General features: G+C 66.7%; 99 protein-coding genes, 1 tRNA gene and 1 pseudogene (2 of these 101 running past the window's edge). 50 read left to right on the forward strand and 51 right to left on the reverse strand.

Going from position 1 to position 114,545, the window contains the following annotated elements; genetic code table 11:
* The 4 genes from AB4Y35_RS12010 to AB4Y35_RS12025 form a co-directional block, all read right to left on the reverse strand.
* Positions 1–242, reverse strand: the 5' portion of a protein-coding gene (locus tag AB4Y35_RS12010) for a hypothetical protein (protein WP_368690992.1). It extends 22 nt beyond the left edge of the window; only the first 242 of its 264 coding nucleotides appear in the window; the start codon lies at positions 240–242; its stop codon lies off the left edge, out of view.
* 118 nt (positions 243–360) lie between these two features.
* Entirely contained in the window at positions 361–633 is a 273-nt protein-coding gene (locus AB4Y35_RS12015; RefSeq protein ID WP_321914756.1) for a hypothetical protein, read from the reverse strand.
* Positions 634–752: 119 nt separating this feature from the next.
* Positions 753–827, reverse strand: a tRNA-Arg gene (locus AB4Y35_RS12020).
* Positions 828–1,012: 185 nt separating this feature from the next.
* The gene (locus AB4Y35_RS12025) at positions 1,013–1,237 is read right to left on the reverse strand and encodes a rubredoxin (protein ID WP_368704540.1); all 225 of its coding nucleotides are present in this window, start codon (positions 1,235–1,237) and stop codon (positions 1,013–1,015) included.
* A gap of 218 nt (positions 1,238–1,455) precedes the next feature.
* On the opposite strand from AB4Y35_RS12025, the gene AB4Y35_RS12030 reads away from it, so the two are divergent.
* The 4 genes from AB4Y35_RS12030 to AB4Y35_RS12045 all read left to right on the forward strand — a co-directional run bounded on the left by AB4Y35_RS12030 (position 1,456) and on the right by AB4Y35_RS12045 (position 8,716).
* Positions 1,456–3,384 carry an ATP-binding cassette domain-containing protein gene (locus AB4Y35_RS12030; RefSeq protein ID WP_368704541.1) on the forward strand — a complete coding sequence of 643 codons (1,929 nt, stop codon included), beginning with the start codon at positions 1,456–1,458 and terminating at the stop codon, positions 3,382–3,384.
* A 297-nt stretch (positions 3,385–3,681) separates the two neighbouring features.
* Entirely contained in the window at positions 3,682–5,673 is a 1,992-nt protein-coding gene (locus AB4Y35_RS12035; protein WP_368704542.1) for a DNA topoisomerase IV subunit B, read from the forward strand.
* A gap of 39 nt (positions 5,674–5,712) precedes the next feature.
* On the forward strand, positions 5,713–8,028 hold the full coding sequence (gene parC / locus AB4Y35_RS12040) for a DNA topoisomerase IV subunit A (protein WP_368704543.1): 2,316 nt from the start codon (positions 5,713–5,715) through the stop codon (positions 8,026–8,028).
* 229 nt (positions 8,029–8,257) lie between these two features.
* Positions 8,258–8,716 carry a CopD family protein gene (locus tag AB4Y35_RS12045; protein WP_028205772.1) on the forward strand — a complete coding sequence of 153 codons (459 nt, stop codon included), beginning with the start codon at positions 8,258–8,260 and terminating at the stop codon, positions 8,714–8,716.
* Between the two features lie 39 nt (positions 8,717–8,755).
* Here AB4Y35_RS12045 and AB4Y35_RS12050 read toward each other — a convergent pair whose 3' ends face one another.
* Positions 8,756–9,706 (reverse strand): LysR family transcriptional regulator, encoded by a 951-nt coding sequence (locus AB4Y35_RS12050; RefSeq protein WP_368704544.1) that lies wholly within the window; start codon positions 9,704–9,706, stop codon positions 8,756–8,758.
* Positions 9,707–9,864: 158 nt separating this feature from the next.
* Between AB4Y35_RS12050 and AB4Y35_RS12055 the strand changes: the two genes are divergently transcribed.
* The 3 genes from AB4Y35_RS12055 to AB4Y35_RS12065 are packed head-to-tail and all read left to right on the forward strand — an operon-like array spanning position 9,865 to position 13,546.
* Complete coding sequence (locus AB4Y35_RS12055; protein ID WP_368704545.1) at positions 9,865–11,184, forward strand: MFS transporter; 1,320 nt, start codon at positions 9,865–9,867, stop codon at positions 11,182–11,184.
* A gap of 44 nt (positions 11,185–11,228) precedes the next feature.
* A complete protein-coding gene (locus tag AB4Y35_RS12060; protein WP_368704546.1) occupies positions 11,229–12,500 on the forward strand; it encodes a Zn-dependent hydrolase in 1,272 nt (423 codons plus the stop codon).
* A gap of 23 nt (positions 12,501–12,523) precedes the next feature.
* Positions 12,524–13,546 carry a histone deacetylase family protein gene (locus tag AB4Y35_RS12065; RefSeq protein ID WP_368704547.1) on the forward strand — a complete coding sequence of 341 codons (1,023 nt, stop codon included), beginning with the start codon at positions 12,524–12,526 and terminating at the stop codon, positions 13,544–13,546.
* Between the two features lie 20 nt (positions 13,547–13,566).
* Here the strand turns inward: AB4Y35_RS12065 and AB4Y35_RS12070 are convergent, their stop codons facing one another.
* The 7 genes from AB4Y35_RS12070 to AB4Y35_RS12100 all read right to left on the reverse strand — a co-directional run bounded on the left by AB4Y35_RS12070 (position 13,567) and on the right by AB4Y35_RS12100 (position 22,055).
* Positions 13,567–14,772 carry a chromate transporter gene (locus tag AB4Y35_RS12070; protein ID WP_368704548.1) on the reverse strand — a complete coding sequence of 402 codons (1,206 nt, stop codon included), beginning with the start codon at positions 14,770–14,772 and terminating at the stop codon, positions 13,567–13,569.
* A 111-nt stretch (positions 14,773–14,883) separates the two neighbouring features.
* Positions 14,884–17,259: an EAL domain-containing protein gene (locus tag AB4Y35_RS12075; protein ID WP_321929378.1), complete on the reverse strand. Its 2,376-nt coding sequence runs from the start codon at positions 17,257–17,259 to the stop codon at positions 14,884–14,886.
* A gap of 318 nt (positions 17,260–17,577) precedes the next feature.
* Positions 17,578–18,456 carry a PhzF family phenazine biosynthesis protein gene (locus AB4Y35_RS12080; RefSeq protein WP_368704549.1) on the reverse strand — a complete coding sequence of 293 codons (879 nt, stop codon included), beginning with the start codon at positions 18,454–18,456 and terminating at the stop codon, positions 17,578–17,580.
* Positions 18,457–18,590: 134 nt separating this feature from the next.
* Positions 18,591–19,055: a RidA family protein gene (locus AB4Y35_RS12085; RefSeq protein WP_324161575.1), complete on the reverse strand. Its 465-nt coding sequence runs from the start codon at positions 19,053–19,055 to the stop codon at positions 18,591–18,593.
* Between the two features lie 61 nt (positions 19,056–19,116).
* Positions 19,117–20,316: a PLP-dependent aminotransferase family protein gene (locus tag AB4Y35_RS12090; RefSeq protein WP_069265376.1), complete on the reverse strand. Its 1,200-nt coding sequence runs from the start codon at positions 20,314–20,316 to the stop codon at positions 19,117–19,119.
* A gap of 109 nt (positions 20,317–20,425) precedes the next feature.
* Positions 20,426–21,331: a DMT family transporter gene (locus AB4Y35_RS12095; protein ID WP_368704550.1), complete on the reverse strand. Its 906-nt coding sequence runs from the start codon at positions 21,329–21,331 to the stop codon at positions 20,426–20,428.
* A gap of 22 nt (positions 21,332–21,353) precedes the next feature.
* Positions 21,354–22,055, reverse strand: a complete 702-nt coding sequence (locus AB4Y35_RS12100; protein WP_368704551.1) for a VOC family protein — start codon at positions 22,053–22,055, stop codon at positions 21,354–21,356.
* Positions 22,056–22,249: 194 nt separating this feature from the next.
* Between AB4Y35_RS12100 and AB4Y35_RS12105 the strand changes: the two genes are divergently transcribed.
* The 8 genes from AB4Y35_RS12105 to AB4Y35_RS12140 all read left to right on the forward strand — a co-directional run bounded on the left by AB4Y35_RS12105 (position 22,250) and on the right by AB4Y35_RS12140 (position 31,706).
* Positions 22,250–23,746 (forward strand): PLP-dependent aminotransferase family protein, encoded by a 1,497-nt coding sequence (locus AB4Y35_RS12105; RefSeq protein ID WP_368704552.1) that lies wholly within the window; start codon positions 22,250–22,252, stop codon positions 23,744–23,746.
* 136 nt (positions 23,747–23,882) lie between these two features.
* The gene (htpG, locus tag AB4Y35_RS12110) at positions 23,883–25,796 is read left to right on the forward strand and encodes a molecular chaperone HtpG (RefSeq protein WP_368704553.1); all 1,914 of its coding nucleotides are present in this window, start codon (positions 23,883–23,885) and stop codon (positions 25,794–25,796) included.
* Between the two features lie 113 nt (positions 25,797–25,909).
* Positions 25,910–26,566: a chorismate lyase gene (locus AB4Y35_RS12115; protein ID WP_368704554.1), complete on the forward strand. Its 657-nt coding sequence runs from the start codon at positions 25,910–25,912 to the stop codon at positions 26,564–26,566.
* 19 nt (positions 26,567–26,585) lie between these two features.
* On the forward strand, positions 26,586–27,146 hold the full coding sequence (locus tag AB4Y35_RS12120) for a DNA-deoxyinosine glycosylase (protein WP_368704555.1): 561 nt from the start codon (positions 26,586–26,588) through the stop codon (positions 27,144–27,146).
* 172 nt (positions 27,147–27,318) lie between these two features.
* Positions 27,319–28,257, forward strand: coding sequence for a spermidine synthase (locus tag AB4Y35_RS12125; protein WP_368704556.1), 939 nt, complete (start codon positions 27,319–27,321; stop codon positions 28,255–28,257).
* Between the two features lie 322 nt (positions 28,258–28,579).
* A complete protein-coding gene (locus AB4Y35_RS12130; protein ID WP_133181977.1) occupies positions 28,580–28,816 on the forward strand; it encodes a DUF3311 domain-containing protein in 237 nt (78 codons plus the stop codon).
* The gene (gene mctP, locus AB4Y35_RS12135) at positions 28,813–30,363 is read left to right on the forward strand and encodes a monocarboxylate uptake permease MctP (protein ID WP_368690890.1); all 1,551 of its coding nucleotides are present in this window, start codon (positions 28,813–28,815) and stop codon (positions 30,361–30,363) included. The genes AB4Y35_RS12130 and mctP overlap by 4 nt, the downstream gene beginning before the upstream one ends.
* 227 nt (positions 30,364–30,590) lie before the next feature.
* Positions 30,591–31,706: an FUSC family protein gene (locus tag AB4Y35_RS12140; RefSeq protein WP_368704660.1), complete on the forward strand. Its 1,116-nt coding sequence runs from the start codon at positions 30,591–30,593 to the stop codon at positions 31,704–31,706.
* Between the two features lie 36 nt (positions 31,707–31,742).
* On the opposite strand, the gene AB4Y35_RS12145 is transcribed toward AB4Y35_RS12140, so the two are convergent.
* The 5 genes from AB4Y35_RS12145 to AB4Y35_RS12165 all read right to left on the reverse strand — a co-directional run bounded on the left by AB4Y35_RS12145 (position 31,743) and on the right by AB4Y35_RS12165 (position 37,106).
* Complete coding sequence (locus AB4Y35_RS12145) at positions 31,743–32,168, reverse strand: VOC family protein (protein WP_368704557.1); 426 nt, start codon at positions 32,166–32,168, stop codon at positions 31,743–31,745.
* Between the two features lie 274 nt (positions 32,169–32,442).
* On the reverse strand, positions 32,443–33,402 hold the full coding sequence (gene tal / locus AB4Y35_RS12150) for a transaldolase (RefSeq protein ID WP_342920989.1): 960 nt from the start codon (positions 33,400–33,402) through the stop codon (positions 32,443–32,445).
* 306 nt (positions 33,403–33,708) lie between these two features.
* A complete protein-coding gene (locus AB4Y35_RS12155) occupies positions 33,709–34,935 on the reverse strand; it encodes a benzoate/H(+) symporter BenE family transporter (RefSeq protein ID WP_368704558.1) in 1,227 nt (408 codons plus the stop codon).
* Between the two features lie 112 nt (positions 34,936–35,047).
* A complete protein-coding gene (locus AB4Y35_RS12160) occupies positions 35,048–36,220 on the reverse strand; it encodes a VWA domain-containing protein (RefSeq protein WP_368695967.1) in 1,173 nt (390 codons plus the stop codon).
* Between the two features lie 34 nt (positions 36,221–36,254).
* Positions 36,255–37,106 (reverse strand): AAA family ATPase, encoded by an 852-nt coding sequence (locus tag AB4Y35_RS12165; RefSeq protein WP_368704559.1) that lies wholly within the window; start codon positions 37,104–37,106, stop codon positions 36,255–36,257.
* A 419-nt stretch (positions 37,107–37,525) separates the two neighbouring features.
* Here AB4Y35_RS12165 and AB4Y35_RS12170 point away from each other — a divergent pair, with 419 nt between their 5' ends.
* Together AB4Y35_RS12170 and AB4Y35_RS12175 are read left to right on the forward strand one after the other, a co-directional pair.
* A complete protein-coding gene (locus tag AB4Y35_RS12170) occupies positions 37,526–37,891 on the forward strand; it encodes a c-type cytochrome (protein WP_069265359.1) in 366 nt (121 codons plus the stop codon).
* Positions 37,892–37,930: 39 nt separating this feature from the next.
* Complete coding sequence (locus tag AB4Y35_RS12175) at positions 37,931–38,305, forward strand: cytochrome c (protein ID WP_368704661.1); 375 nt, start codon at positions 37,931–37,933, stop codon at positions 38,303–38,305.
* Positions 38,306–38,434: 129 nt separating this feature from the next.
* Here the strand turns inward: AB4Y35_RS12175 and AB4Y35_RS12180 are convergent, their stop codons facing one another.
* From AB4Y35_RS12180 to rsxB, 3 genes are all read right to left on the reverse strand, one after another.
* The gene (locus AB4Y35_RS12180; RefSeq protein ID WP_324141311.1) at positions 38,435–38,869 is read right to left on the reverse strand and encodes a DUF1841 family protein; all 435 of its coding nucleotides are present in this window, start codon (positions 38,867–38,869) and stop codon (positions 38,435–38,437) included.
* Positions 38,870–38,962: 93 nt separating this feature from the next.
* On the reverse strand, positions 38,963–39,607 hold the full coding sequence (nth, locus tag AB4Y35_RS12185; RefSeq protein WP_368704560.1) for an endonuclease III: 645 nt from the start codon (positions 39,605–39,607) through the stop codon (positions 38,963–38,965).
* Positions 39,608–39,642: 35 nt separating this feature from the next.
* A complete protein-coding gene (gene rsxB, locus AB4Y35_RS12190; protein ID WP_368704561.1) occupies positions 39,643–40,488 on the reverse strand; it encodes an electron transport complex subunit RsxB in 846 nt (281 codons plus the stop codon).
* Positions 40,489–40,931: 443 nt separating this feature from the next.
* On the opposite strand from rsxB, the gene AB4Y35_RS12195 reads away from it, so the two are divergent.
* The gene (locus AB4Y35_RS12195) at positions 40,932–41,564 is read left to right on the forward strand and encodes a TetR family transcriptional regulator (protein ID WP_069265354.1); all 633 of its coding nucleotides are present in this window, start codon (positions 40,932–40,934) and stop codon (positions 41,562–41,564) included.
* Between the two features lie 203 nt (positions 41,565–41,767).
* On the opposite strand, the pseudogene AB4Y35_RS12200 reads toward AB4Y35_RS12195, so the two are convergent.
* The 3 genes and pseudogenes from AB4Y35_RS12200 to AB4Y35_RS12210 form a co-directional block, all read right to left on the reverse strand.
* Positions 41,768–43,003: pseudogene (locus AB4Y35_RS12200) on the reverse strand (polyhydroxyalkanoate depolymerase); the annotation flags it as partial.
* A 309-nt stretch (positions 43,004–43,312) separates the two neighbouring features.
* The gene (locus AB4Y35_RS12205; protein ID WP_368704562.1) at positions 43,313–45,175 is read right to left on the reverse strand and encodes a glycoside hydrolase family 15 protein; all 1,863 of its coding nucleotides are present in this window, start codon (positions 45,173–45,175) and stop codon (positions 43,313–43,315) included.
* A 176-nt stretch (positions 45,176–45,351) separates the two neighbouring features.
* Positions 45,352–45,501 (reverse strand): DUF3096 domain-containing protein, encoded by a 150-nt coding sequence (locus tag AB4Y35_RS12210; protein ID WP_081771773.1) that lies wholly within the window; start codon positions 45,499–45,501, stop codon positions 45,352–45,354.
* Positions 45,502–45,733: 232 nt separating this feature from the next.
* Here AB4Y35_RS12210 and AB4Y35_RS12215 point away from each other — a divergent pair, with 232 nt between their 5' ends.
* Positions 45,734–47,044, forward strand: coding sequence for a lactonase family protein (locus AB4Y35_RS12215; RefSeq protein ID WP_368704563.1), 1,311 nt, complete (start codon positions 45,734–45,736; stop codon positions 47,042–47,044).
* A 43-nt stretch (positions 47,045–47,087) separates the two neighbouring features.
* On the opposite strand, the gene AB4Y35_RS12220 is transcribed toward AB4Y35_RS12215, so the two are convergent.
* The 3 genes from AB4Y35_RS12220 to AB4Y35_RS12230 all read right to left on the reverse strand — a co-directional run bounded on the left by AB4Y35_RS12220 (position 47,088) and on the right by AB4Y35_RS12230 (position 52,738).
* Positions 47,088–51,716, reverse strand: a complete 4,629-nt coding sequence (locus AB4Y35_RS12220; RefSeq protein ID WP_368704564.1) for a DNA translocase FtsK — start codon at positions 51,714–51,716, stop codon at positions 47,088–47,090.
* Positions 51,717–51,927: 211 nt separating this feature from the next.
* Positions 51,928–52,488, reverse strand: coding sequence for an META domain-containing protein (locus AB4Y35_RS12225; RefSeq protein ID WP_342921085.1), 561 nt, complete (start codon positions 52,486–52,488; stop codon positions 51,928–51,930).
* A gap of 94 nt (positions 52,489–52,582) precedes the next feature.
* The gene (locus AB4Y35_RS12230; protein ID WP_368704565.1) at positions 52,583–52,738 is read right to left on the reverse strand and encodes a hypothetical protein; all 156 of its coding nucleotides are present in this window, start codon (positions 52,736–52,738) and stop codon (positions 52,583–52,585) included.
* 45 nt (positions 52,739–52,783) lie between these two features.
* Between AB4Y35_RS12230 and purT the strand changes: the two genes are divergently transcribed.
* The 5 genes from purT to AB4Y35_RS12255 all read left to right on the forward strand — a co-directional run bounded on the left by purT (position 52,784) and on the right by AB4Y35_RS12255 (position 59,757).
* A complete protein-coding gene (gene purT, locus AB4Y35_RS12235; RefSeq protein WP_368704566.1) occupies positions 52,784–54,013 on the forward strand; it encodes a formate-dependent phosphoribosylglycinamide formyltransferase in 1,230 nt (409 codons plus the stop codon).
* 50 nt (positions 54,014–54,063) lie between these two features.
* Entirely contained in the window at positions 54,064–54,459 is a 396-nt protein-coding gene (locus AB4Y35_RS12240; RefSeq protein WP_368690879.1) for an MliC family protein, read from the forward strand.
* Between the two features lie 115 nt (positions 54,460–54,574).
* Positions 54,575–56,221 carry an acetolactate synthase large subunit gene (locus AB4Y35_RS12245; RefSeq protein ID WP_368704567.1) on the forward strand — a complete coding sequence of 549 codons (1,647 nt, stop codon included), beginning with the start codon at positions 54,575–54,577 and terminating at the stop codon, positions 56,219–56,221.
* 24 nt (positions 56,222–56,245) lie between these two features.
* Positions 56,246–57,682, forward strand: a complete 1,437-nt coding sequence (locus AB4Y35_RS12250; protein WP_368704568.1) for an aldehyde dehydrogenase family protein — start codon at positions 56,246–56,248, stop codon at positions 57,680–57,682.
* A 587-nt stretch (positions 57,683–58,269) separates the two neighbouring features.
* The gene (locus AB4Y35_RS12255) at positions 58,270–59,757 is read left to right on the forward strand and encodes a DEAD/DEAH box helicase (RefSeq protein ID WP_368704569.1); all 1,488 of its coding nucleotides are present in this window, start codon (positions 58,270–58,272) and stop codon (positions 59,755–59,757) included.
* Positions 59,758–59,827: 70 nt separating this feature from the next.
* Here AB4Y35_RS12255 and gluQRS read toward each other — a convergent pair whose 3' ends face one another.
* Both gluQRS and AB4Y35_RS12265 read right to left on the reverse strand, forming a co-directional pair.
* The gene (gluQRS, locus tag AB4Y35_RS12260; protein WP_368704570.1) at positions 59,828–60,766 is read right to left on the reverse strand and encodes a tRNA glutamyl-Q(34) synthetase GluQRS; all 939 of its coding nucleotides are present in this window, start codon (positions 60,764–60,766) and stop codon (positions 59,828–59,830) included.
* 9 nt (positions 60,767–60,775) lie between these two features.
* On the reverse strand, positions 60,776–61,657 hold the full coding sequence (locus tag AB4Y35_RS12265; protein ID WP_368704571.1) for a sulfurtransferase: 882 nt from the start codon (positions 61,655–61,657) through the stop codon (positions 60,776–60,778).
* Positions 61,658–61,942: 285 nt separating this feature from the next.
* Between AB4Y35_RS12265 and dnaE the strand changes: the two genes are divergently transcribed.
* Positions 61,943–65,500 (forward strand): DNA polymerase III subunit alpha, encoded by a 3,558-nt coding sequence (dnaE, locus tag AB4Y35_RS12270; RefSeq protein ID WP_368704572.1) that lies wholly within the window; start codon positions 61,943–61,945, stop codon positions 65,498–65,500.
* 76 nt (positions 65,501–65,576) lie between these two features.
* On the opposite strand, the gene AB4Y35_RS12275 is transcribed toward dnaE, so the two are convergent.
* Together AB4Y35_RS12275 and AB4Y35_RS12280 are read right to left on the reverse strand one after the other, a co-directional pair.
* On the reverse strand, positions 65,577–66,410 hold the full coding sequence (locus AB4Y35_RS12275; RefSeq protein WP_368704573.1) for a glycosyltransferase family 2 protein: 834 nt from the start codon (positions 66,408–66,410) through the stop codon (positions 65,577–65,579).
* Positions 66,407–67,222 (reverse strand): glycosyltransferase family 2 protein, encoded by an 816-nt coding sequence (locus tag AB4Y35_RS12280; protein ID WP_368704574.1) that lies wholly within the window; start codon positions 67,220–67,222, stop codon positions 66,407–66,409. Before AB4Y35_RS12280 ends, AB4Y35_RS12275 begins: the two co-directional genes overlap by 4 nt.
* Before the next feature lie 280 nt (positions 67,223–67,502).
* On the opposite strand from AB4Y35_RS12280, the gene msbA reads away from it, so the two are divergent.
* The gene (gene msbA / locus AB4Y35_RS12285) at positions 67,503–69,287 is read left to right on the forward strand and encodes a lipid A export permease/ATP-binding protein MsbA (RefSeq protein ID WP_368704575.1); all 1,785 of its coding nucleotides are present in this window, start codon (positions 67,503–67,505) and stop codon (positions 69,285–69,287) included.
* Positions 69,288–69,379: 92 nt separating this feature from the next.
* Here msbA and AB4Y35_RS12290 read toward each other — a convergent pair whose 3' ends face one another.
* Complete coding sequence (locus tag AB4Y35_RS12290; RefSeq protein WP_368704576.1) at positions 69,380–70,462, reverse strand: glycosyltransferase family 9 protein; 1,083 nt, start codon at positions 70,460–70,462, stop codon at positions 69,380–69,382.
* 377 nt (positions 70,463–70,839) lie between these two features.
* Between AB4Y35_RS12290 and AB4Y35_RS12295 the strand changes: the two genes are divergently transcribed.
* Both AB4Y35_RS12295 and AB4Y35_RS12300 read left to right on the forward strand, forming a co-directional pair.
* Positions 70,840–71,766: a glycosyltransferase family 2 protein gene (locus AB4Y35_RS12295; RefSeq protein WP_368704577.1), complete on the forward strand. Its 927-nt coding sequence runs from the start codon at positions 70,840–70,842 to the stop codon at positions 71,764–71,766.
* A 178-nt stretch (positions 71,767–71,944) separates the two neighbouring features.
* Positions 71,945–72,262 (forward strand): DUF4148 domain-containing protein, encoded by a 318-nt coding sequence (locus AB4Y35_RS12300; protein WP_324160048.1) that lies wholly within the window; start codon positions 71,945–71,947, stop codon positions 72,260–72,262.
* A gap of 51 nt (positions 72,263–72,313) precedes the next feature.
* On the opposite strand, the gene mnmH is transcribed toward AB4Y35_RS12300, so the two are convergent.
* The 10 genes from mnmH to upp all read right to left on the reverse strand — a co-directional run bounded on the left by mnmH (position 72,314) and on the right by upp (position 81,836).
* Complete coding sequence (gene mnmH / locus AB4Y35_RS12305) at positions 72,314–73,414, reverse strand: tRNA 2-selenouridine(34) synthase MnmH (RefSeq protein WP_368704578.1); 1,101 nt, start codon at positions 73,412–73,414, stop codon at positions 72,314–72,316.
* 36 nt (positions 73,415–73,450) lie between these two features.
* Positions 73,451–74,920 carry a ribonuclease G gene (gene rng, locus AB4Y35_RS12310; protein ID WP_368704579.1) on the reverse strand — a complete coding sequence of 490 codons (1,470 nt, stop codon included), beginning with the start codon at positions 74,918–74,920 and terminating at the stop codon, positions 73,451–73,453.
* An 8-nt stretch (positions 74,921–74,928) separates the two neighbouring features.
* Entirely contained in the window at positions 74,929–75,552 is a 624-nt protein-coding gene (locus AB4Y35_RS12315; protein ID WP_368606733.1) for a nucleoside triphosphate pyrophosphatase, read from the reverse strand.
* A gap of 136 nt (positions 75,553–75,688) precedes the next feature.
* The gene (gene rlmH, locus AB4Y35_RS12320; protein ID WP_342921015.1) at positions 75,689–76,159 is read right to left on the reverse strand and encodes a 23S rRNA (pseudouridine(1915)-N(3))-methyltransferase RlmH; all 471 of its coding nucleotides are present in this window, start codon (positions 76,157–76,159) and stop codon (positions 75,689–75,691) included.
* 36 nt (positions 76,160–76,195) lie between these two features.
* Complete coding sequence (gene rsfS, locus AB4Y35_RS12325) at positions 76,196–76,663, reverse strand: ribosome silencing factor (protein WP_368704580.1); 468 nt, start codon at positions 76,661–76,663, stop codon at positions 76,196–76,198.
* A 2-nt stretch (positions 76,664–76,665) separates the two neighbouring features.
* Entirely contained in the window at positions 76,666–77,397 is a 732-nt protein-coding gene (locus AB4Y35_RS12330; RefSeq protein ID WP_368704581.1) for a nicotinate-nucleotide adenylyltransferase, read from the reverse strand.
* Positions 77,398–77,401: 4 nt separating this feature from the next.
* Positions 77,402–78,337, reverse strand: a complete 936-nt coding sequence (gene hemF / locus AB4Y35_RS12335; RefSeq protein ID WP_368690861.1) for an oxygen-dependent coproporphyrinogen oxidase — start codon at positions 78,335–78,337, stop codon at positions 77,402–77,404.
* Positions 78,338–78,686: 349 nt separating this feature from the next.
* A complete protein-coding gene (gene purD, locus AB4Y35_RS12340; protein ID WP_368704582.1) occupies positions 78,687–79,961 on the reverse strand; it encodes a phosphoribosylamine--glycine ligase in 1,275 nt (424 codons plus the stop codon).
* A 123-nt stretch (positions 79,962–80,084) separates the two neighbouring features.
* On the reverse strand, positions 80,085–80,813 hold the full coding sequence (locus tag AB4Y35_RS12345) for a YebC/PmpR family DNA-binding transcriptional regulator (protein WP_069265309.1): 729 nt from the start codon (positions 80,811–80,813) through the stop codon (positions 80,085–80,087).
* Between the two features lie 372 nt (positions 80,814–81,185).
* On the reverse strand, positions 81,186–81,836 hold the full coding sequence (gene upp / locus AB4Y35_RS12350) for a uracil phosphoribosyltransferase (protein WP_342921021.1): 651 nt from the start codon (positions 81,834–81,836) through the stop codon (positions 81,186–81,188).
* A gap of 371 nt (positions 81,837–82,207) precedes the next feature.
* Here upp and AB4Y35_RS12355 point away from each other — a divergent pair, with 371 nt between their 5' ends.
* The 16 genes from AB4Y35_RS12355 (at position 82,208) to AB4Y35_RS12430 (ending at position 99,253) form a co-directional block, all read left to right on the forward strand.
* On the forward strand, positions 82,208–82,987 hold the full coding sequence (locus AB4Y35_RS12355; protein ID WP_368704583.1) for an SDR family oxidoreductase: 780 nt from the start codon (positions 82,208–82,210) through the stop codon (positions 82,985–82,987).
* 149 nt (positions 82,988–83,136) lie between these two features.
* The gene (locus tag AB4Y35_RS12360; RefSeq protein ID WP_321929849.1) at positions 83,137–83,526 is read left to right on the forward strand and encodes a methylglyoxal synthase; all 390 of its coding nucleotides are present in this window, start codon (positions 83,137–83,139) and stop codon (positions 83,524–83,526) included.
* Positions 83,527–83,583: 57 nt separating this feature from the next.
* On the forward strand, positions 83,584–84,558 hold the full coding sequence (locus AB4Y35_RS12365) for a quinone oxidoreductase (RefSeq protein WP_368704584.1): 975 nt from the start codon (positions 83,584–83,586) through the stop codon (positions 84,556–84,558).
* A gap of 265 nt (positions 84,559–84,823) precedes the next feature.
* Positions 84,824–84,946 (forward strand): potassium ABC transporter ATPase, encoded by a 123-nt coding sequence (locus AB4Y35_RS12370; protein ID WP_342921024.1) that lies wholly within the window; start codon positions 84,824–84,826, stop codon positions 84,944–84,946.
* Entirely contained in the window at positions 84,943–85,035 is a 93-nt protein-coding gene (kdpF, locus tag AB4Y35_RS12375; RefSeq protein ID WP_027819619.1) for a K(+)-transporting ATPase subunit F, read from the forward strand. Before AB4Y35_RS12370 ends, kdpF begins: the two co-directional genes overlap by 4 nt.
* Positions 85,032–86,837: a potassium-transporting ATPase subunit KdpA gene (gene kdpA / locus AB4Y35_RS12380; protein ID WP_368704585.1), complete on the forward strand. Its 1,806-nt coding sequence runs from the start codon at positions 85,032–85,034 to the stop codon at positions 86,835–86,837. Before kdpF ends, kdpA begins: the two co-directional genes overlap by 4 nt.
* Before the next feature lie 32 nt (positions 86,838–86,869).
* A complete protein-coding gene (gene kdpB, locus AB4Y35_RS12385) occupies positions 86,870–88,954 on the forward strand; it encodes a potassium-transporting ATPase subunit KdpB (protein WP_368704586.1) in 2,085 nt (694 codons plus the stop codon).
* A 40-nt stretch (positions 88,955–88,994) separates the two neighbouring features.
* The gene (gene kdpC / locus AB4Y35_RS12390) at positions 88,995–89,573 is read left to right on the forward strand and encodes a potassium-transporting ATPase subunit KdpC (protein ID WP_368704587.1); all 579 of its coding nucleotides are present in this window, start codon (positions 88,995–88,997) and stop codon (positions 89,571–89,573) included.
* A gap of 132 nt (positions 89,574–89,705) precedes the next feature.
* Positions 89,706–92,573, forward strand: coding sequence for a DUF4118 domain-containing protein (locus AB4Y35_RS12395; protein ID WP_368704588.1), 2,868 nt, complete (start codon positions 89,706–89,708; stop codon positions 92,571–92,573).
* Positions 92,566–93,264: a two-component system response regulator KdpE gene (kdpE, locus tag AB4Y35_RS12400; RefSeq protein ID WP_028205706.1), complete on the forward strand. Its 699-nt coding sequence runs from the start codon at positions 92,566–92,568 to the stop codon at positions 93,262–93,264. The genes AB4Y35_RS12395 and kdpE overlap by 8 nt, the downstream gene beginning before the upstream one ends.
* A gap of 115 nt (positions 93,265–93,379) precedes the next feature.
* Positions 93,380–93,700, forward strand: coding sequence for a quaternary ammonium compound efflux SMR transporter SugE (sugE, locus tag AB4Y35_RS12405; protein WP_028205705.1), 321 nt, complete (start codon positions 93,380–93,382; stop codon positions 93,698–93,700).
* Positions 93,701–93,909: 209 nt separating this feature from the next.
* The gene (locus tag AB4Y35_RS12410; RefSeq protein WP_368704589.1) at positions 93,910–94,524 is read left to right on the forward strand and encodes a DUF4126 domain-containing protein; all 615 of its coding nucleotides are present in this window, start codon (positions 93,910–93,912) and stop codon (positions 94,522–94,524) included.
* 179 nt (positions 94,525–94,703) lie between these two features.
* The gene (locus AB4Y35_RS12415; protein ID WP_368704662.1) at positions 94,704–97,253 is read left to right on the forward strand and encodes an ABC transporter permease; all 2,550 of its coding nucleotides are present in this window, start codon (positions 94,704–94,706) and stop codon (positions 97,251–97,253) included.
* Positions 97,254–97,349: 96 nt separating this feature from the next.
* Positions 97,350–97,760, forward strand: a complete 411-nt coding sequence (locus tag AB4Y35_RS12420; RefSeq protein WP_368704590.1) for a group II truncated hemoglobin — start codon at positions 97,350–97,352, stop codon at positions 97,758–97,760.
* A gap of 171 nt (positions 97,761–97,931) precedes the next feature.
* Complete coding sequence (locus tag AB4Y35_RS12425) at positions 97,932–98,669, forward strand: alanyl-tRNA editing protein (protein ID WP_368704591.1); 738 nt, start codon at positions 97,932–97,934, stop codon at positions 98,667–98,669.
* A complete protein-coding gene (locus AB4Y35_RS12430; protein WP_368704592.1) occupies positions 98,666–99,253 on the forward strand; it encodes a DUF924 family protein in 588 nt (195 codons plus the stop codon). Before AB4Y35_RS12425 ends, AB4Y35_RS12430 begins: the two co-directional genes overlap by 4 nt.
* A gap of 19 nt (positions 99,254–99,272) precedes the next feature.
* On the opposite strand, the gene AB4Y35_RS12435 is transcribed toward AB4Y35_RS12430, so the two are convergent.
* The 10 genes from AB4Y35_RS12435 to AB4Y35_RS12480 all read right to left on the reverse strand — a co-directional run bounded on the left by AB4Y35_RS12435 (position 99,273) and on the right by AB4Y35_RS12480 (position 107,170).
* Complete coding sequence (locus AB4Y35_RS12435) at positions 99,273–100,019, reverse strand: SDR family oxidoreductase (protein WP_368704593.1); 747 nt, start codon at positions 100,017–100,019, stop codon at positions 99,273–99,275.
* Positions 100,020–100,094: 75 nt separating this feature from the next.
* Positions 100,095–100,679, reverse strand: coding sequence for a TIGR00730 family Rossman fold protein (locus AB4Y35_RS12440; protein WP_368690849.1), 585 nt, complete (start codon positions 100,677–100,679; stop codon positions 100,095–100,097).
* Positions 100,680–100,692: 13 nt separating this feature from the next.
* Entirely contained in the window at positions 100,693–101,415 is a 723-nt protein-coding gene (locus tag AB4Y35_RS12445; protein ID WP_028205698.1) for a TetR/AcrR family transcriptional regulator, read from the reverse strand.
* Between the two features lie 195 nt (positions 101,416–101,610).
* The gene (locus AB4Y35_RS12450; protein ID WP_368704594.1) at positions 101,611–102,327 is read right to left on the reverse strand and encodes a diacylglycerol kinase; all 717 of its coding nucleotides are present in this window, start codon (positions 102,325–102,327) and stop codon (positions 101,611–101,613) included.
* Positions 102,328–102,443: 116 nt separating this feature from the next.
* Entirely contained in the window at positions 102,444–103,475 is a 1,032-nt protein-coding gene (locus AB4Y35_RS12455) for a glycosyltransferase family 4 protein (RefSeq protein WP_368704595.1), read from the reverse strand.
* Positions 103,476–103,545: 70 nt separating this feature from the next.
* A complete protein-coding gene (locus tag AB4Y35_RS12460) occupies positions 103,546–104,505 on the reverse strand; it encodes a UDP-2,3-diacylglucosamine diphosphatase (RefSeq protein ID WP_028205696.1) in 960 nt (319 codons plus the stop codon).
* Between the two features lie 143 nt (positions 104,506–104,648).
* Positions 104,649–105,233: an RDD family protein gene (locus AB4Y35_RS12465; protein WP_368704596.1), complete on the reverse strand. Its 585-nt coding sequence runs from the start codon at positions 105,231–105,233 to the stop codon at positions 104,649–104,651.
* 94 nt (positions 105,234–105,327) lie between these two features.
* A complete protein-coding gene (locus tag AB4Y35_RS12470) occupies positions 105,328–106,155 on the reverse strand; it encodes a DUF3106 domain-containing protein (RefSeq protein ID WP_368704597.1) in 828 nt (275 codons plus the stop codon).
* 26 nt (positions 106,156–106,181) lie between these two features.
* Positions 106,182–106,610, reverse strand: coding sequence for a DUF3619 family protein (locus tag AB4Y35_RS12475; RefSeq protein WP_028205693.1), 429 nt, complete (start codon positions 106,608–106,610; stop codon positions 106,182–106,184).
* Complete coding sequence (locus tag AB4Y35_RS12480; RefSeq protein WP_133182074.1) at positions 106,607–107,170, reverse strand: RNA polymerase sigma factor; 564 nt, start codon at positions 107,168–107,170, stop codon at positions 106,607–106,609. The genes AB4Y35_RS12475 and AB4Y35_RS12480 overlap by 4 nt, the downstream gene beginning before the upstream one ends.
* Positions 107,171–107,568: 398 nt before the next feature.
* Here AB4Y35_RS12480 and AB4Y35_RS12485 point away from each other — a divergent pair, with 398 nt between their 5' ends.
* From AB4Y35_RS12485 to AB4Y35_RS12510, 6 genes are all read left to right on the forward strand, one after another.
* Positions 107,569–109,344, forward strand: a complete 1,776-nt coding sequence (locus AB4Y35_RS12485; RefSeq protein WP_368704663.1) for an acetolactate synthase 3 catalytic subunit — start codon at positions 107,569–107,571, stop codon at positions 109,342–109,344.
* Positions 109,345–109,459: 115 nt separating this feature from the next.
* Positions 109,460–109,951, forward strand: coding sequence for an acetolactate synthase small subunit (gene ilvN, locus AB4Y35_RS12490; protein ID WP_027795483.1), 492 nt, complete (start codon positions 109,460–109,462; stop codon positions 109,949–109,951).
* A 115-nt stretch (positions 109,952–110,066) separates the two neighbouring features.
* On the forward strand, positions 110,067–111,083 hold the full coding sequence (gene ilvC / locus AB4Y35_RS12495; RefSeq protein WP_028205689.1) for a ketol-acid reductoisomerase: 1,017 nt from the start codon (positions 110,067–110,069) through the stop codon (positions 111,081–111,083).
* Between the two features lie 147 nt (positions 111,084–111,230).
* Positions 111,231–111,884, forward strand: a complete 654-nt coding sequence (locus AB4Y35_RS12500; RefSeq protein WP_028205688.1) for a phosphatidylserine decarboxylase — start codon at positions 111,231–111,233, stop codon at positions 111,882–111,884.
* A 12-nt stretch (positions 111,885–111,896) separates the two neighbouring features.
* A complete protein-coding gene (pssA, locus tag AB4Y35_RS12505) occupies positions 111,897–112,772 on the forward strand; it encodes a CDP-diacylglycerol--serine O-phosphatidyltransferase (protein WP_042271776.1) in 876 nt (291 codons plus the stop codon).
* 327 nt (positions 112,773–113,099) lie between these two features.
* Positions 113,100–114,545: the 5' portion of a 2-isopropylmalate synthase gene (locus AB4Y35_RS12510; RefSeq protein WP_133182076.1), read on the forward strand. It continues 108 nt past the right edge of the window; the window shows 1,446 of its 1,554 coding nt (coding positions 1–1,446); it begins with the start codon at positions 113,100–113,102; its stop codon lies off the right edge, out of view.

A 114,545-nucleotide genomic window follows, 5' to 3' on the forward strand; every position in this document is an offset into this window, starting at 1 on the left:
TTTGCCTGCTTCGCCAGAGGCGCGGAGGCCGAGGCGACGTTCAGCTCGTGCAGGTCGAGGATCAGCAGCAGGCTGTCGATTTCACACAGCTGCCCCTTGTTCACGTGACCGGTGTCGAGCAGACGGTGCAGGCGCTGGCGCCAGTAGAGCGCGGGGAGAATCGGCCCGCCGAAGTCGCCGGCGAGTGACAGCGGCATCACGCGACGAATGTGCGCGATATCCTGATCGATGAGGGTCGACATCATATGACCGGCGGGGAGGGGACGCGTGGAGTCCATAAAGGCCTTTACGGCACTATTTTTCCCTACTTTAGGGGTATTTAACTCGGTATTTACCCCTAATTAGCCGGTCGGATTCCGTTTATTCGGCGGCGGGCGGCGTCGCGCCTTGTACTTGCGCCGCGCTTTCGAAGAAACGCCGCGTCGCTTCGAACGCGTTCAGCATCTGCTCGGGCCAGGGCGTCTGCAGCATCACGGCCTGGTGGTTCTCGAACGCCGCGCCCAGCTGGCGGGCAAGTTCGGGCGAATTGAGGTGGCGCAGCAGCACGCTCACGGCAATGGCGGTGGCCTGGCTGGCTCCTGCCGTCTGCAGTTCGGAGGCGGTGAGGGCGGCGACTTGCTTGTTGATGTCCATGGAAAACCTGCTCGGGAAAGAGGGTGCGCGAGTGCGCGAAAGAGACGGGACGGGGATCTGCGAACCGGTTGCGGACTTCGCGGCCCGGCCTGCGCGGCCCGGCGTGGTGGCTGGGCGGCTGGTCCCCCTGGCAGGAATCGAACCTGCATCTAGCGCTTAGGAGGCACTTGTTCTATCCATTGAACTACAGGGAGCGCGAGGTCGAGCATGGCTCCGTTCGATCGCCATGTTTCCCAAGTGACCCGTCATGGCGCGGAGCGGCGTGCGAAGCAGTTCGGCCTTGCGGGTCCGAGCGATATCGCGGCGCAGGGCCAAGAGTATAGCAAACGCGTTCGGGCGCGAAAATGACGCCTCAGCGGCTTTGGCGGAGTCGTCGCAATCAGAACTCGACGACGGCGAATTCCGCCTTGCCGACGTCGCACAGCGGGCAGCGCCAGTCGTCGGGAATCTCCGCAAAGCGCGTGCCGGCGGCGATGCCTTCGTCGGGCAGGCCTTCTTCCTCGTTGTAGATCCAGCCGCAGATCAGGCAGACCCAGCTCTTGTACTCGATTACTTCGCTCACAGCGTGTCCTTCGTTTAGTCGATTCGATGCGCGGCCCGTCATGCGGCCCTTTATCTACAGGGCGGGCGGCGCGGGCGACCCGCGATGTTACCGGAAAACGGCTCGCGTGCCGCCGCGCCAAAGGGAAGCTAAACGCGGAGGCCCGGCCTGCGCGGCCCGACCTGCGCGGCCCGACCTCCGCGGCCCGACCTCCGCGGCCCGACCTGCGCGGCCCGGTACAATGCCCCCTTCAGGTCCATCGCACGCATCGCTTTCCATCCATGTCGCTTTACACCATCACAGGCGCGCAACTGGCGTTCGGCCACGTCGCGCTGCTCGACCATGCGGACTTTTCGCTCGAAGCCGGCGAGCGCGTCGGGCTGATCGGCCGCAACGGCGCGGGCAAGTCGTCGCTGCTCACGATCGTCGCCGATCTCGCCAGGCCCGACGACGGCCTCGTCACGCGCCAGCAGGAGCTTTCGACCGTCTACGTGCCGCAGGAGCCCGACTTCGACGCCGACGCCACGGTGTTCGACACCGTCGCCTCGGGACTTGCCGACGTGCGCGCGCTGCTCGACGAATACGACACGGTCGCGCACCAGCTCGCGGACACGCCCGAAGGTGCCGAACACGACGCGCTGCTCGCGCGCATGAACACGCTGCAATCGTCGCTCGATCACGCCGATGCCTGGAGCTGGCGCACGCGCGTTTCGACGACGCTCGCGCAGATCGGCCTCGAAGGCGACGCCCGCGTGGGCGCGCTCTCGGGCGGTATGCAAAAGCGCGTGGCGCTTGCGCGCGCGCTCGTCGTGCAGCCCGATATCCTGCTGCTCGACGAACCGACCAACCACCTCGACTTCGACGGCATCCGCTGGCTGGAAGAACTGCTCGTGGCGCAGCGTTCGAGCCTGCTCTTCATCACCCACGACCGCGCGTTTCTCGACCGCGTGGCCACGCGCATCGTCGAACTCGATCGCGGCAAGCTGCTCTCGTATCCGGGCAACTTCTCGCAGTACCAGGAGCGCAAGGCGCAGCAGCTCGAAGTCGAGCGCGTGGAGAACGAGAAGTTCGACAAGCTGCTCGCGCAGGAAGAAGTGTGGATCCGCAAGGGCGTGGAAGCGCGGCGCACGCGCAGCGTGGGGCGCATCGCGCGCCTCGTGCAGATGCGCAACGACCGCGCCGAGCGCCGCAACGTCCAGGGCAACGTGAAGCTCGACGTCGCGCAGGGCGAGAAGTCCGGCAAGATCGTCGCCGAACTCACGGACGTGACCAAGCGCTATGGCGGCCGCACGATCGTCGACAACTTCTCGTCGACGGTCATGCGCGGCGACAAGATCGGTTTCGTCGGTCCGAACGGCGCGGGCAAGACCACGCTGCTGAAGCTGATTCTCGGCGAGCTGAAGCCCGACGAAGGCACGGTGCGCGTGGGCACGAACCTGCAGGTCGCGTACTTCGACCAGATGCGCGCGCAGCTCGACATGGAAAAGAGCCTCGCCGATACCATCAGCCCCGGCAGCGACTGGGTCGAGATCAACGGCGCGAAGAAGCACGTGATGAGCTATCTCGGCGACTTCCTGTTCGCGCCCGAGCGGGCGCGCTCGCCCGTGAAGTCGCTTTCGGGCGGCGAGCGTAACCGTCTGCTGCTCGCGCGTCTGTTCGCGCGGCCCGCGAACGTGCTGGTGCTCGACGAACCGACCAACGACCTCGACATCCCGACGCTCGAACTGCTCGAAGAGTTGCTCACCGACTACGACGGCACCGTGCTGCTCGTTTCCCACGACCGCGCGTTCCTCGACAACGTGGTGACTTCGGTGATCGCGTCCGAGGGTGAGGGCAAGTGGCGCGAATACGTGGGCGGCTTTACGGACTGGCAGATGCAGAGTACGCGTGCGCAAGAGATTGCCGAGGCGCGCGCGCCAAAAGAAACGGCGCCTGCGGCTGCCGCTCCCAAGGAGAGCGCGGCGGGCCGCAATGCGCAGCGCACTGTGAAGCTTTCGTTCAAGGAGCAGCGCGAACTCGAGGAACTGCCCAGGCGTATCGAGGCGCTGGAGACCGAGCAGAAGACGATCGGCGCGAAGATCGAGGACGGGTCGATCTTCGCGAAGGACGCGGCCGAAGGCACGCGGCTCACCGAGCGCTATGCGGCGATCGACGAGGAGTTGCTCGGCGCGCTGGAGCGGTGGGAAGAGCTCGAGAGCAAGCGCAAGTGATGCGAGAGAAAGCGGCCTGATGAAGGCCGTTTTTTTTTGAAGCGGGCGGCCCGTACTCATCCGTTCAGCCAGTCAACCCCCAAGCAAATTGCCGTGCGAGCCCAAATCAGTACAATACCTCGCGAATTCGAACAACTGCGCGAACCACCGCGCCGCCGCGAGCGCACCTGCCACCGCGGCGCGCAGCCGGTTCACCCCGTTGTTTCGTATCGGTTTTTTTGAACGCTCAACGCGTTTTCCCCGCAGATGTCCACAGGACCTGTGGACAAGCGCGCGGACAACCCCCTGTGGATCACCATGTCAACGAAGAAGTCCAACGCTGGAAACACTGGCTATAGCGAAGCGTCGATCAAGGTGCTCAAGGGCCTCGAGCCCGTCCGGCAGCGGCCGGGCATGTATACGCGCACCGAGAATCCGCTGCACATCATCCAGGAAGTCATCGACAACGCCTCGGACGAAGCGCTCGGCGGCTACGGCCGTCGCATCACCGTGACGCTGCACGCCGACCATTCCGTCTCCGTCGAGGACGACGGCCGCGGCATTCCGTTCGGCCTGCATCCCGACGAGAAGGTGCCCGTCGTCGAGATCGTCTTCACCCGCCTGCACGCGGGCGGCAAGTTCGACAAGGCCGCCGGCGGCGCCTATACGTTCTCGGGCGGCCTGCACGGCGTGGGCGTCTCGGTCACCAATGCGCTGTCCACGCGCCTCGACGTGACCGTCTGGCGCGACGGCAAGGTCGCCGAAATCGGCTTCTCGGACGGCAACGTCACGAGGCAGCTCACCACGCGCAACGCCGCGCGCGACGACAAGAAGAGCGGCACGCGCGTGACCGCGTGGGCCGATCCGAAGTATTTCGACTCGCCCAATCTGCCGCTCGGCGAACTGCAGCGTCTGCTGCGCTCGAAGGCCGTGCTGCTGCCGGGCGTCGAGGTCGAACTCGTCATCGAGAAGACCGGCGAGCGCCAGAGCTGGAAGTATGAAGACGGCCTGCGCGGCTACCTGCTCGAAGGCATGGGCGGCGCCGACCTGCTGATCCCGCTGTTCGAAGGCGAGCGCTACGCCGACGCGCGCACCACCGACGACACCTTCGCCGAAGGCGAGGGCGCCGCGTGGGTCGTGGCGTGGAGCGAGGAAGGCTCGCTCACGCGCGAGTCGTATGTGAACCTGATCCCGACGCCGGCGGGCGGCACGCACGAAAGCGGCCTGCGCGACGGTCTGTTCCAGGCCGTGAAGAGCTTCGTCGAATTGCACAATCTTCAGCCGAAAGGCGTGAAGCTGCTGCCCGAAGACGTGTTCGCACGCGTCTCGTTCGTGCTCTCGGCCAAGGTGCTCGACCCGCAGTTCCAGGGGCAGATCAAGGAGCGCCTGAACAGCCGCGACGCCGTCAAGCTCGTTTCGTCGTTCTCGCGTCCCGCTCTGGAGCTGTGGCTCAACCAGCACGTCGAGCACGGCAAGAAGCTCGCCGATCTCGTCATCAAGCAGGCGCAGGCGCGCACGCGCGCGGGCCAGAAGGTCGAGAAGCGCAAGAGCTCGGGCGTGGCCGTGCTGCCCGGCAAGCTCACCGACTGCGAATCGACCGATATCGCGCGCAACGAACTCTTCCTCGTGGAGGGCGACTCGGCCGGCGGCTCCGCGAAGATGGGGCGCGACAAGGAATACCAGGCCATCCTGCCGCTGCGCGGCAAGGTGCTCAACACGTGGGAGACCGAGCGCGACCGGCTCTTCGCGAACAACGAAGTGCACGACATTTCGGTGGCGATCGGCGTCGACCCGCACAGCCCCGACGACACGGTCGATCTGTCGAATCTGCGCTACGGCAAGATCTGCATTCTTTCCGATGCAGACGTCGACGGCTCGCACATCCAGGTGCTGCTGCTCACGCTCTTCTTCAAGCATTTCCCGCAGCTCATCGAGCGCGGCCACGTGTGCGTGGCGCGCCCGCCGCTGTTCCGCGTCGATGCGCCCGCGCGCGGCAAGAAGCCCGCGCAGAAGCTCTATGCGCTCGACGAAGGCGAACTCGAGGCGATCCTCGACAAGCTGCGCAAGGACGGCGTGCGCGACACGCAATGGACCATCAGCCGCTTCAAGGGTCTGGGCGAAATGAGCGCCGAGCAGCTCTGGGACACGACGATGAACCCCGACACGCGGCGCCTCTCGCCCATCGCGCTCGGCGACCTCGACTACGAGTCCACGGTCGCGCGCATGACGATGCTCATGGGCAAGGGCGAAGCGGCCTCGCGCCGTTCGTGGCTCGAAGAGAAGGGCAACGAAGTCGAAGCGGATATCTGATACGCGCAGGCGCACACACGATTACGGACTGATTGAAACATGGACGATCTCTTTGCTGAAGTGACGGACGCCCCGAACGGCGACACGCTCACGCTCGGCCACTACGCGGAACGCGCCTACCTCGACTACGCGGTGAGCGTGGTGAAGGGCCGCGCGCTGCCCGATGTCTGCGACGGCCAGAAGCCGGTGCAGCGGCGCATTCTCTTCGCGATGAACGAAATGGGCCTGGGCGACAACGCCAAGCCCGTGAAGTCGGCGCGCGTGGTCGGCGACGTGCTCGGCAAGTACCACCCGCACGGCGACCAGTCGGCTTACGACGCGCTCGTGCGTCTCGCCCAGGACTTCTCGATGCGCTACCCGCTCATCGACGGCCAGGGCAATTTCGGCTCGCGCGACGGCGACGGCGCGGCGGCCATGCGCTACACCGAAGCGCGCCTGACGCCTATCGCCAAGCTGCTGCTCGACGAAATCGACATGGGCACCGTCGATTTCATGCCGAACTACGACGGCTCGTTCCAGGAGCCGAAGACGCTGCCCGCGCGCCTGCCCATGCTGCTGCTCAACGGCGCGTCGGGCATCGCGGTGGGTCTCGCCACCGAAATTCCGTCGCATAACCTGCGCGAAGTCGCGTCGGCGGCGGTGGCGATGATTCGCAACCCGAAGCTTTCGCATGCGGAGATCATGGAGAAGCTGCCGGGGCCCGATTTCCCGGGCGGCGGCCAGATCATTTCGAGCGATGCGGAAATTGCGGCCGCTTACGAGTCGGGCCGCGGCAGCCTCAAGGTGCGCGCGCGCTGGAAGATCGAGGAGCTCGCGCGCGGCCAGTGGCAGCTCGTGGTGACCGAACTGCCGCCGAACACCTCGGGCCAGAAGGTGCTCGAAGAGATCGAGGAACTCACGAACCCGAAGCTCAAGCTCGGCAAGAAGACGCTCACGCCCGAGCAGCTGCAGAGCAAGCAGACCATGCTCGCGCTGCTCGACGCCGTGCGCGACGAGTCGGGCAAGGACGCGCCCGTGCGCCTCGTGTTCGAGCCGAAGACGAGCCGCATCGACCAGGCCGAGTTCGTCAATTCGCTGCTCGCGAACACGAGTCTCGAATCGAACGCGTCGCTCAATCTCGTGATGATCGGCGCCGATGGGCGGCCGCGCCAGAAGGGCATCAGCGAGATTCTCGGCGAGTGGATCGGCTTCCGCTTCGCCACGGTCACGCGCCGCACGCAGCATCGCCTGACGAAGGTCGACGACCGCATCCATATCCTCGAAGGGCGGATGATCGTCTTCCTCAATATCGACGAGGTGATCCGCATCATCCGCGAGTCGGACGAGCCCAAGAGCGCGCTGATGAGCGCATTCGGGCTTTCCGAGCGCCAGGCCGAGGACATTCTCGAAATCCGTCTGCGTCAGTTGGCGCGGCTCGAGAAGATCAAGATCGAGAAGGAACTCGCGGAACTGCGCGAAGAGAAGGCGAAGCTCGAAGAACTGCTCGCGAACGATGCGTCGATGAAGCGCCTCATCGTGAAGGAAATCGAGACCGACGCGAAGCAGTACGGCGACGATCGCCGCACGCTGATCCAGCAGGAAAAGCGGGCGAGCTTCGAAGCGCGCGTGGTGGACGAGCCGGTCACGGTGGTCGTCTCGCAGAAGGGCTGGGTGCGTGCGCTCAAGGGCCACGGGCTCGATACGCAAGGCTTCACGTTCAAGGCCGGCGACGGCCTCTACGCGGCGTTCCAGTGCCGCACGCCCGACACGCTGATCGCGTGGGGCAGCAACGGCCGCGTCTATTCGGTGTCGATTGCGAATCTGCCCGGCGGCCGCGGTGACGGCGTGCCGGTCACGTCGCTCATCGAACTCGAAGCGGGCACGCATCTGCTGCATTACTTCGCCGCGAACGCGGAACAGCCATTGCTGCTGGCGTCGAGCAACGGCTTCGGCTTCATCGCGAAGATCGGCGACATGGTGAGCCGCGTGAAGGCGGGCAAGGCGTTCATGACGATCGACGAGGGCTGCGTGCCGCTCGCGCCGATGCCGATGCTGCCCGACGCGCTGCAGGTGGCGTGTCTGTCGTCGAGCGGCCGGTTGCTGGTGTTCGGCCTCGACGAGATGAAGACGCTCTCGGGCGGCGGGCGTGGCGTCACGCTCATGCAGCTCGACGACAACGAGAAGCTCGTGCAGGCGCTGGCGATCAGCGCGGCGGGCGTCGTGCTCGTGGGCACGGGCCGCGGCGGCAAGGCGGCTGAGGACCTGATGGCGGGCGCGGTGCTGTCGCCGCAGATCGGCAAGCGCGCACGCAAGGGCCGCGCGCCGGACTCGAAGCTCAAGGTCGTGACGGGCATGCGTCCGGTGTTGCCGCAGTAGAAGAGCGGCCCTGCATGGGGCCGGAGCGCTCTGCGTGGGACCGGAGTAAGCGCTAAAGCGCTAACTCCGGATCGCAAGGTGCTAAAGCACCAACTCCGGCCGACACATATCCGGCGCGAATTGTGGAGCGGCATGGAATAATGCCGCGCAAAGGCATGGGACGGGAGTGCGTTGCACTCACCCCCGTCGACCTGCCGCCGATAATGACACGTTACGAGGGAAATCAAGCATGGGCCACGCGATCGCAGTCGCGCTCTTTCTGCATCTGCTGGGCGTCGCCGTCTGGGTGGGCGGCATGATCTTCGCGCACTTCTGTCTGCGCCCGGCGCTCGAAGACCTCTCGCCGCAACTGCGCCTGCCGCTCATCGAATCGGTGTTCGGCCGCTTCTTCAACTGGGTGGGCGTCTCGGTCATCGTGATCCTGCTGACCGGCGGCTTCCTGCTCATGCAGTTCGGCGGCGAGCACGCCACCTGGCAACTGCATGCCATGGCGGGCCTGGGCGTGCTGATGATGCTGATCTTCGGCCACATCCGCTTCGCCGTGTTTCCGCGCATCCGCCGCGCCGTGCAGGCGCAGAAGTGGCCCGACGGTGCGCGCGCCGTGGGCACCGTGCGCCGGCTCGTCGTCATCAATCTCGTGCTCGGTATCGTGACGATCGGCGTTGCCGTGCTCGCGCGCGGGTTCTAATCGTTTCTCCTGCAACGTTCGCGGCTCGCGCCTGACGCGCTACAGGCGCTCCGCGAGCGCGTGGCGCTGCATGCAGCGCTCCATCGCGTCGAAGAACGCTTCTTCGGCCGCATTGCGCTTGCGTTCGCGATGCCACAGCAAGTGGATATCGACATCCACGAGCCCTTCCTCCGGCGGCAGCCGCCACAGGCGCTGCCGCGCCAGATCGTCCCGCACCGTATGCTCGGGCAGGCAGCCAATGCCGTAGCCCGCGAAGATCAGCCGGCGCACCTCGTCCAGACTCGGTGACGACGCCACGATCCGCCCCGTGAAGCCGCGCTGGTCGCGAAACACCGTGAGCGGCGACAGGCTGTCGCCAATCTGGTCGCTCGTGAAGGAGACGAAGTTCTCGGCGAGCAGGTCGTCCATCGTCAACTGCGAGAGCCCGAAGAGCCGGTGATGCCGGCCGCAGAACATCGCGTAGCGCTGGCGCAGAAAGCAGCGGATGTCCAGCTTGTCGATGGGCGTGCGGCACAGGCTCAAGCCCGCGGTCGCGGTCTTCTGCAGCAGCGACGAGATGATGTCCGACGAGCGCATCACTTCGATCTGCAGATCCACGCGCGGGTAGGCCGTGTGGAATTCCGCAAGAAATTCGTCGTACACGCGCGACTCGATGCGGCTCACCGTGAGCAGGCGGATCGAGCCGGTGATGTCGGCGGTGCGCTCGTCGAGCCCGGTTTCGAGCTGGGAAATCGTGCCGTAGATGTCGCTCGCGATGCGATAGACCTCTTCGCCCGCCTCGGTCGGCACGAACTGCGCGCCGCGGCGCTCGATGAGCTTGCGGCCGAGCGCATCTTCGAGGCGCTTGAGCGCCTGGCTCACGGCCGGCTGCGTGACGTACAGGCGCGCGGCGGCGCGGCTCAGGCTGCGCTCCTGCATGATTGCGAGATAGGTGCGCAGCAGGTTCCAGTCGAGACGGTCGTTGAGAAAGCGGGTGGTGTCGGCGCGCATGGACGGTCTTCCGGCGCACGGGTGCGCCAAGGGTATTAGTTAAATTTATGCGCGGAATAATAACGCGAAATTTGACTAATGATTTGTGGCTGGCGATAAAGCGTGCATGCAACACAAACGCATCCCAAACGCGCCTGAAGCCTGAAGGAGACCAACGCATGGCCAACCCACAACCCAGCACCCGGCAACCGGTGCGCGCCGCCGCCGCGGCGTTCATCGGCACGATGATCGAGTGGTACGACTTCTACATCTACGCCACGGCCGCCGCGCTCGTGTTCGGCGAGCTGTATTTCCCTTCTGAAGACCGCTTCGTGAGCACGATGGCGTCGTTCGCGACCTTCGCCGTCGGGTTCTTCGCGCGTCCGCTCGGCGGCCTGATCTTCGGCCATCTCGGCGACCGCATCGGCCGCAAGAAGGCGCTCATGACCACGCTGATGATGATGGGCGTCGCGACCGTTTGCGTCGGCCTGCTGCCTTCGTATGCGAGCGTGGGGATGCTCGCGCCGGTGCTGCTCGTGCTGCTGCGCGTGGTGCAGGGCATCGCCGTGGGCGGTGAGTGGGGCGGCGCGGTGCTGATGGCGGGCGAGCATGCGCCCGAAGGCCGCCGCACCTTCTTCGCGTCGTTCGCGCAACTGGGTTCGCCGGCGGGCCTGATTCTCTCGCTGCTCGCGTTCCGCTCGGTCACGTCGCTCGACAAGGCCGACTTTCTCTCGTGGGGCTGGCGTCTGCCGTTTCTCGTGTCGGCGGTGCTGCTCGTGGTCGGCATCATGATCCGGCTCGGCGTGAACGAGTCGCCCGAGTTCGAGAAGCTCAAGGACCAGCGCCGCACGCTCAAGCTGCCCGTCGCCGAAGTGTTCCGCTCGGCATGGGGCCTCGTGCTGCTGTGCATCGGCGCGAATACCATCGGCATTGCGGGCGTGTACTTCACCAACACGTTCATGATCGCCTACACCACGCAGTACGTCGGCATCACGCGCTCGCTGATTCTCGACTGCCTGTTCGCGGTCGCGATCATCCAGTTCCTCGTGCAGCCGCTCGCCGCTTGGCTCGCCGAACGCATGGGCGGCGCACGCTTCCTCAAGTGCGCGGCGCTCGCCGCGATGCTTTCGCCGTATCCGATGTTCGTGCTCGTGCAAAGCGGCAAGGTCGTGCCGATGGTGATCGGCATCGCGATCGCCGTGGTCTGCATGGCGAGCTTCTATTCGGTGATCGCAGGCTTCGTTTCCGGCGTGTTCCCCACGCGCGTGCGCTACTCCGCGATTTCGCTCTCCTACCAGGTGTGCGGCGCGATCGCGGGCGGCCTCACGCCGCTCGTCGGCACGTGGCTCGCGCATCGCTATGTGGGTCAGTGGTGGCCGCTCGCCGTGTTCTATACGTGCCTCGCGGGCGTTTCGCTGCTGTGCATCGTCGCGCTCGACGCGCGCCGTCACCAGCATGCGCTTGACGAGGCGCCCGCCGAGGCGCTGAGCACGCGCTGATGTTGTTCAGGTATTCGAATAGTTCGACTGAAATGGATGGACCGATGAAAGACCTTTTGCAGATCGACGGCCCGCGCCTGTGGGCGAGCCTCATGGAGATGGCGCGCATCGGCGCGACGGCGGGCGGCGGCGTGCGCCGCCTTGCGCTCACCGAAGAAGACCGGCGCGGGCGCGAGCTGTTCGCGCGCTGGTGCCGCGAGGCGGGCATGACGGTGTGGACCGACGAAGTGGGCAACCTGTTCGCGCGCCGCGAAGGCGATGACCCGCAGGCCGCGCCGGTGGTGATGGGCAGCCACCTCGACACGCAGCCCGAAGGCGGCCGCTTCGACGGCGTCTACGGCGTGCTCGCGGCGCTCGAAGTCGTGCGCGCGCTCAACGACGCGGGCGCACGCACCGTGAAACCCATCGAGATTTGCTCGTGGACCAACGAGGAGGGCGCGCGCTTCACGCCGGCGATGCTGGGCTCGGCGGTGTTCGCGGGCGCGATGACGCTGGCGGACGCCCTGGCGCGCACGGACGCCGACGGCGTGACGCTCGGCGCCGCGCTCGACGCCTGTAGCGCGCGCGGCACGCGTGCCGTGCAAGGCGTGGCCGTCGACGCGTACTTCGAAGCCCACATCGAGCAGGGCCCGATTCTGGAGGCGAACGAGACGACCATCGGCATCGTGACGGGCGGCCAGGCGATCCGCTGGTTCGACGTGAGTGTCACGGGCGTGGCCGCGCACGCGGGCACGACGCCGATGCGCTACCGCAAGGATGCGTGGTTCGGCGCGGCGCAGATGTCGCTCGAGATCGAACGCACCATGGCGCGCTACGCACCGCTCGGTCTGGTGACGATCGGCCAGGCGCAGATCGCGAACGCGTCGCGCAACACGATCGCGGCGAACCTGACGTTCACCGTCGATCTGCGCCATCCCGACGATGCGCAACTCGACGCGATGGAGCGCGACTTGCGCAAGCTATGCGCGGACGTGGCCGCACAGCGCGGCCTCGGCGTGCAGATCGCGCATTGCTGGACGAGCCCTGCCACGCCGTTCGACGCGCAGTGCGTCGAGCTGGTCGCGCAGGCAACGGCGCGCTGCGGTTATCCGCACGAGCGTATCGTGAGCGGTGCGGGCCACGACGCGATCCACCTCGCGCGCTACTGCCCGACCGCGATGGTGTTCATTCCCTGCGTGGACGGCCTGTCGCACAACGAAGCCGAGGACGCTCTGCCGGAAGACATCACGGCCGGCGCGAACGTGCTGCTGAACGCCGTCGCGGCGCGGGCGGGCATGCGCCTGGCTGTTGAAGTGGAAAACGCGGCCGACGCGTAAAAGAAATAGAAGGAGAACTGAACATGAAAACCTGGTTTCACCCCGATCAGCTGCTGCACCATCCGCGCGCCTATTTCTCGCGCGGCCAGTTGCGCGCGCCGCAGGAAGTGCCGCAGCGTGCCGAGCATCTGGTTGCCGCGGCGCGCTCGCTCGGCTTCGACGTGCAGGCGCCCGCCGACTTCGGCACCGCGCCCATCGCCGCCGTGCACGACATGAACTATCTGCGTTTTCTCGAGGACGCGCACACCGAATGGAAGCGCGTGCCCGAAGATTGGGGCGAAGAGGTGATGTCGAACATCTACGTGCGCGAGCCGAATCCGCTGCGCGGCGTGCTCGCGCAGGCGGCGCGCTATCTCGCGGACGGCAGTTGCCCCATCGGTGCGAACACCTGGCGCGCGGCCTACTGGTCGGCGCAAAGCGCGCTGGCGGCCGCCGCATGCGTGAACGAGGGCGCGCGCGAGTCGTATGCGCTCTCGCGTCCGCCAGGCCATCATGCCCGCGCGGACGCGGCGGGCGGCTTCTGCTATCTGAACAACGCGGCCATCGCGGCGCAGTCGCTGCGCAGCCGCTTCGAGCGCGTGGCGATCCTCGACACCGACATGCACCACGGCCAGGGCGTCCAGGAGATCTTCTACGGCCGCAGCGACGTGCTCTACATCTCGATCCACGGCGACCCGACCAACTTCTATCCCGTGGTGGCGGGCTACGAGGACGAGCGTGGCAACGGTGCGGGCGAGGGCTACAACGTCAATCTGCCGATGCCGCATGGCGCATCCGAAGCCGACTTCTTCGAGCGCGTGGAAGCGGCGCTGCGCGTGCTCAGGCGCTTCGAACCGGACGCACTCGTGCTGGCGCTCGGCTTCGACATCTACAAGGACGATCCGCAGTCGAAGGTCGCCGTCACCACCGAAGGCTTCGGCCGGCTCGGCACGGCGATCGGCGCGCTCGGCCTGCCTTCGGTGATCGTGCAGGAAGGCGGCTATCACCTCGATAGCCTCGAAGACAACGCGCGGGCGTTCTTCGGCGGCTTTGCGGGAGCGCGCTGATCAGCGCGTGAACGCGCGCTTCAGGCCAGCAGCAGCCACGCCCCGCACGCGAGTCCTACCGTCGCGTAGACCGCGTAAGCGGGGAGTTTGAGCTTGCCGAAGCACATCGCCGAGAAGACGGCCGTCAGCAGATAGGAAAGATGCAGCGGCACGTGCCGTGCGATATGCCAGACGGCGATCGCGAGGAACGCCGTGGTCGCGGCGCGCAGCACCCGCATGGCGTGCTCGAAGCGCGGGTTCGCCTTCATGCGGTGCAGGTGCCGCCGCGCGAGCACGACGAGGCAGCCCGACGGCACGAACAGCGCGAGCGTGGCGACGAGCGCGCCTACCCAGCCATCGACGAGATAGCCAAAGAACGGCACCACGTTCAGGAGCGGCCCCGGCGAAAGCGGCGAGAGCGTGAACGCCAGCGTGAAGTCGTCGTTGGTGATGCCGACCGCGGGCGTGACGAACAGCGTTTTCAACACGGGCAGCGCCGAAAAGCCGCCGCCGAACAGCGTCATGCCCGCACCCGCGAGACGCGGCCAGAGCAGCGCCGAGTCGAGCGCATGCGGCAGCGGCAGCGCGAACACGACGATCAATGCGGCCAGCGCGGCGAGCAACTGCACGTCGCGCCGCGTCACGCGCAACTCGAGCCGCTGCGAACGCACCGGGCTCGCGAGCCAGCCCGCGGCAAACGCGACGAGCAGAATCGCCACGTAGGCCGCGCCGCTCGCCGCGAGCGCGAGGGCGGCGCAGGCCGCGAGCGCCACGCCCCATTCGAGCGGGCCGCGCACGAGCGCACGCGTTTGCCGATACCAGGTCACGCCGATCAGCATCGCGAGCACCACGCTGAAATGGTCGAGCAGCGTGCGCGAGGCGACCGCATGCACGAGCGGCGTGCGGTAGAAAATGGCGAACAGCGTCATCAGCGCGAAGAAGGGCAGCACGCTCGCCACGCCGGCGATCCAGGCGCCCGCGCGTCCGCGCAGCGCATGGCCGAGTTGCACCGCGACGTTGCAGCCCACCGGCCCCGGCACCATCCAGGCGAGTGCTACCAGATCCGAGAACGCGGTTTGCGTGAGACGCGCTTCGCGCTCCACGTAATGCTGCTCGAGTTGCGCCATGAGCGCGAGGCCGCCCCATGAGACCGCGGAGACGGTCAGCACGACGCGAAAGAGTGTGAGGAGCGGTTCGTGGTGGTCGCGGATTGGCGCCGCGATCGCTTCGTCGGTGCGGGTTTGCATGGCTGCATCATGCGTGCGAAAGTCCGTGCGGGTCTGTGCGCGAAGGCACGCGGTTCGCGCAACTCACTGGAAAACGCGTGGACAATGCGCAACTCGCGCGATCGCGAGGCGTCAGCGCGATTGCGGCGCGTCGCTCAGGCGCTCGTTGCGGCGATCTTCGCGTGCGGCTTGCGTGCCCGCCGGCTGCGTCGCGCTGCACACGCCGAAGCGCTCGATCAGCGCGGCCACGCCTTCCACGGGCACGGGGCGCGAGAACAGGAAGCCCTGCGCCTCGATCGGGCCGAGCGCGGAGAGCCACGCGATCTGCTCTTCGGTTTCGGTGCCCTCGACGACTACCGTGAGCCCGAGCGAGCGCGCGAGATTGACGATCGCCGAGACCATCACGCACACGCTGCGGTCGGCAGGGATGGCCTGCACGAACGAGCGGTCGACCTTGAGCGTGTCGACGGCGAAGCGGTTCAGGTAGGAGAGCGACGAATAACCGGTGCCGAAGTCGTCGAGCGCGACGCGCACGCCAAGGCGCTTGAGCGCGAAGATCTTCTCCGATACCAGCTCCGGGTACTCCATCATCGCGGTTTCGGTGATCTCGAGTTCGAGCCGGTGCGCGGCAATGCCGGTTTCCTCGATGGCGCGCGCCACGGTCTCGTACAGGTCGCCTCGCCAGAACTGCACCGCCGAGATGTTGATGGCGAGCGTAAGCGACTCGTAGCCCTGCTGCTGCCACTGCGCGAGTTGCGCGCACGCGGTGCGGATCACGAAGTCGCCGACCGGCACGATGAGGCCCGTGGATTCGGCCACGGGAATGAATTCGCCCGCAGGAATGAGCCCGTATTGCGGATGGTTCCAGCGCACGAGCGCCTCGAAGCCCGTGATGCAGCGCCGGCGCAGATCGATCTTCGGCTGGTAGGCGAGAAAGAGCTGGTCTTCGGCGAGCGCCACACGCAGCTGCTGCTCCCACTTCATCAGGTGGTCGGCGCGGTGGGCGAGCTGCGGCGAGTAGAAGCGAAAGCAGTTGCGTCCGGCTTCCTTCGCGGCATACATCGCGAGGTCGGCCTTCTTGAGCAGATCGATTTCGCTTTCGTGCGCGACCGCGAAGAGCGCGATGCCCGTGCTCGCGTGCAGTACGAAGGCGCTGCCGCGCACGTCGAACGGATGCGTGAACGCGGCGTTGGTGGCTTCGGCGAGCGCGATGGCGCGTTTTTCGATGTCGTCGCCCTTCACGATCACCACGAACTCGTCGCCGCCGATGCGCGCGAGCGTGCCCGCGCCGCCCACGGCGTCGGCGAGGCGCGCGGCGCTCATCTGCAGCACGATGTCGCCGGCGTTGTGGCCGAGCGTGTCGTTGACCGTCTTGAAGTTGTCGAGGTCGATGAAGAGGATGGCGAGCCGCCCGAGGTTGCCCGGCTGCGAGACTTCATGGCGCAGACGCTGCAGCGTGGCGTAGCGGTTGGGCAGGCCCGTGAGCAGGTCGTACTGCACGAGCTGCGACATCTCGCGTTCGCGCCCGAGCAGCTTGCCGATCAGTCCCGTGGCCACGGCGAAGAACGAGAGCATGGCGAGCGAGATGAACGTCGCCATCATCAGGTAGACGTCGCGCGTGTGGTTGTAGTCGGCGAATTCCTCGGCCTGCGAGAGACCGACCAGCACGGCGAGCGGATAGCCATCGATATGGCGGTACGAGACGATGCGCGTGACGTGATCGATCGGGTCGACGTAGGTGCCCGACACATGCTCGGAAATCGGATACACGCCGCTCGCGGAGAACGTGCCGTTCGCGCGCTCGGCGCTGCCCGTGCGGCGCGCGAGCACGGCGCCGCTGTCCGAGATCACGGCGATCACGCCGTCGCGGCCGATCGCGGCGTTGTTGTAGAAGTCGCTCGTGAAGTAGCTCGGGTCCTCAGAAACCACGACGACGCCTGCGAACGAGCCGTCCGGGTGATTGAGGCGGCGCGTCATCTGCAGGGTCCAGTGGCCGGACACGCGGCCGAGCACCGGCTTGCTGATATAGAGCTGGTCGTCGTTCTCGTGCTCGTGCACCTTGAAGTGCTCGCGGTCCGAGAGGTCGATGGGCTTGGGATTCGGGTCGGCCGTGTTGGCGACGAGCGTGCCGTGCTCGTCGATGATCGACACCTGCACGAGCGAGTCGCTCTGCACCACGCCCTTTTCGACCGTGCTGCCGAGATCGAAGCGGCCCGGCGACTTTTCGAACTCGTACTTCACGAAGCGCGTGATCTGGTCGACCTGGTGGATCGCCTTGACGGTGTGCTGTTCGAGCGCCGCCGAGAGGATCGCCGCCGAGGCCGTGGCCTCGCGCATGGTCGCTTCCTTCTCGACTGAGAGACGCGTGAAGATGACCGCCCACAGCAGCACGAGCACCAGCACGCCGAGCAGCGGAATGGCGAGCAGCGCGCGCGGACGCGTGTAGGCCGGGCCAGGCGCGTTGCGCAGGCTCGAATCGCGCGAGAACGGACCCCGCGTGGTGCTCATCGCGGCCGCCGTAGGCGCGTGAACTCACACCGCGGATGCGGCGGCCGGAACGGCGAGGATGCGCTCGGTTGAGTCGGCGGCATGAATAGCGGATGGCTGGGGGAATACGTGCATTGCGCGCGCAATGCACGCCGGACGCGTCGTGCGTCCGATGTTTCGATATTACTGGTTGGGGAATGATTAAGGAAGCTGTGGTCCCTCGGGTATACGCGAGGGTCGCCTCAACGCGCGTGCAATGCCCATGTGCGGTGCATAGCTGCGAGGCGGTGCATCGTGGTCGATGCACCTTGCATGAAGCGGCGGTGCTGCTGCGGGCGCTTAGCCGAGCCGGCAGGTCCCGTCGACGACCGTCACCGAGTGGCCGCCAATCCAGATCTTTTTCGCCGCATCGTCATAGTCGACGCGCACGCGCCCGTCGCGGCCGAGCGCCGTGCCTTGACGCACCGTATAGCGTGCGCCCGGACGCCGGTTCTGCTGTTCGAGCAGCATGGCGATGGCGGCGTTCGCGCTGCCGGTGACGGGGTCTTCGCCCTTGCCGAGCCCGGTCATGAGGCAGCGCACTTCGAAGGTTGCGGGACCATCGGCCTCGTGCGGGCCGTAGGCGGCCACGCCATGTGCACCCACGCTCGCGGCAACGGCTTCGATCGCTTCGTAGTCGACGTCGAGCGCGAGCACCGCTTGCGCCGACGCGAGGCGCACGACGAGCCAGGGCGCGCCGTTGTCGACGCCGCAGGGCGCCGCTGAGAAGTCGATGGCTTCCGAGCGCAGCGCCGTGCGCAATGCGTCGAACTGTGCGGCGGCGAGCGGCGTCACGCGCGCGGGCGGCGCGGCGAAGGCCCATGCGCCGTTCTCCGCGGCGGCCAGATTGATGAGACCCGCGCCGCATTCCTGCACGAGGCGGCCGGGCGTCTTCGGCGCGCGGCCGCTTTCGAGGAACGCGTGCGCCGTGCCGAGCGTCGGATGGCCCGCGAACGGCAACTCGCCCTTGGTCGTGAAGATGCGCACGCGATAGTCGGCGCGCGCGTCGGCGGGAGCGAGCAGGAAGCTGGTTTCCGAGAGATTGGTCCAGCGCGCGATGGCCTGCATCTCGTCGCCGCTCAAGCCGTCGGCGTCGAACACCACGGCGAGCGGGTTGCCCTTGAAGGGTACCGACGTGAAGACGTCGACCTGTTTGAAGCGGACGCTGGGCTGGGTCATGGCGGGACGATCGTGGAAGGGGGAGAGCGGCGCAAGAGGCGCGCCAGGTTGCGCGAACGCACAACAGAAAATGCGGGGCCGCGCGCGGACCTCGATGCCGGTCCGCGCACGTTACCAAAGGTCGCCGATGCGGCTTACTCGACTTCGGCGATCAGCTCGATCTCGACGCATGCGCCAAGCGGAATCTGCGCGACGCCGAAGGCCGAGCGCGCGTGCTTGCCCTTCTCGCCGAACACGTCGGCGATCAGCTCCGAAGCGCCGTTCGTGACGACGTGCTGCTCGGTGAAGGTGAGCGTCGAATTCACGAGGCTCATGAGCTTGACCACGCGCTTGACCTTGTTGAGGTCGCCCGTGTGGGCGTGCAGCGTGGCGAGCAGGTCGATCGCGATCGAGCGCGCGGCGGCTTGGCCTTCTTCGGTCGTGAGCGACTCGCCCAGCTTGCCGGCCCACACCTTGCCGTCCTTCTTGGCGATGTGACCCGACAGGTACACCGTGTTGCCGCTTTGGGCGCTCATCACGTAGGCCGCGGCGGGCGCGCCTGCCTGGGGCAGGGTGATGCCGAGCTGTTCGAGACGGTCGTAAATGTTGATGTCAGCCATGATCAGGATTCCTCGTTCGGGTGTTGAGTCGGAAAAAGCCTGGCGCCATGCCAGGCATGTATCAGGCGTGCGCGCGGATCAGGGCCGCGAGCTTCGCGACGCCTTCTTCGATCTTCGCGGGCGGCACCGTGACGAACGACAGGCGCAGCTTGTTGTGTTGCGGCTCGTCGGCGAAGAACGGTGCGCCGGGCACGAAGGCCACGTTCTGCGCGACGGCTTCGGCCAGCAGCTTCATGCTGTCGATGTTCGAGGGCAGCGTCACCCAGATGAACATGCCGCCTTCGGGGCGGTTCCAGCTCACGCCTTCGGGCATGTTGCGCTTGAGCGAGTCGAGCATCGCCTCGCACTGGTCGCGATAGAGCGCGCGCACCTTCGGGATGTGCGTGTCGAGGAAGCCGTCCTTCACCACCTCGTAGACGATGCGCTGCGTGAAGCTCGGCGTGTGCAGGTCGGTGGCCTGCTTGGCCTGCACGAGCTTGAAGTGCAGGTCTTCCGGCGCGATGATGTAGCCCACGCGCAGGCCCGGGGCCAGGATCTTCGAGAACGAGCCCAGATGCACGACATGCTCGGGCGCGAGCGAGTGCACGGTCGGCAGCGGTTCGCCCGCGTAGAGCAGCGCGCCGTAGGGGTCGTCTTCGATCACGGGGAAGGGCGAGTGCTTCGCGAACTCCGCGAGCGCCTGGCGGCGCTCGAGCGGCAGGCGGCGGCCCGTGGGGTTCTGGAAGTTCGGGATCGCGTAGAGCAGACGCGCGCCGGCCGTGAGCTCGGGCGTCAGGCCTTCGGGCACGAGGCCCTTCTCGTCGGTCGGGACCTGGACGTACTTCGGCTCGTAAAGCGAGAACGACTGCAGCGCGCCGAGGTAGGTGGGCGTTTCCACGAGCACGGGGCTATTGGGGCAGACCAGCACCTTGCCGATCAGGTCGAGCGCCTGCTGCGAACCCGTGGTGATGAGCACCTGCGAGGGACGCACGGTCACGCCGCCCACCGAGTGGCGCGCGGCAATCCATTCGCGCAGCGGCATATAGCCTTCGGTCGCGCTGTACTGGAGGGCGCCCGAGGGGTCGTCGCGCAGGATGCGGTCGGCCGCGGCGCGCATTTCCTCGGCCGGGAAGCTGGCCGGCGCGGGCAGGCCGCCCGCGAACGAAATGACTTCGGGACGCTCGGTGACCTTCAGGATTTCGCGAATCGCCGAGCTGGTCAGCTTGATTGCACGCTCGGACAGTTGCCACGCGGGCGCGGCCTTGAGATCGCTCTGGTCCATGGGGTCTCCTTGTTGGGGTGAGGCGAGTGACGGATTCAGTGGCGGCATGGGGCGCGATCGCGCGCCGCCGGATGCCGCCGAAAACCTTGAATTATGACGCGAAACCGGCTCATGCGCGTGCTGGCGCGGGGGCCGTGCGGATTGCCGCGCGGCGGCCCAGCACGACCGTAGCGATCACCGCGGCGGCATAGAGCCATGCCGAGGGCGCGACCTGCTCGCCGAAAAAGAGTGCCGAGAACGCCATCGTGAAGAAAATCTGCAGCAGCTGCACCTGGCCCACGCGTGCCGTGCCGCCCATGGCGAGCCCCGCGTACCACGCGAAAAAGCCGATGAACTGCGAAAACAGCGTGACGTAGCCGAAGGCGAGCCAGGTCTTGAGCGCGACGGGGCCGGGATGCGCCACGTGATGCGCCCACGCGAGCCAGCCCACCGGCAACACGAGGAACGGCGCCGAGAGCACGAGCGCCCAGCAGATCACCTGCCAGCCGCCGAGCTGGCGCGCAAGGCGCGCGCCTTCGGCGTAGCCGAGCGCGCCGATGCCCACCGCGATGAGCATCCATGCGTCGCCCGCATGCAGCGAGCCGCCGCCCGCCTGGAGCGCGAACGCGACCACGAGCGCGCTGCCGATCAGCGCGCTGGCCCAGAACGCCTTCGAGGGCCGCTCGTGCGAGAGCCACGCGGCGTAGATCGCCACGGCGAGCGGCTGCAGGCCGTTGACGATGGCGCCGTGCGAGGCCGGCACGGTCTTCATCGCGAAGGCGGAAAACACCGGAAACGCGACGATCACGCCAAGCGACACCACGGCGAGGCTCTTGACCTGCGGCCACGTGGGCCATTTCTCGCGACGGATGGCGAGCAGCAGCGCGGCCGGCACGGCGGCGGCGAGCGCGCGGCCGAGGCCGTTCAAAAGCGGGTGGAATTCGGCGACGACGATGCGCGTCATCGGCAGCGTGAGGCTGAAGATCATGACGCCGACGAGGCCGAGCAGCATGCCTTGGGTTTCGCGTGCTTTCATCCGGGACTTTGCGCTCGACGGATCAACGTTCCGGCGCGCCGAGCGTGCGCGGACCGGACGGGGTTTCGAACTGCGCGACGAGCGCGGGCGAGAGGGCTTCCTCCACGGCGATCAGGTGCGCCGCGCCGAGCCACTGCAACTGCTCGCGCGCCGCTTGCGCCTCGGGGTGAAAGCCGGTGAGCGAGGTGAGCGCGATGCCGGTATCGGCCAGCACCTGCGACGGATGATGCGCCGTGTCCCACTGGATCAGCGAGGGCAGAATGCCGTCGCCCGCGCCTTGCCAGGACGGGAAGGCGCCGTCTTCCGGCACCGTGAGCTGCCAGCAGAAGTCGCCGCGCGTCATCGGCACGAGCGCGGGAATGCGCTGGGGATACTGCTCGCGCCAGCGCGCGAGGCGCTTCGGCGGATCGACGCGTGCCACCCAATGCGAGAGGTACGGCCCCTGTTCGAGGCGCGCCTCTACGGCAGGGTCGTCGAGCGCGAACAGGCGCGCGCGGGCGTTCGCGTCGCTGCTTGTTCCACTTTTCGCGGCCGGATCGACGGCGATCACTTCCAGATACGCGCCGCCCCACAGCCCGAGTAGACGGTTGTGGGTGCGCATGAGCGGGTGCGCGCCGCCGCCGGCGGGCGCGACGCCGAGCGCGTCGCTCACGTACTGCACGCCTTCTTCCAGCGTGCGCGCGGCAACGACGAGATGATCGAGGCGAAGCGGCGAGGCGTTCATGGGCGGGCGAGCGGAGCCAGAAGTTTCCAGGGGCCGGAAGAAAGAGGGCAGGCGCGTGCGCCTGAACAGTGTGCCGACGCCGCTACCGCATCCATACCGGTACGCATGCGATCAAATGTACCGGTATGGCTGCAGACAGTAACGGTACAATCGGCCCGATAGTGCTCTGTACAGTTCGAGTTCAGGGAGTCCTCATGTCCTCCGTACCGCTAGACCAGATTCCCGCTCCGCACGACGCGGCCACGCTCACGCTCGTCGACCAGCTCGTGCAGTGGGGCCGCCGCCGCATCGAGGAGCGCGTGTTCCGCCCCGGCATGCGCATGCCGTCCATCCGCAAGCTCGCGCTCGACAAGGGCGTGTCGCGCTTCACCGTGGTCGAGGCGTACGAGCGTCTGGTCGCGCAGGGCTACCTCGACTCGCGGCGCGGTTCCGGCTTTTACGTGCGCGAGCGGCTGGCGCTCGTGGCGGGCGGCGAACGCCAGCCGGTGGCCGCGGGCGTCCCGGCGCGCGCCGACGTGGTTGCCGCCCCCGCGCCACCCACCATCGACGTGGTCTGGCTGCTGCGCAACATGCTTCACACGTCCACGCGGCCGGAAAAAGGGCCGGGTCTGGGCTATCTGCCCGCGCGCTGGCTGGACGGCGAACTGCTGACCGGCGCGATGCGCTCGCTTGGCCGCCAGAGCGGCACGCAACTGCTCGGCTTCGGCTCGCCGCAAGGCTTCCTGCCGCTGCGCCAGCAGCTCCAGACGCGCATGGCGGAACTCGAGATCGGCGCGACGCCCGAGCAGATCGTGCTCGTGTCGGGCATCACCCAGGCGATCGACCTGCTCGCGCGCATCTACGTGCAGCCCGGCGACACGGTGATCGTGGGCGACCCCGCGTGGTTCCAGATGTTCGGGCGCTTCGCCTCGCAGGGCGCGCGGCTCGTCGGCATGCCGTACACGCCCGAAGGTCCGGACCTCGACGCGCTCGAAGCGCTGGTCGAGACCTGGCGGCCGAGGATGCTCGTCATCAATTCGGTGCTGCAAAACCCCACGGGCACCTCGCTGACCGCCGCGCAGGCGTTCCGCATTCTGCGGCTTGCCGAACAGTACGACTTCATCGTCGTGGAAGACGATATCTACGGCGACCTCTGCCCGGCGGGCTACCCGGCCACGCGCCTCGCGAGCCTCGACCAGCTTCGCCGCGTGATCTACCTCGGCAGCTTTTCGAAGACGCTCGCGCCGAACCTGCGCGTGGGCTATATCGCGAGCGCGCTCGACGTGACCCAGGCGGTGGCGGACCAGAAAATGCTCGTCGGCATGACGAGTCCGGAGCTCAACGAGCGCGTGCTCTACCGCGTGCTCACGGAGGGCCACTACCGTCGTCACGTGGAGCGCCTGCGCGGGCGGCTCGATGGCGTGCGCGACAAGGCCGCGCGCATGCTGGAGCGTGCGGGCTTGCGGCTCTTCGCGGCGCCGGGCGCCGGCATGTTCCTGTGGGCCGACACCGGCGTCGACGCGGACGCGCTCACCGCGGCGGGCCACGAAGCGGGCTTTCTGCTCACGCCGGGGAGCCTGTTCTCGCCGCACCAGTCGCCCACCACGTGGATGCGCTTCAACATCGCCAACTGCGGCGACCCGGCGCTGCCCGCGTTCCTCGCCGACTACCTCGAGGGCGTGGCCCGGCGCGGCGGCGGCGCGCAAACGTGAATTCGCGGGCGGCGGCTCTTGAAACCGGCGCCGTCTGTCCCCAACTGGGCGGGCGGCGCGCCGCGATGCGAATTGCCTCGAACTCGCGGCCACAAATTTGTCAGACTAGAACTGCAACGAAAGAGGACTCTCGAGCATGGCACAAGAAACCATGAGCTTCCAGGCAGAAGTGAAACAGCTTCTGCACCTGATGATCCATTCGCTGTACAGCAACAAGGAAATCTTCCTGCGCGAGCTGATCTCGAACGCATCGGACGCGGCGGACAAGCTGCGCTTCGAGGCAATCGCCAACAGCGCGCTCTACGAGAACGATCCGAACCTGCGTATCCGCGTGGGCTTCGACAAGGAAGCGCGCACCATCACGATCGACGACAACGGCATCGGCATGAGCCACGACGAAGCCGTGTCGCACCTCGGTACGATCGCGCGCTCGGGCACGAAGGAATTCTTCGGCAAGCTCTCGGGCGACCAGCAGAAGGACGCGGCGCTGATCGGCCAGTTCGGCGTGGGCTTCTATTCGGGCTTCATCGTCGCGGACAAGATCACCGTGGAAAGCCGCCGCGCGGGCCTGACGGCCGCCGAAGGCGTGCGCTGGACGAGCGCGGGCGAGGGCGAGTTCGCCGTCGAGACGATCGAGCGCGCGCAGCGCGGCACGACGATCACGCTGCATCTGCGCGAAGGCGAGGAAGAGCTGCTTTCCGCGTGGAAGATCAAGTCGATCATCCAGAAGTATTCGGATCACGTCGGCCTGCCCATCGAGATGAAGAAGGAAGAATGGGACGCCGAAAAGAGCGAGATGGTCACGAAGGACGAGTACGAGACCATCAACCAGGCGAGCGCGCTGTGGACGCGTTCGAAGAGCGAGATCAGCGACGAGCAGTATCAGCAGTTCTATCAGCACCTCGCGCACGACCATCAGAACCCGCTCGCGTGGACGCATAACCGCGTGGAAGGCCGCAGCGAATATACGCAGCTGCTTTACGTGCCGTCGCATGCGCCGTTCGACCTGTGGAATCGCGATCACAAGAGCGGTCTGAAGCTTTACGTGAAGCGCGTGTTCATCATGGACGACGCCGAGCAGCTGCTGCCGAACTATCTGCGCTTCGTGAAGGGCGTGGTCGATTCGAGCGATCTGCCGCTCAACGTCTCGCGCGAAATCCTTCAGGAAAGCCGCGACGTCAAGGCGATTCGCGACGGCGTGACCAAGCGCGTGCTGTCGATGCTCGAAGAGATGGCCAACGCTGTGACGGACGCCGAAGCAAGCGAAGAGGACAAGGCGAAGTACGCGACGTTCTGGACCGAGTTCGGCCAGGTGCTCAAGGAAGGCATCGGCGAGGATCATGCCAATCGCGAGCGCGTGGCGAAGCTCGCGCGTTTCGCATCGACGCACAACGACACGAACGAGCAGACCGTCACGCTCGCCGACTACGTTGCGCGCATGAAGCCCGAGCAGACGAAGATCTACTACGTCACCGCCGACACGTGGCAAGGCGCGACCCACAGCCCGCACCTCGAAGTGTTCCGCAAGAAGGGCGTGGAAGTGCTGCTCCTCACGGACCGCGTAGACGAGTGGATGCTGTCGTTCCTGAACGAGTTCGACGGCAAGCCGCTCGCGAGCGTGGCGCGCGGCGACCTCGACCTGGGCGCGCTCAACGACGAGGAAAAGCAGCAGCAGGAGAAGGTGAGCGAAGCGCTCAAGCCGCTCGTCGAGCACATGAAGGAAGCGCTCAAGGACAAGGCCAAGGACGTGCGCCTCACGTTCCGCCTGACCGATTCGCCCTCGTGCCTCGTGGCCGACGAAGGCGACATGAGCGGCTACCTGCAGCGTATGCTGAAGGCGGCGGGACAAAATGCGCCGCAGATGCAGCCGATCCTCGAAGTGAACCCGGAGCATCCGCTCGTGAAGGCGCTGCGCACCGATAGCGCGGACTTCGGCGACTGGTGCAATCTCCTGTTCGATCAGGCGTTGCTGGCGGAAGGCGGCGCGCTGGAAGATCCGGCCAGCTTCGTCAAGCGTACGAACGCATTGCTGATTGCCCGCGCCGGTTAACGCGCGCGGTTTTGCATGAGCAAAACCCCTTGCGGCTAAGCGCTGCAAGGGGTTTTTCTTTTGCGCGCCGCGCTCGCAGCGAACTGAAATCCTCGCAGCCTATAATGCGCGCCATGCCTCTTCGATTCGATGCCGCTAACGCGCACTGGCGCGTCACGCCCTTGCCCGCCTTGAGCGCCGACCAGAAGGACTGGCTCACGCGCGGCGGTTCGCTCACGGCGCATTTGCGCACGCTCGGCCACGTCGTGGTGCGGGTCACGCGCGAAACCGTCGACCTGCCCTGGCCCGATGAGTGCGCCGCACTTGGACTCGCGCCGCGCGAGCGCGCGTGGGTGCGCGAGATCGTGCTCGAAGTCGATGGCGTGCCGTTCGTCGCCGCGCACAGCGTGACGCCGCTCGCCGCGAGTCAAGGGGTGTGGCAGGCCATGCGCCGCTTGCGCACGCGGCCGCTCGCTGAGCTGCTCTATAGCGATAGCGGTGTGGCGCGCTCCGCGCTCGTGAGCCGGCGCGTGAGCGCGCGGCATCCGCTCTACCCACTCGCGGCGCGCGAGCTCGTGCTCGAGCCGACGCACACGCCGCATGCGTTCGTCGCGCGCCGCTCGGTATTCGAGCGCGCAGGCGCGCCGCTGCTCGTGACCGAATGCATGCTGCCCGCGCTGTGGTCGCGCCTTGCAAGCGGGCCTTTGGCGCAAGAAACCGGCGTGCATCTCGGACGCGAACGCGGCCCGCTCGATCACACCGCCTCGCGCGCGCATCACGCGTCGCGTTGAACGTGCCGCGTCCGTTGCCATGACTTTCAAGCGCTGCTTCGATCCCGTCGTCGATGCGCATACGCGTGTGCTCATTCTCGGCAGCTTGCCGGGCGAGGCGTCGCTCGCGCATCAGCAGTACTACGCGCACAAGCAGAACCGCTTCTGGCATCTCGTGGGCGAGGTGATCGGCGAGGATCTCGTGGCGATGGAGTACGAAGCGCGGCTACAAGCGCTGCGTGCGCATCGCGTGGGCCTGTGGGACGTCGTGGCGCAGGCGCGCCGCGAGGGCAGTCTCGATGGCGATATCCGCGATCACGAGGGCAACGATCTCGTTGCGCTCGTCGAGCGCCTGCCGGCCCTCGAAGCGATCGCGTTCAACGGCGGCACGGCGGCGCGTATCGGTGAGCGCATTCTTGGCGCGCCTGCGCGGCCCATGACGATTCTGCGCCTGCCGTCCAGCAGTCCTGCGTATGCGTCGATGAACTTCGCGGCGAAACTCGTGCAATGGCGCGCATTGGGCACGTTCACAGGCGACCCCGATGCGCGTATGCGTGCTGGCGCACACAGACGCAAGCGCGCTGCGACCTCGCCGCGCTAGCATGGTCCCGCGCCCGCCGAGGAGCACGCCCGTACCGCGGGGACACGAGACCGTGCGGGCGAGGCGCGCGAAGTGCCTGCCAAATCCGGCTCGAAGCGCCGCGAATGCTATGCTCTCGGTCGCCTGAGCAAATGCACCTGCATTTGCGTCCTCACAGCAAGCGATTTTCTACATGACGACTCTCATCAAGCGAGCCTCCGCCGAGGCCCGCGCATTCAAGCAAACCGGCAACGCGACGCAATCGGGCGAGACCGCGAGCAAGACCGCAAAGGTCACGAAGCGCCCGCGCCGCACCGCGGCCGCTGCCGACGCCGACGAACTCGACAACGCCCCGGTCATCGAAGCGCCGCGCAAGCCGCGTTTCGCGCCGGTCACGTTCTCGGAAGAGAACGGCGTGCGCTATCTGCACTTCGGCACGGAGTGGGTGCAGGGCGCGATGCGTCTGGCGAAGCCGCTGCACATCGAACTGGAATACGCGCAGCAGATGATGGCCTGGCTGCTGTTCCTCGCCACGCCCGAGCGCATCGTGCAACTGGGTCTGGGCGCCGCCGCCCTCACCAAGTTCGCGCACCGCTATCTGCGTCCCGCGAAGGTCGAGGCGATCGAGCTGAATCCGGCGGTCGTGGTGGCCGCGCGCACGATGTTCGACCTGCCGTACGACGACGCGCGCCTCACCGTGCGCGAACTCGACGCGTGGGACTTCGTGCAGGATCGCGCCAATCACGGCACTATCGGCGCGCTGCAGATCGACGTGTACGACGCGACCGCGCGTGGCCCGGTGCTCGACAGCGTGGCGTTCTACCGCGCCGTGCGCGCCTGCCTGACCGATGCCGGCGTCGCGACCATCAACCTGTTCGGCGACCACCCGAGCTTCGTGCGCAACATGAAGCGCCTGAACGAAGCCTTCGAAGGCCGCGTGATCGCGCTGCCCGAAGTGCACGAAGGCAATCGCGTCGCGCTCGCGTTCTCGGGCCCGGCGCTCGAGGTCTCCTTCGATGCGCTCGAAAAGCGCGCGCGCCTGCTCGAAAGCAAGCTCGGCCTGCCGGCGCACCAGTGGGTCAAAGCGCTGCGCGAATCGAGCGGCCAGCACGGCGCAACGTTCTCGATCTGATCCGCGCGAACGGCAGCAATGCCGTTGCGGCACGGAAAACCGGCTTCAGGGGCATCCCTGGGCCGGTTTTTTTTCGCCTGCTCGCCTGCATAGCGCATTTCCGGGCAATTATCACGACGCGGCGCAAGCCGTTGGCTCTTGACAACGTCCTCGGAATTGGGGTCCGCCCTGCTTGACCGTGCGGCGTGGCCTCGATACTCTTTTCAGCGCTTTCGGGGACCTTGCGGATTATCCGTCTGTGAGGCCATCGGCCGCCTCACGCCGGGCGGCGGACCGCAGACAAAGCAAGGCCGCATAACTACATAAGCAACGAGGAGACGTCATGGCTCACGACGCCGACGCCGGAAAACCAAGCAAGCATTGGCTGTGGCTTTTGCTGCTGCCCTGGATCGCGATGATCTGGGTGCCGTCGTACAACAAGATCGAGCCCACTTTGTGGGACTTCCCGTTTTTCTACTGGTATCAGCTTCTCTGGGTGCTGATCAGCGCTGCCATTACCGCGCTCGTCTACTTCAAGACGAAGACCCGCAACAAGGGCGATGAAGGGGGCGCGCAATGAACGTCACAGCAACCGCAGTCTTTATTCTGTTCTTCCTCGGCGTCACGGTGCTCGGCTTCTTTGCCGCACGCTGGCGCAAGGGCGATCTCGCGCATCTCGAAGAGTGGGGCCTCGGCGGCCGCCGCTTCGGCACGATCGTCACCTGGTTCCTGCTCGGCGGGGATCTCTACACCGCGTACACCTTCGTCGCCGTGCCGGCGCTCGTGTTCGGTGCGGGCGCAACGGGTTTCTTCGCGCTGCCGTACACGATCCTGATCTATCCGTTCGCGTTCGTCGTGTTCCCGAAGCTCTGGGCCGTCGCTAAACGCCATCAGTACGTGACCTCGGCCGACTTCGTGAGCGCGCGCTACGGCAGCCGCATGCTCGGGCTCGCCATTGCCGTGACGGGCATCGTCGCGACCATGCCGTATATCGCGCTGCAGCTGGTGGGTATCGAAGTGGTGATCGGCGCACTCGGCTTCGACACGACGGGCTTCGTCGGCGACCTGCCGCTCATCATCGCGTTCGCGATTCTCGCCGCGTACACGTACACGTCGGGCCTGCGCGCGCCGGCCATGATCGCCGTGGTGAAGGACATCCTCATCTACATCACGATCATCGTCGCGATCATCGTGATTCCCGCGCAGATGGGCGGCTTCGGCCACATCTTCGGCGCAGTGCCGCCGGCCAAGCTGCTGCTCAAGTCGCCGGACGCCACGAGTCTGAACGGCTATAGCGCCTACGCGACACTGGCGGTGGGGTCGGCGCTCGCGCTGTTCCTGTACCCGCACTCGGTCACGGCAATTCTGTCGTCGTCGTCGGGCAACACCATCCGCCGCAACATGGCGATGCTGCCGGCGTACTCGCTGGTGCTCGGTCTGCTCGCACTGCTCGGCTACATGGCGCTCGCCGCGGGCGTGAAGGACATGCCGGAGTTCGCGCCGTACTTCAAGGCCTTCGGTCCGAACTTCGCGGTGCCGGCGCTGTTCCTGCACTTCTTCCCGTCGTGGTTCGTGGGGGTGGCGTTCGCAGCCATCGGTATCGGCGCGCTGGTGCCCGCCGCGATCATGTCGATTGCAGCGGCCAACCTCTACACGCGCAACATCCACAAGGAGTTCATCAACCGCAACATGAATCACGAGCAGGAGACCAACATCGCCAAGCTGGTCTCGCTGATCGTGAAGGTCGGTGCGGTGGCGTTCATCCTGGGCCTGCCGCTCACGTACGCGATCCAGCTGCAGCTGCTCGGCGGTATCTGGATCATCCAGACGCTGCCCGCCATCGTGCTCGGTCTCTACACGCGCATGCTCGACTACCGCGGTTTGCTGATCGGGTGGGCGGCCGGCATTGCCACGGGCACGTGGATGGCGATCTCGCTGCAGTTGAAGGGCTCGATCTTCACGATCCACCTGTTCGGCATGGCGATTCCGGGCTACGCCGCGGTGTGGTCGCTGATCGTGAACCTCGTGGTCGCGATCGTCGTGTCGGCGCTCGTGCACGTGGTCGGCATGCAGAAGGGCGCGGATCGCACGCGGCCGGAAGACTATCTCGACGTCGTCGAGGGCTGATCCGCTCATGCCCGGCGCATGCCGCCGGGCTTGCGCCGTGCTTGTTTTTTTCCGATGCCCGCAACACACAGTTGCGGGCATTTGTTTTTCTGGTGCACGATGATCGCTGATCCGGCTCACGTCCAGCCCGTGCCATGGCCTCGTCCCAAACCGAATCCCGTTCCCGATCCGGGCGCAGCGGCGCGCAACACCTGCGAGCGCCGCGCCGCCGCTCGCGTCTCGCGCGCATGTGGCGCGCGTTGGCCTCGCCGTACTATCGCTACCGCAACGCCAAGGTGATCCACAGCGTGCGCGTGGGTCTCGCCATGCTCGCCTCGATTCTCGCGACGTCGGGCATCCATATTCCGCACGGTATCTGGGCGTCGGTCACGCTGCTCGTCGTGATCGGCGGGCTGCAGCACCAGGGCAACATCCGCAAGAAGGCCGCCGAACGCGCGCTCGGCACGCTGCTCGGCGCCGTGATCGGGCTCGTGCTCATCGTCGTGCAGGCCGTTACCGGTTCCCTGTGGCTCACTTACGTGCTGATGTCGCTCGTCGCCGCCGTGTGCGGCTACTACGCCATCGGCAAGCCGGGCTATGTCGCGCTGCTGGCCGCCATCACCATGTGCATCGTCGCGGGGCACGGCGACAACCTCATCGATACGGGCCTCTGGCGCACGCTCAACGTGATTCTCGGCATCGTGATCGCGCTCGTGTTTTCGTTTGCCTTGCCGCTGCACGCGACGTATTCGTGGCGCTACAGCCTCGCCGACAATCTGCGCGAATGCGCGCGCGTGTACGCGCGGGTGGCGGGCGGCGTGCACGTCGACACCGACGAGCAGGTGCAGACCTTCATGCGCCTGAACGCGCGGCTCGTGCAACTGCGCGCGCTGATGCCCTCGGTCGCCAAGGAGATCGACGTGCCGCTCGCGCGGCTCGAACAGGTGCAGCGTCTGCATCGCTCGCTGCTGAGCGCGCTGGAGATGCTCTGTACGGGCACGGGCAGCTATGAGCAGGCGCTAGTGCGCGTGGCGTTCGCCGAGCGCAGCGAGACCGTGCGCCGGGCGCTGCTCGCCACGGCGCGGGCGCTGCGCTTTGGCGGCGGGCGTCACCCCGAGGCGGCGCAGCAGGCGCTGCGCACGGTGGCGGCGCGGGGAGAGGGCAGTGGCGAGGGCGACCGGGCGGCCGAGCCCGTCAACGAAAGCATGCAGGGCGAGCCGCAGGGCTGCCCCGAGCCGCGGATGCAGGGACCCTACTGGCTCAGCCTGCGTGTGGAGGAGCAGGTGGAGCGCCTGCGCGCGCTCCTGCTCGAGACCGAGCCGCGCTGGAACATCGAGCGCGCCGCGACACACCGCATGGTGTGACGCCGGGCGCGCTCCTCCAGGCGTGGCAGCGATGGATCAGGCGGGCTGGTCGTGCGGCGCCGAGACCATCCACGGCACGCCGAACTTGTCGGTCAGCATGCCGAAGCCGGGCGACCAGAAGGTCTTCTGGAACGGCATCGTGACCGTGCCGCCTTTGGCCAGCGCGTCGAAGTAGCGTTCGGCCGTGGCGAGGTCGGAGCCGGTCAGCGAGACGCCGAAGCCGAGGAACTTGTCGTTCTGCGTCATGCAGCCGCCGTCGGACACCATGATTTGCGCGTCGCCGATCTGGAGCGTCGCGTGCATGATCTTTTCGGCGAATTCGGGCGGCATGGCGCGCGCGGGGTCCGGCGGCGCTTCCTTGAAGCGCATCTTGATCACTTCTTTCGCGCCGAGCGCTTCGCCATAGAACGCGATCGCTTCGTCGCAGTTGCCGGGGTAAAAGAGATAGGGCTGGATTTGCATCGTCGGTTTCCTTGCGGACGGGACGTTGGCCGGCCTTTATCATGCGATTCCGTGCGAGGGTGTGCACGGGGCCGGATCGTGCGGCGGGTTGCGCCGCTGCCCTGATTCTAGGCGCGCACGATGACGTGACCGAGCGGTGTGTCGTCAGGGTTTGCGAGAGTGCAGACGGGAACGGTCGTTGCAGTCCGCGCCGTAACACAAAGGGCCGCACATGCGCCATGTGCGGCCCTCGGTCATCGATACTGCGATGCGCGCTGCATGGCGCGCCTGCGCATTACTTCGCGCGCAGCTCTTCGATCATCTTTTCGAGCTTGATTGCGTCAGCGGCGAACGCGCGGATGCCTTCGGCGAGCTTTTCGGTCGCCATGGCGTCGTCGTTGAGCTGGAAGCGGAACGACGGCTCGTCCACGGCCACGCGCTCGATCTTCGCGTCCTTGAACGCTTCCGGCGAGAGCTTGCGCTCGACCTTCTCGTTGCTGTCGTGGAGCTTCTGCAGCAGGTCCGGGCTGATGGTGAGCAGGTCGCAGCCGGCCAGCTCGACGATCTGGCTCGTGTTGCGGAAGCTCGCGCCCATCACCTCGGTCTTGTGGCCGAACTTCTTGTAGTACGCGTAGATCTTGCGCACCGACTGCACGCCGGGGTCGTTCGCGCCGCCGTCCTTCGCGTCGTCCCAGTCGGCGCCCTTGGCCTTCTTGTACCAGTCGTAGATGCGGCCCACGAACGGCGAGATGAGCTGCGCGCCCGCTTCGGCGCAGGCGGCGGCCTGGGCGAGCGAGAACAGCAGCGTCATGTTGCAGCGGATGCCGTCCTTTTGCAGCGCTTCGGCGGCGCGGATGCCTTCCCAGGTGGAGGCGAGCTTGATCAGCACGCGCTCGCGCCCGATGCCGGCCTGCTTGTACAGGTCGATGATGTGGTGCGCCTTGTCGATCGACCTTTTCGTGTCGAACGAGAGGCGGGCGTCGACTTCGGTCGAGACGCGGCCCGGAATGATCTTGAGGATTTCGGTGCCGAACGCGATCAGCAGATGGTCGATGATCGACTCGAGCGATTCGCTCGCGTGATCGCGCACGGTTTTTTCGAGCAGCGGACGGTACTCGGCTTTCTGGACCGCCTTGAGGATCAGCGACGGGTTGGTCGTCGCGTCCTGCGGCTTGTACTGCACGAATTGCTGGAAGTCGCCCGTATCGGCGACGACGGTGGTGTACTGCTTGAGCTGGTCGAGTGCGGTAGTCATGTCAGGCCTTGTGGGCGCGTGCGCGCCTGCATCGGTGAGAGTTGAACGGCCGGCGCGCTTCAGGCGTGAACCTGGGGCGCGCCGGGCGGAACCAGAAAGGCGCTGCGCCTGCCGGCATGGCCCGCGCGGATTGGGCGGCAAGCCGGGTGGGGCGCATCTTGCCGCGCGTTTGGGCGCGGCTCACATCGTCATTTTATGGCGGAAACGCATGGCGTTGCGTTTCGCGCGGGCATGGGGCATGGCAAACGCGCCGCACACACCGTGCCAGCGGGGCTGGCGGGCGCATGCGGCGGCGGCTCACACGGGTCAGGCGCGCCGCGCGTTGAGCACGAACTGCGTGATGACGCCCGCCACGAGGCCCCAGAACGCCGCGCCGATGGAAAGCAGCGTGAGCCCGGAGGCCGTCACCATGAAGGTGATGAGCGCGGCTTCGCGCTCTTTGGGGTTCTGCATCGCGTTGGTGAGGCCGCTCATGATCGAGCCGAACAGCGCGAGCGCCGCGATCGACACCACGAGCGCCTGCGGAAACGCCGCGAACAGTGCCGCGATGGTCGCGCCGAAGGTGCCGGCGATCAGGTAGAAGATGCCGCACCACACGGCCGCCATGTAGCGCTTCGTGCGGTCTTCGTGGGCGTGCGGGCCGGTGCAGATCGCCGCCGTGATCGCCGCGAGGTTCACGCCGTGCGAGCCGAACGGCGCGAGCACGAGCGAGGCGATGCCCGTGGTGGCGATCAGCGGCGAGGAGGGCGCCGCCGTGTGGTCGTAGCCGTCGGCGCGCAGCACGGCGATGCCGGGCACGTTCTGCGAGGCCATCGCCACGACGAAGAGCGGAATGCCGATGCTCACCACCGCGGTGAGCGAGAACGCCGGCATCGTGAACACGGGTCTGGCCACCGCCACGCGGAAGTGGCTGAAGTCGAGCAGCCCGAGCATGGCCGCGGCGGCGATGCCGATCACGAGCGTCGCGACGATCGCATAGCGCGGCACGAAGCGCTTCACGATCAGATAGCCGAAGAACATCGTGAGCACGAGCGGCGTCTGCACCTGGGCGGCGTGGAAGATCTCGATGCCGATCTCGAACAGGATGCCCGCGAGCAGCGCCGCCGCGATGCCGGCGGGAACGCGCTTCATGAGCGTGTCGAACCAGCCGGTGAGGCCCACGGCCGTGAGCAGCACGGCGCAGACGAGATAGGCGCCGATCGCCTCGGCATACGGCACGTGCGGCAGCGAGCTGATGAGCAGCGCCGCGCCCGGCGTGGACCACGCGATCACGATGGGCGCGCGAAACCACAGCGACAGGCCGATGGTGGTCAGGGCCATGCCGATCGACAGCGCCCAGATCCACGAGGAGATCTGCGCGTCGGACAGGTGCGCGGCCTGGCCGGCCTGGAACATCAGCACGAGCGAGCTGGTGTAGCCGGTCATCATCGCGACGAAGCCGGCCACGATCGTGGCGACCGAGGTGTCGGCGAAGGGCCGCAGCGGTCCCGGCCTGAACGTCGCTGGCAGGTCGGGGGAAGAGGGGGCGGTCATGCGGGTGGTCTCCAGATTTTGCGTAGGTATGACGGCATCGGGCGGCGCGGCCTGAAGACACCTCAGGCACGCGCCGCCTCGAGAAAGCGGAAAAGGGCGGGAGTGCGGGCGCCTATTTGCTCAGTACGCGCATGGCCGTTTCGAGCCCGGCGACGGTGAGCGGGTACATGCGGTGGCCGAGAATCTCGCGGATGATCGACACCGACTGGCGGTACTCCCATAGTCGCTCGGGCTCGGGGTTGAGCCAGGCGAAATGCGGGAACTGGTCGGCGAGGCGGCGCAGCCACACGGCGCCCGCTTCGGGGTTGTTGTACTCGACCGAGCCGCCCGGCTGCAGCACCTCATACGGGCTCATGGTGGCGTCGCCCACGAAAATGAGCTTGTAGTCGGGTGTGAACTTGTGCAGCAGGTCCCACGTCGGCGTGCGCTCGGCGTGGCGGCGGCGGTTGTTCTTCCACAGGTGGTCGTACACGCAGTTGTGGAAGTAGTAGAACTCGAGATGCTTGAACTCGGCCTTGGCGGCCGAGAACAGCTCCTCGGTGCGCTTGATGTGATCGTCCATCGAGCCGCCCACGTCGAGCAGCATCAGCACTTTCACGTTGTTGTGGCGCTCCGGCACCATCTTGAGGTCGAGCCAGCCCGCGTTCGCGGCGGTGCTGCGGATCGTGTCGCCGAGGTCGAGTTCTTCCGCCGCGCCTTCGCGCGCGAAGCGGCGCAGGCGGCGCAACGCGACCTTGATGTTGCGCGTGCCGATTTCGACCTGGTCGTCGTAGTCGCGGTACGCACGCGCGTCCCACACTTTCACGGCGCTGCGCTGGCCGCCTTCGCCGCCGATGCGGATGCCTTCGGGGTTATAGCCGCCGTGGCCGAAGGGCGACGTGCCGCCCGTGCCGATCCACTTGCTGCCGCCCTCGTGGCGTTCCTTCTGTTCTTCGAACAGCTCTTTGAGGCGCTCCATGAGCTTGTCGAGGCCGCCCATCGCCTCGATCTGCGCGCGCTGTTCGGGCGTGAAGTCGCGCTCCAGCCGCTTCTTGAGCCAGTCTTCGGGGATCTCGAAGGCCAGTTCCGACTTCTTCTCCATGCCGCGAAAATACGCGCCGAACGCCTGATCGAAGCGGTCGAAGTACTGCTCGTCCTTCACGAGCGTCATGCGCGCGAGGTAGTAGAAGTCGTCGAGCGAGGGCGCGATCACGCGCGCCTTGAGCGCTTCGACGAGCGTGAGGTACTCCTTCACGGAAACCGGCAGCTTCGCGTCGCGCAGCGTGTAGAAGAAGTCGATCAGCATGCGGTGTCTCCGGCTTTCGCGCGCGGTTTTCCTGTCAACGGTTGTGGCGGTTCATGTAGATGAGGCGCTCGAACAGCGTCATGTCCTGTTCGTTCTTGAGCAGCGCGCCGGCGAGCGGCGGCATGGACTTCGAGCCGTCGGCCGCGCGCAGCGCCGAGGGCGGGATCTCTTCGGCGAGCAGGAGTTTGAGCCAGTCGAGCAGCTCCGACGTCGACGGCTTCTTCTTCAGGCCCGCGACGTTGCGCAGTTCGAAGAAGCTTTCCATGGCCGCGTTGAGCAGTTCCTTGCGGATGCCCGGATAGTGCACCTCGACGATCTGTTGCATCGTCGCCGGATCGGGAAAGCTGATGTAGTGGAAGAAGCAGCGGCGCAGGAAAGCGTCGGGCAGCTCCTTCTCGTTGTTCGACGTGATGATGACGAGCGGCCGCTGTTTCGCCTTGATGAGCTGGCGCGTTTCGTAGACATAGAACTCCATGCGGTCGAGTTCGCGCAGCAGGTCGTTCGGGAACTCGATGTCGGCCTTGTCGATTTCGTCGATCAGCAGCACGCTTTGCTCGTCCGACTCGAACGCCTGCCACAGCACGCCTTTGACGATGTAGTTGGCGATGTCCTTCACGCGTTCGTCACCGAGCTGCGAGTCGCGCAGGCGCGAGACCGCGTCGTACTCGTAGAGCCCTTGCTGCGCCTTCGTGGTGGACTTGATGTGCCACTGCATGAGCGGCATACCCAGCGCCGCGGCCACTTCTTCGGCCAGCATGGTCTTGCCCGTGCCGGGCTCGCCCTTGATGAGCAGGGGGCGTTTCAGCGTGATCGCGGCATTGACCGCGAGCTTGAGGTCGTCGGTGGCGACGTACTGCGATGAGCCTTCGAAACGCGTGGCGCGCATGGTGAATCCGCTCGCTGGGAAAAAAATCCCAGTATAAGTCAGATGGGGTGTTGCGTCGGCGCGCCACCGCGTATCGTTGGGTCCGCTCTTTGGGGCACGGTCGCGAGGGCTGCCAGCCGTCTCGCGACGGCGCGCGGCGAGTCCGTTGCGCGTGCCAGGGTTCCTCCGGGTTGTCTGCGGGCGAGGCGGCGCGCCAGGGCGCTGGGTGGCCGCCGCGGGCCCGTCGCGGGGCCTCGCCAGGCGCTCCGAGGCCCGCCAGGCGTGGCGCGGCCGGTGGACGGGCGGCGCGGCGTCGCGGTATACTCGGACCGATTTTTTTCGGCCTGCACGGCGACCCCAAAAGTAAAACAGCAGTAATGCGGCGCAGGCCGTGGCCTGCGGTTCGGGCGTTCGAATCCCCTCAAGCCAGGTTGGATGCTATGAAAAAAATTGTCGGCAAGCACGTCATCACGGGCGCAATCACCATGCTGGCGTGCTTCGCGGTCACGGCTCACGCGGACATCGTGGGCAACGCGAAGGCGGGTCAGGACAAGGTGGCGATGTGTATCGGCTGTCATGGTATTCCCGACTACCGCACCGCTTACCCCGAGGTCTACCACGTGCCCATTCTGGGCGGCCAGAACGCGCAGTACATCATGAACGCGTTGCTCGCCTACAAGAAGGGCGACCGGCATTTCGAGACGATGCACGCGATCGCGTCCTCGCTCACCGAACAGGACATCGCCGACATCGCGGCCTACTATGCGTCGCAAACGGCCGCGTCGAAAGACAATCCGAATAAATAACCGGCAGGTGGAGAACCCATGAACAAGCCCTACACGGCTATGCCTTCGTTTGCCGGTGCAACCATCAAGCTCGCGGGCGCCGGGCTCGCACTGGCCGCCGCGCTCGCGCTCAATCCCGCACACGCGGCCGACGCCGCCAACGGCAAGGTCCTCGCCGACAGCCACAACTGCGCGGCCTGTCACGGCCCGGGCCTGAACAAGCCCGTGAGCCCCGAATATCCGAAGCTCGCCGGCCAGCACGCCGACTACATCTACTGGGCGCTGCGCCAGTACCAGATGGGCACGAGCAATCCGCACCTCGGCCGCAACAATCCGATCATGCAGGCGCAGGTGCAGAGCCTTTCGCAGAGCGATATGAAGGATCTCGCCGCGTACATCGAGTCGCTCGGCGGCGACCTCGTCAACAAGAAGTAAGCGTGGGCGCGGCGCGCGCCATGCGTGCCGCATCATGCGAAACACCCCGCGTGGGCCTCGTTTTTGGCGAGGCGTTCGCGGGGTGTTTTTTTGCGGCCTGATTGCCTTCAGATATGCCGCGGTCGCGCTTCAATCGCGGGAAGCGCGGCGCTCGATGCGCATGAGATAGGCGTCGGTGTCGGGCGGCGTGTTCGTGCGTTGCGCTTCCCAGATCGTTTCGCCGAGGCATTCCATGATCGCGTGCTGCGCGTCGTGCGTGGAGCCGAGACGTGCCGCGAGCCGGTCGTGCGCGGCGCGGATGCCGGGCGGCTGGTCGATCGAAAGCTGCTCGCTGATCGCCAGATGCATCGACAGATGCAGGAACGGATTGCTCTGGCCGCGCTCGGGCGAGTAGTCCTGCGCGGCGGCCGCATCGGCGTCGGTGAGTTCGGCGTGATATTCGGGGTGCTCGACGATCCAGTCGGCGGCGATCGCCTCGAGCGGCGTGAGGATTTCGCCCGCGCGCTGCTTGCGCCAGGTCTCGGTGAAAAAGCGGCGGACTTCGTCGCGGCTGGGATTGAACATCGTGAGTCGGTCGTAGGGGTGAGGCGCCAAATCGTGCGGCGTCGCGCTGCGACGCCTGGATCGATCATTTTACGCCGGGGCGCTCGTGCTCGCTCAGAGCTCAGGCGGCGGCGTCTTCGGCTTGAACTCGCACAGCGGCTCGATCACGCAATGCCAGCATTCGGGCCGGCGCGCCTTGCACACATAGCGGCCGTGCAGGATGAGCCAGTGATGCGCGTCCTGGCGGAACTCGGCCGGCGTGAATTTTTCGAGCGCGAGTTCGACGGCGCGCACGTCCTTGCCGGGCGCGAGTCCCGTTCGGTTCGCAACCCGAAAGATATGCGTGTCGACGGCGAGGGTCGGTTGGCCGAAGGCCGTGTTGAGCACCACGTTCGCGGTCTTGCGTCCAACCCCGGGCAGGGCTTCGAGCGCCTCGCGCGTCGGCGGAACCTCGCCGCCGTATTGCTCGATGAGAATGCGGCACGTCGCAATCACGTTCTTGGCCTTGGTGCGATAAAGGCCGATCGTCTTGATGTAATCGGCCACCCCTTCCTCGCCCAGCGCGAGCACCGTTTCCGGCGTGTTGGCGACCGGAAACATCCGGCGCATGGCCTTGTTCACCGAAACGTCAGTGGCCTGCGCCGAGAGCATCACGGCGATCAGGAGTTCGAACGGCGTGTTGAATTCCAGCTCGGTAGTGGGATGCGGATTGAGGCTTTGCAGCGTTTCGTAGATGGCGCGGCGCTTGGTGGCGTTCATGCTCGTTGTGCGTGGGGCCGTTGCGTTGCGGAGCGCTATCGCGCGGATTTGTCGTCGTCGGGCGTCGAGTCCGATGTATTCGACTCGATGCCGATGCGCTTGCGGCGCGCCTCGGCCTCGTCGATCTGCGCCTGCACATCGGCGCTCACGTGTTCGACGTTGCGCGGTCCCACACCCTGTTCGGCCAGTTCCGCCTTCTTGCGGCGCGCCCGTTCGAGCGCGGCCTGGATGATCGCTTTCTTCTTCGCTTCGGCGTCGTCGGCGGGGGCGCTTGCGGGTGGCGTGGCGGCGTCTTGCGGCGCTTGCGGTGCGTGGGCCTGCGGCGCGCTCGTGGCGGCGCGGCGTGCGGCGGCGCGCGCCTCGGCCGCATTGCGTTCGGCGGTCTGGCGCGCGGCGCGCCGGTCATGCCGCACGCGGGCTTCGTCGGCCTGCTGCTGTGTCCATGCGTCCCAGCCGGTCGCCTCGCCCGTAACGGGAATCATTGCGATGCAGTCGACCGGGCAGGGCGCGACGCACAGGTCGCAACCCGTGCACTGATCCTTGACGATGGTGTGCATCTGCTTGGGCGCGCCCACGATCGCGTCGACGGGGCACGCCTGCATGCACAGCGTGCAGCCGATGCACAGTTGTTCGTCGATGAACGCCACCGGACGTGCGCGCTCCACGCCGTTGTCCGGATTGATCGGGATGACGGGTTTGCCGAGCAGCGTCGCGAGACGCTCGACGCCTTCCAGGCCGCCTGGCGGGCACTGGTTGTAGTTGGCGGTGCCGGCGGCGACGGCTTCGGCGTAGGGCCGGCAGCCGTCATAGCCGCACTTCGTGCATTGGGTCTGGGGCAGCAGATCTTCGATGCGATCTGCGAGTGTTTTGGGATCGTTCACGTTCGCTACATCGGGGCGGGGCGGGCGGTGGCGTGACCTTGCGGCGCAGGGTTTCGCACCGGGTCTCAAGGCGCGCACATGCACAGCGCCAAAGCCTGCATTATCGCCGATTTCCCGCATTGCCATCGGCGGGCCATGTGCCATAATCAAAGCGCTTAATGCGAAGCACCGTGCAGTCCAGGGGAAATCAATAGACGTAAGCGGTACATGTCGGGCACGGCAGGCAACGTGCTTCGCAGGAGGCAGACAGGGGGAAGAACGATGTCGGCTCGCAACGACATCAAACAAACAAGAAGGAACGCAAGACCGTAGGTCGGAGGGTGTCTGTCCATTAACCTGGCGCGCCCCGCACAACGTTGTCGATACCAGGGCGAGGAGAGGCCCGGCGCAGTATTGCCCGACAACGTAAACCGGACAACGCGGCTTAACGAGATCCTGCCACCATGAATCAGCCAAAAATCAAAAGAGATCCTGAAGGCACACGCCGCCGCATTCTGCTTGCCGCGGCGGAAGAATTCGCCAATGGCGGCCTGTTCGGCGCACGCGTCGACCAGATCGCGCGACGCGCGGAAACCAATGAGCGCATGCTCTATTACTACTTCGGCAGCAAGGAGCAACTTTTCACGGCGGTTCTCGAGCACGCATTCGGCGCGCTCAATGAAGCCGAACGCGCGCTCGATCTCTCGGGGCTCGCGCCCGTCGAGGCGATCACGCGGCTTGCGCATTTCGTGTGGGACTACTATCGCGACAATCCCGAACTGCTGCGGCTCGTGAACAACGAGAATCTGCACGAGGCGCGATATATGCAGAAGTCCACACGAATTCGCGAGATGATTTCGCCGATCGTGGCGACGCTCGGTTCGATTCTCACGCGCGGTGAATCTGCGGGACTGTTCCGCCCGAGCATCGATCCGTTGCGCCTCTATGTGACGCTGTCGGGCATGGGCTACTACATCGTCTCGAACCGCTACACGCTCAACGCTACGCTCGGTCGCGACTTCAGCACGACTGCCGAACGCGCGGAAGTCATTCAGCTCAACACGGAGATGCTGCTCGCGTATCTCATGCGCAAATAGCGCACGAGTCGCACGCGGCAAATTCGCGAGGCCGTTTCACGCTCCACAAACGCCGCGCGCCGTCCTGGGACGGCGCGCGGATTGTGCTGCTGGTGCGGTCTGCGTGCGCTCGAGTGAAGCGCAAGCCTTGGTCAGGCGACAGCGCCCTGTGCCGAGCGGCCGCGGGCAGACGCTTCCTTGCTCGTGTGGCCGGCGGCCTGCTGATGCTGGCGGATGAAATCGCGCAGTTGCGGATAGATGATCGTGCGCCAGCGGCGGCCCGAGAAGATGCCGTAGTGGCCGCATTTCTCGGCAGTCAGATGATGCTTGTTCGCCTCGGGAATACTCGTGCACAGATCGTGCGCGGCGCGCGTCTGGCCTGCGCCCGAAATGTCGTCGAGCTCGCCTTCGATCGTGAAGAGCGCCGTGTCGCGAATGTCCTGCGGACGCACGCGTTCGCCGGCCACGTCCCACGTGCCTTCAGCGAGGCTGAAATCCTGGAACACGGTGCGGATGGTCTCGAGGTAATACTCGGCGGCCATGTCGAGCACGGCGTTGTATTCGTCGTAGAACTGGCGATGTGCTTCGGCGTCCTCTTCGTCGCCGCGCAGCAGGCTCTTGTAGAAGTCCCAGTGCGCCGTGGTGTGGCGGCCCGGATTCATCGCGACGAAACCCGCGTGCTGCAGGAAGCCCGGATACACCTCGCGTCCTTCGCCCGGATAGTTCGCCGGCACGGTGTGGATCACGTTGTTCGCAAACCAGTCGAGCGAATGTTCGGTGGCGAGCGAGTTGACGGCGGTGGGGCTGCGGCGCGCGTCGATCGGGCCGCCCATCATCGTCATCGTGAGCGGGGTGTCCTCGCCGCGGCTCGCCATCAGCGAGATGGCCGCGAGCACGGGCACCGTAGGCTGGCAAACCGACAGCACGTGCAGATTCTTCGCGCCGATATGGCGGATGAATTCCTGGATATACGCCACGTAGTCGTCGAGATGGAACGGACCGGCTTCGAGCGGCACCATGCGCGCGTCGACCCAGTCGGTGATGTACACCTTGTGGTCCTGCAGCAGCGTGCGCACGGTATCGCGCAGAAGCGTGGCGTGGTGGCCGGAGAGCGGCGCGCACACGAGCACGGCCGGCTCGTCCTTGAGCGCGGCGACGGCGCCGGTGTCGTCGGCGTAGCGCTTGAAGCGCAGCAGGCGGCAAAACGGCTTCTCGATGATGGTCTGCTCGACGATCGGAATATTGAAGCCATCCTTCACGATCTGGCGAAGGTTGAACTCGGGCTTCTCGTAGTCCTTGCCAAGGCGATACAGCAGTTCGTAGCCTGCGGCGAAGCGCGTGGCGCCCGGCACGAGTGAAAACGGGCTCGTCGGATTCGAGAACGATTTCGAGGCGGCCTGGGCCCAGGCGGTCAGCGGGCTGAGCAACGCGCGCTGGAATTCACGGATTTGATAGAGCATGGGCGCTCCGGCATCTTCAAGGAGCGGTTCGCACCCGGGTCGCGCGCGGATGAGGCGCGGAGCAGATGCGGGCCGGCAAGGTTGGTCGGTCAGTCAGTCAGGTTGTTTATCGGCCGCCGCCCGGAGGGCTTTAGCGCGGGCACACCCGCAGGCGTCTCGCGGCTTGTGGCTGCAAGCGCGCTGCAAGGCGGTACACGCGTTTCGCCCCGTTGCCAGGCGGCGCGGGCGGTACTGTCCACCCGGCTGTTGTGCAACGCAGCATCCCTAGTGTACCCCAGCCCGCGAAAACGTCCAGGCGCTTTCGAACATTCACGATGCGGATACAACAGCTGGCTCGGCCGACGCGCCGCCGACCGCGGGATGTCCCGTCTCCTTCGCCATTTCCTGTTCGTGCCGCATGAGGTTCAGGCCCGTATGCACGAGCGCCACATGCGAGAACGCCTGCGGGAAGTTGCCGACCAGGCGCCCCGCAATGGGGTCATATTCCTCGGCGAGCAATCCCACGTCGTTGGCGAGCGAAAGCAGGCGCTCGTACATGCGGCGTGCATCGTCCATGCGGCCTTGCAGGGCCAGGTTGTCGACCATCCAGAAGCTGCACGCAAGGAAGGTGCCTTCGCCCGGCGGCAGTCCATCGTTGAATTCGGTGGTGCGATAGCGCATCACAAAACCTTCACACATGAGATCGCGCTCGATCGCCGCGACCGTGCCGGCGATGCGCGGATCCGCCGCGGGCAGGAAGCCGAGCAGCGGCATGAGCAGCAGGCTCGCGTCGAGATCGGTGCCGCCGTAGATCTGCGTGAAGGAATTCAGATCCTTGTTGAAGCTGCGCTCGCAAATGGTCGCGTGGATCGTCGAGCGCAGTTCGCGCCAGTGATCGAGCGGCCCGGGCAGCTCGAATTTTTCCGCCGACTTGATGGCGCGGTCGAAGGCGACCCACGCCATCACCTTCGAGAAGGTGAAATGCTGGCGGCCGCCGCGCGTTTCCCAGATGCCCTCGTCGGGCCTGGTCCAGATCGTCTCCAGGTGCTCGAGCATCGCGCGCTGGATCGACCATGCGGTGTCGTCGGCCTGCAGGCCGCCCACGCGCGCGAGGTGCAGCGCGTTCATCACTTCGCCGTACACGTCGAGCTGCAGCTGGCCGACCGCGTTGTTGCCCACGCGCACCGGTTTCGCGCCTTCGTAGCCGGGCAGCCAGTCGAGTTCGAATTCGGGCAGACGGCGCTCGCCGGCGAGCCCGTACATGATCTGCAGCTGCGAGGGCGAGCCCGCCATCACACGGCCCAGCCACGCGCGCCAGGCGCGGGCTTCGTCGTAGTAGCCGCCGCGCATCATCGCGAGCAGCGTGATGGTCGCGTCGCGCAGCCAGCAGTAGCGGTAGTCCCAGTTGCGCGTGCCGCCCAGCTGCTCGGGCAGCGACGTGGTGGGCGCCGCAACGATGCCGCCGGTGGGCTCGTAGGCCAGCGCCTTGAGCGTGATGAGCGAGCGGCGGATGGGTTCGGCCCAGCGGCCTTCCACGGTGCTGCGCGAGGCCCATTCGGTCCAGAAGTTCTCCGTGCGCGCGAGCGCCGTGAACGGGTCGCGCGGCGGCGGCAGCCGCAGGTGCGAGGCCGCATACGAAAGCGAGAACGGCACGCGCTCGCCTTCCTTCACGTCGAACTGCGCCACCGTGTGCATGTTCTCGCCCTGGAGGTCCACGGGCGTGCGCAGCACGACCGTGTCCGGGCCCACCGTGGCCTTGATGCCGCTCTCGTAGGTGAGGCGGCTCACCCACGGCACCGAAAAGCCGTAGTCGAAGCGCAGCACGAGCTGGCTTTCCATGCGCACGGTGCCGCGCCGGCCCACCACGATGCGCACGAGTTCGGACCAGCCGTTGCCGGGCGGCATGAAGTCGATGAGCGTCACCGCGCCTTCGGGCGTTTCGAAGTCGGTTTCGAGGATCAGCGTGTCGCCGCGATAGCGGCGCGTGGTCTTGATCTCGACTTTCGCGCCCTCTTCGGGCTGCGCGGGCGCGATGAGCCAGCGGCCGTTTTCCTCCGTGCCGAGGAGGGCGGCGAAGCAGGCGCCGGAGTCGAAGCGCGGCCAGCAGAGCCAGTCGATGGATCCGGCGCGGGAAACGAGCGCGGCCGTGTGGCCGTCGCCGATCAGTGCGTAGTCTTCAATGGGTGCGGGCATAGTAAGCAGATTGACAGCGTTGCTCGAAAACGAAAGCCGCTTGCCGCAGCGGCGCGGCATGCACGCACAAGAGTAGTGGCAGCGGGGCCGCCTGCGCAATGCGTTTTGCGCAGCAGCACCCGCAAATACTCATCTCGCCTGCGTCAACAAACGCCGTCGGGCGCGACCTGAGCGGGTCACAGATGCCCGCCCACGCCGAACAGCCCGATGACCCCGATGATGATCAGATACAGCGCGACGATGTAGTTGAGCAGACGCGGCACGGCGAGAATCAGAATGCCTGCGATGAGCGCGACGAGCGGCCCGATGGCGACGTGAATGTTCATGACGGCTCCCTGGTGGCGGCGGGTTTCGAACCTTTGCGTTGATGCCCTGGTTGCTTGTTGTTGCTTCGACTTAGGTCTGGACTCGTCGCTGCGCGCTTGCGGGGCGGGCGCTCGCGACCTCTCCTATACTGGGCCGGTGTCCCAGTTATCAGACGAAAGCGGGACGAATACGGTCGGCATGGCGACGAGGGCCGACTCGCTCCCCTGGATCGACAAGAAAAAGGAGGTCGACATGTTCCTTCGCCGTGCCGCCGCAAACGCCGTGCCCACGCCCTCCCGCTCATCCGCCGATTCAGGTAGCCTTTCCCGGTCGCGCCGGACTGAGCGCCGATCCGCGCATCTCCTCACCCAGCTCGTCAAAGGTGTTGTCATCATGGCTTCCGTCGCCGCGACGCATGCGTTCGCGCAATCCGCTTCCACGACCGCGCCCGCGCCCGCGCCCGCGGGCGGTGTCTACAACCTGATCGTCGGCACCTATACGGGCGGCAAGAGCGAGGGCCTCTACGTCTATCACTTCGATACGCAGACGGGCGACATGCAGCCGGTCAGCGTGGCGAAGACGGTGAACCCGTCGTTTCTCGTGGTGAGCAAGGACAACCGCTTCGTCTACGCGGTCAACGAGCTGCCCGGCGACAACGGTCCCGCGAGCCTGCGCGGCGACGTGAGCGCGTTCGGCTTCGATGCCGCAAGCGGTCAGCTCGCGTTCCTCAACAAGGTATCGGCGCAGGGCAACGATCCGTGCTACCTGAGCCTCTCGCCGGACGGGCGCTATCTGTTCGTGGCGAACTACTCGGTTGCGGCCGACCCGGGCGGCAGCTTCGCAGTGCTGCCCGTGCAGCAGGACGGCAAGCTGGGCGAGTCCGTGCTCACCGTGCACCACGAGGGCGGCGGCCCCGTGAAGGGACGTCAGGACAATGCGCATGTGCACTCGACGGTGTTTTCGCCGGATGGGCACTATCTCTTCACCCAGGATCTCGGCACCGACAAGCTGTGGACGTATCTCTACACGCCGGACGGCAGCCGCGGCCTCGTGAGCCCCACCGAGTGGCGTTATACCGATGTGAAGTCAGGCAGCGGTCCGCGTCACCTGATCTTCGGCAATGACGGGCGTCACGCGTATCTCACGAGCGAACTGGCCGCCACCGTGACGGTGTTTGCGTATCACGATGGCCACATGAAGCTGGAACAAGTGGAGAAGCTCGCGGAGCCGGGCTTCAAGGGAACCCAGGGCGCGGCAGCGCTCCATCTGTCGCCGGACGGCAAGTTCCTCTACGTGTCCAATCGCGGCGACGCCAACGACATTTCGATCTTTGCCGTCGATGGCGAGAGCGGCAAGCTTAGGCGCGTGGGGCGCCAGTCGAGCCTCGGCAAGTCGCCGCGCGAGTTCGCGATCGATCCGACCGGGCAGTGGCTGATCGTCGGCAACCAGAACAGCGATACCGCCTACGTGTTCCGCCGCGATCAGCAGACTGGGTTGCTCGCGCCGAACCCGAAGCGCATCGAGATCGGCTCACCGGTCGATTTCAAGTTCGTCGCGCAGTAACGGCTCGAGATGACGAAAGAAGGCGCGCGGCGCGCCTTCTTCCTTACTCGCCCTGGCCGCCGCCGGGCACGAGCACTTCGCGGCTGCCGTTGATGCCCATCGGCGAAACGAGTCCCGCCGTTTCCATCTGTTCGACCAGACGCGCGGCGCGGTTGTAGCCGATGCGCAGTTGCCGCTGCACCGACGAGATCGACGCGCGCCGCGTGCGCACGACGAACGCGACGGCCTCGTCGTAGAGCGGGTCGGCTTCGGCGTCGGGCGAGTCGCCGAACAGGTCCTGCGGCGCGCCTTCGGCAGCCGGGCCGTCGAGAATGCCTTCGACGTACTCGGGCTCGCCGAACTGCTTCAGATACTCCACCACGGCGTGCACTTCCTCGTCGGCGACGAACGCGCCGTGCACGCGCTGCGGGTAGCCCGTGCCCGGCGGCAGGAACAGCATGTCGCCCTGGCCGAGCAGCGACTCGGCGCCCATCTGGTCGAGAATCGTGCGCGAGTCGATCTTCGACGACACCTGGAACGCCACGCGCGTCGGAATATTCGCCTTGATGAGACCGGTGATGACGTCCACCGAAGGACGCTGGGTCGCGAGAATCAGGTGGATGCCGGCGGCGCGCGCCTTCTGTGCGAGACGCGCGATCAATTCTTCGATCTTCTTGCCCGCAACCATCATGAGGTCGGCGAGTTCGTCGATCACGACCACGATCATCGGCAGCGGCGAGAGCGGCTCGGGGGCTTCCGGCGTGAGCGAGAACGGGTTGCCGATCTTCTTTTCGTGCGCTTCGGCGTCGCGGATCTTCTGGTTGAAGCCCGCGAGATTGCGCACGCCCACCGCCGACATCAGCCGGTAGCGCTTCTCCATCTCGCCCACACACCAGTTGAGCGCGTTGGCGGCGAGCTTCATGTCGGTCACGACCGGCGCGAGCAGATGCGGAATGCCTTCGTAGACGGACAGTTCGAGCATCTTCGGGTCGATCATGATGAGCCGCACGTCCTCGGGCGTCGCCTTGTAGAGCAGCGAGAGGATCATCGCGTTGATCGCGACCGACTTGCCCGAACCGGTCGTGCCCGCCACGAGCATGTGCGGCGCCTTGGCGAGATCGGTGACGATCGGATGGCCGACGATGTCCTTGCCCATCGCGATCGTGAGCTTCGACTGCGAGCGATGGTAGGGCGCCGATTCGAGGATCTCTGAAAGGCGGATCATCTGGCGGCGCGCGTTCGGCAGTTCAAGGCCCATGCAGGTCTTGCCGGGGATCGTCTCGACCACGCGGATCGACGTGAGCCCGAGGCCGCGCGAGAGATCCTTCATGAGGCCGACGATCTGGCTGCCGCGCACGCCGAGCGCGGGTTCCACTTCGAAGCGCGTGATGACCGGGCCCGCCGAGGCGCCGACCACCGTCACGGGGACCTTGAACTCCTGGAGACGCTGCTCGATGAGCTGGCTCGTCTCGGCGAGCTTCTGCTCGGAGACGGGCTCGATCTCGGACGATGCACGCTCGAGCAGATCGAGCCCAGGCAGTTCGACCGCCGATGCGCTGAGCGGCTCGAATACGAAGGACGTGGGCGCGTGGCCGCGCACGGGAGCGCGCTGGATTGCGGGCTCGGGGGCTTCGACCAGCTCGGGTGCTTCGATGGCTTCGGGTGCTTCGGATGCGGACTCGAAGTCGGGGCTCGCGGCGCCGGGATCGGTCGCGATGGCGGGGTAGGGCGCCGCGATCGGCGTGGCAACCGGCGTCGCCGCGGGCTGCGCGGGAGTCGGCGTGAGCGTGGGCTCGGCAACGGCAGGACGGCTTTCCGGCTGCGATTCGGCAACCCATGGCGGCGTTGCTGTGGGTGCGGGCGCTTGCGCTGCGGGCAGGGGCGTTGCGTCAAAAGCCGTTGTCTGGGTTGGCGGCGCGCCAGGTGCCGGCAAGGCCTCAGCGGCTTCGTTCGCAACGCCTTGCGCTTCATCCATCGACGCGGGTTGCTCGCCGACGCTGGCGGATTCGCCGCGCGCGACGGGCGCGAAAGACTCGCTCGCCTTCTGCTCCGCCACTTGCGAAGGCGTTGCGTCGAACGGCGTCTCGGGAACCGCATGTGCAACCTCGGGTGCGACATGGGCAGGCGTCGCGTGCGCAGAGGTTTCGAACGTGCTGCCGTACGTGCCGTACGCCGATTCGTCGCGGGTCGCCGTCGACACCGGTTCGACCGCTACGTCGGCGCCGGTGCCTGCTTCGAGCGGTTGCTCGCTAACCGGCGCTGCGTGCTGCGCAGGCGTCGCGGCGGTGTCGGGTTGCGCGTCGCGTGCGAAGCGGGGGAAGTGCACGATGTTCGACGCGGCCGCTGTGTCGAGCTGATCGTGTGCTTCGTGCGCATCGTCCGATTCGGCCGGAGCGGGTTGCTCGGCTCGCGCGCTTGCGGCGACCGGCGTTTGCGTCGCTGCGGGCACTGGTACTGGCACTGGCGCCGGTGCCACAACGGGAGAAACTGCTGCAGGCGCAGGCGCAGGCGCAGGCGCAGGCGCAGGCGCAGGCGCAGGCGCAGGCGCAGGCGCAGGCGCAGGCGCAGGCGCAGGCGCAGGGGCAGGGGCAGGCGCAGGCACCTGCTCCTGCACCGTCGACGGGCTGAACGTGAAGAACGGTTCGGCGGCGTGCGTCTCGGCGGGGGCGGTGGACGGTTCGTCGTCGAGCAGGATCCACGGCATGCCGTGATCGAGCATTGGCCACGCCGAGGGCGTTGCGGCTTCCTCCGCTGCAGCTTGCACCGGCTCGACATGCGTTGCCTCGCTCGAAGCGCCTTGCGCGGCTTCGTCCACGTGCGCAGCCATCGGTTGCCAGGCAGTCGGCGCAGCCGTGTAGCCGGCGCTGACCGGATTCGGCTCGAACGATGCCGGGTTCTGAGCCACGGCAGGGTAGGAGGCAGCGGACGTCGCGCCCGGCGTCGTGTCGCCCGGTTGCGCCGAGGCCTGCGTTTCCACGAACGACTGCACACCCGCGTTTGGCGAAACGTAATCGCCGTCCGGCTGCGTGACCGGAGCGGACGTCGCGTCCAGCAACCCGGCCGACGGCATCACCGGCAGCGCCGCCGTCGCGATGTCCGGCGATGCGCTCGGGAATTGCGCGTGCGTCTGTTCCTCGCCCGTGAGCGCACCCGCTTCGTCCAGGGTGCGGCGTGCGAGGCTCGCGCCGGCGAGCGTGGTCCAGCGCGCAGCGTTTTCTTCGATCGAGCGCAACGTTTCGAGCACGCTCGTCGAGAGCGGCGCCTCCGCCTGCGGCGCGCTGGTGGGGGCGGGGCGCGAGTAGGCCGGCGTCGCGGGCGGCGCTTCGGCTGGATGCGAACCGAACGGCGCCGTGCGCGGCGCACTCATGGGCGGGGGAGGGTTCACGCGCGCGGGCTGCCCCTGCCAGACGTACGGCTTAGGCGGCTTCGCGACGCGCGGCGGCGCGGCGGCCGCGGCGCGCGCGGCCGTGCTGCCCGCCGCGGGCGGCGGCGCTGCGCGGCGCGGCATGACGGGTTGCGCGAACGGCGAAGTCAGCGGATCGAGCGGCGCCGGCGTCGTGCCGAACGCGGCACTACGCGCGGCGGCCGCGGCTGCTGCGGCACCGGCCGCGAGCGGCGCAGCGTGCACCGCCGCCGCCGAAGCTGTGCGCGCGCCCGCGCCGGTCATCGCGGCGGCCATGGCCGGTCGCGTGTGAGCCGTCTCCGCCCGCCACGGGGCATTGGGCTGCGCAGGGACGCCCTGCGCCCCATGCACTCCCGCCACGTCCTGCACTGCGCTCGCACCGCGCGCCGGCTGGCGGCGCGCGTCGCCAAGCGGCGCGCCTGTCTGCAACGGCGCGCGCGGCGGCTCCATCGGGGCTCGCGACGCACCCGCAGGCGGCGTTGGCCCCGGCGCACGCGTGCCGCGCAGCCAGTCGGCGGCCGCGGTCGGTTCGGTGCGCGCCCACGCCGCGGAGGGATCGGCGGGACCACGGAAGCCCGGTTCGGCACGCCACGAACCCGCATCCGCAAACGCGTCCTGAGCGGTGGAGGCGGCCGACGCCGCGCCGAATCCCGTGGCCATCGCGCCGGCTGCGCGCGGGTTGTCGCGACCCTCGCGCACGTCGCGCACATCGCGCACATCGCGCACATCGCGCACATCGCGCACATCGCGCACATCGCGCGCCGGCGGGCGCCAGATCGTCGGCCGTTTGCGTCGCGCGCCGTCGCCGGGCATCGGCGGATTGAAGGTGGCGGCGCTATGCGCGGGCAGTCCCTCTTCGGCCGCCGCGCGGCGGCTGCGGCGTTCGCGGCGCGGGCTGTCTTCGGTGTCGCGCGCGGCGCGGATGTTCAGGCCGAGCCCGAGCGAGATGTCGGCCCACGCGAGGAATTCGCGCCAATGGAAGTCGAGCAGCCACGGCAAGCTCACGAGGAGGAGCGCCGTCATCGCGAGCGGCGCGGCCACGTGGCCGATGAGCTTGCCGAGCCCGCCCGCAAGCGCGTGGCCGAGCGCGTTGAAACCGGCGATGTCGATGAGCGTTGCCTCGAGTGCGCAGCTCGCCACGAGCACGCCGACGAAGCCGAGCCAGAGCCGGATCGTGCCCGGGCCGCGCAGGCCCGCGCCGCCCGGCAGCACGGACTTGACGAGACGCCAGATCAGAGGGATGAACCAGACGGCCGAAACGCCGAACCAGCCAGGAACTACCGTGTGCATGCCAAAGATGTACGTAGAGAAGGTGTGCGACGTGTGGAGTGTAACCGCTCGGCCCCTGCGCGCCGCCATCCACATGAGGGTGGTGTTGCGCGCGGTACGGCGGGCGTTGCGCGGCCGACACGCCAGAGACCCTGCGCGCGCCGCTTTGGTTCGCGCGCAACAAAAAAAGCGCCGCGCCGGGTAAGGGCGCGGCGGCTCATGCGCGCAGCGTTCACTGCGCCGGTTTGGCGTCGGAGGCGGCGCCGGGCGTCGCGGCCGGGCCCGTGCCTGGCTCGGCGCCCTGCTCGGCGAACGTCAGGCGGTCGCCGTTTTCGAGCACGAGAAAGAGCGATTGCGGATGGCGCATCTGCACGCCCGAGCGCGCGATATGCGAGAGCGCTTCCAGATACGCGCCCTCGATATCGCCGCCTGCGCCGATGCACGCCATGCGCGTGCCGCCGAGCTGGCTGAACGAGAGCAGGCCGTTCTTGAGCCTGTACGCGCCGAAATAGCGGTTGCAGCCCGAAAAGCCGCTTGCGCGGCGCTGGCCGCTCTCGGTCGAGAGGTCGAGCGTAATGGGCCGGGCGTCGGGGTTTTCGGCGTTGCCGGCATCGGCGTTGCGCCCCGGCAGGGCGCGCATCGTGCCGTCGGCGCGCTTCCATTCCACGAGCTGCCAGTGCGTGTTGTCGAGCAGTTGCGTCGTGGCGGGGTTGAACGGATCGGGCAGCGGCGCGGAGGCGTCCGTGTGCACAGGCAGCTTGCACGCGCACACCAGCAGGGCCGCAGCGAGCATCGCCGTGCGCGAGGCCAGCTTTCGCGCGAATTCGCCTCGGGCAGGGCGCAGGCGCGGGCGCATATTCATGCGCGGGCTCTCGCTCGGCGTCTGGCTAATAGGCATCGCATCGTTCCTCGTAATCGACGAAGGCGTAAGCGTAACGCACCGCGCTGCAGCATGCGAGCGCAAACGTGCGCGCGCCGTGCTGGAAGCGGGCGGCCGCCGACGCGCCAACGCGCCTCGCCGCGGCGGGGTCGCGTGTTAACATCGGCGCTCTTACGCATTTGCGCCATACCGCCATTCTGGAGACATCATGCAAACCCGCCCCCGCATCGGCACGCCGCTTTCCGCTTCCGCCACCCGTGTCATGCTGCTCGGCGCGGGCGAGCTTGGCAAGGAAGTGATCATCGCGCTGCAACGTCTCGGCGTCGAGGTGATCGCCGTCGATCGTTACGAAAATGCGCCCGGCCATCAGGTCGCGCATCGCGCGCACGTGATCGACATGGCCGATCCCAAGGCGCTGCGCGCGCTCATCGACGCCGAACGCCCGCATCTCGTCGTGCCCGAAATCGAAGCGATCGCCACCGACGCGCTCGCCGCCGTCGAGGCCGAGGGTGTCGCCGAGGTGATCCCCACCGCGCGCGCCGCGCAACTCACGATGAACCGCGAGGGCATCCGCCGCCTCGCCGCCGAGGAACTCGGCCTCGCCACCTCGCCCTATGCGTTCGCCGATTCGCTCGACGAGTTGAAGGCGGGCGTCGCCAAGGTCGGCTATCCGTGCGTGGTGAAGCCGGTGATGTCGTCGTCGGGCAAGGGGCAGTCGGTCGTGCGCAGCGACGCCGACGTCGAGCGCGCCTGGGAATATGCGCTGGCGGGCGGCCGCGTGAACCGCGGTCGCGTGATCGTCGAGGGCTTCATCAACTTCGACTATGAAATCACCCAGCTCACCGTGCGCGCCATCGACCCGGCCAGCGGCCAGGTGCAAACGTATTTCTGCGATCCGATCGGCCATCTCCAGGTGGACGGCGACTACGTCGAATCGTGGCAGCCGCAGCCGATGAGCGCGAAGGCGCTCGAACGCTCGCGCGAGATCTCGCACAAGGTGACCGAGGCGCTGGGCGGGCGCGGTCTCTTCGGCGTCGAGCTGTTCGTGCGCGGCGACGAGGTGTGGTTCTCGGAAGTGAGCCCGCGCCCGCACGACACGGGGCTCGTCACGCTCGCGTCGCAGCGCTTCTCCGAGTTCGAACTGCATGCGCGCGCGATTCTCGGCCTGCCCGTCGATACGACGGCGCGCGGTCCGGGCGCCTCGGCCGTGATCTACGGCGGTATGGACGCGCGCGGCATCGCGTTCGAGGGCGTCGCTCAGGCGCTGGCCGTGCCGGGCGCGGATCTGCGCCTGTTCGGCAAGCCCGAGAGCTTCGTGAAGCGCCGCATGGGCGTCGCGCTCGCCACCGGCGCCGACACCGACGAGGCCCGCTCGCGCGCTCGCGAAGCGGCCGCGGCGGTGCGTCCGGTGCCGGGCGCGGGCGACGCCGCACAGTGAGCGTGCGGCGCGGGGCCGACGCGACGCCAATGCAACCTACGGAGAACACGATGATCGATGCTCGAAGCGGTGCAATCCGGCTGGCGGCGGCGTGCGGTCTCGCCGCCGCGCTGCACGTGGGCGCGGCGAGCGCGGCAAATGCGGCAGCCCCGCTCGAAGTGCGTGACATCCAGGTGCAGTCGCGCCATACGTTCAGCTACACCTGCGCCAACAGCAAGACCTTCAAGGTCACCTATCTGAACGCGGCCAACGGCCAGAGCTTCGCGCTCGTGCCCGTGGCAGGCCGCAAGCTCCTGTTCGTCGGCGTGATCGCGGCCTCGGGCGTGAAGTACGTCGCCGACCGCTACACGTGGTGGACCAAGGGTCCCGGCGCCGATCTCTACGACGTCACGTCCGACGCGAGTCCGAAGCCGGTGCTCTCGGGCTGCGCGACGATCATGCGCTGACGCCGAACGCACGCTTCACGACGCATTCCGCCTCGCGGGAGTAACCTGACGGCCTGTTCGCGAAGGCCGGCTGCCGCCCGCGCCGCCGGCCTCGCTCTTGCCAGCGAGGTGGTCGATGAAAGCATCGGATCTGTTCGTGAAGGCGCTCGAAGCAGAAGGCGTCGATTATGTGTTCGGTATTCCAGGGGAAGAGAACCTCGATCTGCTCGAATCGCTGCGGCGCTCGAAGATTCGTCTGATCGTCACGCGCCACGAGCAGGCCGCGGGCTTCATGGCTGCCACTTACGGACGGCTGACGGGCCGCACCGGCGTGTGTCTGGCCACGCTCGGGCCCGGCGCCACCAACTTCGTGACCGCCGCGGCCTACGCGCAGCTGGGCGGCATGCCCATGCTGATGGTCACGGGCCAGAAGCCCATCAAGTCGAGCAAGCAGGGCCATTTCCAGATCGTCGACGTGGTGCGCATGATGGAGCCGCTCACCAAGTACGCGCGTCAGATCGTTTCCATCGGCAACATTCCGGCGCTCGTGCGCGAGGCGTTTCGCCAGGCCGAGCAGGAGCGGCCCGGCGCCGTGCATCTCGAGCTGCCCGAAGACGTGGCCGACGAAGAGGGCGACGGCAAGCCCATTCCCAAGAGCTTCAGCCGCCGGCCCGTGGCCGAGGAAAAGGCCGTCGCGCACGCGGTCGGGGCGATCTGCAAGGCGCGCCATCCGCTTCTCATGATCGGCGCGGGCGGCAATCGCAAGACCACGCGCAACGTGCTGCGCGAATTCGTCGACGAGACCGGCATCCCGTTCTTCACCACGCAGATGGGCAAGGGCGTGATCGACGAATCGCATCCGCTCTGGCTCGGCAACGCCACGTTGTCGGACGGCGACTTCGTGCACCGGGCGATCGAGCACGCCGACTGCATCATCAACGTCGGCCACGACGTGATCGAAAAGCCCCCGTTCTTCATGCGCAGCGCGGAAGAGAGAACCGTCATCCATGTGAATTTTCTCGGCGCGGAAGTCGACCCCGTGTATTTCCCGCAGATCGAGGTGGTGGGCGACATCGCCAACGCCGTGTGGCAGCTCAAGGAAAGCCTGAAACCGCGCGAGCACGCGTGGGACTTCGCGCGCTTCGAGGAGATCAAGCGCCACTTCGAGGCGCATCTCGCCAAAGGCCAGCACGACGAGCGCTTTCCCCTGTACCCGGTGCGGCTCGTGCACGACGTGTACGGCGCGATGCCCGAGGACGGCATCCTGTGCCTCGACAACGGCATGTACAAGATCTGGTTCGCGCGCTACTACCGCGCACGCGAGCCCAATTCGATCCTGCTCGACAACGCGCTCGCCTCGATGGGCGCGGGGCTGCCCTCGGCCATCGCCACGAAGATCGTGCATCCGCAGCGCAAGGTCGTGGCGGTGTGCGGCGACGGCGGCTTCATGATGAATTCGCAGGAACTGGAGACGGCGGTGCGCCTGAAGCTCGATCTCGTCGTGCTGCTGTTGCGCGACGACGCGTTCGGCATGATCCGCTGGAAGCAGGAGAACATGAATTTCCCCGACTACGGGATGACGCTGCAGAACCCCGATTTCGTCGACTATGCGCAGAGCTACGGCGCGCATGGCCATCGCGTGGGGTCGGCGGACGAACTCAAGCCGCTCGTCGAGCAGTGCCTGGTCCAACCTGGCGTGCATGTGATCGACGTGCCCATCGATTACTCGGACAACGAGCGCGTGCTCAATCGCGACATCAAGCGCCTGAGCGCGCAGCTTTGACGCCGCACTTACGGAGAACCCGTCATGCTCAAACCGACTTATCCGTACTATCTGGCCAACGAGGCCGTCGCCGCCAACACCGACCTCGAAGTCACCGACAAATACAGCGGCGAAGTCGCCACGCGCGTCGCGCTCGCCGACGCGAAGGCGATCGACCAGGCCATCGCGGCGGCCGAAGCCGCCATGCCCGCCATGCGCGCGTTCCCGCCGTACAAGCGCCAGGCCGTGATCGATCATTGCGTGGCGCGGTTTCGCGAGCGCTTCGACGAGCTGGCGATGGCGCTGTGCATCGAGGCGGGCAAGCCGATCAACGATTCGCGCGGCGAGGCCACGCGCCTGATCGACACGTTCCGCGTGGCCGCCGAAGAGAGCGTGCGCATCGACGGCGAGATCGTGAATCTCGAGATTTCGGCGCGTGCGAAGGGCTATCACGGCTACGTGAAGCGGGTGCCGATCGGGCCGTGCTCGTTCATCTCGCCGTTCAACTTCCCGCTCAATCTGGCGGCGCACAAGGTCGCGCCGGCGCTCGCTGCGGGCGTGCCGTTCGTGCTCAAACCCGCGAGCCGCACGCCGGTGGGGGCGCTCATCATCGGCGAGGTGCTGGCGGAAACCGACCTGCCCAAGGGTGCGTTCTCGATCCTGCCGGCGCACCGCGACGGCGCCGACCTCTTCACCACCGACGAGCGCTTCAAGCTGCTCTCGTTCACGGGCTCGCCCGCGGTGGGCTGGGACCTCAAGAAGAAGGCCGGCAAGAAGAAGGTGGTGCTGGAACTGGGCGGCAATGCGGCGGCCATCGTCGACGGCGATCAGGGCGGCAAGCTCGACTACGTCGTCGACCGCCTGGCGTTCGGCGCGTACTACCAGTCGGGGCAGAGCTGCATCGGCGTGCAGCGCATTCTCGTGCACGCGTCGATTTACGACACGCTGCGCGAGAAGCTCATCGCCAAGGTGAAGACGCTCAAGATGGGCGACCCGAAGGATGCAACGACCTTCGTCGGGCCGATGATCTCGGAGTCCGAGTCGAAGCGTCTGGCGGGCTGGATGGAGAGCGCGGTGCTCGCGGGGGCGAAGATCGTCGCGGGCGGCAAGGTGGACGGCGCGATGTTCGAGGCCACGCTGCTCGAAGACGTGCGCCGCGACACCGACCTCTACCGCAAGGAGGCGTTCGGGCCGGTTGCGATCCTCGAGCGTTTCGACGATTTCGGCAAAGCGCTCGACATCGTCAACGACAGCGATTTCGGCCTGCAGGCGGGCGTGTTCACGGATTCGCTCGCCAACGCGCACCGCGCGTGGGACGGGCTCGACGTGGGCGGTGTGGTGATCAACGACATTCCGTCATTTCGCGTCGATAACATGCCGTACGGCGGCGTGAAGGACTCGGGCCTCGGGCGCGAGGGCGTGCGCTACGCGATCGAGGATATGACCGAACTGCGGCTGATGGTGATGCGCGAGACGTGGTGAGCAGGGAGCAGCGGGCTGGCGGAAAAAGGGTGCGATGCTTCGCCGCATGGTGCGCGGGGATTTCCCGTGCGCCATGTTGCAGAACGCATGGCCCGCTGCCATAGGGATTTATGCCAAGGTGCTACAATACCGGCCTTTCGGCCCTTTGCGCCTGCCACAAAGGGCGGGCAGAACGCCGGCAGAAAGCAAGCAGCAAGCAGGCAGCAAGCAGGCAGCAAGCCGCCCCGAGGCTTGCTGGATCGGCCTGAATCGCCGATCGAGCCGTTTTGACATATCCGGTGCGCACGCCAGTCAATAGACGAGGACGGTGCCGGAACCATCTGGAATCGAGCGAGTCTGGCTGGGTTGAACCCGAGCGAGCGCGGCGATGGAGCCAGCGCCCCGTCCCCCGGCAGATTGTCTCGTCGTCCACGGGCCGTCCCGGGCCATCCGTTTGCCGGGAGGCCCTCGCGGGCGTGTGTTCCGCCCGTCGCCGCAGGGCGCCTGACGTGTTGTCCGGCGCCTTTGATCGACCTGCAATGCCCAGCAGTGACCTTTTGAGGCGCTCCCGCGCCTTGCGCGAATAGCGCCTTTATAGCGAAGCCACCATGTCCGACACAGCCGTCACGCCCAGCACTGCGAACTTTGACCAGTTTGGTCTGGCCCCCGAAATTCTCCGGGCCATCAAGGAGCAGGGCTACACGACGCCCACGCCGATCCAGGCGGAGGCGATTCCCGTGGTGCTCACGGGCCGCGACGTGCTGGCTGCAGCGCAGACTGGCACGGGCAAGACGGCGGGCTTCTCGCTGCCGATCCTGCAACGCCTCCTGCCGATGGCGAGCACGAGCGCCTCGCCCGCCCGCCATCCCGTGCGCGCGCTGATTCTCACGCCCACGCGCGAGCTGGCCGACCAGGTCGCCAACAACGTGCGCACCTATGCCCAGCACACGCCGCTGCGCAGCGCGGTGGTGTTCGGCGGCGTCGACATGAATCCGCAGTCCGACGAGCTGCGCCGCGGCGTGGAAATCCTGATCGCGACGCCTGGCCGCCTGCTCGATCACGTGCAGCAAAAGACCACGAACCTGGGTCAGGTGCAGATGCTCGTGCTCGACGAAGCCGACCGCATGCTCGACATGGGCTTCCTGCCCGACCTGCAGCGCATCCTGAACCTGCTGCCGAAGGAGCGCCAGACGCTACTGTTCTCGGCCACGTTCTCGGGCGAGATCAAGAAGCTTGCCGCGACCTATCTGCGCACGCCGCAGACCATCGAGGTGGCGCGCAGCAACTCCACCGCGACCAATGTCACCCAGGTGGTATACGAAGTCGCCGAGGGCGACAAGACCGGCGCGGTCGTTCAGTTGATCCGCGACCGGGGCCTGAAGCAGGTGATCGTGTTCTGTAACAGCAAGATCGGCGCGAGCCGTTTGGCGCGCCAGATCGAAAAGCAGGGCATCGTCGCGGCCGCGATCCACGGCGACCGCACGCAGAGCGAGCGCATGCAGGCGCTCGACGCCTTCAAGCGCGGCGAAATCGAAGCGCTCGTGGCAACCGACGTGGCCGCGCGCGGCCTCGACATCGCCGAGCTGCCCGCCGTCATCAACTTCGACCTGCCGTTCAACGCCGAAGACTACGTGCACCGCATCGGCCGCACCGGCCGCGCGGGCGCCTCGGGTGACGCGCTGTCGCTGTGCAGCCCGAACGAGAAGAAGCAGCTCGCCGATATCGAGAAGCTCATCAAGCGTCCGCTGACCGTGGAGCGCCTCGTGGTCGACGTGCCGGTGCCGCATCACGAGGGTGGCGGCCGCCGCCGCGAGCGCGACGGCTATGAAAGCCGCGAAGGCCGCGGCGAGCGTGGCGAGCGCGGTACGCACCGCCGAGCGGCGTCGTTCGAGCGCCCGCATCATCATCGTTCGCAGCCGATCGACGACTTTTTCCTGAAGCCCTACGAGCCCTCGGCGGCTGCGCGCAGCAAGGCCGAAGACAAGCCCGCGAACGCCGCGCCGCAAAAACAGCAATCGAAGCAGCCGCTCGCGGCGCTGCTGGGCGGCCTCGGGTCGTCGTGGCGCAACAAGCCGACGTCGTCTTCGTCGAGCTGAGTTCGCGCGCGAAAGATTCGCGCGGCGCAGAAAAAACGGCATGTCGCTCCGGGCGGCATGCCGTTTTTGTTTATGCGGCCGGCAATTGCGCGAGCCGCCGTTTCCACGCATCGATCGCGTCGAGCTGGAACGCTGCGAGCGTCGGGGGCGCGGGATCGTGCAAGGCGAGGCCCAGGTGCCGCGCCGCGGCCATCAGCGCTTCCAGTGGGCGTGACACGTCGAGGGCCTGCGCCCCGGTCTGCTTCGAGAGCTTATCGCCGTCCGCGTTCGTCACGACCGGCACATGCAGATACACGGGCGTCGGCACGCCGAGACACTGCTGGAGCCAGACTTGCCGCGCCGTCGAGTCGAGCAGGTCCGCGCCGCGCACCACGTGTGTGATGCGCTGGTCGGCGTCGTCCACGACGACGGCGAGCTGGTAGGCCCACTGGCCGTCCGCGCGCAGCAGCACGAAGTCGCCGACTTCGGCCGCGAGATTCTGGTGCTGAGGGCCTTGCCAGCGATCGTCGAAGCGGATCAGCGCGGGATTGGCGTGCGCGCCGGCAGGGTCGTCAACAGCGTCTTCGTCGGGCACGCGCAGCCGCCACGCGCGGGCGGGCTTGCCGTGCAGGCCATCGCGGCAGGTGCCCGGATAGATCAGCGTGGTGTTGCGCTGATGCGCGCGCAGTTGCGAATCGGCGATTTCCTTGCGCGTGCAGCCGCAAGGGTAGACGTGGCCCGAGGCGATCAGCCGGTCGAGCGCCGCGCGGTAAAGACCGGTGCGGCGGCTTTGCCATTCGGTTGGTTCGTCGGCGTGAAAGCCGAAGGCCGCAAGCGTCGCGAGAATGTCTTCGGCTGCGCCCGGCACGGTGCGCGGGCCGTCGATGTCCTCCACGCGCACGAGCCAGGTGCCGCCATGCGCCCGCGCGTCGAGCCAGCTCGCCAGCGCCGAGACGAGCGAGCCGAAATGCAGCGGGCCAGTGGGCGAGGGTGCGAAGCGCCCGCGATACCCTTGCGGCGTTGCGCTCACGCGCGCGGCTTAAGCGGCAGCCTGAGCCGCCGCATCCGTCGCGCCCGCGCGCTCCGGATGGCACGCCGGGCAGCTCTTGCCCACGACGTAGAGCGGCGAAGCCTGCTCCTGCGGCGTCACGACGGCGCGACACGCGAAGCACTGCACGGTGTCCGTCGGTTCGAGCTGCGGATTGAGCGCGGTGCGCTGGTCGAACACGAAGCAGTCGCCGCTGTAGTGCGCGCCGCCCACTTCCTCGAAGTACTTGAGAATGCCGCCTTCGAGCTGGTACACGTGCTCGATGCCCACTTCCTTCATGTGGATGGCCGCCTTTTCGCAGCGGATGCCGCCGGTGCAGAACGACACGACCGTCTTGCCTTCGAGGTCGGCGCGGTTCGCCTCGATCACGCCGGGGAATTCGCTGAACTTGTCGATGCGGTAGTCGAGTGCCTTGTCGAACGTGCCGAGGTCGATTTCGAACGCGTTGCGCGTGTCGAGCATGACGACCGGGCGGCCTTCGTCGTCGAAGCCGCGGTCGAGCCATTCCTTGAGCACGACGGGCGCCACGGAAGGCGCGCGGCCTTCTTCGGGGCGGATCGCAGGCTTCTTCATCGTGATGATCTCGCGCTTCAGGCGCACGAGCATGCGGTTGAAGGGCCGCGTTTCGGAGAGGCTTTCCTTGAACTTCAGCGTCGCGAACTTGCCTTCGAAGAGCGGATCGTGGTTGATGTAGTCCATGAAGGCGCGCACGTTGCCTTCATCGCCGGCGACGAACAGGTTGATGCCTTCCGGCGCGAGCAGGATCGTGCCCCGCAAATCGAGCGATTGGCAGCGCTCGAGCACGAGCGGACGCCACTCGGCGGTCTTCTCGAGCGTGGCGAACTGGTAAGCGGAGAGATTGAGGATACGCATGGTGCAACTGGAAAAGCGCCATAAAAGCGCGCGTGAAACCGGAGCCGGGCGCGCGTGCTTGCCTGTCAATGTCGGGTCCAAACTGCGGTCCCCCGAAAACGGGAATTGGGGCAGGGCGCGCGGCGGGCGCAATCCGCTATTATCCCTCAATCGCGCCTCGCGCCGCCTGCGGCGTAGTCGACATGCCGTGCGGCGGCCCCGCGCCCGCGCAAGGTCCTGGCCAGACGGCCAGCATCACCTGCTCATGCGAGCGTGTGCCGAAAATCGCGTGCCCCTGAAGGTACAATGACGGCCATGTCAGATCCCCGCTTCGTCCATCTCCGCGTCCACTCCGAATTCTCGATTGCCGACGGCATCGTGCGCCTCGACGACCTCGTCAAGGCGGCCGCCAAAGACGGCCAGGGCGCGCTCGCGCTCACCGACCTCGGCAACGCATTCGGCCTCGTCCGTTTCTACACCGAAGCCCGTGGCAAAGGGGTCAAACCCATCGCCGGCTGCGACGTCTGGATCACGAATCCCGACGACCGCGACAAGCCGTCGCGCCTCCTGCTGCTGGTGAAGAACAAGCTCGGCTACCTGAATCTGTGCGAGCTGCTTTCCAAGGCGTGGCTCACGAACCAGTATCGCGGCCGCGCGGAAGTCGACGTTGCCTGGCTCGAAGAAGGACTCGGCGAGGGCCTGCTTGCGATCTCGGGTGCGCAACAGGGCGACGTGGGTCTCGCGCTCGCGGCGGGCAATGCGGAAAGCGCGAAGCGCCATGCGCAGCGCTGGGCGAAGCTGTTTCCGAACGCCTATTACATCGAGCTGCAGCGCTGCGGCCAGCCCGGCGGCGAGCAGTATGTCGAGCAGGCGGTGGCGCTCGCGTCGCAACTGAAGCTGCCGGTGGTCGCCACGCACCCCATGCAGTTCATGACCGACGAGGAATACACCGCGCACGAAGCGCGCGTGTGCATCTCGGAGGGCGACATCCTCGCGAATCCGCGCCGCCAGAAGCGCTTCACGACCGATCAGCGTTTTCGCACGCAGGAAGAAATGGCCGCGCTGTTCGCGGACATTCCTTCGGCGATCGCGAACACCATCGAAATCGCCAGACGCTGCAATCTCACGCTCGAACTCGGCAAGCCGAAGCTGCCGCTGTTCCCGACGCCCGACGGCCTCTCGCTCGACGACTATCTCGTACAGCTTTCGAAGGAAGGTCTCGAAAAGCGCCTCGTGCAGCTGTATCCGAACGAAGCCGAACGCGAACAGGAGCGCGCACGCTACAACGAGCGGCTCGAATTCGAGTGCGGGACCATCATCAAGATGGGCTTCCCGGGCTACTTCCTGATCGTTGCGGACTTCATCAACTGGGCGAAGAACAACGGCGTGCCGGTGGGGCCGGGCCGGGGTTCGGGCGCGGGCTCGCTCGTGGCGTACGCGCTCGGCATTACCGATCTCGATCCGCTGCGCTACAACCTGCTGTTCGAGCGCTTCCTGAATCCGGAACGCGTGTCGATGCCCGACTTCGACATCGACTTCTGTCAGCACGGGCGCGATCGCGTCATTCAGTACGTGAAGGAGAAGTACGGCGCGGATGCCGTCTCGCAGATCGCCACCTTCGGCACCATGGCCGCGAAGGCCGCGGTGCGCGACATCGGCCGCGTGCTCGATCTCGGCTACAACTTCACCGATGGCGTCGCCAAGCTGATTCCGTTCAAGCCGGGCAAGCACGTCACCATCGCCGACGCGATGAAGGAAGAGCCGCTCCTGCAGGAGCGCTACGACAACGAAGACGAAGTGCACCAGCTGCTCGACCTCGCGCAGCTCGTGGAAGGTCTCACGCGTAACGTGGGCATGCACGCGGGCGGCGTGCTGATCGCGCCCGGCAAGCTCACCGACTTCTGCCCGCTCTACACCCAGGGCGACGAGAGCGGCGTCGTGAGCCAGTACGACAAGGACGACGTGGAAGCCGTCGGCCTCGTGAAGTTCGACTTTCTGGGTCTGACCACGCTGACGATTCTCGACTGGGCCGAGCGCTATATCCGCAGGCTCGATCCGTCGAAGCAGGACTGGTCGCTCGCCCAGGTGCCGCTCGACGACGCGCCGTCGTTCCAGATCCTCAAGAAAGCGAATACGGTCGCCGTGTTCCAGCTGGAAAGCCGCGGCATGCAGGGCATGCTAAAGGACGCGCAGCCCGACCGCTTCGAGGACATCATCGCGCTCGTGGCCTTGTATCGTCCGGGTCCGATGGACCTGATCCCGAGCTTCTGCGCGCGTAAGCACGGCCGCGAAGTGGTGGAGTATCCCGATCCGCGTGTCGAACCTGTTCTGAAAGAGACCTACGGCATCATGGTCTACCAGGAGCAGGTGATGCAGATGGCGCAGATCATCGGCGGCTACTCGCTCGGCGGCGCGGACTTGCTGCGTCGCGCGATGGGCAAGAAGAAGCCCGAGGAAATGGCCAAGCACCGCGAGATCTTTGCGGAAGGCGCGGCGAAGAATGGCCTAACGCGCGAGAAGGCGGACGAGACCTTCGACTTGATGGAGAAGTTCGCGGGCTACGGCTTCAACAAGTCGCACGCGGCCGCTTACGCGCTCCTTGCTTATCACACGGCATGGCTCAAGGCGCACCATCCGGCCGAATTCATGGCGGCGAATATGTCGCTCGCCATGGACGACACCGACAAGGTGAAGATCCTCTTCGAGGACTGCCTGACCAACAAGATGGTCGTGCTACCGCCGGACGTGAACGCCTCGGCGTACCGCTTCGAGCCGGTGGCCGACGCCAGCGTAGCCGAAGGCAAGCGCTCGCGCACGATCCGCTATGGTCTCGGCGCGATCAAGGGCAGCGGCCAGAACGCCATCGAAGAAATCTTGCGCGCGCGTGAAGAGGGCGGTCCGTTCAAGGACCTGTTCGACTTCTGCGAGCGCATCGACCGTCGTCTCGTGAATCGCCGCACGATCGAAGCGATGATTCGCGCCGGCGCGTTCGATACGATTCACGCGAACCGCGCACAGTTGCTCGCCTCCGTGCCGATGGCGATGGAAGCCGCCGACCAGGCGAGCGCCAACGCCATGCAGGCCGGCCTCTTCGACATGGGCGACGCGCCGCTCGCCGCGCACGAACTGGTGGACGAGCCGGCGTGGGGCGAGAAGCGCAAGCTCCAGGAAGAAAAGGCGGCGCTGGGCTTCTACCTCTCCGGCCACCTGTTCGACGCCTACAAGGACGAAGTGCGCCGCTTCGTGCGCCAGAAGATTGGCGAACTCAAGGAAGGGCGCGACAAGCTGATCGCGGGCGTGATCGCCTCGTTGCGCACGCAAATGACCCAGCGCGGCAAGATGCTGATCGCGCTGCTCGACGACGGCACCGGCCAGTGCGAAGTGACGGTGTTCAACGAGCAGTTCGAGGCGCACAAGGCGCTCTTCAAGGAAGACGAGTTGCTCGTCGTGCAGGGCGGGGCGCGCAACGACGCGTTCACCGGTGGCATTCGGTTCACCGTGGATACCGTGATGGATCTGGAGCGCGCGCGCAGCCGCTACGCGCAAGCCGTGAAGCTGCAGATGAACGGCAACGCCAATGCCGGCGCGCTGCGCACCGTGCTCGAGGCGTATCGCGCGAAGCCCGACGACTCGCTGCCGGCGCCTGCCACGGAAACGCGCGGCCGCGGCGGCTTCGGGCGCGATCGCGGCGAGCGCGCGCAAGCGGTCATTCCGAACGGGCTCGCGGTGCAGATCGCCTATCGCAACGATCGGGCGGAAGGCGAAGTGCGTCTGGGCGACGCCTGGCGCGTCAAGCCCACCGACGACCTGCTCGCCGCGCTGCGCGGCGAGTTCGCGGGCAGCGAAATCGAGATCGTTTACTGACGGGATCGGGCGGCGTGGCAGTTTTCACTGCTGCCATGCCATGCCACGCGATGCCGTCGTTCGGCCGAACGCGCGTTTAACTCGCGAGTTCGGCCAGACCGCGTTCGGCGCGCACGGTGCCGTCCGCGATACGCACCTTGACCCGTTGCTCGTTGGAGTTTGCCTGCGCACGCGGCTGCTCGCGGTGCCACAGGTGGAAGATTTCCGTGGCATAGGCGCCGAGCTTGCGGTGCACGCCGCAGTTCGCGAGCCGGGCCACGAAATCGGCGTCCTCGTGCCCCCAGCCGGTGAAGCTGGTATCGAACCCGTTCACGCGCTCGATGTCGCTGCGCCAGGCGCTCATGTTGCAGCCCTTGATGCCGCGCCACTTGAACTGCTCGATCACGCGCCATTCGCGATCCGGCAGCTTGACGAAGAGGGGCGCGATCTTGTTGACGTGGCCAGCGAGGCGTTGCTGCACCCAGAAGCCGAAGCCCTGGTCCGCAAGCGGAATCGTCTGCGCGATCACCTGTTGCGTGAGCGTTTCGTCGAGCAGGATGCGGCTGCCGGTGATGACGGCGTGCTCGCTCGCGAGCTGCCGATGGCGCGCAACGAAATCGTGCTGCGCGACGCAGTCGCCGTCGAGAAAGATCAGGTAATCGCCGCGGGCCTGCACGATGCCCTTGTTGCGAATCTCGGCGAGGCGAAAGCCGTCGTCCGGGTGCCACACGTGCTCCATGCGCACCGGGCTCGACGCCGCGCAGCGCTCGACGGTTGCGCGGGTCGCATCGGCCGAGCCGTCGTCGGCGACGATGATTTCGTAGCGCGTGTCGGACTGCGCGCTCAGGCTGGCCAGTACCCGTTCGAGCGCATCGGGCCGGTTATAGGTGCTGACGATCACCGAAACCAGCATGTCGCGACGCGCGTTCATCGGCGCTCCGGTGCGGCGTCGCGGGTTTTTGCGGCGGCGGACTGCTGGGTCTCGAGGAGCATGAGCTTCAGGTAGCGGTAGTAGGTGCCTTCGGCGTTGGAGATCGCCAGCACGAAGCCCATCTTGCCGTCGAGGAAGCCGCGCTGGATGATCCAGCTGCGCACGAAGGACCAGAAGCCGTGCAGCAGCGCCTTGCGCAGGCCGCCGCGCTTGCCGCGCGCCGCGCCCTGGGTCGCGCCGTAGGTCGAATAGCTGTCGATTTTCCCGAGCACTTCGGAGAAGTCGCGGAAGCTGTAGTGAATCAGCGCCTGAGCGAGCGTGCCGACACGCGCCTCGGGCGCGGCGATCACGCGTTCGTGCACGAGATCGTTCGAGAAGCGCGCCGCGTCGCGGCGAAAGAGCCGCGTCACATAGTCGGGCGACCAGCCGGAATGGCGGATCCACTTGCCGCAGTAGTTCGACTGGCGAGGCACGCGGAACAGGTCGGCGCCGTTCGTCTTCACGCTTGCGAGAATCTCGTCGCGAAGCAGGGGGGAAACGCGCTCGTCGGCGTCGAGCGAGAGAATCCACGGGCCGCGGGCCGCGTCGAGCGCGCGCTGCTTTTGCGGGCCGAAACCGGGCCAGTCGGTTTCGACGACCGTCGCGCCGAACTCGCGGCAGATGGCCTGGGTGCCGTCCGTGCTGCCCGAATCGAGCACGACGATTTCGTCGACCCAGCCGTGCACGGAAGCAAGGCAGTCCCGAATATCGTGTGCTTCGTTTTTGACGATGACGATGACGCTGATCGCATCGGGTTTGGCGCTGTCGTTCATCGGCGCTGGCTCGCGATGGCTGGAAGAAGGTGAAGAGGGCGGGACGGCCGGCTGGAGCCGGCCTCGCGTTCGGAGAGCGCTTCGCGCAGACGCTTGCTGCGCGCGCGTTCGTGCCCCGAAGCCGAATCGCTGAGTATATACAAAAACGCCGGCGGCGACGAAACCGCCCCGGCGCCGGCCCCGGCCGGGCGGATGCATCGCCTCCTGGGCCGAACGTTTACAATGGCGTACCTGTTTGCCGGGGGGCGGGCAGATTACCCGCATTTTTTTCGAGGAAATTTTGGGCGAGAGATCAACCTTGAGCAAGCCGATCGGCTCCGACACCAAGTCGTCGCCGCTCGTGATTGGCCGGCGGCTGTGGCCGTATGTGAAGCCGCTAATGTGGGTGCTCCTCGCCGGCGTGCTCGCGATGGCCGTGGTGGCGGCCACCGAAGCCGGTATTCCCGCACTGCTCAAACCGCTGCTCGATCACGGCTTCGGCACGCGCGGCGCTCCGCAAGCGAAGTGGCTGGTGCCCATCGCGGTCATCGGGCTGGCGCTCGTACGCGGCCTCGCGCAGTACGCGTCCGGCTACTTGCTGCAGTACGTGTCGAACCGCGTGCTGCTCGCGCTGCGCCTCAAGATGTTCGAACGCATGATTCACGCGAGCGTCGGCTTCTTTCAGCGCGAAACCGCGAGTACGGTCATCAACGCGATCGTGTTCGAGGTCAACCAGATTCTCGGCGTGCTGCTCGGCGTGCTGGTCACGCTCGTGCGCGACTCGCTCACGGTGATCTTCCTGCTCGGCTACCTGTTCTACCTGAACTGGCGGCTCACGTTGATCGTCGCGGTGCTGCTGCCGGCGATCGGCTGGCTCGTCAGCAAGATCAACCGGCGTCTGCGCCGGCTGAACCGCGAGCATCAGATGCTCACGAACGACCTGTCCTATATCGTCGAGGAGACGGTGGGCGGCTACAAGGTCGTCAAGGTTCACAACGGCGAGCGCTACGAAAAGGACCGCTTCGGCGAAATGAGCCGGCGCCTGCGCGGCTACCAGATGCGCATGACGGTGTCGGGCGGGCTCGCGCAGCCGCTCACGCAGTTCCTCGCTTCGATCGCGCTGGCGATCGTCATCACCATTGCCGTTGTGCAGGCCTCGAACGACCAGACGACGGTCGGCGGCTTCGTGGCGTTCGTCACGTCGATGCTGCTCGTGATCTCGCCGCTCAAGCACCTGATCGACGTGAATCAGCCGCTGCAGCGCGGCATGACCGCGGCCGAGCTGATCTTCGGGCTGATCGACGAGCCGCCCGAGCCCGTGGGCGGCGGCTTGCCGCTCGAACGCGCGCGCGGCGAAGTGGAGTTCCGCGACGTGTCGTTCGCCTATGGGGCGAGCCACCGCGTGACGCTCGACCATGTGTCGTTCCGCATCAACCCCGGCGAAATGGTGGCGCTCGCCGGCCCGTCGGGCAGCGGCAAGACCACGCTCGTGAATCTGTTGCCGCGCTTTTTCGATCCGAGCGGCGGCCAGGTGATGGTCGACGGCGTGTCGATCGCCGATTACGACGTGCATGCGCTGCGCAACCAGATCGCGATGGTGAGCCAGGACGTGGTGCTGTTCAACGACACCGTCGCGAACAACGTCGCCTATGGCCAGACGGCCGACCGCGAGCGCGTGGAGCGCGCGCTGCGCGCCGCGAACCTGTGGGAGACGATCTCGGCGCTGCCCGAGGGCATGGACACCCTGATCGGCGATAACGGCATGAAGTTCTCGGGTGGCCAGCGCCAGCGCCTGGCGATCGCCCGTGCGATCTACAAGGATGCGCCGATCCTGATTCTCGACGAGGCGACCTCGGCGCTCGATTCGGAGTCGGAGCGCCATGTGCAGGCGGCGCTGGAAACGCTGATGCGCGGGCGCACGACGCTCGTGATCGCGCACCGCCTGTCGACGATCGAGCGCGCGCACCGCATCCTCGTGATGGATGGCGGCCATATCGTCGAATCGGGCACGCACCAGCAGCTGCTCGAGAAGGGCGGCATGTACGCGCACCTGCACAAGATCCAGTATCAGCAGAGCGCTGCCTGAGTCTTCCGGGCGATGACGCGGTGCGCGCGTTCAGGCGCGCCGCGGTCATGAAAGTGCGCCGGCGTGGGCCTGAGCCGTTACGTCTGGAGTGATCAGGCCGCCGCGGGCGCCGTAGCGGGTGCGTGAGCGGCGAGTTGGCGCAGCACCGCGCCGACGACTTGCGCGGGCGGGATGGTGTCCACGTTGCCGCTGCCTTGCAGGCCGATGGACCGGCAGGCTTCGGTCAGCCGCAGCGCGGGCGGCTCTTGCTCCCTGAACAGCGAGACGCTGGGCGTTTGCGTGGTGTGGGCAACGTGCATCAGGCCGCCGTCCGCGCCCACGAATAGTTCGGCGTGCGCGACGATCTCGCGTGCCTGAAGGAACGCGAGCTTGCCGGTCAACGAGCGGATATGTACGCCAGCGGGCGCGCTCGCGCACAACTGCTCCGCGATCTGCGTGCCGTTGTCGGAGCCGAGCACGACGATTTCCTTCGCGGCGCCCACGTTGTCGTACTTGTTCAGCAATTCAACGACTTCGGGCCAGCGGTTGTAGGTACGATCGGGGTCGACGCCGCCCGCCGCGATCGCGATGAACGGACGCGCCGGCAGGAGGCCGCGCACCGATTCGCGCGTTGCCGGCTTGCTGGCGAGATAGGGCTTGCTGATTTCGGCGAGCGTGTCGGCGTCGTGGCCGAGCGAGAACACGTCGTTGACGCTCGCGAAGCTGAAGCGGGTCTGGTTGCGGTCGGGGCCGTTGAAGTAACGGAACAGGCCCGCGTACGGCAGCTTCGCGAAGTGCCGGGTCTTGATGCGGATCGAGGGCAGGTTGTACTCGGAGAGCAGGATTGCGTCGTAGCGGCTCGCATCGACTTCGTCCGGGTCGCCGTAGACCTTGCCGAACACGTCGTCTTCGCTGAAAAGCGGCACCAGCGACGGGAGCGCGAGCAGATCGATGCGCATGCCCAGGTCCTTGAGCAGCGCGCGGCCGGCCATGTCCATCGTCGCGTCGCCGAAATTGCGCTTGGCGTAGACCCAGAGGATGCGCTGCGAAGGGTCCAGATGCGCGTGTTCGAGGCGCAACTGGCCGTGCGCCTTCAGAAGAAACTGCTTGTGCAGGTATTTCTTCGCGATCTTGATGCGGCTGGTGCTGCGAAGAAACGGCTCCGGCTCGTAAGGCACGCCCGGGTAGGGGATCATGCAGGACCGCGAAACGGCGCGATCGAGCCAGCTTGCCGGCGAAACCCACGAAGTGTTTGAGTTGGTCTGCTGAAACACGGGTCTACTTGCTCTTCAAGATAACCTCTTATTATCACACGATAGCGGCTCCCGCGCTTGACGAAGAATCAGGGACGGCTGCCTTGGCGGGCACTGCAGGATACGAACTTCCGCGGCGGGTTCGGGTAAGAAGAATGTATGCGTACAATATCGCGTCTCTCGTCATGCTTCGCACCCAAAAAGCCGCGTAGTCAGGACGTTATGAAAGAACCCATTTTCCACGTGTCCATGCTGGCCGTTCTCGCGGCGGGCACGGAACGCACGGATGCCAAATCTGACCCTTTCTAGGGCAAACCTTCATGTTCAGTATTCTGATCCCGACCTGGAATAACCTGCCGTATCTCAAGATGTGCGTCGACAGCATCCGGCGCCATTCCTCGTTCGAGCACGAGATTCTCGTGCACGTCAACGACGGCAGCGACGGCACGCTCGACTGGGTCCGTGAGCAGGGTATCCGCCATACGTGGAGCAAAGGGAACGTGGGCGTCTGCCTCGCCGTGAACGACGTGGCGCGCCTCGCCACGACCGAGTGGATCCTGTTCATGAACGACGACATGTTCTGCACGCCCGGTTGGGATTCGGCCTTCGTCGACGCATTGCGCGAAATCGGCCAGGCGCCTGCCTATCTCGCCTCGCAGATCATCGAGCCGACCGACACCGGCAACGGCCTCGTGACGGTCGCCCACTTCGGCACGGGTCCTGCCGACTTCAACGAGGCGGGGCTGCTCGAATTCGCCGCAAAGATGAACACGGCCGACCGCAACGGCATCGCACTGCAGCCGACGCTCGTGAGCCGCGAGCTTTGGCTGCGCGTGGGCGGCTATAGCATCGAGTTCGGGCCGGGCATGAGCAGCGACGACGACTTCCTGATGAAGCTCTGGCTGGTCGGCTGCCGCACGTTCCGCTCGGTCGGCGCGAGCCGCATCTACCATTTCGGCTGCCGGACGACGGGACGCATTCGCCGCAACCGCGGCGGCCGCGAATTCCTCCTGAAGTGGGGCGTGACGCAGCGCGACTTCAAGTACAACTACATGGCCCGCACGGCCGACGCCGCGCCGGGCACGCTTCCTAACGTGCCGCGGCCCAACTTCGTGAGCCGTCTCAAGCGGGTGATCTACGCGTTCGGCCTTTACCCGACGCAGGATCTCGAAGCGTGGGAGCCCGATCTGCCCGCGCAGCTCCTGCACACCGCATCGTTGACTGAAAACGCCACGCCGCGCCAGTAATGGCGCCAACGCCGACGGCGGCGTTGGGCACCGGATCGCGCGGACTTTGCCTCGAATTGGAACAGTGCCTTAGGATTCTAGGGGTTAACCCTAGGGATTCGTGAGCATACGATGCGTACATCGGTCGCATGCACACACAGTCGCACGTCGACCGCCTATCCAACTGGAGGTCGTTTCCATGAAGTCCCTGATTCAAGCCGTTGCCGTCGCCACCGTTCTTGCCGCTGCCGCCCTGCCCACCGCTTCGTTCGCGCAGTCGCACTCGACCATCACCCGCGCCCAGGTGCGCGCCGAACTCGTGCAGCTTCAGCAGGTCGGCTACCGCGTCGGTGATGGCGACAACGCCCACTATCCCGAAGCAATCCAGGCCGCCCAGGCGAAGGTCGCCGCATTGAATGGCGCAAACAGCAGCTACGGCGGCGTGGCGAACGCCTCGCAATCGGGCGGCCGCGCCACGGTGTCGCCCGAAGACTGGAACGCGATGTACTCGCGCTAAGCCATCGCGGCGCGCGCCTTTTGTGAAGTCCGCGAAGGGGAAGGGGATACGTCAGACGGTGCGAGGCGCTTCGGCTTCGCTGTCCGCGGGTTCCGCGGCGTAGGCCGTTTCCTCGAGCCGCGCGAGCAGCGTGCGGGCTTGCGCGAGCGTGTCGCCCGTCATCGGCTGGAACGCGAAGTGCAGCGATTTTTCGAGCTTCGCGAAGTTGCGCCGCGTGCTGCGCGTGTAGGCGGGATCGTAGTGCTGCGCGACGAGCGCCTCGTAAAGCTCCGCCCTGCGATCTTCGTCGAGCAGCTTGCACCACGATTCGATGCGCTCGCGCCCGTGCAGCGGCGTGAGCTTGTTCAGTTGCTCGCGGAAATAGGTACGTTCGTCGAACAGGTGCCCGTACTCCTCGAGCAGCAAGTCGATGCGTTCTTTACGCGCGACATCGAGTACGACACACGGCGCTGCATGCAGACGTTCGACGAGCGCGGGCGGCAGCGTGATGACGCCGATGCGCCGGCTTTCGGCCTCGACGAACACGGGGCGCGTGGCGTCGAAGCCGCGCAGCGTCTCTACGAGCGCCGTATCGAACGACTTCTGCGACGGCTGCGCCCGTTCGGGCAGCGCGCCCAGCAACGAACCGCGATGCGCGGCGAGCCCTTCGAGGTCGAGCATCTGCGCGTTCGCTTGTCCCAGCGCCTTCAAGAGGCGCGTCTTGCCGCTGCCGGTCGGCCCGGCCAGCACGATATAGCGAAACCCTTCGGGCAGCGTGCCGAGCGCCTCGACGACCGTATGCCGGTACGCCTTGTATCCGCCGTCCAGTTGACGCGCGCGCCAGCCGATCATGTTGAACCAGGCCGTCATCGAGCCGGAGCGCTTGCCGCCGCGCCAGCAGTAGATGAGCGGGCGCCAGTTGCGCGGACGGTCGGCAAACAGCGTGTCGAGATGCATGGCGATATTGCGCGCCACCATGGCCGCGCCCACGCGGGTCGCCTCGAAGGGCGAGTCCTTGTACATCGTCCCGACGATCACGCGCTCCTCGTTGCTGAGCACGGGCGCGTTGATCGCGCCGGGAACGTGGTCCTCGGCAAACTCGAGCGGTGTTCTGACGTCGACGATCTCGTCGAATTCGCCGATCTGTTCAATGGTGACGCGCTGGTGATTCAACTGCGATGCTCCGGTGATGCCTGCCACGGCGCCGTGCTACATGAGCACGATGTCGTACTGTTCCTGACTCAGATTCGACTCCACCTGCAACGAAACCGGCTTGCCGATGAAGTCGATCAACATGGCGAGATGCTGCGACTCTTCCTCGAGAAAGAGGTCGATGACCTGCTGTGAAGCGACCACGCGAAACTCGCGCGGATTGAACTGGCGCGACTCGCGCAGAATTTCGCGCAGCACGTCGTAGCAAACGGTGCGCGCGGTCTTCACCTGACCTTTGCCGAGACAAATCGGGCAGGGCTCGCACAGCACGTGCGCGAGCGATTCGCGCGTGCGTTTGCGCGTCATCTCCACGAGCCCGAGCTGCGAGAAGCCGTTCACGGTCACGCGCGTGCGGTCGCGCGAAAGTGCCTTCTTCAGCTCGCCGAGCACCTGATCGCGATGCTCGATGTTCTCCATGTCGATGAAGTCGATGATGATCACGCCGCCCAGATTGCGCAGACGCAATTGCCGCGCGATCGTATGCGCCGCTTCGAGATTGGTCTTGAAGATCGTGTCGTCGAAGTTGCGCGCGCCGACGTAGCCGCCCGTGTTCACGTCGATGGTCGTCATCGCCTCGGTCTGGTCGATCACGAGGTAGCCGCCCGACTTGAGGTCCACGCGGCGCGAGAGCGCGCGCAGGATCTCGGCCTCGATGTTGTAGAGGTCAAAGAGCGGCCGCTCGCCCGAGTAGTGATGCAGCTTCGGCTGCACGGCGGGCGTGAATTCGGTGGCGAACTCGGTGAGCTTCAGGAACGTTTCGCGCGAATCGACCTGAATGCGCGAGGTCTCGTCGTTCACGAAGTCGCGCAGCACGCGCTGCGCGAGATTCAGGTCTTGATAGAGCAGGCTCGTGGCGGGCACGCGCTGCGCCTGGGCGAGTATCGTCGCCCACGTCTTGCGCAGATACGCGACGTCCGCCGCAAGCTCTTCGCTCGTGGCGTCTTCGGCGATCGTGCGCACGATATAGCCGCCTTTTTCGTCGGCGGGCAGCACGGCCGTGAGGCGCGCGCGCACCGCTTCGCGCTCGGCCTCGCTCTCGATCTTCTGCGAGATGCCGATGTGCGGTTCCTGCGGCAGATAAACCAGCGTGCGTCCCGCGATGCTGACCTGCGTAGAAAGCCGCGCGCCCTTCGTGCCGATCGGATCCTTCACGACCTGCACCATGAGCGTTTGCCCTTCGAACACGGTCTTTTCGATCGGCTGATGATGCACGCTCGCATGTGCTTCGCCGGCAATGCGCGGATGCCAGATATCGGCCACATGCAGGAACGCGGCGCGCTCGAGACCGATGTCGATGAACGCCGACTGCATGCCCGGCAGCACGCGCACGACCTTGCCGAGATAGACGTTGCCGACGCGCCCGCGCGACAGCGTGCGCTCGACGTGAAGCTCCTGTACTGCGCCTTGCTGGACCAATGCGACGCGCGTCTCCTGGGGCGTGACGTTGATCAGGATTTCTTCGTTCATGATTTGTTCTAGAAGTCGATGCCCGCGGCGCGCAGGAGGGCGGCCGTTTCGAATAGTGGCAAACCCATGATACCCGAATAGGACCCGTCGATTCGCTCGACGAATTCCGCCGCGCGGCCCTGTATGCCGTACGCGCCGGCCTTGCCGAACGGCTCGCCGCTCGCCACGTAACGCGCGATCGCGGCGGGCAGCGCCGGGGCGAAGCGCACGTGCGAGCGCGAGACCGCGACGGGCAGACAGACCCCTTCGGCGTTGACCACGGCCACCGCCGTGAGCACTTCGTGCTCGCGTCCGGCGAGGCGCTCGAGCATCGCGTAGGCTTCGGCGGCGTCGTGCGGCTTGCCGAGAATATGGCCGTCGATGGAGACCGTGGTGTCGGCGGTCAGAATCGGCGCATGCCTGTGCGCGCCCGCGACGAGGCGCGCGCGGGCGGCGTCGGCTTTCGCGGCGCACACGCGCTCGACATAGACGGCGGCTTGCTCGCCGGGCAGCGCGATTTCGAGCGCTTCGGCGTCTTCGTCGGGGCGCGGCAGCAGCAACTCGAAGCGCACGCCGAGCTGCTGCAGCAGCTCCTGGCGGCGCGGGCTCTGCGAGGCGAGATAGACGAACGGATAGGGCGCGTTGGTGGGCATCGGAGCGTCTTTGTCGTTACGGACTTCGGGTTGACGTGCGCGGCCGCCATTTCGGGCGCAAGCGGGGCTCGAGCGGGGGCGCAAGCGGGGCGCCGGCGCACGACGAAAGGCGGCGCCCTCGCGCTTTAAACCTGCATCACACGCGATGATAGGGGTGATTCTGCGTGATGGTCCACGCGCGGTAAAGCTGCTCGGCGAGCAGCACGCGCACCATCGCATGCGGCAGCGTGAGGGAGGACAGGCGCAGGAGCGTGTCGGCGCGCGCCTTGAGTTCGGGGTCGAGGCCGTCCGCGCCGCCGATCAGGAACGCCACGTCGCGGCCGTCCTGCTGCCACAGCGGCAGCGCACGGGCGAGCTGCATTGTGGTCCAGTCCTTGCCGCGTTCGTCGAGCGCGACGATGCGCGCGTTCTTCGGCAGCGCGGCCTCGATGCGCGTGCGCTCGGCCGCCATGACGCTCTCGGCCGAGCGGCCCGACGAACGCTGCTCGGGTTTCACCTCGCGCAGCTCGATGCGCAGCTCCGGCGGCATGCGCTTCGTATATTCCTCGAAGCCCTCGGCGATCCAGTCCGGCATCTTGTGGCCGACGGCGACGATATGCAGTTTCATCGTGCGGGTCGATGGTCGTTCGCGAACGCGCCGCGCTTACTTCGCGGTCTTACGCGCGGCGCTCTTGCGCGCGGGCTTCTTGACGGCCGGCGCGGCTGCTTCGTCTTCGTCCTCGTCGTCCATCGGCTCGCTCGGACGCGCGCCCACGAAGCCCGTGCTGGCCGCGAGCTTCACGCGCACCGGCTTGTCGCCCCAGATTTCCTCGAGGTTGTAGTACTGGCGCAGCGCGGGCTGGAGGATGTGGACGACCGCGTCGCCGCAATCCACGAGCACCCATTCGCCGATGTCCTCGCCTTCCGTGCTGACGATGTCGCCGCCGGCTTCCTTGACCTTCTCGCGCACGCTGTTGGCGAGCGCCTTGGTCTGGCGGTTCGAGGTGCCGCTCGCGACGACCACGCGGTCGAACAGCTCGGTCAGATGGCTCGTGTTGAAGACGCGGATGTCCTGGGCCTTGACGTCTTCGAGACCGTCGACGATGGCGCGTTGAAGTTTGCGGATGTCCATAGTTACTCGTGTTGCAGATAGAGATGATGTTGAAGGATATAGTCCCACACGGCCGCGGGAAGCTTGTCGGCGGCGGTGCCGCGACGTTGCCCGCTTGCCACGCAGGCCGGCAGGTCGCGCCGGATTTCGGTCGCCGAAACGTCGAGCGCGAGCGTTTCGTCGACCAGCAGGTGACCGTGCGGCGTGGTCGCAAGCGCGACAGCGCCCGCACGGCGCGCGGCGGCTTCGCGCGCGACTTCGGGCGGCAGCGCCGCAGAGTCGAAGCCGGGGCGGCTCGCCACGCCCAGATGCGCGAGCGCGAAAAGCTCGCGCCATTCGTGCCACGAATCGAGGTGCAGCAGTTGATCGGCGCCCATTAACAGCGTGAGCGCCGCTTGCGCGTTGCTCTCGCCGCCGTCGACGGCGCGCCGCGCGCGCCAGCGGCGCAGCGTTTCGACCGTGTAGGTCGGGCCGTTGTGCCCGATTTCGTCGGCGTCCACCGTGACCGTCACGCCCGGCAGCGCGAGCGAGGCAGCGGCGGCACGCGTCATGGCGAGCCGATGCTGCGCCGCGGTCACGCCCGGCTTCTGCCACGGTTGCCCGGCGGGCAGCAGGATCAGCTCGTTCAGGCCCAGCACGCACGCAAAATGGCGCGCGAGCGCGAGGTGGCCCTCGTGGATCGGATCGAAGGTGCCGCCGAGCAGCCCGACGCGCCGTGCGAGCGCGTTGGGCGGGACGGTGAAAGCTTGCGTCACGGCGTCAGACCCAGTCGCGCACGGGCAGGAAGTCGCTGTAGAGGCGCGCTTCCGGCGTGCCCGGCCGTGGCTGCCAGTCGTAGCGCCAGGTGGCGGCCGGCGGCATCGACATGAGGATCGATTCCGTGCGGCCGCCGCTTTGCAGGCCGAAATGCGTGCCGCGGTCGCAGACCAGATTGAATTCGACGTAGCGGCCGCGCCGGTACGCCTGGAACTCGCGTTCGGCTTCGCCGTAGGGCGTCGCCCGGCGCTTTTCGATGATCGGCAGATACGCCTTCAGGAAGCCGTCGCCCACGCTGCGGAGCATGGCGAACGCCTCGTCGAAGCCGCCAGTGGCGTAGTCATCGAAGAAAATGCCGCCCACGCCGCGCGCTTCGTTGCGGTGCTTGAGGAAAAAGTACTCGTCGCACCAGCGCTTGAAGCGCGGGTACAGGTCTTCGCCATAGGGCGCGAGCGCGTCGCGGCACACGCCGTGAAAGTGCTGGGCGTCTTCCTCGAAGCCGTAAAAGGGCGTGAGGTCCATGCCGCCGCCGAACCAGAACACCGGCGCCTCGCCCGCCTTGGTGGCGAGCAGCATGCGCACGTTCATGTGCACGGTCGGGCAGTACGGATTGCGCGGATGCAGCACGAGCGACACGCCCATCGCCTCGAAGCCGCGGCCGTTCAGTTCGGGGCGCGCCGCCGTTGCCGAGGGTGGCAGGGCGTCGCCGGAAACGTCGGAAAAGCCGATGCCCCCGCGCTCGAAGAACTCGCCGCCTTCGATGATGCGCGTGCAACCGCCGCCGCGCAGCTTCTCGCCGGGGCCGCGTTGCCAGTTGTCGGTGGCGAACGGCTTGCCGTCGAAGGCGCCGAGCGTGTCGGCGATCTGCGTCTGCAGGCCGGCCAGCCAGGCGCGGACGGCGGCGCTGTCGGGGTAGGCGCGGTTAGGGGTGTCGGTCATCGATGAAATGGGGACGGCAGCGCGCCGGCGCTGGAATCGGGTTATTCGTCGGGTTATGCGTTGGGTTGCTCGGATAGACCGCCGGGGCGGCCTGACAGCGGCAGTGTAGCGCCGATTGGCGCGACGTCCGGCGCTAACGGCGGCCGCGCGGGCTGCCTGTCGCGCGCTCAGGGCGCTGCGCGGTTCGGCGCTCGGTGGACGGCTTTGCGGCGCGCGTAAGCGGCCAGACGAACAAGCCGTAAGAGCGCTGTTGCGCAGCGGCCACGGCGTGGAGCCGTGCGGCTCTCGCGTGGTCGCTCGCTTCCTTTGGGGCCGCATCGAAGCGGGCGGCCCCAGGAAAGCGCTGCGCTTACTGCTTGCGCCCCGCGGCGCGATAGCCGATGTCGTTGCGATACTGCATGCCGTCGAACGAGATGCGGTTCACGGTCTCGTACGCCACGTTCTGCGCGCTGCGCACCGAATCGGCGAGACCCACCACGCACAGCACGCGGCCGCCCGAGGTCACGAGCTTGCCGTCCACCATCTGCGTGCCCGCGTGGAACGTCACCGAATCGGCGGTTTCAGCGGGGATCTCGCTGATGCGGTCGCCCTTGCGCGGCGTGTCCGGATAGTTGTGCGCGGCGAGCACGACGCCGAGCGCCGTGCGGCGGTCCCACTCGAGCTCGACCTGGTTGAGCGTGCCGGCGATGGCGTGCTCCACGACCTTCGAGAAGTCGCCCTTCAGGCGCGCCATGATCGGCTGCGTTTCGGGGTCGCCCATGCGGCAGTTGAATTCGAGCGTCTTCGGGTTGCCCTGCGCGTCGATCATCAGACCGGCGTAGAGGAAGCCCGTGTAGCGGATGCCTTCCTTCTCCATGCCCGCCACGGTCGGCAGGATGATTTCGCGCATCACGCGTGCGTGCAGCTGCGGCGTGACGATCGGCGCGGGCGAGTAGGCGCCCATGCCGCCCGTGTTCGGGCCCTGGTCGCCGTCCTGCAGGCGCTTGTGGTCCTGGCTCGAGGCGAGCGCGAGCACGTGCTTGCCGTCCACCATGACGATGAAGCTCGCTTCCTCGCCCGCGAGGAATTCCTCGATCACCACGCGCGCGCCGGCGTCGCCGAGCTTGTTGTCGGCGAGCATCATGTCGATGGCCAGGTGCGCCTCTTCCAGCGACATCGCCACGACCACGCCCTTGCCGGCAGCCAGGCCGTCGGCCTTGATGACGATGGGCGCGCCGTTCTTCTCGACGTAGGCGTGCGCCGCGGCGGCGTCCGAGAAGGTCTCGTAGGCCGCCGTCGGGATGTTGTGGCGTTTCATGAACGCCTTGGCGAAGTCCTTCGAGCTTTCGAGCTGCGCGGCTTCCTTCGACGGGCCGAACACCTTCAGGCCGCGCTGGCGGAACACGTTGACGATGCCCGCGGCGAGCGGCGCTTCGGGGCCGACCACCGTGAGGGCGACGCCTTCGCGCTCGGCGAAATCGGCGAGCTCGTGGATATCCGTGATGTCGACGTTGGCGAGCCGCTCGTCCTGCGCGGTGCCGCCGTTACCGGGTGCGACGTAGACGAGCTGCACGCGCGGCGACTGCGCGAGCTTCCACGCCAGCGCATGTTCGCGGCCGCCAGAACCGACGACGAGTAACTTCATGAGAATCCCCGAGAGACCAAGACCAGAAACAGTTGCGGCCGGCGCGCAGTGCGCCGGCCGTGAAAATCGCGAGCAGGAGGCGGGGCCAAAGCAGACCTCGACGCGGCCTCCCGGGCCGACGCCTTATTCCTCGGCGATCGACGCGTTGGTGTACACATCCTGGACGTCGTCCAGGTTTTCGAGAGCGTCGAGCAGCTTTTGCATCTTCACGGCGTCGTCGCCCGTGAATTCGACCTCGTTTTGCGGCTTCATGGTGACTTCGGCCATTTCGGCCTTGAAGCCCGCGGCTTCGAGGGCGGTCTTCACCTTCGTGAAGTCGAACGGCGGACAGACCACTTCGATCGAGCCGTCGTCGTTCGTCACGACGTCGTCGGCGCCCGCTTCGAGCGCGGCGTTCATGAGCTCGTCTTCGGGCGTGCCCGGCGCGAACACGAACTGGCCGACGTGATCGAACATGAATGCAACCGAGCCGTCGGTGCCCATGTTGCCGCCGAACTTCGAGAACGCGTGGCGCACTTCCGCGACCGTGCGGGTGCGGTTGTCGGTCATCGTGTCGACGATGACGGCCGCGCCGCCGATGCCGTAGCCTTCGTAGCGGATTTCCTCGTAGTTCGCGCCATCGACGCCACCCACACCGCGCTGGATGGCGCGGTTGATGTTGTCCTTGGGCATGTTGGCGTCGTACGCCTTGTCCACAGCCAGACGCAGGCGCGGGTTCGTATCGGCATCGCCGCCGCCCATGCGCGCCGCGACCTGGATTTCCTTGATGAGCCGCGTCCAGACCTTGCCGCGCTTCGCGTCAGCAGCAGCCTTCTTGTGCTTGATGTTGGCCCATTTCGAATGACCCGCCATACCTTTCTCCGTCTCACGCGCCATGCGCGTGCAGTGTGCAATGTGCTGTTGTCGTTGCGATGTTCCCGGGTGCGGCCTTCGCGCGTCGTTCGCGCGGCGCGCGTGATTTTCGCGCGTGCCTCGCGCGTCATGCCCGCGCAGCACGATGTGCCGGCAGGACGGGACGCAGCGCCCGTTCAGGTGGACCTGAATTTTATCACGCCGGGACCGACCGGCTTCGCCTGCCTTCGTAACGCAACGCCAGACGATTGCCGCTTACGCCGGCCGCTGAGGGTGCTAAGGGGGCAGGATCGGGTGTGCCCGCGCAAGGCGGGGATGGGGCGAGGGCGGCCCGTTTTCCCCGGCCGCCCCTGAACAACCGCGACGCGGCGGTTAGTTCTTCGTGCCGAAGAGCCGGTCGCCGGCGTCACCGAGGCCCGGAATGATGTAGGCGTGCTCGTTCAGATGCGAATCGAGCGACGCCACGTAGAGCTTCACGTCCGGGTGCGCCTTCTGGAACACGTCGACGCCTTCGGGCGCGGCCACCAGCGCGAGGAACAGGATGCGCTCGCCGGACACGCCGCGGCGCTTGAGCACGTCGATGGCGTGCGCCGCCGAGTAGCCCGTCGCGACCATCGGATCGCAGAGGATGAAGGTGCGGTCCTCGAGGTCGGGCAGCCGCACGAGATACTCGACCGGGCGATGGTCGTCGGCGCGATACACGCCGATATGGCCGACGCGCGCGGACGGCACCAGCTCGAGCAGGCCGTCGGACATGCCCACGCCCGCGCGCAGCACCGGCACGATGGCGAGCTTCTTGCCCGCGATCACCGGCGCATCGATTTCGACGAGCGGCGTTTGCACGCGGCGCGACGCGACCGGCAGGTCGCGCGTGATTTCATAGCCCATCAGCAGCGTGATCTCGCGCAGCAGCTCGCGGAACGTGCGCGTGGACGTGTCCTTGTCGCGCATATGTGTGAGCTTGTGCTGGATCAGCGGGTGATCGAGGATGAAGAGATTCGGGAAACGGCTGTCCTGTTTCATGGCGGGGCGCACAAGGCTGCAAGGGAATCGGAGAGGCGGTCGTGCCGTTGCCGCGCGAGCCCGAAGCTCACGCCCGGGTTGCGCGGTGGCGGCGAGCACGGCCCGCCGCGCGGCAAGCGCTCAAGGCTTGCGAGGGCGCCGGGCCGCGCTACAGGCGCAAGTATACGGTAAGCATGCACCCATCGGCGCGCGCATGGCGCGTGGCGAGGCGACTTCGCCCACCGGTTGCCGGGTCCCGCGCCAGCGGCCTTCCACGCGTCGCGCCCGATTCTTCTAGAATCCCAAAAAGGTCGCAGGGCGGCGCGGCGCAAGGCCTGGCCGTGTCCGCCCTGTCACAGGACGGTCATCCACGCAAAAAGGACACGAAAACGATGGACATGGGCATCGCAGGACGCAACGCGCTGGTGTGCGCGGCCAGCAAGGGACTTGGGCGCGGCTGCGCCGAGGCGCTCGCCGCCGAAGGCGTCAACGTGACGATCGTCGCGCGCACCGCGCAGACGCTGGAGGAAACCGCCGCGCAGATCCGCAAGAGCACGGGCGTGGACGTCAAGGCGGTGGCCTGCGACATCACGACCGAAGCGGGCCGGGCCGCCGCGCTCGCGGCGTGTCCGTCGCCGGACATTCTGGTGAACAACGCGGGCGGCCCGCCGCCGGGCGACTTCCGCAAGTACACCCACGCGGCGTGGATCGCGGCGCTCGAAGCGAACATGCTCACGCCGATCGCGCTGATCCAGTCCACCATCGACGCGATGATCGCGCGCGGCTTCGGGCGCATCGTCAACATCACGAGTTCCTCGGTGAAGGCGCCGATCGACGTGCTCGGCCTCTCGAACGGCGCGCGCTCGGGGCTCACGGGCTTCGTCGCGGGCGTGGCGCGCCAGGTCGCGGCCACGGGCGTCACGATCAACAACCTGCTGCCGGGCGCGTTCGACACCGACCGCATCCAGGCCACCATCGTCGCGCAGGCGAAGGCGAGCCAGATTTCGGAAGAAGAAGCGCGTGCGCGCCGCATGAAGGCGATTCCGGCCGGACGTTTCGGCACGCCCGAGGAATTCGGCCGCGCCTGCGCGTTCCTCAGCAGCGTGCACGCGGGCTATATCACCGGGCAGAACTGGCTGATCGACGGCGGGGCCTATCCGGGCACCTACTGATATCGAGTCGGCGTTGGGCAGCCGCGGCGCCGCTGGCGCCGCACCACGACACGCAGCACGACACGCATCACGACACGCATCACGACACGCATCACGACACGCATCACGACAATTACGCACGCAAACCCCACGTCAAGGAGAGTTACGCCATGCCAACCCGCGTTGCACTGATCGCGCACGACCACAAGAAGGATGACATCGTCAAGCTGGCGACCGAATACGTCGATACGCTGCGTCACTGCGAGATCATCGCGACCGGCACGACCGGCTCGCGCATCGAGGCCGCGACGGGCGTGAACGTCGAGCGCATGCTCTCGGGCCCGCACGGCGGCGACCTGCAGATCGGCGCGCGGCTCGCGGAAGGCAACGTCGATATCGTGATCTTCCTGCGCGACCCGATGACTCCGCAGCCGCACGAACCCGACATCAACGCGCTCGTGCGCGCATGCGACGTGCACGACGTGCCGTGCGCGACCAACATCTCGACGGCGCGCATGCTGCTCGACGTGCTCACGCTGCGCCAGAAAAACGCGGTCTGAAGCGCGCCGCGTAGCCCGATTTCAGGAAAACAGCCAGGACAACACCAAGGAGACGTGATGACCAAGGCAATCCGATACGACAAGACCGGTGGCCCCGAAGTGATGAAGTGGGCGGATGTCGACGTGGGCGAGCCGGGCGAGGGCGAGGTGCGCCTGCGCCAGAGCGCGTGCGGCCTCAATTACATCGACGTGTACTTCCGCACGGGGCTCTATCCGCAGGCGCTGCCCGCCGGGCTCGGCATGGAAGCGGCCGGCGAGGTGACGGCGCTGGGCAAAGGCGTGAGCGCGCTCAAAGTGGGCGATCGTGTTGCCTATGTCGCGCGTCCGCCGGGCGCCTATGCACAGGAGCGCGTGCTGCGCGCCGACCAGGTGATCAAGCTGCCCGACGCGATCAGCGACGAAGCCGCCGCTTCGATCATGCTGCAGGGCCTCACGGCGCAATACCTGCTGCGTCGCACGTATCGCGTGCAGGCCGGCGACACCATTCTCATTCAGGCGGCGGCGGGCGGCGTGGGCCTGCTCGTGTGCCAGTGGGCGAAGGCGCTGGGCGCGACCGTGATCGGCACCGTGGGCTCGGACGAGAAGGCCGCGGTCGCGAAGGCGCACGGCTGCGATCATCCGATCGTCTACACGCGCGAGGACTTCACGGCGCGCGTGCGCGAGATCACGAACGGCGCGGGCGTGCCCGTGGTGTACGACTCGATCGGCAAGGACACCTACACGAAATCGCTCGACTGTCTTGCGCCGCTCGGCATGTTCGTGAGCTTCGGCAATGCGTCTGGGCCGCTGCCGCCGATCGATTCGTCGGAGTTCGCGGGGCGCGGTTCGCTCTTCTTCACGCGCCCGACGCTCTTCACCTATATCGCGAAGCGCGCCGACTACGAAGCGATGGCCGCCGAGTTGTTCGATGTGGTGTCGTCGGGCAAGGTCAAGACATCGATCAACCAGCGCTGCGCGCTCGAGGACGTCGGGCAGGCGCATGCCGATCTCGAAGCGCGCAAGACCACCGGTTCGACCGTGCTGATCCCGTGACCTGACACTTGATGCACCGCCGCGCCGCACGGGGCATGCCACCGGCGCTGGCGCATTGATTCGACCTTTACATTCCCTGGCTCCGTCATGGGGCCCCAAAAGGCGCGCAACGCCAACGTTGCGCGCCTTTTTTCCTCGTGCGCCGTCTCGTGTTCTCGCCCGCGTTTACGCGCTTTTTATACGCGCGCCAAAACCTTTGATCCGGATTTAATGCCTTAGCGGGTAACTTTCTGCCATCCGTCATCCGCGAATGGAGAACACGACAATGGATGTGCTGTATATCGGGGGGCTGGTGATTTTCGCCGCGCTCACATACGCGTTGATCGCGGGCTGCGAGAAGCTCATGCAGTACCGCCGCGATCAAGGTGCGAAGGGGGTGCGCGCATGACCTGGATCTTCTGGCTATCGGGGGCGGCAACGCTGCTGCTGTTCGTTTATCTCGTCCATGCGCTGCTGCGCGCGGAGGATATCGAATGAACGCCAACACGCTCCTCCAGGCGGGGCTTTTCCTCGTCATCCTGCTCGCGCTCGCGGTGCCCGTCTCGGGCTACATGACGCGCGTGCTCGACGGGCGCTCGCGCGTCGTGCGCTTCTTTGCGCCGCTCGAAAACTTCCTCTATCGCATCGCCGGCGTCGATCCGCAGGCCGAGATGAACTGGAAGCGCTATGCGCTCGCCACCATCTCGTTCAACGTGCTCGGCGTGGGCTTTCTCTATCTGCTGCTGCGCATTCAGGGCTGGCTGCCCGGCAACCCGCAGCAGTTCGGCGCGATGACGGTGGACGGCGCGTTCAACACGGCCGTGAGCTTCGTCACCAACACCAACTGGCAGGACTACACGCCCGAGCAAACGGTGAGCTATCTCACGCAGATGCTCGGCCTCACCGTGCAGAACTTCCTGTCGGCGGCCACGGGCATCGTCGTCGTGATCGCGCTGATTCGCGGCTTTGCGCGCCACTCGGTGCAGACCATCGGCAACTTCTGGGTCGACCTCACGCGCACGACGCTCTACATCCTCGTGCCGATGTCGGCGATCATCGCCGCGCTCCTGATGAGCCAGGGCATGATCCAGAACTTCAAGGCGTATCAGGACGTGCCGGTGCTGCAGACCACGACCTACGCCGCGCCGAAGCTCGACGCCCAGGGCAACCCCGTGAAGGACGCGAAGGGCAACCCTGAAACGGTGGACACGAAGGTCACGTCGCAAACGCTCGCCATGGGCCCGGTCGCCTCGCAGGTCGCGATCAAGATGCTCGGCACCAACGGCGGCGGCTTCTTCAATGCGAACTCGGCGCATCCGTACGAGAACCCCACGCCGGTCTCGAACGTCATCGAAATGTTGTCGATCCTGATCATTCCGGCGGCGCTGTGTCTCGTGTTCGGCAACGTGGTGGGCGACCGCAGGCAGGGCGTCGCGGTGCTCGCGGTGATGACGGTGGCGTTCGCCGTGGCCGTGGGCGGTGTGCTGTCCGCCGAGCAGTCGGGTAATCCGATGTTCACGACGCTCAACGTCGACCAGCACGCCAGCGCGCTGCAGGCCGGCGGCAACATGGAAGGCAAGGAAACGCGCTTTGGCATCGCGCAAACGGGCATTTTCGTGGTCGCGACCACGGCGGCTTCGTGCGGCGCCGTGAACGCGGCGCACGACTCGCTCACGCCGCTCGGCGGTCTCGTTCCGATGCTCTTCATCCAGCTCGGCGAGGTGATCTTCGGCGGTGTCGGTTCGGGTCTCTACGGCATGCTCGTGTTCGCGCTGCTCGCGGTGTTCGTGGCGGGGCTCATGATCGGCCGCACGCCGGAATATGTCGGCAAGAAGATCGAGTCGTTCGAAATGAAGATGGTGTCGATCGTCGTGCTGCTCACGCCGCTGCTCGTGCTGCTCGGCACCTCGATCGCGGTGCTCGCCGACGCGGGCAAGGCCGGCATCTCGAATCCGGGCGCGCACGGTTTCTCGGAAATCCTGTATGCGTTCAGTTCGGCCGCCAACAACAACGGCAGCGCGTTTGCCGGCCTTACCGTGAACACGCCGTTCTATAACTGGCTGCTCGCCATTGCCATGTGGTTCGGCCGCTTCGGCACCATCATTCCGGTGCTCGCCATCGCGGGTTCGCTCGCAGGCAAGAAGCGCATTGCCGTAACGGGCGGCACGCTGCCCACGCATGGTCCGCTCTTCGTCGTGCTGCTGCTCGGCACGGTGCTGCTGGTCGGCGCGCTCACTTATGTGCCCGCGCTCGCACTCGGTCCCGGCGTCGAGCATCTGATCATGATGGGCGTGCATTGAACGGGGGCCTTCGCAACATGAGCGAAACGAAAATGAATCAGCATAGTGCAACTCGGTCCATGTTCGATCCGGCGCTGGTGCGTCCGGCCATCGTGGACTCGTTCAGAAAACTCAATCCGCGCACGCAGTTGCGCAACCCCGTGATGTTCTGCGTCTACGTGGGCAGCGTGCTCACGACGATCCTCTGGGTCGCGGCGCTCGTGGGCCAGGCCGAAGCGCCCGCGGGTTTCATCCTCGCGGTCGCGCTGTGGCTGTGGTTCACGGTGCTGTTCGCGAACTTCGCGGAAGCGCTCGCCGAAGGGCGCTCGAAAGCGCAGGCGGCGTCGCTTCGCCAGGCCAAGAAAGACGTCATGGCCAAGAAGCTCAACGAGCCGCATCCGAAGGCGCCGATCCGCATCATGACGGCGTCCGATCTGCGCCGCGGCGACGTGGTGCTCGTCGAGACCGGCGACACGATTCCGGCCGACGGCGAAGTGATCGAAGGCGTGGCATCGGTGGACGAATCGGCCATCACGGGCGAATCCGCGCCGGTGATCCGCGAGTCGGGCGGCGACTTTTCCTCGGTGACGGGCGGCACGCGCGTGCTCTCCGACTGGATCGTCGTGCGCGTCACGGCGAACCCGGGTGAAGCGTTCCTCGACCGCATGATCGCGATGGTCGAAGGCGCGAAGCGCCAGAAGACGCCCAACGAAATCGCGCTCACGATCCTGCTCGTCGCGCTGAGCATCGTGCTGCTGCTCGCCACCGCGACGCTGCTGCCGTTCTCGATGTTCTCGGTCGAAGCCGCGAAGATGGGCCACGTGGTCACGATCACGGCGCTCGTGGCGCTGCTCGTCTGCCTGATTCCGACGACCATCGGCGGTCTGCTGTCGGCGATCGGCGTGGCCGGCATGAGCCGCATGATGCAGGCCAACGTGATCGCGACTTCGGGCCGCGCGGTGGAAGCCGCCGGCGACGTGGACGTGCTGCTGCTCGACAAGACCGGCACGATCACGCTCGGCAACCGTCAGGCATCGATGTTCCTGCCGGCGCCCGGCGTGAGCGAAGAAGTGCTCGCTGACGCCGCGCAGCTCTCGTCGCTCGCCGACGAAACGCCGGAAGGCCGCAGCATCGTCGTGCTCGCGAAGCAGCGCTTCAACATTCGCCAGCGCGACATGCACTCGCTGCACGCCGTGTTCCTCGCTTTCAGCGCCCAGACGCGCATGAGCGGTGTGGACATGCCCGGCCGCGAGATCCGCAAGGGCGCCGCCGACGCGGTCAAGCAGTACGTTGCAATCCATGGCGGCCGTTTCCCCGGCGAAGTCGACAACGCCGTGGACGACGTGGCGCGCCGCGGCAGCACGCCGCTCGTGGTGGCCGAATTGCATGACGGCACCGCGCGCGTGCTCGGCGTGATCGAGCTGAAGGACGTCGTGAAGGGCGGCATCAAGGAGCGTTTCGCCGAGCTGCGCAAGATGGGCATCAAGACCGTGATGGTGACGGGCGACAACCGCCTGACCGCCGCCGCGATCGCCGCCGAAGCCGGCGTGGACGACTTCCTCGCACAGGCCACGCCTGAAACCAAGCTCGCGACCATTCGTGAGCACCAGGCGCAAGGCAAGCTCGTGGCGATGACGGGCGACGGCACCAACGACGCCCCGGCGCTCGCGCAGGCCGACGTCGCCGTGGCGATGAACACGGGCACCCAGGCCGCGAAGGAAGCGGGCAACATGGTCGACCTCGACTCGAACCCGACCAAGCTCATCGAGATCGTCGAGATCGGCAAGCAGATGCTCATGACGCGCGGCTCGCTCACGACGTTCTCGATCGCCAACGACGTCGCGAAGTACTTCGCGATCATCCCGGCGGCGTTCGCCTCGACGTATCCGCAACTGCGCGTGCTCGACGTCATGCATCTGACGTCGCCGTCGTCGGCGATCCTCTCGGCGGTGATCTTCAACGCGCTCATCATCGTGATGCTGATTCCGCTCGCGCTCAAGGGCGTGAAGTACCGGCCGCTCGGCGCGGCGACGCTGCTGCGCCGCAATCTGCTGGTCTACGGCCTCGGCGGCATACTCCTGCCGTTCCCGTGCATCAAGCTGATCGACATGGTGCTCACCGCGTTCGGCTGGGTCTGAGCGGCGCGGTCAGACACCGATAGATACATAGGAAGCCAAAATGAAATCGCAGTTTCGTCCTCTGATCGTGATCTTCGCCGTGCTGACGGTCATCACCGGCCTCGTGTATCCGGCCGTGATGACCGCGTTCGGGCAGGCCGCGTTCCACCGCCAGGCCAACGGCAGTCTGGTCGAAGTCGACGGCAAGGTGGTGGGCAGCTCGCTCATCGGCCAGCAGTTCGACGCGCCCCAGTACTTCTGGGGCCGTCTGTCGGCCACCTCGCCGATGCCGTACAACGCGACGGGCTCGGGCGCCTCGAACCTCGGGCCGACCAACCCGGCGCTCGCCGACGAGATCAAAGGCCGCATCGCCGCCCTCAAGGCCGCGGGCACCGATGTCTCGCAGCCCATTCCCGCCGACCTCGTGACGTCGTCGGGCAGCGGGCTCGACCCCGAGATCTCGCCGGCCGCGGCCGCCTACCAGGTGGCGCGCGTGGCGCAGGCGCGCCATATGAGCGCGAGCGACGTGCAGACGCTCGTGGATCGCCATACGAAGGGCCGCCAGTTCGGCCTCTTTGGCGAGCCGCGCGTGAACGTGCTCGAGTTGAACCTCGCGCTCGACGGCAAAGAGGTTAGCTGAGCGGGAACGTTGAGCCGCACCGCACGCTCGACGCCTGGCGCGTCGAGCGTGCGGTTTGCCATTTCCGTGCCACGGTGAGACGATCATTCGTGCCACAGGTGCAACCTCCGTGAATTTGATCCCGACTTCCGCATGAACCGCCCCGATCCCGACGAACTGCTTGACCGGCTGCAGCGCGACGAAGAAAAACGCCGCCGCGGCAAGCTGAAGGTTTTCTTCGGCGCGTCGGCCGGCGTCGGCAAGACCTATGCAATGCTGCAGGCCGCGCGCCGCCGCGCCGAGGAAGGCGTGGACGTGGTGGTCGGCATCGTCGAGACGCATGGGCGCAGCGAGACCGCCGCGCTTACCGCCGGCCTCGAAGTGATGCCGCGCCAGCGCATTGCCTACCGCGGGCGGCTGCTCGAAGAGTTCGATCTCGACGCCGCGCTCGAACGCAAGCCGCAGCTCGTGCTCGTCGACGAGCTGGCGCACTCGAACGTGGCCGGCGCGCGCCACATGAAGCGCTGGCAGGACGTCTACGAACTGCTCGACGCGGGCATCGACGTCTACACGACCGTCAATGTGCAGCACCTCGAAAGTCTCAACGACGTGGTGGGGCAGATCACGGGCATTCGCGTCTGGGAGACCGTGCCCGACCGCGTGTTCGACCGCGCCGACGAAGTCACGCTCGTCGACCTGCCCGCCGAAGAGCTGCTCGACCGCATGCGCGACGGCAAGGTCTACATGCCGGCGCAGGCCGAGCGCGCGGTGCGCAACTTCTTTCGCAAGGGCAACCTGATCGCGCTGCGCGAGCTTGCGCTGCGCCGCACCGCCGACCGCGTGGACGCGCAGATGCGCGAGTATCGTGCCGACCGCTCGATCCAGCATGTGTGGCAGGCGCGCGAGCGGCTCGTCGTCTGCGTGGGGCCGGGGCCCGAGGCGAACGCGCTGGTGCGCGCCGCGGCGCGGCTCGCCGCGAGCCTGAAAGCCGACTGGATCGCCGTGTACGTGGAGACGCCGAAGCTCCAGCGTCTGCCCGACGCCGTACGCGAGCGCACGCTTGGCGCGCTCAAGCTCGCCTCCGAACTCGGCGCCGAAACGGCGACGCTCGCGGGCGAGGACGCCGCGACCACGCTGGTCGGCTACGCGCGGCTGCGCAATGTCTCGAAGCTCGTGGCGGGCGGCTCGCTGCGCACGGGCTTGTCGCGCTGGGTGAAGCGCCCGTTCGGCGAGCGCCTTGCCGAAAAAGCCGGCGACGTCGATCTCACGCTCGTGCGCGCGAGCGCGGGCGAAGCCGTGCGCGGGGGCAGCGAGCCCGGAGGCGCGGCCAGTGCCGCGACGCGCGCCGCCAACGCCTGGCGCGATGCGCTTGCGGCAGGGGGCGCCGAACGCTCGCCGCCGCGCGCCTACGCGGCCGCGCTCGTGATCTGCGCCTGCGTGACGCTCGTCGCGAACCAGCTGATCGACCGCATCGACCTCGCGAATCTCGTCATGCTGTATCTGCTCGGCGTGATCTTCACGGCGACCAGGCTCGGGCGCGGGCCGGGCGTGATGCTCTCGTTTGCAAGCGTTGCGGCGTACGACTTTTTCTTCGTGCCGCCGCGCATGTCGTTCTCGGTCTCCGATACGCAATATCTGCTGACGTTCGTCGGCATGCTGCTCACTTCGCTCGTCATCAGCCATCTGACGTCGAGCCTGCGCCGCGAGGCGAGCGTCGCGCAGCGGCGCGAACAGCGCACCGGCGCGATGTACGCGATGGCGCGCGAGCTGGCCGCGGCGCTCACCACGGAGCAGATCGTCGCGATCGGCAGCCGCCACGTGAGCGAGGTGTTCGGCGCGCGCGTGGCGCTGCTGCTGCCGGACAGCGTCGACAAGGTGCAGCAGAAGATCGAGGAGCCCGATCCGAAGATCATGCTCGACGCCGAAAACCTCGACATCGACGTGGGCCAGTGGGTGTACGACCAGCAAAAGCCGGCGGGCAACGGCACCGACACGCTGCCGGCGGCTGTGGCGCGCTACCTGCCGCTCAAGGCGCCGATGCGCACGCGCGGCGTGCTCGCCGTCGTGACGCGCGACGCGCGCGAGCTGCAGGTGCCCGAGCAGCAGCGCATGCTCGACGCGTTCGCCGCGCAAATCGCGCTCGCGCTCGAGCGCGTGCACTACGTGGACATCGCGCGCGACGCGCTCGTCAACATGGAGTCGGAGCGGCTGCGCAACTCGCTGCTCTCGGCCATCTCGCACGACCTGCGCACGCCGCTCACGGCGATCGTCGGCTTCTCGTCGATGCTCGCGCAAACCCATGAGCCCGGGGATGCGCAGGATGCGCGCTCGGGCGAACTGATCGAGGCGATTCACGACGAGGCGCTGCGCATGACGGGCATCGTCACGAACCTGCTCGACATGGCGCGGCTGCAGGCGGGCAGCCTCAATCTCAATCGTCAGTGGACGCTGCTCGAGGAAACCGTGGGCGCCGCGCTCGCCGCTTGCCGCCGCGTGCTCGCGCGGCACCCCGTGCAGGTGAAGCTGGAAGAGGGCCTGCCGCTGCTCCAGCTCGACGCCGTGCTGATGGAGCGGCTCTTCTCGAACCTGCTGGAGAATGCGGCCAAGTACACGCCCGCCGACACGCCGCTCACCATCGCGGCGCGCCGCGTGGAGGAGGGCGGCCAGCCGTTCGTGCGCGTCTCGGTCGAGGACAACGGGCCGGGGCTGCCGCCCGGCATGGGCGAGCGCGTGTTCGAGAAGTTCACGCGCGGCGAGAAGGAGTCGGCCAAGCCCGGCATCGGGCTCGGGCTGGCCATCTGCCGGGCGATCGTCGAGGCGCACGGCGGTACAATCGGCGCAGCCAATCGCGTTGCCGCCGACGGCCATGTGCAAGGCGCGACGTTCTGGTTCGCGCTGCCCGTGGAGTCGCCGCCGCCGCTGCCCGCCGATGTGACCGATGCGCCAGAGGCACACGAAGCGCTCGAGCCGCTCGAACCTGCTTCCCCCAAAACCGTCGATCCCAAACCCGCAAATGAGTGACCCGAGCATCGCCGTCGTCCTGATCGAAGACGAAAAACAGATTCGCCGATTCGTGCGCGCAACGCTGGAGGGCGAGGGCATCGTCGTGCACGACGCCGAGACCGGCAAGCAGGGCCTCGTCGAGGCCGCCACGCGCAAGCCCGACCTCGTGATCGTCGACCTGGGCCTGCCCGACACCGACGGCCTCGACGTGATCCGCGAACTGCGCGGCTGGAGCGATCTGCCCGTGATCGTGCTTTCGGCCCGCACCCAGGAAAGCGAGAAGGTGGCCGCGCTCGACGCCGGCGCCGACGACTACCTCACGAAGCCGTTCGGCGTGTCCGAGCTGCTCGCGCGCATTCGCGCGCAGCTGCGGCGGCGCAACCGCGGTGGCGCGAACGAGGCGCCGCAGGTGAGCTTCGGCGCCGTGAACGTCGATCTCGGCCTGCGCCAGGTCACGCGCGAAGGCGCGCCCGTGCATCTCACGCCGATCGAGTACCGCCTGCTCGCCACCCTCGTGCGCGACGCGGGGCGTGTGCTCACGCACCGGCAACTGCTGCGCGAGGTCTGGGGGCCGTCGCACGTGGAGAGCAGCCACTACCTGCGCATCTACATGGCGCATCTGCGGCAGAAATTGGAGCGCGATCCCGCACAGCCGGAGCACATCATCACGGAGACGGGCGTGGGTTACCGGCTGGTCGGCGTGCAGTAAGGCTGCACGGCGCGCATGCACCGCGCTGGTGCTATAATTACAGCTCTGTAAGGACGGCCTTACAGATTTTGATGTCATCGGGGACGGCCCCATTTTTATAAATGGAGCGTTCCTCATGTCCTGGTTTCTTCTTCTTGTCGCCGGCCTGCTCGAAGTGGCGTGGGCCGCCGGTCTCAAATCTTCCGAAGGATTCACGCGGCTCTGGCCCTCGGTGTTCACCGTGGTCACGGCCCTGGGCAGCTTCGTCCTGCTCGCCATGGCCATGCGTCAACTGCCGCTCGGCACCGCCTACGCGGTGTGGACGGGCATTGGCGCGGTCGGCGCGTTCGTGTTCGGCATCGTCATGATGGGCGAGGCAGTGAGCGCCGCGCGTGTGGCGAGCGCCGCGCTGATCGTGCTCGGCCTTATCGGACTCAAGCTTTCTTCGGCCGCCTGATCAAATTCGCTGCGCATACCTCGGTGCCAACCCGTGCCGCGGCCGCGCAACACCGCTGCGGCACCGCAGCGAGCGTGGCTATAATGGAACGGTCATAACCCGATAACACTCCGCGCCGCATGAGCGGCGAGCGTGTGCGCACAGCGCCTGCTCTCCCGCTTGCCGCGTGGAGCGCCGGCGCCCCGGCCGCGCCGCGCGAGGAGGCAGCCATGCTGGAACCACTTTCGCTAGCAGCGGGCCTGTCCTGGGGCAGCGGCCTGCGCCTCTATCTCACGGTGCTGATGGCCGGCGTATTGCAACGTCTCGGCCTGATTCACCTGCCTGACACGCTCGCCGTGCTCGCTTCGCCGTGGGTGATCGGCATCGCCGCCGCGCTCACGTTGCTCGAATTTCTCGCCGACAAGATCCCCGCGTTCGATTCGCTCTGGGACGCGGTGCATACCTTCATCCGCATTCCGGCCGGGGCCGTGCTCGCGGCAGGCGCGCTCGGCCATGCCGATCCGGCGCTGTTGACCGTCGCCGCGCTGGCGGGCGGCACGCTCGCGGGCACGGCGCATCTCGCCAAGGCGGGCACGCGCGCGCTCATCAATCTGTCGCCTGAGCCGGTGTCGAATGTCGTCACATCGAGCGCCGAAGACGGCATGACCTTCGTCGGCGTGCTGCTCGCGCTCTTCGTGCCGCTGCTCTTCCTCGTCATGCTCGTGGTGTTCCTCGTGCTCGCGGCCTGGGCGCTGCCGCGCCTATGGCGCGGCGTGCAGGGCGGTTTTCGCGGCATGGCGACGCACATGGTTTCGCGGCTTTCGCTGCGGGGTCGTCACGATTGAGCGGCGGCGCGCCTTCTTCCTCCAACGCCAGGCCTCCGCGCAGCGAAGGCGGCCCAGGGTTCGTGCAGGCTGAGCCGCCGGGCGCGGCTGGTGGCCCGGCTGGTCCTGGCGGCCCGCGCGGGCCGGTGGCCGTGCGTACCACGCCAGGCTGGTCCGACCTCGTGCATCTTGCCGCGCGCATGACCGCGCGCGACTGGCGCGCGGGCGAACTCACCATGCTGCTGTTCGCGCTCGTGCTGGCCGTGGCGGCGCTCGCCAGCGTCGGTTTTCTCGCCGACCGGCTGCAGCGCGGCCTCGAGCGCGATGCCCGGCGCATGATCGCCGCCGATTTCATCGTGCGCGCCGATCACCCCGTCGATCCCATGTTCGCGCGCGAGGCGCAGTCGCTCTCGCTGCGCACGGCGACCACGGCGATTTTCCCAAGCATGGTGAGTTCGGGGGCGCCGCAAGCTGCGGCAGCGGCGGGCGCTTCCGCCGCCGCGGGCGCAACGGCCACGCGTCTTGCCGCCGTCAAGGCCGTCTCGGCGGACTATCCGTTGCGTGGCGCGCTGCGCATCGCCGCGGCGCCGGGTGCGCCCGATCACGCGGCGCAAGGCATTCCGCCGCCCGGCACCGTCTGGGTGGACGACGAACTGCTCGACGCGCTCAAGCTCCATGTCGGCGACACGGTGAAAGTCGGCACGCGCACCTTCACCGTCAACGCGCTCATCACGAAAGAACTCGACCGCGGCTTTTCGTTCGTGAACTTCTCGCCGCGGCTCATGATGCGCGCCGACGAAGTCGCGTCGACCGGTCTGCTCGGCTATGGCAGCCGCGTGACTTACCGCCTGCTCGTGGCGGGCGCCGATCCGGCCGTCGCGCAGTTCGCGTCGTGGGCGCGTGCGCGCGTGGATGGCGGCAAGATGCGCGGCGTCGCGCTCGAATCGCTCCAGGACGGCCAGCCTCAGGTGCGCCAGACACTCGACCGCGCGCGCCACTTCCTCACGCTCGTGTCGCTCTTGACGGCGCTGCTCGCGGCGGTGGCGATCGCCATGGCCGCGCATCGCTACACGCGCCGCCATCTCGACGCCTGCGCCGCGATGCGCTGCCTGGGTGCGAGCCAGCGCACGCTGCGCACGCTGTTCGTGCTGGAGTTCGCGGGGCTCGGGCTCGTGGGCGGCGCGGCGGGCGTGGCGCTCGGCTATGCAGGGCATCTCGCGCTGCTGGCGTGGCTCGGCAATCTCATCGACGTCGTGCTGCCGCAGCCCGGTCCGCTGCCCGTGCTCGAAGGCATCGCCGCGGGCCTCGTGCTGCTGCTCGGCTTCGCGCTGCCGCCGCTCCTGCCGCTCACGCGCGTGCCGCCGGTGCGCGTACTGCGCCGCGAGTGGGGCGATGAAGGGCGTGCCGCGTGGGCGGCCTACGGCGTCGGCATCGCGCTGTTCGCGGGGCTGCTCGTGATCGCGGCGGGCGAACTCAAGCTCGGCGGCATCGTCGCCGGCGGTTTCGCGATCGGGCTGCTCGTCTTTGCCGGCGTGGCGCGCGTAGCGCTCTGGTGCGCGGCGCGCGTGGCGCGCAGCGGGCGTCTCTCCGGCCAGGCGCGCGCGGGCGTGGGTTGGCGCTATGCCCTGGCGTCGCTCGAACGGCGGCCGGGCGCAAGCGCGCTGCAGATCACGGCGCTCGCCATCGGCCTCATGTGTCTGTTGCTGATCGCGATGACGCGCAACGACCTCGTCGAAGGCTGGCGCAAGTCCACGCCGCCCGACGCGCCCAACGAGTTCCTCATCGACATCCAGCCCGATCAGCGCGACGCCGTGGCCGCCTGGCTGCGCGCGCATGGCATCGCCGGGGCTGCCGACAGCGATCTCCAGCCGATGGTGCGCGGGCGCCTCATCTCGATCAACGGCAAGCCCGTGAATCCCGACTCGTACCAGAGCGAGGACGCGCGCCGGCTCGTCGATCGCGAGTTCAATCTCTCGTACACGACGAAGCTGCCCGACGACAATCGCATCGAGGCCGGCAGCTGGTATGGCGATTCGGCCACGCCGCAGCTGTCGATCGAACAGGGACTCGCGAAGCTCATCAACGTGAAGCCCGGCGACGTGCTCAAGTTCGACGTGACGGGCCTGGAGGTCACGGCGCCCGTGACGAGCGTGCGCAAGCTCGACTGGGGCTCGTTCAAGGTCAACTTCTTCGTGCTGATGCCGCGCGAGCTGCTGCGCGATTTTCCGGCGACGTACATCACGAGCTTTCATCTGCCGCCCGGACAGCGCCAGGTCGTGGACGGCCTCGTGGCGCGCTATCCCAACGTCACCGCGATCGACATCGCGCCGATTCTCGCGCAGATCGAGCGCGTGCTGGAGCAGGTGATCGGCGCGGTGCAGTTCCTCTTTCTCTTCACGCTCGCCGCCGGCGTGCTGGTGCTCTACGCGGCGCTCGCGGGCACGCGCGACGAACGCATGCGCGAGTCGGCGCTGCTGCGCGCGCTGGGGGCATCGCACCAGCAGGTGCGCGCGGTGCAGGTGGCCGAATTCATTTCCGTGGGCGCGCTCGCGGGGCTCATGGCGGCAATCGGCGCGCAGGCGGTGGGCTCGGTGCTCGCCACGCACGTGTTTCTCTTCTATCTTCCGTTCGATCCGTGGCTCCTGCCTGCGGGCATCGCCGCGGGCGTGGTGTGCGCGGGCGTGGGCGGCTGGATCAGCTTGCGGCACGTGCTCGCGCGGCCGGCGCTGCAGTCGCTGCGCGACGCGTAGTGCAGCAACCCGCGGCCACCCGCCACGCGCCGCTGTGCGAAAATCATCGGTCTACGGCAGTGCGCTGCCGTCCCTCTTTTTTCCTGATTCAACCGTATGACCGATCCAGCCGACGAAGCGCCGCAGAAACCCACGGCCTTCGAACTCGTCGGCGGCGAGGCGCGCGTGCGCGAGCTCGTCGACCGTTTCTATGACCTGATGGACCTCGAGGCCGATTTCGCGGGCATCCGCGCGATGCATCCGCAGACGCTCGACGGTTCGCGCGACAAGCTGTTCTGGTTCCTCTGCGGCTGGCTTGGCGGCCCGGACCACTACATCGAACGCTTCGGCCATCCGCGCCTGCGCGCGCGCCATTTGCCGTTCGCGATCGCCTCGTCGGAGCGCGACCAGTGGCTGCGCTGCATGGCCTGGGCGATGGAAGACGTGGGCCTGGCGGAGTCGCTGCGCGAGCGCCTGCTGCACTCGTTCTTCGATACCGCCGACTGGATGCGCAATCATCCGGGCTGATTGACTGCCCGAGTCACGGCGCGGGATTGTTCCGGTCCGCGGGCCGGTACAGTCAGGCGCTCACGCGTCGCGGCCGTCCGGCGGGGCGTTTCGCCTCGCGGCCATAATGGGCCTTTGGCGGGCGGCCGGCTTCACGCGGCCCGCCGTACGCAAAACAAGGAGACACCCACAATGACGACCACCCGCGCGCTCTTTCGCGAAGACGCCTATCTCACGCAGTGCGAAGCGACCGTGCTTGCCGTTGGCGAGGACGGCGTGCGGCTCGACCAGACCGTGTTCTATCCGCTCGGCGGCGGCCAGGCCGGCGACGCCGGCGCGCTGGTGCTCGCCGACGGCACGCGCATCGAGATCGCCGACACGCGCAAGGCGAAGTTCGAAGGCGCGACGCCCGACGACGCGCTCCACGTTCCCGCGCCCGGCCAGGACTCGCTGCTCGCGCGTCTCGCCGCGGGCGAGCGCGTGCGCGCCGAGATCGACTGGGCGCGCCGTCACCGGCACATGCGCCTGCATACGGCGAGCCATTTGATGTGCGCGGTGCTGCCATATCCCGTGGACGGCTGCAGCATCACGACCGACTACGCGCGCCTCGATTTCGCGACCGTCGAGCCGATCGAGCGCGAGATGGTGGAGGCGCGGCTCGCCGAACTCGTGTCGGGCGCGCACGCGGTGGCGACCGAATGGATCACCGACGAGGAAATGGCGCAACGCCCCGAACTCGTGCGCACGATGAGCGTGAAGCCGCCGATGGGCCTGGGCCGTGTGCGGCTCCTGCGCATCGATAACGTCGATTTGCAACCCTGCGGCGGCACGCACGTGCGCAACACGCAGGAGATCGGCGCGCTGCGCGTGGCGAAGCTCGAGAAGAAGAGCGCACGCACGCGGCGTCTCGTGCTGGAACTGGCGTCATGACTCTTGACCCGCGTGCGCGCGAGGTGCTCGACTTCTGGTTCGGCGCGCCGGGTTCGGAGGAGTTCGGCCGCGAGCGCAAGATGTGGTTCCGCAAGAGCGCCGCGTTCGACGCCAAACTGCGCGAACGCTTCGGCGCGCTGCTCGACGCCGCGTGTGCAGGCGAGCTCGACGCATGGTGCGAGACGCCCGAAGGCGCGCTTGCGCTCGTGATCGTGCTCGACCAGTTCTCGCGCAACTGCCACCGCGGCACGCCGCGCGCATTCTCCGCGGACGACAAGGCGCTCGGCATCGCGCGCAGGATGGTGGCGAGCGGCGCGGATCAGCGCCTGCCCACGCTGCAACATCGCTCCTTCGCGTATCTGCCGTTCGAACACGCCGAAAGCGCCGAAGCGCAGCGCGAATCGCTGCGTCTGTTCGGCGAACTGGCGAAAGATCCCGAGGGCAAGGGCTACTACGATTACGCGGTGCGCCACGCGAAGATCATCGAGCGCTTTGGGCGCTACCCGCATCGCAATGCGCAACTGGGCCGCGATTCCACCGACGAAGAAGCCGCGTTTTTGCGCGAGCGGGGTTCGTCGTTCTAGCAGAAGGCAGCGCGCGAGTTCAGCGTCCGCCGCTCACGTCGAGCAGGGCGCCTGTGACATACGAGGCCGCGTCGCTCAGCAACCACACGATCGTTTGTGCGACTTCGTCGGCGCTGCCGGGCCGGCCGAGCGGCGTTTGCGCGCCGAGCACGGCCGCGCGATCGGGCCGGCCGCCGCTCGCGTGGATTTCGGTGTCGATGAGGCCGGGGCGCACCGCGTTCACGCGCACGCCCTGCGGGCCGAGTTCTTTGGCGAGCCCGATCGTCATCGTGTCGACCGCGCCTTTCGACGACGCATAGTCCACATATTCGTTGGGCGAGCCAAGGCGCGCGGCAGCCGAAGAGACATTGACGATCGAGCCGCCGTCGCCGCCGCGGTCCTTCGACATACGCCGCGCCGCTTCGCGTGCGCACAGAAACGCGCCGTACACGTTCACGTCGAACATGCGCTTCAGACGCTCGGCGCTCATGTCGGCGACCTGGCTGCCGGGCGCCACGATGCCCGCGTTGTTCACGAGCGCGTCGATGCGGCCATAGGCCGATTCGAGCGCGTCGAACATCGCGACGACGTCCGCCTCGTTCGCGACGTCGCCGCGCAGCACGCGCGCGTGGCCGCCTGCGCGGCCCACTTCGGCGGCGGTTTCGTCGGCGGCCGGTTCGTTGTGCAGATAGTTGACGCCCACGGTCCAGCCGTGTGTGCCAAGCAGGCGCGCCGTCGCGCGGCCTATGCCGCGGCTTGCGCCGGTGATCAGGACAACCTTGCTCATCGCGATGGACTCGTCATGGAGGTAACTGCGCGTGGTGACTGCGGATCGTCGGGCGAACGGTGCGCGGCGCCTGGATCAGACGTTCTCGCGCAAGTCCGCCCACTTGTCCTTCTCGGGCGCGTGGTAACGCTTGAGCCTGGCGATCAGCGCCACGGGATCGCCGTCGGTTTGCAGCATGTCGCGGTAGGTCTGGCGCATGAAGCCTTCGCGCACCGTGTGGTCGAGCAGCGCCATGAGCGGATCGTAGAAGCCGCCGATGTTGAGCACGCCCACCGGCTTGCGGTGATAGCCGAGCTGCGCCCACGTATAGACTTCGAACAGCTCTTCGAGCGTGCCCGCGCCGCCCGGCATCGCGACGAAGGCGTCGGAGAGGTCGGCCATCATCTTCTTGCGGTGGTGCATGTCGGGCACGACATGCAGCTCAGTCAGGCCCACATGGCCCACTTCCTTGTCCACCAGCAGCTTGGGGATCACGCCGATGGCGCGGCCGCCGCCCTCCATCACGGTGTCGGCGATCACGCCCATCAGGCCGACCTTGCCGCCGCCATAGACGAGCGCGAGGTTCGAGGCGACGAGCGCACGGCCGAATGCCTGTGCGGCTTCGGTGTAAACCGGATTGGCTCCGGGCGAGGAGCCGCAATATACGCAGACTGCTTTCATTCGGCTTTGGCCTTTATTCGCGGTTGTCCTTCGCGGCGCCCGCACCTTCGCGCGGCGGCAGATAGTCGTAGAACTCGCGTTTGGCGAGCTTGCCCGAGACGAGATCGTCGAACAGCTCGCGCGCGCGGCCGCGCAGATACGGTGCCATCAGCGAGACGATCTGCACGCTGACCTGGTGCAGCTCGTCGCGAATCGCTTCCTGGTCGTTGTACTTGCGCGGATTCATCACGAACTGGTACGAGAGCCAGTAGGTGGCGATCACACCGATATTGGTGGAGATCACGTCGATCTCGGCGGGCGTGGCGACCATGTCGCCGTCTTCCATGAGCTGCTCGCAGAACTGCTTCGCGAAGTGCACCTTGTGGCTGATGATCTGCTTGAAGTGCATCTCCAGCGTGCGGTTGCGCGCGAGCAGGTCGTTCAGGTCGCGATAGAGAAAGCGGTAGCGCCACGTGAAGTCGACCATGTACTGCAGGTACGCCCACATCTCGTCGATGGTCGCGCGATGGTCCTCGGGGAAGCGCAGACGCTTTTCGATCTCCTGCTCGAACTGGCTGAAGATGCTGTTGATGATGTCGTCTTTGTTGCGGAAGTGGTAGTACAGGTTGCCTGGACTGATCTCCATTTCCTCGGCGATGGTCGTCGTGGTGACGTTCGGCTCGCCGATCTCGTTGAACAGCTTCAGCGACAGCTCGAGAATCCGTTCGCGTGTACGGCGGGGAGGTTTGGCATCCATGTCGTCCGGCCCTGAAAATGCAGTGCCGGGCTCAGGCGCCCGCTCGTATGTTGCGGTGCGCGCGGCCCGGACGCGGTTGGTCGTTATAAGACTGTCGTTCGATTATAAACCGACGGCCCGCGCGCACCGACAGCTTGCGCCTGTCAGATGCCGGGGAGCGTGGCGAGGCCCCCGCGGACCGGGGGGCGTGGGGCGCTAGAGTACGCCGATTCCGTGCAGCAGCAGCGGGCCGAAACGGGGTACGAGGATCAGCCCCCAGGTCAGCACGCAGAGCAGCAAGGCGAGCGTGACCGCCGCGCTGCCCAGGTCCTTGGCGCGGCCCGAGAGCTCGTTGCGCTCGAGGCCGATGCGGTCCACCGCGTTCTCGATGCTCGAATTGAGCAGCTCGACGATCAGCACGAGGATCACCGAGCCGAGCAGCAGCACGCGCTCGACAGGCTCGACCGGAATGAACACGCCGATCGGCACGAGGATGGCCGAGAGCGTGAGCTCCTGGCGAAACGCGCTTTCCTCGCGGATGGCGGCGCGAAAGCCCTTGATCGAGTACTTGAGCGCCTTCCATGCACGCGTGATGCCGCGGTTGCCCTTGTAGGGGTTGAAGGGCAGCGGGGCGAGCGGATCGTCGGGGCCGAGCGGTTCGTGCAGATGCGGCGGCTCGGGCGGCTCCTGTGCGGCAGCGCGCGACCCAACGGGTGCAGTGGGCGCAGTGGGCTTGGCGGGCTCGCTCGCAGACGCGGGCGCGGCTGGCGGCGCAACGCCAGGTGCCGCAGCGGCGGCAGCGCTCGCGCGTGGATCGAGCGCTTCGGCAGCGCGTGCGGCGCGCGTAGAGCCGCCGGCACGCTGGCTGGCTGGCGGAGTGGGACTGCGTGCGCCCTGGGCGCTATGCGGCGGTAACGGAGGACGTGGCGTCATGGTGGTGCCAGGTAGAACCCCAGTATCGCACGCGTGTGAGACGGTTGCGCCGGGGCCGTCCGTGTCCCCGGCGCGCTCGCGGACAGTCGAAGCGCGCACCATAGCCGGCCCCGCGCTCAGGCAGCGGCGCTGGACGGCTCCATCGTCGCGCGCGAGCGCGGCTTGAGATGCGCCGCGAATTGCTCGGAGGCCGCGCGCCACGAGAAGCGCTCGGCCCAGGCGCGCGCCTCGGCGCGGTCGATCTTCAACGCTTCGAGGCACGCTTCGCGCAGGTCTTCGTTCATCGCGCCAGCGCCGCCCGTGCCCAGCACGTCGATCGGGCCGGTCACCGGGTAGGCGGCCACGGGCGTGCCGCAGGCGAGCGCTTCGAGCAGCACGAGACCGAAGGTGTCGGTGCGGCTCGGGAACACGAATACGTCGGCGGCCGCGTAGACTTTCGCAAGCTCGGGCTGGCTCAGGACACCCAGGTAATTCGCCTGGGGATAGCGCGACTTCAGCTCGGCGAGCGCCGGGCCTTCGCCGCACACCCATTTCGAGCCCGGCAGATCGAGCTTGAGAAACGCCTCGACGTTCTTCTCTACGGCTACGCGCCCCACATACAGGAAGATGGGCCGCGCCGTGTTGAGCACCTTGGAATCCATCGGCCGGAAGATGTCGAGGTCCACGCCGCGCGTCCACAGCACGACGTTCGTGAAGCCGAACTTCTCGAGGTCGGTCTTCACGACGGGCGTGGGCGCCATCACCGCGAGCGAAGGCTTGTGGAACCAGCGCAGGAAGCGGTAGGTCGCCGCGAGCGGAATGCCGAAGCGCGCCTGCACGTACTCGGGAAAGCGCGTGTGATACGCGGTCGTGAACGGCAGGTCGTGGTCGATCGCATAGCGGCGCGCGGCGAGTCCGAGCGGACCTTCGGTCGCGATGTGGATCGCATCGGGCCCGAACGCGCTGATGCGTTCCTTCAGATGCCGCTTCGGAAACAGCGAGAGCTTGATTTCCGGGTAGGTGGGGCACGGTATCGTGCGGAACTCCAGCGGCGTGAGCAGTTCCACCTGATGCCCGAGCGCGATGAGTTCGCGCGTCGTGTTCTTCAGCGTTCGAACTACGCCGTTGACCTGCGGCTCCCATGCATCGGTCACGATCATTACTTTCATCGGTCCTCGGCCCTCTCGTCGTTCGGTAGTGCGGTTATGGCTGTTGCTGCGTAGCGGTATCAGTCGGCACTCAGGCGGCGCTCACGCGCGCCTTGCGCGTCGAGACCTGCGCTTCCGGCGCGCGCTTCACGGTCCAGTAGACGATGCGCAACTCGCCCTCGAACGTCTCGACGAGCGCGGACAGGCTCTCCACCCAGTCGCCGTCGTTGCAGTACAGGATGCCGTCGATGTCGCGGATCTCGGCCTTGTGGATGTGGCCGCAGACCACGCCGTCGCAGCCGCGGCGGCGCGCTTCGTCGGTCATCACGCGCTCGAACGAGGAGATGAAGTTCACCGCGTTCTTGACCTGATGCTTGAGGTACTGCGAGAGCGACCAGTACTGGAAGCCGAGCTTCGCGCGCACGCGGTTGAACCAGCGGTTGAGCAGCAGGATCAACGTGTAGGCCGAGTCGCCGAGATAGGCGAGCCACTTGGCGTGCTGGATCACGCCGTCGAAGAGATCGCCGTGCACGACCCACAAGCGTTTGCCGGTGAGCGTCGTGTGGAAGGCTTCCTCGCGCACGTGGATGTCGCCGAACGCGAGATTGCAGAACTGGCGCGCGCTCTCGTCGTGGTTGCCCGGGATGTAGACGACCTGGGTGCCCTTGCGCGCCTTGCGCAGCACCTTTTGCACGACGTCGTTGTGCGCCTGCGGCCAGTACCAGCCTTTCTTCAACTGCCAGCCGTCGATGATGTCGCCCACGAGGTACAGATACTCCGACTCGTTGTGGCGCAGAAAATCGAGCAGATACGACGCCTGACAGCCGCCCGTGCCGAGATGGATATCGGAGAGCCAGATCGTGCGGTAGCGGGTGGGATCGGGATGGTCGTCGTCGTGGGAGCCGGTGGTGGGGGCGTCGTCGATCGACGAGGGCGGCAGGGGCGGGACGGGAAAGGTGGCTCCGCCGGGAGAGGGGTGGAACGTGGCGGAGTCGGTGCCTCGTCCGGTGGTCTGCCGGAACAGGGTGGTCGCTGACGTCTTTTGGGCCATGGCGCGCGCGGCAGGTTGTAATACGCGCATTGCGCCATGCCGCCGTGACGGCAACATGACAGTCACGAGAAGGTCTCGTTACGCAGTCCCAGGGGGTACCGTGCAGCCGCTTTTCCGGCGCGATGGGGGATGTCGTGCGGCGGCTACGCCTTTGCGCCCTGTGGCGCGATTGCGACAATGCGCGTGCCCGCTATGCGGTCGTGAAGGAACTGGCGGTCTTGGGAGAAGCGGGCGCTCGCGGCCCAGATCACGAACCAGCAGGCAACGAGCGCAAGCGTGTGCGGAATCGAAAGTTCGAGCAGCGGATGCAGCACGAGCGGCGGCAGGAACCAGAGCCACGCGGCGAGGTAGCGCAGCGTCGCTCGCGCGAGCGTGGGCGGCTGGCCGTCCGGGCCGACCACGCGCAGGCGCCAGGTCTTCATCGGCAGCGTCTGCCCGCCCTTGTGCCAGAAGCCGACGAAGTACGCGCCCGCCACGAAGATGATCCAGACCGCCATCGCGTTGTGATGCGTGTAGCCGTTGCGCTGCTGCAGGACGAGGCTGAACGCGAGCCCGGCGGCGAAGACGACGCCGAACAGCAGCACGCTTTCGTAGACGAATGCGGCGAGGCGGCGGCGAATCGAAACGGGCGCAGGTTCAACCGGGAAGACGGCGGCGGACGGCAGGGCGGCGGCTTGGGCGCTTTCGGACACGATGGCGTCAGTTCGGGGACGGGACGTCCCAAGCATAACCTCGAACACGCGCGCGGCGAAGTGACCGCAACGCCGCGGCGGGGTTAACGAGGGTGCGCGCGAGGGGGCTGCGAGCGCCTTGGTAGAGGCTTCAGGAGCCCTTGAACGCCGCGGGGGCTTCGGCGGGCGAGACAGGGATGGGCGTGGCCGGCACGAAGCTGCCGGCGGCGGGAATGCCTGCCGCAAACGACGAAGCCACGGCCGGCTCGCTCGGCGCGCCAGGCGAGGCGGGTGCGAGACCCGAGCCCGTGCTGCTCGCGCCAGCCGCGCCCGATGCCCCGGTGACGCCTGCGGGCGCATGTGGCAGGCCGCGGTGATCGCGCTCGTTGACGAGGCGCTGGATATCGCGGATCTCGCTCTTGTTGCCGCTAGGCGGGGCGCTCACGACGGTGGGCCGGCGCTTGTGCTCGCTCTGGGCAAGGCGTTCTTTCTGTTCTTCGGGGAGTTGCTGGTAAGCCTTCCAGGCGCGCTGGCGCGCCTGCGCCGGCAATTCCTTGGATACCTGGTAGTTTTCGCGCGCGACACGCCGTTGCTCCGGCGTCATGCCGACCCATTCCGCCATGCGCTCATGGAGGCGCTTCTGCGCTTCGGGCGACATTTTCGGGTAACGGGCGGCGATCTTCAGCCATTTGCGCTTGCGCTCGTCGCTGAAACGGTCCCATTCGACGGCGAACGGCGCGAGCGCGGCGTGCTGCGCGTCGCTCAGATGCGCCCACGCGAGCGGATTCGACTGGCCGGGCAACGGCGTGAAGGTGGTCGTGACCGAATTCTCGACCGTGGGCGCTTTCACCTGCGCGGGCGCGCCGGCGGTGTTTTCGCCAGTGGGCTCGGGATGAAAGCGCGGGTAGGTCGCCACATACGACACGACTGCCGCGACCACACATCCAATGACAACGGCCAGGCCGCGCTTGTAACTCACCCCGTCAGTCTCCTGCTCAGATTTCCTTAGTGCGCGCGCGTCAGATACGCGTTGAACCCGTGATCGAGGTAGGCCGTGAGCGGCAGGTCGTCGCTCAGCATGGCCGCGTCGATATCGGCGAGTTCAGCGGTGCGTTGCTGATCTTCGAAGTACGCGATGGCAAAGAGGCCCGCCACGAGTGCCGCGAGCGGCCAGGCGAGCGCGAAGCGCGCGAGCGCCGAACGGCGCCGCGCGGGACGGTGCGTGGGCGCGCCGGACAAACTGCCGACGCCGGCCGCGGCGAGCGCCGGGGCGCGCACGAGCACGACCTCGGCCTTTTTCTGGGCGAGTGCGGTCTTGCGTGCGGCGGCGAGTCGGGCGGTAGTGGCAGCGGGCAGGTTGGCGGCGCTCTCGTCGAGCGCACGACGCATTTCCCGCACGAACGCCAGTTCTTTATTTTCGAGGGCGGAGCTCATAGGGTGATTCCTTTGGCCTTGAGCGCTTGGGCCAGCGTGTGGGTGGCCCGAGAGCAGTGCGTTTTCACGCTGCCTTCGGAGCAGCCCATTGCGGCGGCGGTCTCGGCGACATCCATATCCTCCCAGTAACGCATCAGAAACGCCTCCCGTTGACGTGCCGGTAATTTCTGGATTTCGTCGTCGATCATCTGGAGCACCTGGGCGCGCTCGATCTGCTGCTCGCTGCTCTCGGCGCCAGCCGTGCCCTGCTCGGCCTCGAAGGTCTCGAGGGGGTCGAACTCCTCGTCTTCGGAATTGCCGAGCGACGAAAACAGGCTCACCCACGTATTGCGTACTTTCTGCCGACGAAAATAGTCGTGCATCGTATTTTGCAAAATACGCTGAAAGAGCAGGGGGAGTTCTGCGGCCGGGCGGTCTCCGTATTTTTCCGCGAGCTTGATCATCGCGTCCTGCACGATGTCGAGCGAGGCGTCGTCGTCCCTTACGGCGTAGACCGTCTGCTTGAACGCGCGTCTTTCGACGCCCGCCAGAAAGTCGGCGAGTTCCTTGTCTGATGCCATCCGTTGCAGGGCGCCGCCGCCAGCGTACGCGTAATCGTTCGAAAAATGTCGTAAAACTCGCGGATCCTAGCAAATTTTCGCGCTGACAGGGTAGCGGAAAGGCCGTGAGAATGCTTCGCATCATGGATGCGCCGACCCTGGTGGCTTGCCTGCCGGCCCTTGGCCGGCGCCGCGAGGCGTGCGCGCTGTCGCAACGTTCGTGCCCGCTTTGTCAAGATTTGCTTGACCGAAAGGCATCGAGCCGCTATCTTCGACGGTTCGCAACATAAGTGACTTGTCTCAATTCGGATGTGGCCCAAGAAGCTCATCTGTCAACTGGACGCGCCGCTTGAACCCGAGCCACAAGCCCGGCAGAGAGCACCCGATCAATTTTTTGCCGAAAATTCGAAAGGTCAATGATGAACATGCCCAGCGCGGAATTCTCCACGTCGGTCCCCCCTTCGCAAGAATCTGACCCTCAAGCTCATACCTCCATCGGCGGAACCGTGCTGATGAAGGCGCTCGCAGACGAGCAGGTCGAATTCATCTGGGGCTATCCCGGCGGCTCGGTGCTTTACATTTACGACGAGCTGTACAAGCAGGACAAGATTCAGCACGTTCTCGTGCGCCACGAACAGGCAGCCGTGCACGCGGCCGACGCCTATGCGCGTTCGACCGGCAACGTCGGCGTGTGTCTCGTGACCTCGGGGCCTGGCGTCACCAATGCGGTGACGGGCATCGCGACGGCCTATATGGACTCGATCCCGATGGTGATCATCAGCGGCCAGGTGCCTACCGCCGCGATTGGTCAAGACGCCTTCCAGGAGTGCGACACGGTCGGCATCACGCGTCCCTGCGTGAAGCACAACTTCCTCGTGAAGGACGTGCGCGACCTCGCCGCCACCGTCAAGAAAGCTTTCTACATTGCGCGCACCGGCCGTCCCGGCCCCGTGCTGATCGACATTCCGAAGGACGTGTCGAAGACGCCGTGCACGTATGAACCGATCAAAAACGTCGCGCTGCGTTCGTACAACCCGGTCACCAAGGGCCACTCGGGGCAGATCCGCAAGGCGGTGTCGCTACTCCTCTCGGCCAGGCGTCCTTATATCTACACCGGCGGCGGCATCATCCTCGCGGATGCGTCGCGCGAACTGAACCAGTTCGCGGACCTGCTCGGCTACCCGGTCACGAACACGCTGATGGGTCTGGGCGGCTACCGCGCGAGCGACCGCAAGTTCCTCGGCATGCTCGGCATGCACGGCACCTACGAAGCCAACATGGCGATGCAGCACTGCGACGTGCTGATCGCGATCGGCGCGCGCTTCGACGACCGTGTGATCGGCGACCCCGCGCACTTCGCCTCGCGTCCGCGCAAGATCATCCACATCGACATCGACCCGTCGTCCATCTCGAAGCGCGTGAAGGTCGATATCCCCATCGTCGGCGACGTGAAGGAAGTGCTCAAGGAGCTCATCGAGCAGCTTCAGCACGCCGATCACGGCCCGGATACGGCCGCGCTCGCCGACTGGTGGAAGGACATCGAAGGCTGGCGCGAGAAGAACTGCCTGAAGTTCGACCGCTCGAGTGAGATCATCAAGCCGCAGTACGTGGTGGAAAAGGCGTGGGAACTCACGGGCGGCAATGCGTTCGTGTGCTCGGACGTGGGCCAGCACCAGATGTGGGCTGCGCAGTTCTACCGCTTCAACCAGCCGCGCCGCTGGATCAACTCCGGCGGCCTCGGCACGATGGGCTTCGGCCTGCCGGCGGCGATGGGCGTGAAGATGGCGCACCCCGACGACGACGTGCTGTGCATCACGGGCGAAGGCTCGATCCAGATGTGCATTCAGGAGCTGTCGACCTGCAAGCAGTACGACACGCCCGTGAAGATTATTTCGCTGAACAACCGCTATCTCGGCATGGTCCGCCAGTGGCAGCAGATCGAATACAGCAAGCGCTATTCGCATTCGTATATGGATGCGCTGCCTGACTTCGTGAAGCTCGCCGAAGCGTACGGCCACGTCGGCATGCGGATCGAAAAGACGGCGGACGTCGAGCCGGCGCTGAAGGAAGCGCTGCGTTTGAAGGACCGCACGGTGTTCCTCGATTTCCAGACCGACCCTTCCGAAAACGTCTGGCCGATGGTACAGGCCGGCAAGGGCATCACCGAGATGCTGCTCGGCTCGGAAGACCTGTAACGGTATTTGCACGGCGCCGTTTCGACCTCGCGCGGCGCGCGTCCACACAACGGGCGCGCGGGTTCGCAGGGGAGGGCGGCAGCCTCGTCAAACTGGATAAATCGCGGATCACATCATGAGACACATTATTTCCGTTTTGCTGGAAAACGAGCCGGGCGCGCTCTCGCGCGTGGTCGGCCTCTTCTCGGCACGCGGCTACAACATTGAAACCTTGACGGTGGCGCCGACCGAAGACCGTTCGCTGTCGCGCATGACCATCGTTTCCATTGGCTCGGACGACGTGATCGAACAGATCACGAAGCATCTGAACCGCCTGATCGAGGTGGTGAAAGTGGTCGACCTTACCGAGGGCGCCCACATCGAGCGCGAACTGATGCTGATCAAGGTAAGGGCGGTCGGCAAGGAGCGTGAGGAGATGAAGCGGATGGCGGATATTTTCCGCGGCCGTATCATCGACGTCACCGAAAAGACCTACACGATCGAACTGACGGGCGCGAGCGACAAGCTCGACGCGTTCATCGAAGCGATCGATGCGACCGCGATTCTCGAAACCGTCCGTACGGGCGGCTCGGGCATTGGGCGCGGAGAGCGCATTCTGAAGGTGTGACCCGACCACAGTCGATCTTGCACCGGACTTGACCGGATGCGTCCTTAATCGCATCCGGTGCAGCAAAAGCTAATAGCAGTACCGAAATTCACCAGACTCTCGCCAAGGAACCAACATGAAAGTTTTCTACGACAAGGACGCCGATCTCTCCCTCATCAAGGGCAAGCAGGTCACGATCATCGGTTACGGCTCGCAAGGCCACGCACACGCGCTGAACCTGAAGGACAGCGGCGTGAACGTCACGGTCGGTCTGCGCAAGAACGGCGCATCGTGGAGCAAGGCTGAGAACGCCGGCCTGCAGGTCAAGGAAGTGGCCGAAGCGGTGAAGAACGCCGACGTCGTCATGATGCTCCTGCCCGACGAGCAGATCGCCGATGTCTACGCGAAGGAAGTCCACGCGAACATCAAGAACGGCGCAGCGCTCGCGTTCGCCCACGGCTTCAACGTGCACTACGGCCAGGTGATCCCGCGCGCGGATCTGGACGTCATCATGATCGCCCCGAAGGCGCCGGGCCACACGGTTCGCGGCACCTACTCGCAAGGCGGCGGCGTGCCCCACCTGATCGCCGTCCACCAGGACAAGTCGGGCGCGGCGCGTGACATCGCCCTGTCGTACGCAGCAGCGAACGGCGGCGGCCGTGCCGGCATCATCGAAACGAACTTCCGCGAAGAAACCGAAACCGACCTGTTCGGCGAACAAGCCGTGCTGTGCGGCGGTACGGTCGACCTGATCAAGGCTGGCTTCGAAACGCTGGTCGAAGCAGGCTACGCGCCGGAAATGGCTTACTTCGAGTGCTTGCACGAACTGAAGCTGATCGTCGACCTGATCTATGAAGGCGGCATCGCCAACATGAACTACTCGATCTCGAACAACGCCGAGTACGGCGAGTACGTGACGGGCCCGCGCGTCATCACGGCCGAGACGAAGAAGGTCATGAAGGAAGTCCTGAAGGACATCCAGACCGGCGAATACGCCAAGAGCTTCATCCTGGAAAACAAGGCCGGCGCACCGACGCTGCAATCGCGCCGCCGCCTCGGCGCCGAGCACCAGATCGAAGTGGTCGGTGCGAAGCTGCGCGCGATGATGCCGTGGATCGCCGCGAACAAGCTCGTCGACCAGTCGAAGAACTAATCTGACGGCTCAATCTGATCGCGTGTGCGGTTTTATGCCGACACTCATCAGTTTGACCTGAGTCAGACCCGAAAAAGCCGCCCAGGTGGGATGAACCCTGGGCGGCTTTTGCTATCCTACGGTTTTTAAAATAACAGCGAAGCCACCATGAATTACCCTCATCCGATCATCGCGCGCGAAGGCTGGCCGTTCATCGCCATTGCGGCCGTCGTGGCGCTCTTGATCCATGCGGTCGCAGGCTTCGGACTCGCATGGCCCTTCTGGCTGATCCTGATCTTCGTCGTCCAGTTTTTCCGCGATCCGCCGCGCCCGATTCCAAGCCAGGCCAACGCCGTGCTGTGCCCGGCGGACGGCCGCATCGTCGCCGTGGAAACTGCGCACGACCCGTATGCAAACCGTGAAGCGCTCAAGATCAGCGTGTTCATGAACGTCTTCAACGTGCACTCGCAACGCTCGCCCGTGGACGGCGCCGTCGCCAAGGTCGAGTACTTCCCGGGCGCGTACCTGAACGCCGCCATCGACAAGGCTTCGACCGAGAACGAGCGCAACGCCGTGGTCCTGACGATGGCCGACGGCACGACCGTCACCTCGGTGCAGATCGCGGGCCTGATCGCGCGCCGCATTCTCTGCTACGTGCGTGCCGGCGAGCCGCTCTCGCGCGGCCAGCGCTATGGCTTCATCCGCTTCGGCTCGCGCGTCGACGTCTACCTGCCCGTGGGCAGCCGCCCGCGCGTGTCGATCGGCGAGAAGGTGTCAGCCTCGTCGACGATCCTCGCCGAACTGCCGACCCAATCGGCATAAAGGAGGGCTGCGATGGCCGGATTCAAACAGCGTCGACCCCGTAACCCTGCCGGCGCGCCGCTGCCGCGGCCGTTCCGGCGCAACAAGGCCGTGCAGGAGCCGATGGGCGTCGCCGCGAACCGGCGCGCGGCGCGCCAGGAGTTCCTGAAGAAGCGCGGCATCTACCTGCTGCCCAACGCGTTCACCACGGCGGCGCTCTTCTGCGGCTTCTTCGCGGTCGTGCAGGCCATGAACGTGCGCTTCGAGGTGGCGGCCATCGCCATTTTCGTGGCGATGGTGCTCGACGGCATGGACGGGCGCGTGGCGCGCATGACGCACTCGCAAAGTGCGTTCGGCGAGCAGTTCGACAGCCTCTCGGACATGGTGTCGTTCGGCGTGGCGCCCGCGCTCGTGATGTACGAGTGGGTGCTCAAGGATCTCGGGCGCTGGGGCTGGCTCGCGGCTTTCGTCTACTGTTCGGGCGCGGCGCTGCGGCTTGCGCGCTTCAACACGAACATCGGCGTGGTGGACAAGCGCTTCTTCCAGGGCCTGCCGAGCCCGGCTGCGGCCGCGCTCATCGCCGGCTTCGTCTGGCTCGCCACCGACAACCGCGTGCCCGTGAAGCTCTCGTGGCTGCCGTGGGTGGCCTTCGTGCTGACGATCTACGCGGGCGTGACGATGGTGTCCAACGCGCCGTTCTACAGCGGCAAGGCGCTCGACGTGCGCCATCGCGTGCCGTTCGCGGCCACGCTGCTCGTGGTGGTGGCGTTCGTGCTGGTGTCGTCCGATCCGCCGTTGATGCTGTTCGGCCTCTTCGTGCTCTACGGTCTCTCGGGCTATGTGTTCTGGGCGTACCAAGCCGTTCGCGGACGCTCGAACCCGGCGCGTTCGTCGCCGCGCGAGCGGTAGGGCGCGGGTGGGGGAGTGCTGCAAAAGGGGCTGCGCGCGAGCGCGGCCCTTTTTCTTTTGGCACTCGCCCGGACTGGTCTGCCTATACCGGCCGTCTCCAATTGCGCTATCGGCGGATTCCGGCTATAGTCGGCGGCATGGACACCATCCAGTTCCCCCTCTTCTCCCTTCAAGCCGGCGCGCGACTAAGCACGCTAGCGCTAGCGCGCCTGCCGCGCTGATCTCGCTCGCCCTCCGTAAGCCTCGTTCATTGTCAGCGTCGCCATCGGTGGCGCGAACACCCAAAATCCGTTTTAGACACTGAACAAGTCCCCCTGGAGACCCGAAATGGCAGCAGACAAGCTCATCATCTTCGATACGACGTTGCGTGACGGCGAGCAGTCGCCCGGTGCGTCGATGACGAAGGAAGAGAAAATCCGCATCGCGAAGCAGCTCGAGCGCATGAAGGTCGACATCATCGAAGCGGGCTTCGCAGCCAGCTCGAACGGCGACTTCGACGCGATCCACACGATCGCCGGCATGGTGAAGGACAGCACGATCTGCTCGCTCGCCCGCGCGAACGACAAGGACATCCAGCGCGCCGCCGACGCGCTCAAGCCCGCCGACCACTTCCGCATCCACACGTTCATCGCCACCTCGGCGCTGCACATGGAGAAGAAGCTGCGCATGTCGCCCGAGCAGGTGCTCGAGCAGGCGAAGCTGGCCGTGCGCTTCGCGCGCAAATTCACGAACGACGTGGAGTTCTCGCCCGAAGACGGCAGCCGCTCGGACATGGACTTCCTGTGCCGCGTGCTCGAAGCCGTAATCAACGAAGGCGCGACCACGATCAATATCGCCGATACGGTCGGCTACGGCATTCCCGAGCTGTACGGCAACCTCGTGAAGACGCTGCGCGAGCGCATTCCGAATTCGGACAAGGCCGTGTTCTCGGTGCACTGCCACAACGACCTCGGCATGGCCGTGGCGAATTCGCTGGCCGGCGTGCAGATCGGCGGCGCGCGTCAGGTGGAGTGCACGATCAACGGTCTCGGCGAGCGCGCGGGCAACACCTCGCTCGAAGAAATCGTGATGGCCGTGAAGACCCGCAAGGACTACTTCGGTCTCGATCTCGGCATCGACACCACGCAGATCGTGCCGGCCTCGAAGCTGGTTTCGCAGATCACCGGCTTCGTGGTGCAGCCGAACAAGGCCGTGGTCGGCGCCAACGCGTTTGCGCACGCGTCGGGCATCCACCAGGACGGCGTGCTCAAGGCGCGCGACACCTACGAGATCATGCGCGCGGAAGACGTGGGCTGGAGCGCGAACAAGATCGTGCTCGGCAAGCTCTCGGGCCGCAACGCGTTCAAGCAGCGCCTGCAGGAACTGGGCATCCAGCTCGACAGCGAAGGCGAACTGAACAATGCGTTCGCGCGCTTCAAGGAACTGGCTGACCGCAAGTCCGAAATCTTCGACGAAGACATCATCGCGATCGTCACGGAAGAGTCGGCCCAGGCGCAGGATCAGGAGCACTTCAAGTTCATCTCGCTCGCGCAGCATTCGGAGACGGGTGAGCGTCCGCACGCACGCGTCGTGTTCTCGGCCGACGGCAAGGAAGTGACCGGCGAAGCCGCGGGCAACGGCCCGGTGGACGCCACGCTCAACGCGATCGAAACCGAAGTGGGCAGCGGCTCGGAGCTTTTGCTGTACTCGGTGAACGCGATCACGACGGGCACCCAGGCGCAGGGCGAAGTGACGGTGCGCCTCTCGAAGGCCGGCCGCATCGTCAATGGCGTG

The sequence above is a fragment of the Paraburkholderia sp. EG286A genome, assembly GCF_040965375.1.
GTDB lineage: Bacteria > Pseudomonadota > Gammaproteobacteria > Burkholderiales > Burkholderiaceae > Paraburkholderia.

Coding starts and splice junctions, on each gene's coding strand:
- AB4Y35_RS12015 (WP_321914756.1), bottom strand. CDS start 633: ATGGACATCAACAAGCAAGTCGCCGCCCTCACCGCCTCCGAACTGCAG.
- AB4Y35_RS12025 (WP_368704540.1), bottom strand. CDS start 1,237: ATGACGGGCCGCGCATCGAATCGACTAAACGAAGGACACGCTGTGAGC.
- AB4Y35_RS12030 (WP_368704541.1), top strand. CDS start 1,456: ATGTCGCTTTACACCATCACAGGCGCGCAACTGGCGTTCGGCCACGTC.
- AB4Y35_RS12035 (WP_368704542.1), top strand. CDS start 3,682: ATGTCAACGAAGAAGTCCAACGCTGGAAACACTGGCTATAGCGAAGCG.
- parC (WP_368704543.1), top strand. CDS start 5,713: ATGGACGATCTCTTTGCTGAAGTGACGGACGCCCCGAACGGCGACACG.
- AB4Y35_RS12045 (WP_028205772.1), top strand. CDS start 8,258: ATGGGCCACGCGATCGCAGTCGCGCTCTTTCTGCATCTGCTGGGCGTC.
- AB4Y35_RS12050 (WP_368704544.1), bottom strand. CDS start 9,706: ATGCGCGCCGACACCACCCGCTTTCTCAACGACCGTCTCGACTGGAAC.
- AB4Y35_RS12055 (WP_368704545.1), top strand. CDS start 9,865: ATGGCCAACCCACAACCCAGCACCCGGCAACCGGTGCGCGCCGCCGCC.
- AB4Y35_RS12060 (WP_368704546.1), top strand. CDS start 11,229: ATGAAAGACCTTTTGCAGATCGACGGCCCGCGCCTGTGGGCGAGCCTC.
- AB4Y35_RS12065 (WP_368704547.1), top strand. CDS start 12,524: ATGAAAACCTGGTTTCACCCCGATCAGCTGCTGCACCATCCGCGCGCC.
- AB4Y35_RS12070 (WP_368704548.1), bottom strand. CDS start 14,772: ATGCAAACCCGCACCGACGAAGCGATCGCGGCGCCAATCCGCGACCAC.
- AB4Y35_RS12075 (WP_321929378.1), bottom strand. CDS start 17,259: ATGAGCACCACGCGGGGTCCGTTCTCGCGCGATTCGAGCCTGCGCAAC.
- AB4Y35_RS12080 (WP_368704549.1), bottom strand. CDS start 18,456: ATGACCCAGCCCAGCGTCCGCTTCAAACAGGTCGACGTCTTCACGTCG.
- AB4Y35_RS12085 (WP_324161575.1), bottom strand. CDS start 19,055: ATGGCTGACATCAACATTTACGACCGTCTCGAACAGCTCGGCATCACC.
- AB4Y35_RS12090 (WP_069265376.1), bottom strand. CDS start 20,316: ATGGACCAGAGCGATCTCAAGGCCGCGCCCGCGTGGCAACTGTCCGAG.
- AB4Y35_RS12095 (WP_368704550.1), bottom strand. CDS start 21,331: ATGAAAGCACGCGAAACCCAAGGCATGCTGCTCGGCCTCGTCGGCGTC.
- AB4Y35_RS12100 (WP_368704551.1), bottom strand. CDS start 22,055: ATGAACGCCTCGCCGCTTCGCCTCGATCATCTCGTCGTTGCCGCGCGC.
- AB4Y35_RS12105 (WP_368704552.1), top strand. CDS start 22,250: ATGTCCTCCGTACCGCTAGACCAGATTCCCGCTCCGCACGACGCGGCC.
- htpG (WP_368704553.1), top strand. CDS start 23,883: ATGGCACAAGAAACCATGAGCTTCCAGGCAGAAGTGAAACAGCTTCTG.
- AB4Y35_RS12115 (WP_368704554.1), top strand. CDS start 25,910: ATGCCTCTTCGATTCGATGCCGCTAACGCGCACTGGCGCGTCACGCCC.
- AB4Y35_RS12120 (WP_368704555.1), top strand. CDS start 26,586: ATGACTTTCAAGCGCTGCTTCGATCCCGTCGTCGATGCGCATACGCGT.
- AB4Y35_RS12125 (WP_368704556.1), top strand. CDS start 27,319: ATGACGACTCTCATCAAGCGAGCCTCCGCCGAGGCCCGCGCATTCAAG.
- AB4Y35_RS12130 (WP_133181977.1), top strand. CDS start 28,580: ATGGCTCACGACGCCGACGCCGGAAAACCAAGCAAGCATTGGCTGTGG.
- mctP (WP_368690890.1), top strand. CDS start 28,813: ATGAACGTCACAGCAACCGCAGTCTTTATTCTGTTCTTCCTCGGCGTC.
- AB4Y35_RS12140 (WP_368704660.1), top strand. CDS start 30,591: ATGTGGCGCGCGTTGGCCTCGCCGTACTATCGCTACCGCAACGCCAAG.
- AB4Y35_RS12145 (WP_368704557.1), bottom strand. CDS start 32,168: ATGCAAATCCAGCCCTATCTCTTTTACCCCGGCAACTGCGACGAAGCG.
- tal (WP_342920989.1), bottom strand. CDS start 33,402: ATGACTACCGCACTCGACCAGCTCAAGCAGTACACCACCGTCGTCGCC.
- AB4Y35_RS12155 (WP_368704558.1), bottom strand. CDS start 34,935: ATGACCGCCCCCTCTTCCCCCGACCTGCCAGCGACGTTCAGGCCGGGA.
- AB4Y35_RS12160 (WP_368695967.1), bottom strand. CDS start 36,220: ATGCTGATCGACTTCTTCTACACGCTGCGCGACGCGAAGCTGCCGGTT.
- AB4Y35_RS12165 (WP_368704559.1), bottom strand. CDS start 37,106: ATGCGCGCCACGCGTTTCGAAGGCTCATCGCAGTACGTCGCCACCGAC.
- AB4Y35_RS12170 (WP_069265359.1), top strand. CDS start 37,526: ATGAAAAAAATTGTCGGCAAGCACGTCATCACGGGCGCAATCACCATG.
- AB4Y35_RS12175 (WP_368704661.1), top strand. CDS start 37,931: ATGCCTTCGTTTGCCGGTGCAACCATCAAGCTCGCGGGCGCCGGGCTC.
- AB4Y35_RS12180 (WP_324141311.1), bottom strand. CDS start 38,869: ATGTTCAATCCCAGCCGCGACGAAGTCCGCCGCTTTTTCACCGAGACC.
- nth (WP_368704560.1), bottom strand. CDS start 39,607: ATGAACGCCACCAAGCGCCGCGCCATCTACGAAACGCTGCAAAGCCTC.
- AB4Y35_RS12195 (WP_069265354.1), top strand. CDS start 40,932: ATGAATCAGCCAAAAATCAAAAGAGATCCTGAAGGCACACGCCGCCGC.
- AB4Y35_RS12205 (WP_368704562.1), bottom strand. CDS start 45,175: ATGCCCGCACCCATTGAAGACTACGCACTGATCGGCGACGGCCACACG.
- AB4Y35_RS12210 (WP_081771773.1), bottom strand. CDS start 45,501: ATGAACATTCACGTCGCCATCGGGCCGCTCGTCGCGCTCATCGCAGGC.
- AB4Y35_RS12215 (WP_368704563.1), top strand. CDS start 45,734: ATGTTCCTTCGCCGTGCCGCCGCAAACGCCGTGCCCACGCCCTCCCGC.
- AB4Y35_RS12220 (WP_368704564.1), bottom strand. CDS start 51,716: ATGCACACGGTAGTTCCTGGCTGGTTCGGCGTTTCGGCCGTCTGGTTC.
- AB4Y35_RS12225 (WP_342921085.1), bottom strand. CDS start 52,488: ATGCTCGCTGCGGCCCTGCTGGTGTGCGCGTGCAAGCTGCCTGTGCAC.
- AB4Y35_RS12230 (WP_368704565.1), bottom strand. CDS start 52,738: ATGTTAACACGCGACCCCGCCGCGGCGAGGCGCGTTGGCGCGTCGGCG.
- purT (WP_368704566.1), top strand. CDS start 52,784: ATGCAAACCCGCCCCCGCATCGGCACGCCGCTTTCCGCTTCCGCCACC.
- AB4Y35_RS12240 (WP_368690879.1), top strand. CDS start 54,064: ATGATCGATGCTCGAAGCGGTGCAATCCGGCTGGCGGCGGCGTGCGGT.
- AB4Y35_RS12245 (WP_368704567.1), top strand. CDS start 54,575: ATGAAAGCATCGGATCTGTTCGTGAAGGCGCTCGAAGCAGAAGGCGTC.
- AB4Y35_RS12250 (WP_368704568.1), top strand. CDS start 56,246: ATGCTCAAACCGACTTATCCGTACTATCTGGCCAACGAGGCCGTCGCC.
- AB4Y35_RS12255 (WP_368704569.1), top strand. CDS start 58,270: ATGTCCGACACAGCCGTCACGCCCAGCACTGCGAACTTTGACCAGTTT.
- AB4Y35_RS12265 (WP_368704571.1), bottom strand. CDS start 61,657: ATGCGTATCCTCAATCTCTCCGCTTACCAGTTCGCCACGCTCGAGAAG.
- dnaE (WP_368704572.1), top strand. CDS start 61,943: ATGACGGCCATGTCAGATCCCCGCTTCGTCCATCTCCGCGTCCACTCC.
- AB4Y35_RS12275 (WP_368704573.1), bottom strand. CDS start 66,410: ATGAACGCGCGTCGCGACATGCTGGTTTCGGTGATCGTCAGCACCTAT.
- AB4Y35_RS12280 (WP_368704574.1), bottom strand. CDS start 67,222: ATGAACGACAGCGCCAAACCCGATGCGATCAGCGTCATCGTCATCGTC.
- AB4Y35_RS12290 (WP_368704576.1), bottom strand. CDS start 70,462: ATGATCCCCTACCCGGGCGTGCCTTACGAGCCGGAGCCGTTTCTTCGC.
- AB4Y35_RS12295 (WP_368704577.1), top strand. CDS start 70,840: ATGTTCAGTATTCTGATCCCGACCTGGAATAACCTGCCGTATCTCAAG.
- AB4Y35_RS12300 (WP_324160048.1), top strand. CDS start 71,945: ATGAAGTCCCTGATTCAAGCCGTTGCCGTCGCCACCGTTCTTGCCGCT.
- rng (WP_368704579.1), bottom strand. CDS start 74,920: ATGAACGAAGAAATCCTGATCAACGTCACGCCCCAGGAGACGCGCGTC.
- AB4Y35_RS12315 (WP_368606733.1), bottom strand. CDS start 75,552: ATGCCCACCAACGCGCCCTATCCGTTCGTCTATCTCGCCTCGCAGAGC.
- rlmH (WP_342921015.1), bottom strand. CDS start 76,159: ATGAAACTGCATATCGTCGCCGTCGGCCACAAGATGCCGGACTGGATC.
- rsfS (WP_368704580.1), bottom strand. CDS start 76,663: ATGGACATCCGCAAACTTCAACGCGCCATCGTCGACGGTCTCGAAGAC.
- hemF (WP_368690861.1), bottom strand. CDS start 78,337: ATGACCGACACCCCTAACCGCGCCTACCCCGACAGCGCCGCCGTCCGC.
- purD (WP_368704582.1), bottom strand. CDS start 79,961: ATGAAGTTACTCGTCGTCGGTTCTGGCGGCCGCGAACATGCGCTGGCG.
- AB4Y35_RS12345 (WP_069265309.1), bottom strand. CDS start 80,813: ATGGCGGGTCATTCGAAATGGGCCAACATCAAGCACAAGAAGGCTGCT.
- upp (WP_342921021.1), bottom strand. CDS start 81,836: ATGAAACAGGACAGCCGTTTCCCGAATCTCTTCATCCTCGATCACCCG.
- AB4Y35_RS12355 (WP_368704583.1), top strand. CDS start 82,208: ATGGACATGGGCATCGCAGGACGCAACGCGCTGGTGTGCGCGGCCAGC.
- AB4Y35_RS12360 (WP_321929849.1), top strand. CDS start 83,137: ATGCCAACCCGCGTTGCACTGATCGCGCACGACCACAAGAAGGATGAC.
- AB4Y35_RS12365 (WP_368704584.1), top strand. CDS start 83,584: ATGACCAAGGCAATCCGATACGACAAGACCGGTGGCCCCGAAGTGATG.
- AB4Y35_RS12370 (WP_342921024.1), top strand. CDS start 84,824: ATGGATGTGCTGTATATCGGGGGGCTGGTGATTTTCGCCGCGCTCACA.
- kdpF (WP_027819619.1), top strand. CDS start 84,943: ATGACCTGGATCTTCTGGCTATCGGGGGCGGCAACGCTGCTGCTGTTC.
- kdpA (WP_368704585.1), top strand. CDS start 85,032: ATGAACGCCAACACGCTCCTCCAGGCGGGGCTTTTCCTCGTCATCCTG.
- kdpB (WP_368704586.1), top strand. CDS start 86,870: ATGAATCAGCATAGTGCAACTCGGTCCATGTTCGATCCGGCGCTGGTG.
- kdpC (WP_368704587.1), top strand. CDS start 88,995: ATGAAATCGCAGTTTCGTCCTCTGATCGTGATCTTCGCCGTGCTGACG.
- AB4Y35_RS12395 (WP_368704588.1), top strand. CDS start 89,706: ATGAACCGCCCCGATCCCGACGAACTGCTTGACCGGCTGCAGCGCGAC.
- kdpE (WP_028205706.1), top strand. CDS start 92,566: ATGAGTGACCCGAGCATCGCCGTCGTCCTGATCGAAGACGAAAAACAG.
- sugE (WP_028205705.1), top strand. CDS start 93,380: ATGTCCTGGTTTCTTCTTCTTGTCGCCGGCCTGCTCGAAGTGGCGTGG.
- AB4Y35_RS12410 (WP_368704589.1), top strand. CDS start 93,910: ATGCTGGAACCACTTTCGCTAGCAGCGGGCCTGTCCTGGGGCAGCGGC.
- AB4Y35_RS12415 (WP_368704662.1), top strand. CDS start 94,704: ATGACCGCGCGCGACTGGCGCGCGGGCGAACTCACCATGCTGCTGTTC.
- AB4Y35_RS12420 (WP_368704590.1), top strand. CDS start 97,350: ATGACCGATCCAGCCGACGAAGCGCCGCAGAAACCCACGGCCTTCGAA.
- AB4Y35_RS12425 (WP_368704591.1), top strand. CDS start 97,932: ATGACGACCACCCGCGCGCTCTTTCGCGAAGACGCCTATCTCACGCAG.
- AB4Y35_RS12430 (WP_368704592.1), top strand. CDS start 98,666: ATGACTCTTGACCCGCGTGCGCGCGAGGTGCTCGACTTCTGGTTCGGC.
- AB4Y35_RS12435 (WP_368704593.1), bottom strand. CDS start 100,019: ATGAGCAAGGTTGTCCTGATCACCGGCGCAAGCCGCGGCATAGGCCGC.
- AB4Y35_RS12440 (WP_368690849.1), bottom strand. CDS start 100,679: ATGAAAGCAGTCTGCGTATATTGCGGCTCCTCGCCCGGAGCCAATCCG.
- AB4Y35_RS12445 (WP_028205698.1), bottom strand. CDS start 101,415: ATGGATGCCAAACCTCCCCGCCGTACACGCGAACGGATTCTCGAGCTG.
- AB4Y35_RS12450 (WP_368704594.1), bottom strand. CDS start 102,327: ATGACGCCACGTCCTCCGTTACCGCCGCATAGCGCCCAGGGCGCACGC.
- AB4Y35_RS12455 (WP_368704595.1), bottom strand. CDS start 103,475: ATGAAAGTAATGATCGTGACCGATGCATGGGAGCCGCAGGTCAACGGC.
- AB4Y35_RS12460 (WP_028205696.1), bottom strand. CDS start 104,505: ATGGCCCAAAAGACGTCAGCGACCACCCTGTTCCGGCAGACCACCGGA.
- AB4Y35_RS12465 (WP_368704596.1), bottom strand. CDS start 105,233: ATGCTTGGGACGTCCCGTCCCCGAACTGACGCCATCGTGTCCGAAAGC.
- AB4Y35_RS12475 (WP_028205693.1), bottom strand. CDS start 106,610: ATGAGCTCCGCCCTCGAAAATAAAGAACTGGCGTTCGTGCGGGAAATG.
- AB4Y35_RS12480 (WP_133182074.1), bottom strand. CDS start 107,170: ATGGCATCAGACAAGGAACTCGCCGACTTTCTGGCGGGCGTCGAAAGA.
- AB4Y35_RS12485 (WP_368704663.1), top strand. CDS start 107,569: ATGAACATGCCCAGCGCGGAATTCTCCACGTCGGTCCCCCCTTCGCAA.
- ilvN (WP_027795483.1), top strand. CDS start 109,460: ATGAGACACATTATTTCCGTTTTGCTGGAAAACGAGCCGGGCGCGCTC.
- ilvC (WP_028205689.1), top strand. CDS start 110,067: ATGAAAGTTTTCTACGACAAGGACGCCGATCTCTCCCTCATCAAGGGC.
- AB4Y35_RS12500 (WP_028205688.1), top strand. CDS start 111,231: ATGAATTACCCTCATCCGATCATCGCGCGCGAAGGCTGGCCGTTCATC.
- pssA (WP_042271776.1), top strand. CDS start 111,897: ATGGCCGGATTCAAACAGCGTCGACCCCGTAACCCTGCCGGCGCGCCG.